The sequence below is a fragment of the Micromonospora sp. NPDC048063 genome (assembly GCF_043202855.1).
In the GTDB taxonomy this organism is placed as follows: domain Bacteria; phylum Actinomycetota; class Actinomycetes; order Mycobacteriales; family Micromonosporaceae; genus Micromonospora.
On sequence record NZ_JBIDBG010000018.1, the window covers coordinates 1 to 112,983 of the forward strand.

General features: G+C 73.9%; 104 protein-coding genes and 2 pseudogenes (1 of these 106 only partly in view). 59 read left to right on the top strand and 47 right to left on the bottom strand.

Going from position 1 to position 112,983, the window contains the following annotated elements:
• Window positions 1–263: 263 nt before the first annotated feature.
• From ACGFZ2_RS28650 to ACGFZ2_RS28665, 4 genes are all read right to left on the bottom strand, one after another.
• Window positions 264–521: a hypothetical protein gene (locus ACGFZ2_RS28650; protein WP_393458881.1), complete on the bottom strand. Its 258-nt coding sequence runs from the start codon at window positions 519–521 to the stop codon at window positions 264–266.
• Between the two features lie 464 nt (window positions 522–985).
• Complete coding sequence (locus tag ACGFZ2_RS28655; protein ID WP_393458884.1) at window positions 986–2,668, bottom strand: hypothetical protein; 1,683 nt, start codon at window positions 2,666–2,668, stop codon at window positions 986–988.
• A gap of 121 nt (window positions 2,669–2,789) precedes the next feature.
• A complete protein-coding gene (locus tag ACGFZ2_RS28660) occupies window positions 2,790–3,887 on the bottom strand; it encodes a hypothetical protein (RefSeq protein ID WP_393458887.1) in 1,098 nt (365 codons plus the stop codon).
• Between the two features lies 1 nt (window position 3,888).
• Window positions 3,889–6,231: a FlgD immunoglobulin-like domain containing protein gene (locus tag ACGFZ2_RS28665; RefSeq protein WP_393458890.1), complete on the bottom strand. Its 2,343-nt coding sequence runs from the start codon at window positions 6,229–6,231 to the stop codon at window positions 3,889–3,891.
• Window positions 6,232–6,528: 297 nt separating this feature from the next.
• On the opposite strand from ACGFZ2_RS28665, the gene ACGFZ2_RS28670 reads away from it, so the two are divergent.
• On the top strand, window positions 6,529–7,326 hold the full coding sequence (locus tag ACGFZ2_RS28670; RefSeq protein ID WP_393458893.1) for a DUF4253 domain-containing protein: 798 nt from the start codon (window positions 6,529–6,531) through the stop codon (window positions 7,324–7,326).
• Between the two features lie 46 nt (window positions 7,327–7,372).
• Here ACGFZ2_RS28670 and ACGFZ2_RS28675 read toward each other — a convergent pair whose 3' ends face one another.
• Window positions 7,373–8,470 (bottom strand): hypothetical protein, encoded by a 1,098-nt coding sequence (locus ACGFZ2_RS28675; protein ID WP_393458896.1) that lies wholly within the window; start codon window positions 8,468–8,470, stop codon window positions 7,373–7,375.
• Window positions 8,471–8,640: 170 nt separating this feature from the next.
• Window positions 8,641–8,961: a helix-turn-helix transcriptional regulator gene (locus ACGFZ2_RS28680; RefSeq protein WP_350702708.1), complete on the bottom strand. Its 321-nt coding sequence runs from the start codon at window positions 8,959–8,961 to the stop codon at window positions 8,641–8,643.
• 96 nt (window positions 8,962–9,057) lie between these two features.
• Here ACGFZ2_RS28680 and ACGFZ2_RS28685 point away from each other — a divergent pair, with 96 nt between their 5' ends.
• Window positions 9,058–9,939: an LLM class flavin-dependent oxidoreductase gene (locus ACGFZ2_RS28685; RefSeq protein WP_393458899.1), complete on the top strand. Its 882-nt coding sequence runs from the start codon at window positions 9,058–9,060 to the stop codon at window positions 9,937–9,939.
• Window positions 9,940–10,055: 116 nt separating this feature from the next.
• Here the strand turns inward: ACGFZ2_RS28685 and ACGFZ2_RS28690 are convergent, their stop codons facing one another.
• On the bottom strand, window positions 10,056–10,487 hold the full coding sequence (locus ACGFZ2_RS28690; RefSeq protein WP_393458902.1) for an ASCH domain-containing protein: 432 nt from the start codon (window positions 10,485–10,487) through the stop codon (window positions 10,056–10,058).
• Window positions 10,488–10,528: 41 nt separating this feature from the next.
• Between ACGFZ2_RS28690 and ACGFZ2_RS28695 the strand changes: the two genes are divergently transcribed.
• The gene (locus ACGFZ2_RS28695) at window positions 10,529–10,684 is read left to right on the top strand and encodes a hypothetical protein (protein WP_393458905.1); all 156 of its coding nucleotides are present in this window, start codon (window positions 10,529–10,531) and stop codon (window positions 10,682–10,684) included.
• On the opposite strand, the gene ACGFZ2_RS28700 is transcribed toward ACGFZ2_RS28695, so the two are convergent.
• On the bottom strand, window positions 10,662–11,210 hold the full coding sequence (locus ACGFZ2_RS28700) for a phosphoribosyltransferase family protein (protein ID WP_393458908.1): 549 nt from the start codon (window positions 11,208–11,210) through the stop codon (window positions 10,662–10,664). The two genes, ACGFZ2_RS28695 and ACGFZ2_RS28700, sit on opposite strands and share 23 nt — an antisense overlap.
• Before the next feature lie 196 nt (window positions 11,211–11,406).
• On the opposite strand from ACGFZ2_RS28700, the gene ACGFZ2_RS28705 reads away from it, so the two are divergent.
• The 4 genes from ACGFZ2_RS28705 (at window position 11,407) to ACGFZ2_RS28720 (ending at window position 16,263) form a co-directional block, all read left to right on the top strand.
• A complete protein-coding gene (locus tag ACGFZ2_RS28705) occupies window positions 11,407–12,036 on the top strand; it encodes a septal ring lytic transglycosylase RlpA family protein (RefSeq protein ID WP_393259689.1) in 630 nt (209 codons plus the stop codon).
• 100 nt (window positions 12,037–12,136) lie between these two features.
• A complete protein-coding gene (locus ACGFZ2_RS28710; RefSeq protein WP_393259691.1) occupies window positions 12,137–13,270 on the top strand; it encodes a PP2C family protein-serine/threonine phosphatase in 1,134 nt (377 codons plus the stop codon).
• Between the two features lie 163 nt (window positions 13,271–13,433).
• Window positions 13,434–15,290 (top strand): acyl-CoA dehydrogenase, encoded by a 1,857-nt coding sequence (locus tag ACGFZ2_RS28715; RefSeq protein WP_393458911.1) that lies wholly within the window; start codon window positions 13,434–13,436, stop codon window positions 15,288–15,290.
• 703 nt (window positions 15,291–15,993) lie between these two features.
• On the top strand, window positions 15,994–16,263 hold the full coding sequence (locus ACGFZ2_RS28720) for a DUF6458 family protein (RefSeq protein WP_043961115.1): 270 nt from the start codon (window positions 15,994–15,996) through the stop codon (window positions 16,261–16,263).
• Window positions 16,264–16,391: 128 nt separating this feature from the next.
• Here ACGFZ2_RS28720 and ACGFZ2_RS28725 read toward each other — a convergent pair whose 3' ends face one another.
• Window positions 16,392–16,928 (bottom strand): SixA phosphatase family protein, encoded by a 537-nt coding sequence (locus ACGFZ2_RS28725; protein WP_393259695.1) that lies wholly within the window; start codon window positions 16,926–16,928, stop codon window positions 16,392–16,394.
• 114 nt (window positions 16,929–17,042) lie between these two features.
• Here ACGFZ2_RS28725 and ACGFZ2_RS28730 point away from each other — a divergent pair, with 114 nt between their 5' ends.
• Window positions 17,043–17,330, top strand: a complete 288-nt coding sequence (locus ACGFZ2_RS28730; RefSeq protein WP_350702267.1) for a DUF6458 family protein — start codon at window positions 17,043–17,045, stop codon at window positions 17,328–17,330.
• 92 nt (window positions 17,331–17,422) lie between these two features.
• Here ACGFZ2_RS28730 and ACGFZ2_RS28735 read toward each other — a convergent pair whose 3' ends face one another.
• Entirely contained in the window at window positions 17,423–18,100 is a 678-nt protein-coding gene (locus ACGFZ2_RS28735) for a hemolysin III family protein (protein ID WP_393259697.1), read from the bottom strand.
• Between the two features lie 106 nt (window positions 18,101–18,206).
• On the opposite strand from ACGFZ2_RS28735, the gene ACGFZ2_RS28740 reads away from it, so the two are divergent.
• Genes ACGFZ2_RS28740 through ACGFZ2_RS28750 form a run of 3 tightly spaced genes read left to right on the top strand, consistent with a single transcriptional unit; the run spans window position 18,207 to window position 20,414 of the window.
• The gene (locus ACGFZ2_RS28740; RefSeq protein WP_393458914.1) at window positions 18,207–18,824 is read left to right on the top strand and encodes an allophanate hydrolase subunit 1; all 618 of its coding nucleotides are present in this window, start codon (window positions 18,207–18,209) and stop codon (window positions 18,822–18,824) included.
• Window positions 18,821–19,681 (top strand): biotin-dependent carboxyltransferase family protein, encoded by an 861-nt coding sequence (locus ACGFZ2_RS28745; RefSeq protein ID WP_393458917.1) that lies wholly within the window; start codon window positions 18,821–18,823, stop codon window positions 19,679–19,681. Before ACGFZ2_RS28740 ends, ACGFZ2_RS28745 begins: the two co-directional genes overlap by 4 nt.
• The gene (locus ACGFZ2_RS28750) at window positions 19,665–20,414 is read left to right on the top strand and encodes a LamB/YcsF family protein (RefSeq protein WP_393458920.1); all 750 of its coding nucleotides are present in this window, start codon (window positions 19,665–19,667) and stop codon (window positions 20,412–20,414) included. The genes ACGFZ2_RS28745 and ACGFZ2_RS28750 overlap by 17 nt, the downstream gene beginning before the upstream one ends.
• Window positions 20,415–20,502: 88 nt before the next feature.
• On the opposite strand, the gene ACGFZ2_RS28755 is transcribed toward ACGFZ2_RS28750, so the two are convergent.
• The 7 genes from ACGFZ2_RS28755 to ACGFZ2_RS28785 form a co-directional block, all read right to left on the bottom strand.
• A complete protein-coding gene (locus tag ACGFZ2_RS28755) occupies window positions 20,503–22,335 on the bottom strand; it encodes an NHL domain-containing thioredoxin family protein (protein WP_393458923.1) in 1,833 nt (610 codons plus the stop codon).
• A 122-nt stretch (window positions 22,336–22,457) separates the two neighbouring features.
• On the bottom strand, window positions 22,458–25,145 hold the full coding sequence (locus ACGFZ2_RS28760) for a hypothetical protein (protein WP_393458926.1): 2,688 nt from the start codon (window positions 25,143–25,145) through the stop codon (window positions 22,458–22,460).
• Window positions 25,146–25,490: 345 nt separating this feature from the next.
• A complete protein-coding gene (locus ACGFZ2_RS28765) occupies window positions 25,491–25,628 on the bottom strand; it encodes a hypothetical protein (RefSeq protein WP_165947779.1) in 138 nt (45 codons plus the stop codon).
• 222 nt (window positions 25,629–25,850) lie between these two features.
• Window positions 25,851–27,347 carry a dihydrolipoamide acetyltransferase family protein gene (locus tag ACGFZ2_RS28770; RefSeq protein ID WP_393459071.1) on the bottom strand — a complete coding sequence of 499 codons (1,497 nt, stop codon included), beginning with the start codon at window positions 27,345–27,347 and terminating at the stop codon, window positions 25,851–25,853.
• Between the two features lie 5 nt (window positions 27,348–27,352).
• Entirely contained in the window at window positions 27,353–28,342 is a 990-nt protein-coding gene (locus ACGFZ2_RS28775) for an alpha-ketoacid dehydrogenase subunit beta (protein WP_393259714.1), read from the bottom strand.
• Window positions 28,342–29,517 (bottom strand): pyruvate dehydrogenase (acetyl-transferring) E1 component subunit alpha, encoded by a 1,176-nt coding sequence (pdhA, locus tag ACGFZ2_RS28780; RefSeq protein ID WP_393458929.1) that lies wholly within the window; start codon window positions 29,515–29,517, stop codon window positions 28,342–28,344. Before pdhA ends, ACGFZ2_RS28775 begins: the two co-directional genes overlap by 1 nt.
• 788 nt (window positions 29,518–30,305) lie before the next feature.
• A complete protein-coding gene (locus ACGFZ2_RS28785; protein ID WP_393259719.1) occupies window positions 30,306–30,857 on the bottom strand; it encodes a hypothetical protein in 552 nt (183 codons plus the stop codon).
• A gap of 259 nt (window positions 30,858–31,116) precedes the next feature.
• Here ACGFZ2_RS28785 and ACGFZ2_RS28790 point away from each other — a divergent pair, with 259 nt between their 5' ends.
• Window positions 31,117–31,707 (top strand): phosphatase PAP2 family protein, encoded by a 591-nt coding sequence (locus ACGFZ2_RS28790; RefSeq protein ID WP_393259721.1) that lies wholly within the window; start codon window positions 31,117–31,119, stop codon window positions 31,705–31,707.
• A 120-nt stretch (window positions 31,708–31,827) separates the two neighbouring features.
• Here ACGFZ2_RS28790 and ACGFZ2_RS28795 read toward each other — a convergent pair whose 3' ends face one another.
• The gene (locus ACGFZ2_RS28795) at window positions 31,828–32,442 is read right to left on the bottom strand and encodes a TetR/AcrR family transcriptional regulator (RefSeq protein WP_393259723.1); all 615 of its coding nucleotides are present in this window, start codon (window positions 32,440–32,442) and stop codon (window positions 31,828–31,830) included.
• A gap of 58 nt (window positions 32,443–32,500) precedes the next feature.
• On the opposite strand from ACGFZ2_RS28795, the gene ACGFZ2_RS28800 reads away from it, so the two are divergent.
• Window positions 32,501–33,262, top strand: a complete 762-nt coding sequence (locus tag ACGFZ2_RS28800) for an SDR family NAD(P)-dependent oxidoreductase (protein WP_393458932.1) — start codon at window positions 32,501–32,503, stop codon at window positions 33,260–33,262.
• A gap of 51 nt (window positions 33,263–33,313) precedes the next feature.
• Here the strand turns inward: ACGFZ2_RS28800 and ACGFZ2_RS28805 are convergent, their stop codons facing one another.
• From ACGFZ2_RS28805 to ACGFZ2_RS28815, 3 genes are all read right to left on the bottom strand, one after another.
• Complete coding sequence (locus ACGFZ2_RS28805; protein WP_393259727.1) at window positions 33,314–34,537, bottom strand: hypothetical protein; 1,224 nt, start codon at window positions 34,535–34,537, stop codon at window positions 33,314–33,316.
• 113 nt (window positions 34,538–34,650) lie between these two features.
• Complete coding sequence (locus ACGFZ2_RS28810; protein ID WP_393458935.1) at window positions 34,651–36,336, bottom strand: GTPase; 1,686 nt, start codon at window positions 36,334–36,336, stop codon at window positions 34,651–34,653.
• Window positions 36,333–38,174 carry an ABC transporter gene (locus ACGFZ2_RS28815; protein WP_393259732.1) on the bottom strand — a complete coding sequence of 614 codons (1,842 nt, stop codon included), beginning with the start codon at window positions 38,172–38,174 and terminating at the stop codon, window positions 36,333–36,335. Before ACGFZ2_RS28815 ends, ACGFZ2_RS28810 begins: the two co-directional genes overlap by 4 nt.
• Window positions 38,175–38,394: 220 nt before the next feature.
• Here ACGFZ2_RS28815 and dnaK point away from each other — a divergent pair, with 220 nt between their 5' ends.
• From dnaK to ACGFZ2_RS28840, 5 genes are all read left to right on the top strand, one after another.
• Window positions 38,395–40,257, top strand: coding sequence for a molecular chaperone DnaK (gene dnaK, locus ACGFZ2_RS28820; RefSeq protein WP_393259734.1), 1,863 nt, complete (start codon window positions 38,395–38,397; stop codon window positions 40,255–40,257).
• A gap of 48 nt (window positions 40,258–40,305) precedes the next feature.
• Window positions 40,306–41,034 (top strand): nucleotide exchange factor GrpE, encoded by a 729-nt coding sequence (grpE, locus tag ACGFZ2_RS28825; protein ID WP_393259736.1) that lies wholly within the window; start codon window positions 40,306–40,308, stop codon window positions 41,032–41,034.
• 83 nt (window positions 41,035–41,117) lie between these two features.
• Window positions 41,118–42,314 carry a molecular chaperone DnaJ gene (gene dnaJ / locus ACGFZ2_RS28830; protein WP_357693425.1) on the top strand — a complete coding sequence of 399 codons (1,197 nt, stop codon included), beginning with the start codon at window positions 41,118–41,120 and terminating at the stop codon, window positions 42,312–42,314.
• A 46-nt stretch (window positions 42,315–42,360) separates the two neighbouring features.
• The gene (locus ACGFZ2_RS28835) at window positions 42,361–42,801 is read left to right on the top strand and encodes a heat shock protein transcriptional repressor HspR (RefSeq protein ID WP_350682760.1); all 441 of its coding nucleotides are present in this window, start codon (window positions 42,361–42,363) and stop codon (window positions 42,799–42,801) included.
• Window positions 42,802–42,995: 194 nt separating this feature from the next.
• The gene (locus ACGFZ2_RS28840; RefSeq protein WP_393259740.1) at window positions 42,996–43,205 is read left to right on the top strand and encodes a hypothetical protein; all 210 of its coding nucleotides are present in this window, start codon (window positions 42,996–42,998) and stop codon (window positions 43,203–43,205) included.
• A gap of 157 nt (window positions 43,206–43,362) precedes the next feature.
• Here ACGFZ2_RS28840 and ACGFZ2_RS28845 read toward each other — a convergent pair whose 3' ends face one another.
• From ACGFZ2_RS28845 to ACGFZ2_RS28855, 3 genes are all read right to left on the bottom strand, one after another.
• Complete coding sequence (locus ACGFZ2_RS28845) at window positions 43,363–43,794, bottom strand: hypothetical protein (RefSeq protein WP_393458938.1); 432 nt, start codon at window positions 43,792–43,794, stop codon at window positions 43,363–43,365.
• Between the two features lie 178 nt (window positions 43,795–43,972).
• The gene (locus tag ACGFZ2_RS28850; protein WP_357449876.1) at window positions 43,973–45,178 is read right to left on the bottom strand and encodes a cation:proton antiporter; all 1,206 of its coding nucleotides are present in this window, start codon (window positions 45,176–45,178) and stop codon (window positions 43,973–43,975) included.
• Between the two features lie 7 nt (window positions 45,179–45,185).
• Window positions 45,186–45,686: a TrkA C-terminal domain-containing protein gene (locus ACGFZ2_RS28855; RefSeq protein ID WP_350702229.1), complete on the bottom strand. Its 501-nt coding sequence runs from the start codon at window positions 45,684–45,686 to the stop codon at window positions 45,186–45,188.
• Window positions 45,687–45,919: 233 nt separating this feature from the next.
• On the opposite strand from ACGFZ2_RS28855, the gene clpB reads away from it, so the two are divergent.
• The 14 genes from clpB (at window position 45,920) to ACGFZ2_RS28925 (ending at window position 58,231) form a co-directional block, all read left to right on the top strand.
• Window positions 45,920–48,511, top strand: a complete 2,592-nt coding sequence (gene clpB, locus ACGFZ2_RS28860; RefSeq protein WP_393458941.1) for an ATP-dependent chaperone ClpB — start codon at window positions 45,920–45,922, stop codon at window positions 48,509–48,511.
• Between the two features lie 113 nt (window positions 48,512–48,624).
• On the top strand, window positions 48,625–49,005 hold the full coding sequence (locus ACGFZ2_RS28865; protein ID WP_393458944.1) for a hypothetical protein: 381 nt from the start codon (window positions 48,625–48,627) through the stop codon (window positions 49,003–49,005).
• A 69-nt stretch (window positions 49,006–49,074) separates the two neighbouring features.
• Window positions 49,075–50,016 (top strand): hypothetical protein, encoded by a 942-nt coding sequence (locus tag ACGFZ2_RS28870; protein WP_393458947.1) that lies wholly within the window; start codon window positions 49,075–49,077, stop codon window positions 50,014–50,016.
• Window positions 50,017–50,122: 106 nt separating this feature from the next.
• Window positions 50,123–50,746 (top strand): DUF4178 domain-containing protein, encoded by a 624-nt coding sequence (locus ACGFZ2_RS28875; protein ID WP_363705170.1) that lies wholly within the window; start codon window positions 50,123–50,125, stop codon window positions 50,744–50,746.
• A complete protein-coding gene (locus tag ACGFZ2_RS28880; RefSeq protein WP_393259754.1) occupies window positions 50,746–51,252 on the top strand; it encodes a DUF2617 family protein in 507 nt (168 codons plus the stop codon). Before ACGFZ2_RS28875 ends, ACGFZ2_RS28880 begins: the two co-directional genes overlap by 1 nt.
• Window positions 51,249–51,674 carry a DUF4247 domain-containing protein gene (locus ACGFZ2_RS28885; RefSeq protein ID WP_393259756.1) on the top strand — a complete coding sequence of 142 codons (426 nt, stop codon included), beginning with the start codon at window positions 51,249–51,251 and terminating at the stop codon, window positions 51,672–51,674. Before ACGFZ2_RS28880 ends, ACGFZ2_RS28885 begins: the two co-directional genes overlap by 4 nt.
• A 36-nt stretch (window positions 51,675–51,710) precedes the next feature.
• Window positions 51,711–52,133, top strand: coding sequence for a DUF350 domain-containing protein (locus tag ACGFZ2_RS28890; RefSeq protein WP_350685610.1), 423 nt, complete (start codon window positions 51,711–51,713; stop codon window positions 52,131–52,133).
• Window positions 52,133–52,960 (top strand): hypothetical protein, encoded by an 828-nt coding sequence (locus tag ACGFZ2_RS28895; protein ID WP_393458950.1) that lies wholly within the window; start codon window positions 52,133–52,135, stop codon window positions 52,958–52,960. Before ACGFZ2_RS28890 ends, ACGFZ2_RS28895 begins: the two co-directional genes overlap by 1 nt.
• Window positions 52,957–54,525: a polyamine aminopropyltransferase gene (locus ACGFZ2_RS28900; RefSeq protein ID WP_393259762.1), complete on the top strand. Its 1,569-nt coding sequence runs from the start codon at window positions 52,957–52,959 to the stop codon at window positions 54,523–54,525. Before ACGFZ2_RS28895 ends, ACGFZ2_RS28900 begins: the two co-directional genes overlap by 4 nt.
• Before the next feature lie 122 nt (window positions 54,526–54,647).
• Window positions 54,648–55,505: a hypothetical protein gene (locus ACGFZ2_RS28905; protein WP_393458953.1), complete on the top strand. Its 858-nt coding sequence runs from the start codon at window positions 54,648–54,650 to the stop codon at window positions 55,503–55,505.
• A gap of 72 nt (window positions 55,506–55,577) precedes the next feature.
• Window positions 55,578–56,282, top strand: coding sequence for a hypothetical protein (locus ACGFZ2_RS28910; protein WP_393458956.1), 705 nt, complete (start codon window positions 55,578–55,580; stop codon window positions 56,280–56,282).
• Entirely contained in the window at window positions 56,279–57,088 is an 810-nt protein-coding gene (locus ACGFZ2_RS28915; protein WP_393458960.1) for an SDR family NAD(P)-dependent oxidoreductase, read from the top strand. Before ACGFZ2_RS28910 ends, ACGFZ2_RS28915 begins: the two co-directional genes overlap by 4 nt.
• A 168-nt stretch (window positions 57,089–57,256) precedes the next feature.
• Window positions 57,257–57,796 (top strand): orotate phosphoribosyltransferase, encoded by a 540-nt coding sequence (locus tag ACGFZ2_RS28920; protein ID WP_393259773.1) that lies wholly within the window; start codon window positions 57,257–57,259, stop codon window positions 57,794–57,796.
• Window positions 57,797–57,853: 57 nt separating this feature from the next.
• Entirely contained in the window at window positions 57,854–58,231 is a 378-nt protein-coding gene (locus ACGFZ2_RS28925) for a helix-turn-helix transcriptional regulator (RefSeq protein WP_007073957.1), read from the top strand.
• Between the two features lie 58 nt (window positions 58,232–58,289).
• Here the strand turns inward: ACGFZ2_RS28925 and ACGFZ2_RS28930 are convergent, their stop codons facing one another.
• From ACGFZ2_RS28930 to ACGFZ2_RS28945, 4 genes are all read right to left on the bottom strand, one after another.
• Entirely contained in the window at window positions 58,290–59,003 is a 714-nt protein-coding gene (locus ACGFZ2_RS28930) for a DedA family protein (protein WP_393259776.1), read from the bottom strand.
• A 138-nt stretch (window positions 59,004–59,141) separates the two neighbouring features.
• Window positions 59,142–61,667: a polynucleotide kinase-phosphatase gene (locus ACGFZ2_RS28935; RefSeq protein WP_393458963.1), complete on the bottom strand. Its 2,526-nt coding sequence runs from the start codon at window positions 61,665–61,667 to the stop codon at window positions 59,142–59,144.
• On the bottom strand, window positions 61,664–63,097 hold the full coding sequence (locus tag ACGFZ2_RS28940) for a 3' terminal RNA ribose 2'-O-methyltransferase Hen1 (RefSeq protein ID WP_393458966.1): 1,434 nt from the start codon (window positions 63,095–63,097) through the stop codon (window positions 61,664–61,666). Before ACGFZ2_RS28940 ends, ACGFZ2_RS28935 begins: the two co-directional genes overlap by 4 nt.
• A gap of 306 nt (window positions 63,098–63,403) precedes the next feature.
• A complete protein-coding gene (locus tag ACGFZ2_RS28945; RefSeq protein WP_393458969.1) occupies window positions 63,404–64,948 on the bottom strand; it encodes an LPXTG cell wall anchor domain-containing protein in 1,545 nt (514 codons plus the stop codon).
• Window positions 64,949–65,126: 178 nt separating this feature from the next.
• On the opposite strand from ACGFZ2_RS28945, the gene ACGFZ2_RS28950 reads away from it, so the two are divergent.
• On the top strand, window positions 65,127–65,612 hold the full coding sequence (locus ACGFZ2_RS28950; protein ID WP_350702198.1) for a SigE family RNA polymerase sigma factor: 486 nt from the start codon (window positions 65,127–65,129) through the stop codon (window positions 65,610–65,612).
• Window positions 65,609–66,670, top strand: coding sequence for an LCP family protein (locus tag ACGFZ2_RS28955; RefSeq protein WP_393458972.1), 1,062 nt, complete (start codon window positions 65,609–65,611; stop codon window positions 66,668–66,670). Before ACGFZ2_RS28950 ends, ACGFZ2_RS28955 begins: the two co-directional genes overlap by 4 nt.
• A gap of 4 nt (window positions 66,671–66,674) precedes the next feature.
• Here the strand turns inward: ACGFZ2_RS28955 and ACGFZ2_RS28960 are convergent, their stop codons facing one another.
• Window positions 66,675–66,887 carry a hypothetical protein gene (locus tag ACGFZ2_RS28960; RefSeq protein ID WP_393458975.1) on the bottom strand — a complete coding sequence of 71 codons (213 nt, stop codon included), beginning with the start codon at window positions 66,885–66,887 and terminating at the stop codon, window positions 66,675–66,677.
• A gap of 127 nt (window positions 66,888–67,014) precedes the next feature.
• On the opposite strand from ACGFZ2_RS28960, the gene ACGFZ2_RS28965 reads away from it, so the two are divergent.
• Together ACGFZ2_RS28965 and fbaA are read left to right on the top strand one after the other, a co-directional pair.
• The gene (locus ACGFZ2_RS28965; protein ID WP_393259794.1) at window positions 67,015–67,398 is read left to right on the top strand and encodes a phage holin family protein; all 384 of its coding nucleotides are present in this window, start codon (window positions 67,015–67,017) and stop codon (window positions 67,396–67,398) included.
• Between the two features lie 152 nt (window positions 67,399–67,550).
• On the top strand, window positions 67,551–68,576 hold the full coding sequence (gene fbaA / locus ACGFZ2_RS28970) for a class II fructose-bisphosphate aldolase (protein ID WP_393259797.1): 1,026 nt from the start codon (window positions 67,551–67,553) through the stop codon (window positions 68,574–68,576).
• Between the two features lie 66 nt (window positions 68,577–68,642).
• Here fbaA and ACGFZ2_RS28975 read toward each other — a convergent pair whose 3' ends face one another.
• Window positions 68,643–69,899, bottom strand: coding sequence for an LOG family protein (locus tag ACGFZ2_RS28975; RefSeq protein ID WP_393458978.1), 1,257 nt, complete (start codon window positions 69,897–69,899; stop codon window positions 68,643–68,645).
• 366 nt (window positions 69,900–70,265) lie between these two features.
• Here ACGFZ2_RS28975 and ACGFZ2_RS28980 point away from each other — a divergent pair, with 366 nt between their 5' ends.
• Window positions 70,266–70,694: a DUF3151 domain-containing protein gene (locus tag ACGFZ2_RS28980; protein ID WP_350702186.1), complete on the top strand. Its 429-nt coding sequence runs from the start codon at window positions 70,266–70,268 to the stop codon at window positions 70,692–70,694.
• Between the two features lie 60 nt (window positions 70,695–70,754).
• Here ACGFZ2_RS28980 and ACGFZ2_RS28985 read toward each other — a convergent pair whose 3' ends face one another.
• On the bottom strand, window positions 70,755–73,091 hold the full coding sequence (locus tag ACGFZ2_RS28985; protein WP_393458981.1) for a chromosome partitioning protein: 2,337 nt from the start codon (window positions 73,089–73,091) through the stop codon (window positions 70,755–70,757).
• 25 nt (window positions 73,092–73,116) lie between these two features.
• Entirely contained in the window at window positions 73,117–74,286 is a 1,170-nt protein-coding gene (locus ACGFZ2_RS28990) for a hypothetical protein (RefSeq protein ID WP_393458984.1), read from the bottom strand.
• Between the two features lie 123 nt (window positions 74,287–74,409).
• On the opposite strand from ACGFZ2_RS28990, the gene ACGFZ2_RS28995 reads away from it, so the two are divergent.
• The 6 genes from ACGFZ2_RS28995 (at window position 74,410) to ACGFZ2_RS29020 (ending at window position 79,566) form a co-directional block, all read left to right on the top strand.
• The gene (locus ACGFZ2_RS28995) at window positions 74,410–75,699 is read left to right on the top strand and encodes an adenylosuccinate synthase (protein WP_357449811.1); all 1,290 of its coding nucleotides are present in this window, start codon (window positions 74,410–74,412) and stop codon (window positions 75,697–75,699) included.
• A 205-nt stretch (window positions 75,700–75,904) separates the two neighbouring features.
• Window positions 75,905–76,441 carry a hypothetical protein gene (locus ACGFZ2_RS29000; protein WP_393458987.1) on the top strand — a complete coding sequence of 179 codons (537 nt, stop codon included), beginning with the start codon at window positions 75,905–75,907 and terminating at the stop codon, window positions 76,439–76,441.
• Between the two features lie 9 nt (window positions 76,442–76,450).
• Window positions 76,451–76,816, top strand: a complete 366-nt coding sequence (locus ACGFZ2_RS29005) for a hypothetical protein (RefSeq protein WP_393458990.1) — start codon at window positions 76,451–76,453, stop codon at window positions 76,814–76,816.
• A gap of 89 nt (window positions 76,817–76,905) precedes the next feature.
• Window positions 76,906–78,153: a phosphoribosylamine--glycine ligase gene (gene purD / locus ACGFZ2_RS29010; RefSeq protein ID WP_393458993.1), complete on the top strand. Its 1,248-nt coding sequence runs from the start codon at window positions 76,906–76,908 to the stop codon at window positions 78,151–78,153.
• 50 nt (window positions 78,154–78,203) lie between these two features.
• Window positions 78,204–78,731, top strand: a complete 528-nt coding sequence (locus ACGFZ2_RS29015) for a SigE family RNA polymerase sigma factor (protein WP_393259812.1) — start codon at window positions 78,204–78,206, stop codon at window positions 78,729–78,731.
• Complete coding sequence (locus ACGFZ2_RS29020) at window positions 78,724–79,566, top strand: hypothetical protein (RefSeq protein ID WP_393259815.1); 843 nt, start codon at window positions 78,724–78,726, stop codon at window positions 79,564–79,566. Before ACGFZ2_RS29015 ends, ACGFZ2_RS29020 begins: the two co-directional genes overlap by 8 nt.
• Here the strand turns inward: ACGFZ2_RS29020 and ACGFZ2_RS29025 are convergent.
• From ACGFZ2_RS29025 to ACGFZ2_RS29035, 3 genes are all read right to left on the bottom strand, one after another.
• A complete protein-coding gene (locus tag ACGFZ2_RS29025; protein ID WP_393458996.1) occupies window positions 79,557–80,882 on the bottom strand; it encodes an MFS transporter in 1,326 nt (441 codons plus the stop codon). The genes ACGFZ2_RS29020 and ACGFZ2_RS29025 overlap by 10 nt on opposite strands.
• Window positions 80,883–80,962: 80 nt before the next feature.
• Window positions 80,963–82,177: an acyl-CoA dehydrogenase family protein gene (locus ACGFZ2_RS29030; RefSeq protein ID WP_393259819.1), complete on the bottom strand. Its 1,215-nt coding sequence runs from the start codon at window positions 82,175–82,177 to the stop codon at window positions 80,963–80,965.
• A gap of 1 nt (window position 82,178) precedes the next feature.
• On the bottom strand, window positions 82,179–82,631 hold the full coding sequence (locus tag ACGFZ2_RS29035; protein WP_357449789.1) for an SCP2 sterol-binding domain-containing protein: 453 nt from the start codon (window positions 82,629–82,631) through the stop codon (window positions 82,179–82,181).
• Window positions 82,632–82,699: 68 nt separating this feature from the next.
• Here ACGFZ2_RS29035 and ACGFZ2_RS29040 point away from each other — a divergent pair, with 68 nt between their 5' ends.
• Entirely contained in the window at window positions 82,700–83,338 is a 639-nt protein-coding gene (locus tag ACGFZ2_RS29040; protein ID WP_393259821.1) for a TetR/AcrR family transcriptional regulator, read from the top strand.
• A 251-nt stretch (window positions 83,339–83,589) separates the two neighbouring features.
• Here the strand turns inward: ACGFZ2_RS29040 and ACGFZ2_RS29045 are convergent, their stop codons facing one another.
• The gene (locus ACGFZ2_RS29045) at window positions 83,590–84,231 is read right to left on the bottom strand and encodes a DedA family protein (protein ID WP_393260659.1); all 642 of its coding nucleotides are present in this window, start codon (window positions 84,229–84,231) and stop codon (window positions 83,590–83,592) included.
• A 137-nt stretch (window positions 84,232–84,368) separates the two neighbouring features.
• Window positions 84,369–85,262 (bottom strand): NAD(P)-dependent oxidoreductase, encoded by an 894-nt coding sequence (locus ACGFZ2_RS29050; protein ID WP_393458999.1) that lies wholly within the window; start codon window positions 85,260–85,262, stop codon window positions 84,369–84,371.
• 87 nt (window positions 85,263–85,349) lie between these two features.
• Between ACGFZ2_RS29050 and ACGFZ2_RS29055 the strand changes: the two genes are divergently transcribed.
• The 3 genes from ACGFZ2_RS29055 (at window position 85,350) to ACGFZ2_RS29065 (ending at window position 87,879) form a co-directional block, all read left to right on the top strand.
• Window positions 85,350–85,967, top strand: coding sequence for a TetR/AcrR family transcriptional regulator (locus tag ACGFZ2_RS29055; RefSeq protein WP_393459002.1), 618 nt, complete (start codon window positions 85,350–85,352; stop codon window positions 85,965–85,967).
• Between the two features lie 68 nt (window positions 85,968–86,035).
• The gene (locus ACGFZ2_RS29060) at window positions 86,036–87,241 is read left to right on the top strand and encodes a sensor histidine kinase (RefSeq protein ID WP_393459005.1); all 1,206 of its coding nucleotides are present in this window, start codon (window positions 86,036–86,038) and stop codon (window positions 87,239–87,241) included.
• Complete coding sequence (locus ACGFZ2_RS29065) at window positions 87,238–87,879, top strand: response regulator (protein WP_393259830.1); 642 nt, start codon at window positions 87,238–87,240, stop codon at window positions 87,877–87,879. The genes ACGFZ2_RS29060 and ACGFZ2_RS29065 overlap by 4 nt, the downstream gene beginning before the upstream one ends.
• A 46-nt stretch (window positions 87,880–87,925) precedes the next feature.
• On the opposite strand, the gene ACGFZ2_RS29070 is transcribed toward ACGFZ2_RS29065, so the two are convergent.
• The 7 genes from ACGFZ2_RS29070 to ACGFZ2_RS29100 all read right to left on the bottom strand — a co-directional run bounded on the left by ACGFZ2_RS29070 (window position 87,926) and on the right by ACGFZ2_RS29100 (window position 95,151).
• Complete coding sequence (locus ACGFZ2_RS29070; RefSeq protein ID WP_393459008.1) at window positions 87,926–88,537, bottom strand: DedA family protein; 612 nt, start codon at window positions 88,535–88,537, stop codon at window positions 87,926–87,928.
• Window positions 88,538–88,660: 123 nt separating this feature from the next.
• A complete protein-coding gene (locus ACGFZ2_RS29075; protein ID WP_393459011.1) occupies window positions 88,661–89,923 on the bottom strand; it encodes an adenylosuccinate synthetase in 1,263 nt (420 codons plus the stop codon).
• Entirely contained in the window at window positions 89,920–90,879 is a 960-nt protein-coding gene (locus tag ACGFZ2_RS29080) for a hypothetical protein (protein ID WP_393459014.1), read from the bottom strand. Before ACGFZ2_RS29080 ends, ACGFZ2_RS29075 begins: the two co-directional genes overlap by 4 nt.
• Before the next feature lie 10 nt (window positions 90,880–90,889).
• On the bottom strand, window positions 90,890–91,861 hold the full coding sequence (locus tag ACGFZ2_RS29085) for a serine/threonine protein kinase (protein ID WP_393459017.1): 972 nt from the start codon (window positions 91,859–91,861) through the stop codon (window positions 90,890–90,892).
• Window positions 91,858–92,610: an NUDIX domain-containing protein gene (locus ACGFZ2_RS29090; protein WP_393259842.1), complete on the bottom strand. Its 753-nt coding sequence runs from the start codon at window positions 92,608–92,610 to the stop codon at window positions 91,858–91,860. The genes ACGFZ2_RS29085 and ACGFZ2_RS29090 overlap by 4 nt, the downstream gene beginning before the upstream one ends.
• 115 nt (window positions 92,611–92,725) lie before the next feature.
• Window positions 92,726–93,796 (bottom strand): MaoC/PaaZ C-terminal domain-containing protein, encoded by a 1,071-nt coding sequence (locus ACGFZ2_RS29095; RefSeq protein ID WP_393459020.1) that lies wholly within the window; start codon window positions 93,794–93,796, stop codon window positions 92,726–92,728.
• Window positions 93,796–95,151 carry a 3-oxoacyl-ACP reductase gene (locus ACGFZ2_RS29100; RefSeq protein ID WP_393459023.1) on the bottom strand — a complete coding sequence of 452 codons (1,356 nt, stop codon included), beginning with the start codon at window positions 95,149–95,151 and terminating at the stop codon, window positions 93,796–93,798. The genes ACGFZ2_RS29095 and ACGFZ2_RS29100 overlap by 1 nt, the downstream gene beginning before the upstream one ends.
• Window positions 95,152–95,206: 55 nt before the next feature.
• Between ACGFZ2_RS29100 and ACGFZ2_RS29105 the strand changes: the two genes are divergently transcribed.
• The 5 genes and pseudogenes from ACGFZ2_RS29105 to purB all read left to right on the top strand — a co-directional run bounded on the left by ACGFZ2_RS29105 (window position 95,207) and on the right by purB (window position 101,373).
• Entirely contained in the window at window positions 95,207–96,499 is a 1,293-nt protein-coding gene (locus tag ACGFZ2_RS29105; protein ID WP_393459026.1) for an acetyl-CoA C-acetyltransferase, read from the top strand.
• A gap of 144 nt (window positions 96,500–96,643) precedes the next feature.
• Complete coding sequence (locus ACGFZ2_RS29110; RefSeq protein ID WP_393459028.1) at window positions 96,644–98,401, top strand: sugar ABC transporter permease; 1,758 nt, start codon at window positions 96,644–96,646, stop codon at window positions 98,399–98,401.
• A gap of 428 nt (window positions 98,402–98,829) precedes the next feature.
• A pseudogene (locus ACGFZ2_RS29115) lies at window positions 98,830–99,530 on the top strand (TNT domain-containing protein).
• A 24-nt stretch (window positions 99,531–99,554) separates the two neighbouring features.
• Window positions 99,555–99,692: a hypothetical protein gene (locus ACGFZ2_RS29120; RefSeq protein WP_393459031.1), complete on the top strand. Its 138-nt coding sequence runs from the start codon at window positions 99,555–99,557 to the stop codon at window positions 99,690–99,692.
• Between the two features lie 256 nt (window positions 99,693–99,948).
• Entirely contained in the window at window positions 99,949–101,373 is a 1,425-nt protein-coding gene (purB, locus tag ACGFZ2_RS29125; protein ID WP_393459034.1) for an adenylosuccinate lyase, read from the top strand.
• 116 nt (window positions 101,374–101,489) lie between these two features.
• Here purB and ACGFZ2_RS29130 read toward each other — a convergent pair.
• Window positions 101,490–102,057, bottom strand: a pseudogene (locus ACGFZ2_RS29130) (YbjQ family protein).
• A 23-nt stretch (window positions 102,058–102,080) separates the two neighbouring features.
• Window positions 102,081–102,764, bottom strand: a complete 684-nt coding sequence (locus ACGFZ2_RS29135) for a S1 family peptidase (protein WP_393259862.1) — start codon at window positions 102,762–102,764, stop codon at window positions 102,081–102,083.
• Between the two features lie 410 nt (window positions 102,765–103,174).
• On the opposite strand from ACGFZ2_RS29135, the gene purS reads away from it, so the two are divergent.
• The 4 genes from purS (at window position 103,175) to ACGFZ2_RS29155 (ending at window position 107,717) form a co-directional block, all read left to right on the top strand.
• A complete protein-coding gene (gene purS, locus ACGFZ2_RS29140; RefSeq protein ID WP_030332194.1) occupies window positions 103,175–103,438 on the top strand; it encodes a phosphoribosylformylglycinamidine synthase subunit PurS in 264 nt (87 codons plus the stop codon).
• A complete protein-coding gene (purQ, locus tag ACGFZ2_RS29145; RefSeq protein ID WP_393259865.1) occupies window positions 103,435–104,118 on the top strand; it encodes a phosphoribosylformylglycinamidine synthase subunit PurQ in 684 nt (227 codons plus the stop codon). Before purS ends, purQ begins: the two co-directional genes overlap by 4 nt.
• Before the next feature lie 130 nt (window positions 104,119–104,248).
• Complete coding sequence (gene purL, locus ACGFZ2_RS29150) at window positions 104,249–106,957, top strand: phosphoribosylformylglycinamidine synthase subunit PurL (RefSeq protein ID WP_393259868.1); 2,709 nt, start codon at window positions 104,249–104,251, stop codon at window positions 106,955–106,957.
• Window positions 106,958–106,961: 4 nt separating this feature from the next.
• Window positions 106,962–107,717, top strand: coding sequence for a 2-phosphosulfolactate phosphatase (locus tag ACGFZ2_RS29155; RefSeq protein ID WP_393259872.1), 756 nt, complete (start codon window positions 106,962–106,964; stop codon window positions 107,715–107,717).
• A gap of 247 nt (window positions 107,718–107,964) precedes the next feature.
• Here ACGFZ2_RS29155 and ACGFZ2_RS29160 read toward each other — a convergent pair whose 3' ends face one another.
• Window positions 107,965–109,896, bottom strand: coding sequence for a carboxypeptidase-like regulatory domain-containing protein (locus ACGFZ2_RS29160; protein ID WP_393459037.1), 1,932 nt, complete (start codon window positions 109,894–109,896; stop codon window positions 107,965–107,967).
• Window positions 109,897–110,056: 160 nt separating this feature from the next.
• On the opposite strand from ACGFZ2_RS29160, the gene ACGFZ2_RS29165 reads away from it, so the two are divergent.
• The 3 genes from ACGFZ2_RS29165 to purM all read left to right on the top strand — a co-directional run.
• On the top strand, window positions 110,057–110,410 hold the full coding sequence (locus tag ACGFZ2_RS29165; RefSeq protein ID WP_393259876.1) for a sterol carrier family protein: 354 nt from the start codon (window positions 110,057–110,059) through the stop codon (window positions 110,408–110,410).
• Window positions 110,411–110,581: 171 nt separating this feature from the next.
• Window positions 110,582–112,120 carry an amidophosphoribosyltransferase gene (purF, locus tag ACGFZ2_RS29170; RefSeq protein WP_393459040.1) on the top strand — a complete coding sequence of 513 codons (1,539 nt, stop codon included), beginning with the start codon at window positions 110,582–110,584 and terminating at the stop codon, window positions 112,118–112,120.
• 59 nt (window positions 112,121–112,179) lie between these two features.
• A protein-coding gene (gene purM, locus ACGFZ2_RS29175; RefSeq protein ID WP_350702130.1) for a phosphoribosylformylglycinamidine cyclo-ligase crosses the window boundary here: on the top strand, window positions 112,180–112,983 show its 5' portion. The gene runs 351 nt beyond the window's last position; the window shows 804 of its 1,155 coding nt (coding positions 1–804); its start codon is at window positions 112,180–112,182; the stop codon falls past the right edge of the window.

A 112,983-nucleotide genomic window follows, 5' to 3' on the forward strand; every position in this document is an offset into this window, starting at 1 on the left:
GAACGGGAAGATCCACTCCGGGCGGGCTGCCGAGATCACCTGCACCCCACCATGATCCACGATGGACGCGAGACCCAGTTACGAGACGTCCCTTAGGCAGGCTGGATCATCAGCAAGAAGTCAGCAGAAGCGCTGATAGCCGTTGTGAGGTTCCAACAGAGGACGACGGGCGCTGAGTAGCAGACGACAAGCGTTGCGGCTTGTCGAGAGGACTCACCGCCCCGTCATCCACCTTTGCAAGGCAGGGGCAGGGAAGCCGATCGTCAACCCGACGAGGCGGCGGAGCTGCACGGCCTGCACAGACGGATCGGCCCCCACTGCTCATCCATGAGGTCATCCCAGAAGTCGGTTCTCGGCACCGCCGGCATCACGTCTGCTCCGCAGAGGGCCGTGAACCCGTCGTCTGTAACGGCGTGGCCAACCATCTCACGCAGCGGCAAGGAGTGATCCGCTCGCACCGCCTCAACCTGGCGTGTGTCTGCGGGCGTCAGCGCCAGGACGAACTTGATCCGCTTACGCACACCAGGAGGGTAGCGAGACCGTGTGCCCGATGGAGCGGTCAGCAGCGGTCAACAGCGGACCCTTGCACGACATCGACCGATCCCTTCCATCCTCAATAGCCAGGCGGCACGGTTGCTCAGCAGCGTGATCAATCCGATTCCCAAGCTGACAGTGCGGGTTCGATTCCCGTCACCCGCTCCAACGCGAAGGCCCTGACCAGGACGACAGTCCCGATCAGGGCCTTCGTATTGTCAGGCGAGCTGAAACAGGCCGTGGGCCGTTAGCGGGCCATCAGCTCGCCTCGATAGCCGGCCCGCCACCTCCGGCGGCCCGCCTCGGCTCGCGTTTGCTCGGCCTGCGCCGGGCCGCCTTCACCGCTTGTCGATCGCCTCGGTGATCCCTTGGTCGGCCTCCCGGTTGGCGTGCTGATAGATCAGCGCGGCGCGTGGGCTGTCGTGGCCCATCCGGGTCACAGGTGGGCCCATCAGTAGCCTCGGAACACCCCGGGCTTCCTCCAGTGGAACCCGTACGTGCGTACCGACGCCTCGGCGGGCGCGTACCGGTGGTCCCCGGCGAAGCTCGCGCTGAACGTGACCCGCTGGTACGTCGGATACGTGGCCGTCAGCTTGCCGTTCGAATCCACTGCGCCGCAGGTGATCGTTTTGCGAGTGGACCTGTAGGGCTGGGCGTACAGGCAGACCGTGCGGTTCGTGTAGGTGGCACCGAGCTGGGCGGTCACCGCCGCGCGGCGGTCGGCCGTCGCCTTCGCCATGACGCTCAACGTAGTGGCGGCGCGCGAGACCTGCACGGTGACCGACTGGGTCGCCCCCGGGCGCGCGGCGTCGCCGGGGAAGGTCACCGTGTAGGTGTTGGCCGCGCCGACCAGCGGCGTGTCGGAGAAGGAGAACGAGCCGTCCGCGGCAGTGGTGACGTCCGGCAGCGGGTGGCCGCCGGCGAGGTCCTGCTTCGCGACCCGCAGCGTCCACGGCGTCGACACGTTCGCACCAGCGAACGCCAACTTCCCGTGGACGGTGAGTGGCGCGGTGCGGGTGCTCGTTGTCGGCGCGGCCAGCAGGAGCGAGGATCCGGTGGTGCCGAAGTCGGTCAGCACCCGCAGGGCCGGGTTCTTCCGGTCCTGATCGGTGGTGACGGCGTAGAGCGTGCGGTTGTCGGCGCTGACGGCGAGGCCCCGCACCTCGAGGTGGTTGCCCGGCGGGAGGTCGTACCGGCGGACCACGGTCCCGTCCGGTCGCTTGACGTGGATCGAATTGCTCTCGCTGGCGCCGAGGACGACGAAGGAACCGTTCGGAGACGTCGTCACGGCCGTCGGCCAGGTCCCGGACGGGTACGCGCCCGCGGGCGACAGGTCCGCCGTGGAGAACGCCGCGTGCTCGGTCGCCACCAAGCGGGAGTTCGACTGTGGGTCCCACAGGTAGGAGCAGGCGAGGATCACCTTGTCGGCCGTCAGCGCGGCGTCGTGCAGGCCGGTGCAGGTCTCCCCGGCCAGGGACGCGACATGCGACGGCGTCCCGGACGAGACGTCGTACAGACTCGGCTCGCCCGAGATGGCGAACGAGACGCGGGACCGGTTCACCAGCAGCAGCAGATTCGGGTTGGCCGGGGTGCTCCGGAGCAGCGGCGGGTAGTAGTACTGGCCGTTGAGGGGCAGGTCCAAGGCGACGATCGGCGTCGCCCCGCGTACGTCGATCGACCCCAGCTTGCCCTTCCCGGACTGGCATCCATAGCCGACGTAGATCTTCCCGCCGGCCGGCGCCAGCCAGGTGGGACAGCTGCTCGCGCCGGTGCTGTAGCGACGCGTCTCGGTCAGCGTGGTGGTGTCGATCGCGGCGACCGCGCCCACGTCGGCGAGGGCCACGTAGAGCGTCGAGCCGTCCGGGCTCAGCGCCATGCCGCTGGCGCCCGGCAGGTTCGGGATCGTCCGCTGCGAGCCGCCGGACAGGTCCGTCAACCGCACGCCCGAATGCTCCCGCCCCTGGCTGAAGAACAGCCGACCGCGCGCCGAGTCGACCACCATCTCCGCGTACGTGTCGATGCCGAGACCGACCGCGCCGTCGGCGTACGCCGTACCGGAACCCATCGGCGCCACCACGCCGAAAGCGGCGCCCAGCGCCGCGACCATCAGACGTGCGATCGCTTTGACGCGCACCCGACCTCCCGCCCCCGTGACAAGGATCGGCGCTTTCGCACCGAGGATTTTGGGCGCGAGCCTACTGGGCCGGTCGCCGTGGGAGGCACGGAGCGCGGGGAAGATCATCAAGCCCCCATGGTCAGGTACCGGTCGCCTGCGGCAGGCTCCACAAATGGACGGCGGTCCCGTCCCTGGAGACCGTGTACCAGGCGCCCCGCCCCGCCGAGCGGGGAGATCCCGAGACGGGGAAGGGATAGGCGATCCGGCCGCGCACGGCCATCGTGCGGGTGTCGACCAGCCAGTGGCGGGGGATCTCCTCGTCGTACTCGGTGCCGACCACGGCGCTGTCGTCGTACGGGAACGCCGCCTCGTAGCCCCAACAAACGCGGTCGTCCGCGGTTGAGGCAGGGGGCATGGCTTCGTCGGCGTTCAGCCGCCGCAGTTCCGTGCCGTCCTCCGCCCGGTGCAGGTAGAGGGCCCACTGCCCCGGGTCCGTGGTCAGGAAGTGCTCCCCGGACGGGCTCACGGCGAGGAGGACCTCCTCGGCGAACTGCTGGACAGTGAGCGCCGTGCCGTCCCAGTGCCCCCACAGCACGGGCGAGTCCTCCTCGCCCGCGAGGACAGTCAGTCCCATGTACGCCGGGTCCGGATGGGGGAGGTGGATGGAGCCGGATGCCACGGTCGTCGTCCCGGCCCGGGCCAGCACCCTGCCGTCGGTGGGGTCGAGGATCAGCCATTCCTCCTCGACGTCGTCCCCCACGCTGTTGCAGACGTGGGCCCAGAGGAGCTTGCCGTCCGAGGAGAAGGCCGCCGAGCCGCTGTCCGCGTGGCCGTGGTGGTGGTCGTCGGCGTACTCGGAGAACGAGGCGTGGGCCTCGGTGCACACGGCGGCGGACCAGCATCCGTGCCGGATCTCCCACCGCACGGCGCCGGTCGGATCCACCGCTCGCAACGCGTGGACGCCGACGAACACGGCGACGTCGCCCGTGGGAGAGACCGCCGTCGAGCCGTACCGGCGGGGCCAGGGCGCGGGGAAGCGGATCTCCGCCCCCTCCCCGTCCAGGTCGCGGACGGCCAGCTCGGTGTCCCCGCGCTGCACCAGCAGCCTGCGCCCCGGCCAGTGCAGCACCTGCGGGGCGTCCGCCGACGCGGGGTCGAGCGGAGCGGCGACGGTGGCCACGAGCTGGGCGGCGAACCGGGCGGTACGCCCGGGGACGGCACCGTCCGGCGCGGTCATGTCAGGAGCACCTGACCACGACGAGCCGCGGGCGGTCGCCGATGTGGCACTCGTGGCTGAGCTTCACGGTCCCCGACCTGGTGAGGGCCGCGCCCTGTCCGTCGGCCGGCGTGGCGGTCAGCGTCCACGTGTAGGTGCCGTTGGGCATCACGCGGCGGCGGTCGTCCTTGCCGTTCCACGCCGTGGCCACCACACCGCGCGTCAGGCCGCCGGAGAGGGTACGGACGACGGCGCCGCTGGTCTGACTCCTGATCACGAGCGTCCAGGAGGCGGCCGGCTTGGACAACCACCACTTCGGGCTCCAGTGTCCGGTGGCGTCCTTGACGTGCGCCGACGTGGCGACGGTGGCGTCGAGCTGGGCGAGGGGCGAGACCGGGACGCCGCTGGGGACCAGATGGATGCCGTCGTCGGCGCCGAGGTGGGCGATGACGCCGGTGTACGGGTCGACGTCCCAGGGCCGCCACGACGCGAACGCCCCGGCGGTGTGCGACCTCGGCGTCCCGTCACGGACGTCGGTCACCTTCAGTTGCCCGTTCACCTCGGACGCGACGAAGCCGTCGCCGAGCTTGGCCCACGACCAGTCGTCTCCGGACACGAGTCGCAGGTTCGTCCGCTTGACGGTGTCGTAGACGCCCTGACCCGACGCCGAGCCCACGCAGGTCCACAGCAGCCAGCGCCCGACGGCCTGGAGGTCCTCCAGGAGGCACCCCTCGCCGAACGACACCTGAGCGCCCCGCTGCCCGGTCAGCACGTCGACGGGGGCCACGGCGTGGTTGCCGTCCCGCACCCACAGGGTGGTGCCCCACAGCGCCTCGACGGAGGCCGTCGTCGTGAACACCGCCTTCCCGGTGTCGAGATCGACGACCCGGGTCTCCGTACCCGTGCCGCCGGCCGCCGTGAGGGCCGCGAAGCGGCCGCCGACCGCCGCCACCGAGTGGTACGTGCGGGAGCCGTCGATCCGGGTTCCGGGCATGGGCTGGTTCGGCCCCAGCAGGTGGGGCTGCCGGTCGTCGTCCGTACGGCCGTAGCTGAGGCCCGAGACGACCGTCCGGCCGTCGCCGGTGTCGTGGAGGTCGGGGCAGGCCGTGGTGTCGCAGCTGGCGGGTGCGGGACCCCGGGCGGTACGCGGCCCGACCGTGAGGGAGCCGGTCACGCCGATCTCCCGGGTGTGGAGGTAGCGGCGGCTCTGCGCCGCGTTGTCGTCCAGGGTGGTCAGCCGCCCCTGGGTGAAGGTCAGCCCGGACACCGTCTGGATCTTCTGCGGGTACGCCTCGGCGATCTTGCGGATCGTCACGTCGCCGCCGTCCCCGGCCTCGACGAGGGAGACTCCCCACCGGTCCGTGTCGGGGCCGCCCTGCACCAGGAGCCTGCCGTCCGGGGTCGGCATGGCAAGCCCCCTCGTCCTGGCCAGCAGCGTCCTCACCGTACGACCGTCGAGGCCCACCGCCTCGACCCGCCAGACCGGCTCCAGGAAGTTCCGGGGCCCCAGCGAGGGGTCGTGCCGGCCCACCACGAGCGTCTCGCCGACCATCCCCAGCACCTGCGCGTCGCCGGGCAGCGGCACGGTCCGTGGGGTGGCGGTCAGGTCGTCGCGGGAGTGGACGAAGACGGTGCCGTCGCGCGTCCACAGCAGGTGGGTGGAGGTGAGCACGACGACGCCGCCGTCGCCGATCCAGTTCGTGTACGGAAGCGGGATCAGCCGGCCCTGTGCGACGTCGAGGAATCCGGTGCGGAACGTGGTGTTCTCCCGGTACTGCACGACCTGTCCGCGTGCGTCGCCCAGCGGTGCCTCGGCCTCGCCCGGCACCACGACCCCGTCGGGGACGCCCGTGACGGCACGCCGGCTGACGGAACCATCGTCGTGGGAGTCGAAGAGATGCCACGTGTAGTCGCCGTCGGACCCGTCTTGCGCCTTGGTCACGACCGTCGACCCCAGCGTGCTGACGTACGTGTGGCCGACGGGAATCGTGACCGTACGCGATCGGCCGGTCGCCATGTCCCGGAGCGTGACGGTCCCGGGATGGTCGAGTTCCGCGACGACGTCCGAGCCGGCACCGAGGTCCGGAACCAGGGTCGTATCCGGGGCGTACGTGTCGAGCTTCGTGTCGACTCCGGTGTAGCTCGTCCACAGGTAGCCCAGCGTGGACTCGTGACGCAGGAAACCCGAGGGGCCCGCGCTGAACAGTTTTGTCCGGGGGGCCAGGACGTAGGAGGCGGGGACCACCACTTCTCCCGCGACCGGTTCGGCCTGCGCGCTGCCGGCCGACAACGGGCTGAGGCCCACGGCGAACGTGAACGACACGGCGGCGGCGAAGCCGGCGCGGATGAGCGAGCCTCGGACCACGCTCGTCCTCCCTGCAAGACAGAGGATGAAGGGGTTCCGGCCACGGCCGGACGACGTCTCGCCGGGAAGCTGACCCTGCGGCGCATCGATGCGGTGGCAGGTCACGCGTCAGCGATCCGCGCCGGCCGGAAGCCCCAGACAAGTGGCGGGAGCTTAGCAGTCGAAGCCGCGTCGGGACGGCCCTGTCCACTCCGGATCCCGTGCCGTGCAGGGTGGCAACCCCGACCCCGACCCCGGCCCGCGTCACTCGCCTCCGCGGATCGGAAGTTCGTCGTACGGGCCTCCTACGCTCCTGCCATGATCACGGACCTGCCGCGCCTGCTCGGATCGTTCCCACCGAGGACGCTGCCGCCCGGCCGCCTCGTCGAGCCAGGAGACGGCGGATCGCCAACGTACTGGTTGAGCGAGGCCCCGGTCGGAGCCGCGCTCTGGACGCGGCTGCGGTCACAGCACCGGCAATCCGGGCTGTGGCCGCTGCTGCTGAGTGGCCTGTCGAGCGAGGAGACTCGTCCGTGGGCCGACGGGGAGGTGTTCCCGGCTGGCATGTCCTCGCCGGACCGCCATGACGCAGCCGAGTTGCTGGCCCGGTGGTGGACCGCGCACACGAGGACCGCCGAGGACGACATGCGGCCAGCGGCCGAACGCGCTGCCGGCACCGCCCCCTTCGGTGAGCGTTGGCCCGGCCTCGCCGTGCCCGGTGATGCCTCGGCACCACCCGACGACTTCGCCGACCAGTACGCGGAGTTCCTCGTGATCAGGCCGGCGCGTCTCGGGCTCGTGCCGGCCGCTCGTGGCGCGGACACACTCGCCGTCAGCGGCTGGTCCGGTCCTTTGAACCACACCAACGACTCCGGAGAGATCTCGGCGGTGATCCGGAGCTGGGAGGACCGCTTCGGGGTCCGAGTTGTCGGCGTCGGATTCGACACCCTCCACCTCAGCGTCGCCGCCCCACCGACCTCGATCGAGCACGCCTGCCAGGTGGCGGCCGAGCACTTCGCCTTCTGCCCTGACAACATCTGGCAGGGCGCCGGAACGCTGACTGCCTACGCCGAGAGAATCCTGGGCGCGCACTCCTGGTCGTTCTGGTGGGACTGAAGGAGGCCCCGACCCAGCGGGCCGGCATGAAATGAGGCGGAGCCGGTCAGCCGACGGCGGTCGTGGGCAGGGGGTCGCGGCGGGGCGCGGCGGCCAGCGCCAGCCCGAGCAGTGCGGTCGCCGTACCGGCCAGGAACAACAGCAGGGCCGCCGGCTGGCCGAGCCACTCCCACAGCGGGTGCCACGTCGGGTGCGGTTCGCCGAGGTGGTGGCGGAGCAGGGTCGGCACGGTCAGCAGGACGGGCGCCCACCACAGGACCATGGTGAGCGCGTACAGCACGGTGACCGCGCCCCGGGCCGGGTGCGACGCCTCGGTGCGGCGACTGGCCCAGCCGAACGCCAGCCAGCCGAGGCCCGCGCCGAGCAGGCCGCCGACGACGCCGGTCGGCAGCACGGCCGGCGGGGTCGTCCGGCGCAGATTCAGCCAGAGTTGGACGGTGTCGCCGGGGGACTCGGCGCGGACCTGGAGGGTGAGTTCGGTGTCGCCGCGCCGGGCCGGCACCGCCGTCTCGGTGGTGTCCGTGATCCGGGAGCAGAACTTGTCGGCGCAACCGGAGTACTGCCCGACGGTCGGCTCGTACAGCTGCCAGCCGGTCTCGCGCAGGCGCCGCTGCGCGAGCGCGAGCGTCTCGTCGGCGGACATCGGCGGTGCCGCGGTCACCTCGGCCACGACGCTGCTCGCCTGGTACTCGCCGCCGTCCCCGAAGACCAGGTTGTCGATGTTCCGCGCGGTGAGCCGCTGGGTGTAGAAGGTGAAGAGTGCGGGCGCCAGGTCGACGTCGCCGAGGTCGTGGCCGGGCAGCACGGCGGCGACGACGGCGGCGGTCTCGGCCCGGTCCGGCAGTGGCCGGGAGGTCTCCCACGCGCCCCGGGTGGTGAGGGCGGCGGTGAACAGCCCGCAGGCGACGGCGGCGAGGGTCGCCCAGGCGCCGACCGTGCGGCTTGCCGGCCGTCCCAGCCGGCAGCGCAGGCCGTGCCGGATCAGGTTCGCGGCCTCGCGGGCGGTGGGCCGGGTGCGGCCGGCCGGCGCCGCGTCGAGCAGGACCCCGACCATCTCGTCGGCCCGGTCACGCCGGTAGGCGCGCGGATGGCAGAACAGCAGCCGCCGGTAGCGGCGGGCGAGCGGGTCGCCGTTCGTCGGCATGGCCGTCCTTTCGTCGGTACGCGCGGATTCGGCGGTGCGATCGCGCGAGCGGTTCGGGCGGGAGCGGCGGTGCGGTGGTGCGGAGCTGGCGTGGTGGTACGGCGGCGGTGCTGGGGTGCGGAGGCGTGCGGGCGGTGCGGCGGCGGCGCGGTGGAAAGGCGTGCGGGCGGTCAGGCGGTTCTGGGGCGCAGGGCGCGCAGCCGGGTCTCGGCGGCGGCGGCGAGCTGGCGCAGCCGGGCGGTCTCGGCGTCGAGGGCGTGGACCCCGTCCGGGGTGAGGCGGTAGTAGCGGCGGAGCCGGCCGTCGACGGTCTCCTCCCGGTCGGGCGCGACGAGCCCCTGCGCGTGCAGCCGGTCCAGCGCGGCGTAGAGGGTGCCCGGCAGCAGGGTGACGCGTTGCGCGGAGAGAGCGGTGACGTCCCGGATGATGCCGTAGCCGTGCCGTGGGCCGCCGGCGAGCGCGGTGAGGATCAGGAACGTCGGCTCGCGCATCGCGGTCACGGGCGTCACCATATTCAGATCATCGATACATGGCAAGCGCCCGCCTGGTGCGGGTCCGGGCCGGCGACGGCCGTTAGGCTGGCGATCATGCGGATTGGCATCGTGATCCTTCCCGACCAGCGCTGGTCCGACTCGCAGCGCCGTTGGCGGCAGGCGGACGAGTGGGGCTTCGACCACGCCTGGACGTACGACCACCTGGGCTGGCGGGACCTGGTCGACGGGCCGTGGTTCGACTCGGTGGCCACGCTGACCGCCGCCGCGACGGTGACCACCCGCATCCGGCTCGGGACGCTGGTCGCCTCGCCGAACTTCCGGCATCCGGCGGCGTTCGCCCGGCAGGTCACCGCGCTCGACGACGTCTCCGGCGGGCGGCTGCTGCTCGGCCTCGGCGCGGGCGGGATCGGCTTCGACTCGGCCGTGCTCGGCGGGGAGACGCTGCCGCCGCGCCAGCGCGTCGACCGGTTCGCCGAGTTCACCGAGCTGCTCGACCTCGTCCTGCGCGAGGACGGCACCACCTGGCGCGGGGACTGGTTCACGGCGGTCGACGCGCGCAACAACCCGGGCTGCGTCCAGACGCCCCGGGTGCCCTTCGTGGTGGCCGCCAACGGGCCCCGGTCGATGCGGCTGGCGGCCCGGTTCGGTCAGGGCTGGGTCACCACCGGCCCCGGCGTGGACGACCTGGAGAGCTGGTGGGACGGGGTGGCCGAGCTCTGCGCCCGGATGGACAAGACGCTCGCCGCGGCCGGCCGCGACCCGGGCACCCTGGACCGCTACCTGTCGCTGGACTCGGCGCCCGCCTTCTCGCTGCACAGCGCCGAGTTCTTCGCCGACCAGGTCGGCCGGGCCGCCGCCCTCGGCTTCACCGACGTGGTCACGCACTGGCCCCGGGCCAGCAGTTGGTACGCCGGTGACGAGGCCGTCCTGGTGGACGTGGCCACCCGCCTGCTGCCCGAGCTGCGCCGGGACTGACCGACCCCGGCGGGCCCGTTCGGCTCGGTGGCCGGCCCCCGGCCGGGCCGGGCCGATCAGGCCGGGCCGGCTCCGGCGCCGGCCCCGGAGGCGACAGTCGGCCCGGCCGGGCGCCCTCAGGTGCCGAGGTCCCCGGTGGGGATGCCGCCGTCGCCCGCCGAGACCAGCCGGAACCGGATGCAGACGACCTCGCTGTCGTCGGTGACGGGGGTGCCGACCCGCGCCCAGTAGGCGGCGTGCCCCTCGCGCCACTCCTCGACCGAGCGGTCCCCCTCGCCCTCGGACCGGGCGAAGTCCCAGGTCACCTCGGCGAAGCGGACCACCTCGACGCCGGTGACCTCGACGACGCCGACCAGCGAGTCCTCGTCGTCCACGAGGGCCAGCCGCTCGCCGACGCGCTCCAGATCCTCGCCCTCCTCGGCGTACTCGGCGAGCAGGCCGGCGGTCGCCGTCTTCACCCCGCCGAGCACCAGGGTGTTCAGTCGCGTCCGCAGGTCGCCGGGGGTGCCGAGGGCGAGGGTGCGCAGTTCACCGATCCGAGGCCACATCCTGCCGACGCTACCGCCGTCGTTGATCTCGTGCCTGCGCATTGGTCGCCCGCCGGCTCACCCCGCACGCGGAGATCGAGCAGGCCGGCCACGCGCTGAAGGTGCCCGGCCCGATGGCCCGCCCGGCGGACTTGCTCGGCCGGGTCTGCACGGCGGTCGAGGAGTTCGTCCGGGTCACGTCAGGTCGTCGCCGCTGACCAGCCCCCGGATCCGCAGCTCGGCGGCGACCGCCGCCGGGCAGTCGAGCACGACGGCGGCGGTGCCGACCGGTTCGGCGCCGCGCGCGGCGCAGATCTCGTAGAGCGCACGGACCTGGGCTCCGGTGGCGACCCAGTCGTCCACCACCAGCACCCGGTCGCCGCGGTCGAGGCCGTGGTCCCGGACGGCCAGGTCCACCCGCCGGCCGCGGAAGTCCGGCGGGCTCTGCGCCCAGGTGAGCGGCCCGGCGGGCAGCCGGCCGTCGCCCGGCTTGTGCGCCGGCACGAAGCCGACCCCGAGCGCCGTGGCGGCGAGTGGACCGAGCAGGAACCCCGTCACCGCCGGCGCGACGACCACCGTGGGCCGCGCGGCCCGGAACGGCTCCACCAGGGCCGGCCCCAGCCGGGCGAGCACCTCGGGGTCGCGCCACCAGCCGGAGACGTCGCTGACCAGGTGACTGGCGCCGGGGCCGGGATCGATCCACCGGACCAGCTCGGCGAGGCGTCCACTCAGCTCGGGGGGCATGCCACCCATCCTGCGGCAACCGACGCGACCCGCGTAGGCCGTGGCTCGCCCGGGCCGCCCGGCCCACGTCGGGTCGGATGATCGGCTACACGTATCACCGCAATTGCGGGCAAAACAACATGATCACGTTGACTTCGGAAGTGTTTCTCTCGTTATGGTCCGATCCGGTTTGTCGGATGACGAAAGGACCGGACCGGTGGCTGGCAGGCATTCCCGTACCCGCATGTTCTCCTCGCCGGCCGCCATCGCGGCCACCGCTGCGGTCGGGGTGGCCCTCGCCGTCGGCGGCACGGTCGGCGCCGTCCAGCTGACCTCCGGTTCGGAGTCCGCGCGGCCGGCCGCCGTCGACCTGTCGCCCACCGGCGTGCCGAGCAGCGCGGCCCCCAGCACGCCGGCCGCCTCGCCGAGCGCCGGCGCGTCGCCGAGCGTGACCGCCAGCCCGACGGCCACCCGGTCGCCCCAGGCTCCCTCCCGGAGCAAGCCGCGCACCGCCGCGCCGAAGCCCACGGCGACGAAGAAGACCAGCACCGCCCGACCGGTGGTGGACAGCGGCTCGTGCGGCGCCTCCTTCTACTCCGAGGGGCAGCTCACCGCCAACGGCGAGACCTTCGATCCGTCGGAGCTGACCGCCGCCCACAAGACCCTGCCGTTCGACACGAGGGTCCGGGTCACCAACCCGGCGAACGGCAAGTCCGTGACGGTGCGGATCAACGACCGCGGCCCGTTCGTCGAGGGGCGCTGCCTGGACCTGTCCCGGGCCGCGTTCGCCGAGATCGCCTCGTTGGACGCGGGCCACGTCGAGGTCCGCTACGAGGTGCTCGGCTGAGCCCTCGCCGGGCCGCGATCGGCCCGCCGGGGTGATCCGCGCGGCCAGAACATCCTCGGACGACGGGCCAGCTTCATTCACCCGTTCACGTCAATCAGGCATGCTGTCCCTCGTACGCACGAAACCCTTCCAGTCGGGCCGCGGCCCACTGAGCCCCGGATCCCGCGCCGGCCTCGGCGCGGCCGTCGTCCTGCTCGCGATCGTCTCGGCGGTCGAGCTGGCCGACGGGCGGTCGGCGAACTACATCGCGCTCATGGTCGCCGCGCCATTCCTGGCCGCCGCGCTGGCGTCGTGGCGGATCGTGCTCGGGGTGGGTGCCGCCGCCACGGCGCTCGGGGCGGGCTTCGCCCTCGGCGAGCAGACCGTGTCGCTCTCCACCGCGGTAGCCGTCACGTGCATCGCGCTGGGCACCGGGATCGCGGCGGCCACGGCGGCCGTACGGCAACGGCAGGCCGAGCAGATCGCCGAGCTGTCCCGGCTGGCCGCGGTGGCGCAGCAGGCCGTGCTGCGCCCGCTCGGGCCGCAGGTCGGCACTCTCTCGGTCGCCGCCCGCTACATCTCCTCCACCGCCACGGCCGAGATCGGCGGGGACCTGTACGAGGCAATCGACACGCCGTACGGGGTGCGGATGATCATCGGCGACGTGCGGGGCAAGGGGCTGGACGCCGTCCGGCTGGCCAGCATCGTGCTGGGTTCGTACCGGCACGTGGCGTACGAGCGGGCCGACCTGCGGGCGATCGTGACCGACCTGGACCGGGCGGTGGCCCGGAGCGTGGGCGACGAGGACTTCGTCACCGCCGCGTTGGTCGAGGAGCGGGGCGGCACGCTCACCATCGTCAACTGCGGTCACCCGCCGCCGCTGCTGCTGCGCCGGGGCGCCGTCATCCCGCTCGAACCGCCGGCCCCGGCCCCGCCGCTGGGCTTCATGCCAGTGGTCCGCCCCCGGGTCGAGCGGTTGGAGCCCGGCGATCGCCTGCTGCTCTTCACCGACGGGCTCGGCGAGGCGCGCCGGGACGGGGAGTTCTTTCCGACCGCCGACCGGGCCTGGCGGCTGCTCGGCCACGGCACCGTCGCCGACGGGCTCGCCTCGCTGGAGACCGCTCTGAAGGAATGGGTGCACGGCCGGCTCGACGACGACATCGCCCTGGTCCTGATGGAGTACACGGGCTCGCGCGGCGGCACGACCGCGACCGCGGCCGTACCGAGCTGGGAGGTCGGCGCGGCCGAGAGCTGAGGCCGGTGACCGTCGCGAGAGGGTGTCGGGGTGGTCTCGGCAACCTGAACGCGAACTGTGTAACCGCCGTCACTTCCGAGATCGGCTTGTCGCTTCCTACCCGCGAGTAATAGAGTCGGGGTTACTGATCGGTAACACCTGTCCGGAAGCGGGGCCAGCGAGCATGACCCACTACAAGAGCAATCTTCGGGACCTCGAGTTCAACCTCTTCGAGGTCTTCGGGGCGGACCGGGCGTTCGGCCAGGAGCCGTACACGGAGCTGGACGTCGACACCGCGCGCGACATCCTCGCCGAGGTCGATCGCCTCGCCCGGGAGGACCTGGCCGCCAGCTACCTGGACAGCGACCGCAATCCGCCGGTCTTCGACCCGGCCACGCACACCGCGCCGCTGCCCGAGTCGTTCAAGAAGTCGTACCAGGCGTTCATGAACTCCGAGTTCTGGCGGCTGGAGCTCCCGGCGGAGCTGGACGGCAGCACCGCGCCGCGGGCGCTGGTCTGGTCCCTCGCCGAGCTGGTGCTCGGCGCCAACGCCGCGGTCTGGATGTACTCCTCCGGCCCGTCCTTCGCGCACGTGCTGCACGTCGAGGGCACCGAGCAGCAGAAGAAGTGGGCCAAGCTCTTCGCCGACAAGCAGTGGGGCTCCACGATGGTGCTCACCGAGCCGGACGCCGGCTCGGACGTGGGCGCCGGCCGGGCCCGCGCCATTCCGCAGCCCGACGGCTCCTGGCACATCGAGGGCGTGAAGCGCTTCATCACCTCGGCGGAGCATGACCTGAGCGACAACATCATCCACTACGTGCTGGCCCGTCCGGTCGGTGTCGAGGGTGTCGGCGGCCCGGGCACCAAGGGCCTGTCGCTGTTCGTGGTGCCGAAGTACCACTTCGACGAGAACACCGGCGAGCTGGGCGAGCGCAACGGCGTCTTCGCCACCAACGTCGAGCACAAGATGGGCCTCAAGGTCTCGAACACCTGCGAGGTGACCTTCGGTGAGCACGGCGTGCCGGCCAAGGGCTGGCTGCTGGGCGAGAAGCACGACGGCATCCGGCAGATGTTCATGATCATCGAGAATGCCCGGATGATGGTCGGCACCAAGGCGATCGCCACCCTGTCGACCGGCTACCTCAACGCCCTCGAGTACGCCAAGAGCCGGGTGCAGGGCGCCGACCTGACCCAGATGGCGGACAAGACCGCGCCGCGGGTCACCATCACCCACCACCCGGACGTGCGCCGCTCGCTGATGCTGCAGAAGTCGTACGCCGAGGGCCTGCGCGCCCTGGTCTGCTACACGGCGAGCTGGCAGGACAAGATCATCCTGGCCGAGACGGCCGGTGACGAGAAGGCCGCCAAGACGGCCAAGCGGGTCAACGACCTGCTCCTGCCGCTGGTCAAGGGCGTCGGCTCGGAGCGCGCGTACGAGCTGCTCGGGCACGAGTCGCTGCAGACCTTCGGCGGCTCCGGCTTCCTCCAGGACTACCCGCTGGAGCAGTACGTCCGCGACGCGAAGATCGACACCCTGTACGAGGGCACCACCGCGATCCAGAGCCTCGACCTGATCTTCCGGAAGATCGTCCGGGACAACGGCAAGGCCCTGATGGTCGTCGCCGGCGAGATTCAGGAGTTCATCGCCACCGAGGGCGGCAACGGCCAGCTCAAGGAGGAGCGGCAGGCGCTCGGCAAGGCGCTCGTCGAGATCCAGAACATGCTCGGGGTGCTGACCGGCTGGCTGGGCGAGGCGCAGGGCGGCGACGCCCGGGCGCTCTACAAGGTCGGCCTGGCCAGCCGCCGGTTCCTGCTGGCGATCGGCGACCTGGTCGTCGCCTGGCTGCTCCAGAGGCAGGCCGACGTGGCACTGAAGGCCCTGGCCGGCGAGGTCTCCGTCGCTGACAAGGCGTTCTACACCGGCAAGGTGGCCGCCGCCCGGTTCTTCGCCCGCGAGGTGCTGCCCCGCATCGGCGCCGACCGGCGGATCATCGAGGGCACCGACCTGGACATCATGGATCTCCCGGAGGAGGCCTTCTGAGTCACGCCACGCCCGTGTCGCGGCGGTGCCGCCGTGTCGCAGCGCTGCTGCGGCGCTGCGGCGCTGCGGTGCTGCGCGCGGCCGGGTGACGACCCGGCAGAGGGCAGGCACGACGGCCGGCGGGCGGTAGCCCGCCGGCCGTCGGCGTCCCCGGAGGTGCCGCGCCCGCCGATCGGCCCGCAGTCACCACGTCGGTTACGCAGCGTCGCGGTCAGCGCGCCGACGAGGGACGCCCTCCTCCGCCCTTTGCTCTGCACCCACGGAGGCACCAGACACTCTCGGTGTCGGTCGCGTCCGTGGGTGCAGAGCAAAGGCGATGCGGAGGCGTGGGGCTGGCGGTGCCGAGCTGTACCGGTCTCGTCCTGTTATTCCGATTCGTGCCGACTTTGGGTTGAGCGACGGGCGGCGTGTTCGTTACTCCTCGTGAAGCTCCCAGAATTTTCCAGGTCCGTCACGCTCCGCGGTCGACCGCGACGCGATCGGCCTCAGCGTCGTGGGCGAGCTGGGGCGGCATGCGCGGGGTGCCCGGATGGCGATTGCCCCTGGGAAGAGCCGGCCCCCCCGCCCGAAGAAGCTTCCGGAAGAGGGGGCGCCTCGGCTATTCGGTGGCCTCAGCCAGGTAGCCGGGCGGTGTGGCGGGTAACCGTCGCAGGACCACGGCAGAGAACGCCCAGAAGCCATCGCACGGGGGAGTGCAGCGCACATGGGCATTGGTAGCGGGATCTTCCTGATCGCGATCGGCGCGATCCTCACCTTCGCCATCAGGGCCAACGTCTGGTGGGTCGACCTGCGGGCAGTCGGCTGGGTGTTCATCCTGGCCGGGCTCGCCGTACTGCTGACCACGCTCTGGTTCTGGCAGGACCGCCGCAAGCGGGCGCGGACCCTGATCGTGGAGGAGAACCGGCTCTCGCATCCGACCGCGATGATGCCACCGCCGCCCGATCCGCCGCCGCCGACGGCGCCACCGTCCTGAGCCGACGCCGTCGCCCTGAACCGACGCCGACGCCGCCGTGCCGCCAACCTGAGCGGCGGTACGACGACCGGCGGCACGACCGGCACATCGAGCGGCCCCTCAGCCATCCGCCAGCACCGGCGGATGGCTCAGCCGCGTGCGGTGTGTTGATCGGTGATCGGAGCCCGTCCCCGGTCCAGGTCGGCCCACCCGACCTCGGGCCGGTGCACGACGACGTCGCTGGTACGCATGCCGTCCTGGTCCGCGCGTAACGGGTCCAGGAGGGCGGAGAGCAGCGAGATGCCCGGGTTGTGGGCGATCAGCAGGACGGTGCGGGCGGCCGGATCGACCCGCCTGACCAGCGTCAACAGGTCCTCCATGTGCGCCTCGTACGCCTCCGCCTCGTAGCGTACGACCGGGGCGGGGCCAGCCGAGCCGCCCTCGGGTGGGGACCCGGTCATGCCCATCGCCACGCCGTGCCAGGTCTCCCGGGTGCGCCGGGCGGTCGAGCAGATGACGACGTCCGGCAGCAGCGCGTGCTTGGCGAGCCAGGCACCGGCCGCCGCCGCGTCGGCGTGCCCCCGGGCGGCTAGCGGGCGGCGTTCGTCCGGCACATCCCCCGGCTGCTCGGCCTTGGCGTGCCGGAGCAGCACCAGTGTCCGTCCCGCGGCGTGAGCGTCCGTCATGTCCCAAGCTTGCCCGATTGGCGATCAGAGCGCCTGGGTAAGTCGATGGATGCCGCACCCTCACCGATGGCCGCGGCGGAGGCAGACGCCAGGGACAGCCGAGGAGGCGACGACATGGGTTTTGGTGGCAGCATCTTCCTGATCGCGTTGGGTGCGATCTTCGCGTTCGCCGTGGAGGCGGATCTGGGTTGGCTCAACCTGGCGGTCGTCGGCTGGGTGCTGATGCTCGCCGGCCTGGCCGGCCTGCTGGTCACCCTCCACTTCTGGAACACGCGCCGTCGTACCGTCGTCGCCCGCCCGGTGGCCGAGGACCGGGTCGTCGCCGAGCGGGTCGTGCCGGTGCAGGACGACCGGGTCGTCGAGGAGTACCGCGAGGTGCGTCGGCCGCGCCGCACGGTCTGACATCCGACGCCGATCTGACGGGGCTCCGCGGCGTGGCGGGGCCCCGTCGTCCTGCGCAGCCGTCAACGCGGGTGGTGCGTCGGTCGGTGGGGTCAGGCGAAGAGGGCGAAGTAGATGGCGATGTGGTGGCAGAGCGCCGCCACCAGCGTGCAGGCGTGGAAGAACTCGTGGTGGCCGAAGACGGTGGGCCACGGATTGGGCCGGCGCAGCGCGTAGAAGACCGCGCCGGCGCTGTAGATCGCGCCGCCGACGGCGAGCAGCACCAGGGCGGTGACACCACCCTGGTGCAGGATGTCGGGCAGCATCGCGACCGAGACCCAGCCGAGCGCCAGGTAGAGCGGCGCGGAGACCCAGCGCGGGGCGTGCGGCCAGACCAGCTTGAGCGCCACCCCGGCGATCGCGCCGCCCCAGACCAGCGACAGCATGATCGTGGCCGGCCGGGGTTCCAGCAGCAGGACGCAGAACGGCGTGTACGTGCCCGCGATGAACACGAAGATCATCGAATGGTCCATCCGGCGCATGACCTGGTAGCCGCGCTCGGACCACACCCGCCGGTGGTAGAGGGCGCTGGTTCCGAACAGCCCGCACACCGTGAGGCTGTAGATCACGCAGCTCACCAGGGGTGCCCAGCCGGGTCGGGAGGCGGCGATCGCGCTGAGCACGATCCCGCAGACGAGGGCGACGAAGAACGCGTACGTGTGGAGCCAGCCCCGCATCCGGGGCTTACCGATGTCGACCGGCTTGAGTCGAAGCGGGGCGGAGGTGGTCACGACATCAGGTTACGGCACCGTAGGTTACCTGAAAGTAGTGCGTCCGGTCACGCGAGATGGCGACCGTCGACCCTGGTGCCCCGGATCGGTCGTGGAGTATGGCGGGATGCGGATCCGACCCGTCGGGGCGCACGCCCTGCTGATCGACTGTGACGACGCCGACCAGGTGGAGGGATGGCGGGCAACGCTGTGGCGGCGGCGCGAACGCGGAGAGCTGAGCGCCGTCGAGATCGTGCCGGCGGCCACCACCGTCCTGCTCGACGGCGTGCCCGACCCGGCCGCGACCGCCGCACGGATCGCCGCCTGGGCACCCCGCCCACCCGCCCCCGCCGGCACGGCCGCCGCCGAAACGGTCGAGGTCCCCGTGACGTACGACGGGGAGGACCTGCCCGTCGTCGCCGGCCACTGGGGCGTGGACGTGCCGGCGGTGGTCGAGCGGCTGACGCGTACCGCCTTCCGGGTGGCCTTCTGCGGCTTCGCCCCCGGGTTCGCCTACCTCACCGGGCTCCCCGCCGTACTGGCGGTGCCCCGGCTGCCCACCCCGCGCCCCCGGGTGCCGGCCGGCTCCGTCGCCCTGGCCGGCCCGTACGCCGGGATCTATCCGACGGCCTCGCCCGGCGGCTGGCTGCTGGTCGGGCGGACCGGCACGGCCCTCTTCGACGTGCACGCGGACCCGCCGGCCCGGCTCACCCCCGGCACCGAGGTGCGCCTGGTGGCCGCGTGACCGGGCCGGCGGTCGAGGTGCTCCGTGCCGGGGCGCTGACCACCGTCCAGGACCTCGGCCGGGCCGGGTGGGCGCACCTGGGCGTGCCCCGGTCGGGCGCGCTCGACCCGGCGGCGCTGCGGCTGGCCAACCGCCTCGTCGGCAACCCGGAGTCCGCCGCCGGCCTGGAGATCACGTTGACCGGCTGCGAGTTGCGGTTCTCCCGCGCCGCGACGGTCGCGGTGACGGGGACGGCCACCGCCGTCCGGGTCGGCCGCCGGTTCGGGGACGTGGGACGGCCGCTTTCGGTGCCGGCGGGCGCCGTGCTGCGGATCGACCCGCCCCGCGACGGCCTGCGCAACTGGCTCGCGGTCGGCGGCGGGATCGCCGTCGAGCCGGTGCTCGGCAGCCGGGCCACCGACACGCTCTCCGGGCTCGGCCCGCCGCCGCTGCGCGACGGCGACCTGCTGCCCCTGGGCGCGCCGACCGGGCCACCCGCCCCGGTCGACGTCACCGTCGTGGCGCCGACGCCGACCGAGCTACGGCTGACGCTGCGCCGCGGCCCCCGCGACGACTGGTTCACCCCGGCGGCGCTGGACCGGCTGTTCGGCAGCGCGTACGCGGTGAGCCCGGTGAGCAACCGGGTCGGCGCGCGACTCACCGGCGCGGTGCTGCCCCGCGCGGTGGCCGGGGAACTGCCCAGCGAGGGAATCGTGCTCGGCGCGGTGCAGGTGCCGGCGGACGGCCAGCCGCTGATCTTCCTCACCGACCATCCGACCACCGGCGGGTACCCCGTCGTCGGGGTGGTGGACGACGTGACCCCCCTCGCGCAGGCGCGCCCAGGGACTACGGTCAGGTTCCATGGACCTCAACGCTGACCTCGGCGAGGGATTCGGCATCTGGCGGCTCGGCGACGACACCGCGTTGCTGGACCTGGTCACCTCCGCCAACGTCGCCTGCGGATTCCACGCCGGCGACGCGTCCACGATGCGCCGGGTCTGCGAGGCCGCCACCGGACGCGGGGTCGCCGTCGGCGCCCAGGTCGGCTACCGCGACCTCGCCGGCTTCGGCCGGCGACACATCGCGTACGCCTTCGCGGAGCTGCGCGACGAGGTCACCTACCAGCTCGGCGCCCTCGACGCGTTCTGCCGGCTGTTCCGCAGCCGGGTCCGCTACCTCAAGCCGCACGGGGCGCTCTACCACGCCGCCGCCTGCGACGAGGCCCAGGCGGCGGCGCTGGTCGCGGCGGTCGGCGAGTACGACGACCGGTTGCCGCTGCTCTGCTCGCCCGGCTCGGTCCTCGCCCAGCTCGCCGCCGGGGCGGGCCTGCGGGTGGTCGCCGAGGGCTTCGCCGACCGGGGCTACCTGCCCAACGGCTCGCTGGTGCCGCGCACCGCCCCCGGCGCGCTGGTCACCGACCCGGAGGAGGTGGCCGCCCGGGCCGTCCGGATGGCCACCGAGCGGACCGTCGTCGCCGTCGACGGCAGTGTGATCCCGTGCCCGGTCGAGTCGATCTGCCTGCACGGCGACGCCCCCGGCGCGGTCCGCTGCGCCGAGCTCGTACGCGCCGCCTTGGTCGACGCGGGGGTCACGCTCACTCCGTTCGCGTGAAAGGAAGGGCACCTTCCTATCGTTTTCTGTAGAGGAAGGTGCCCTTCCTAACACACAGGCCGGGCGGCGTGCGCCGTTCGCGTGGTGTTCAGGCGTCCAGGCCGCGGAGGACCAGCGGGAGCCGGGCGGTGGCGCCGTCGACCACCCGGACCGGGACACCCCAGTCCTGGCGGGTCAGGTGGCAGGCCGCGTGCTCGACGTCCGCGTCGCAGGTCGCCGCCTGGGCGGTCACCTGGAGCACGCCGCCGGCCACGTCGCCGTTCACCACCAGGCGGCGGGACAGCTCCGTGCCGGTGCCGGCGCCCTCCAGCAGCAGCTCGGGCGGGGACGCGGAGACCACCAGCCGCGTCGACGGGCCGTACGTCTCGTCCAGCTTCTGCCCCGGCGCTGGGGTGAAGACGACGTCCAGCGTCACCTCGCCGGCGGCCAGGTCGGTGGGCTTGCGCTCGGTGCGGTGCCGAGGGCCGTCCACGGTGCTCGCCCCCGCGGCGGAGAGCGCGCCCGGTGCCAGCCGGGTCAACCGGTGCGCGGCGGACTCCACCACCAGCACCTCGCCGGCCGGCGTCAGCACGAGGTCGCTCGGCTCCGCGAGCCCGTCGGCGACCGTCGAGACCCGGTCGCCCTCCGGGTCGTAGCGGCGGACTGCCCCGTTGTACGTGTCGGCGATCAGCACGGAGCCGTCCGGCAGCGCGCACACCCCCAGCGGGTGCTGGAGCAGCGCCGAGGACGCCGGCCCGTCCACGTGGCCGAAGTCGAAGAGCCCCTGCCCGACGGCGGTGCCCATGACGTCGTTCTCGACGTACCGGATCGCGCTGGTCTCGCTGTCGGCGATCCAGAGCCGCCTGCCGTCGGCCGAGACCGAGAGGCCGGACGGCTGCGCCATCCACGCCTCGGCCAGCGGGCCGTCGCGCAGCGCCTCCACCGTCGTGCCCGCGTACATGCCGGCGGTGCGCTTCACCGGGTCGAACCACCAGAGCTGGTGGATGCCGGCCATCGCGATGACGACCCTGTCGTCGTACCAGGCCAGGTCCCAGGGGGAGGAGAGGTCGACCGAGAGCGCGTCGTGCGCGTGGTCGTCGACCGTGGAGCGCCACTGCCGACCGGTTCCCGCGACCGTGACCACCTCCCCGTCCGCCAGGCGTACGCCCCGCAGCAGGTGGTTGACCGTGTCGGCGACGACCAGGTCGTAGCCGGCCACCTCGGCGGCGTGCGCGGGCAGCAGGCAGAGCCCCTGCGGTTCGGAGAAGGTGGCCGCCCCGGCCGGGCCGTCGGCCCGCCCCCGGGTGCCGGCGCCGATCCGGCGGACCAGCGCCTCCCCGTCCGGCGCCAGCTCGGCCAGCGAGTGCCGGGCCGAGTCCGACACCAGCAGGTTGCCGTTCTCCAGCAGCACCGCCTTGCCGGGGAAGCGCAGCGTGGTCTCCGGCTCGGCCGGCGGCACGTACGGGCCGTCGCCCCGGTGCAGGGTGCCCTTCGCCTCGTGGGTGGCGATCAGGTCGTCGACGAGCCGCGCGAGCCCTTCGGCGTGGCCCTCGCCGGCCATGGTCGCCACCACGTAGCCCTCGGGGTCGATCACCGACAGGGTGGGCCAGGCGCGGGCCGCGTACTGCTGCCACATGTCCAGCTCGGGGTCGTCGAGCACCGGGTGGTGGACGCCGTACCGCTCCACGGCGGCGGCCAGCGCGTCCGGGTCCTTCTCGTGCTCGAACTTGGGCGAGTGCACGCCGATCACGACGAGCACGTCGCCGTACTTCTCCTCGAGCGGGCGCAACTCGTCGAGCACGTGCAGGCAGTTGATGCAGCAGAAGGTCCAGAAGTCGGCGATCACGATCTTGCCGCGCAGATCGGACAGCTTCAGGTCCCGCCCGCCGGTGTTCAGCCAGCCTCGACCGCGCAGCTCGGGGGCCCGTACTCGTGCGCTCATGAGCCCAGTCTGCCGGACGCGGCGGGTCGGGCCGGGCGGCACCCCGCGCGGGCTCGATCACATCCCACCGGCGAAACGGGGGCGGGGCCACGGTCTCCCGTGGCCCCGCCCCCGTGCTGTGGCTACTTGCCGGCCGGCTTCAGGCAGAGCACCCGGTTCGCCCCGTCACCGGGGAGCACCACGTGGGGCTGGGCCGGGTCGGCGCACTTGTCCTTCGCGTCCACCTTGGAGACCACGGTGAAGGCGCCCGCCTCACCGCAGCCCGCCGCCGCCGCGCCCTCGCCCGACTGCTTGACGCAGCTGCCGACCGCCGGATCGAAGGCCGGGGCCTTCTCCGTGCCGCCGACCTTGCCGAGCAGCATGAGCAGGCCCAGCGGCACCGCCAGGATCAGCACCGCGGCGACGAGCACCGCAGCGAGCACCCGCCCGTTGCGCACCTTGGGCGTGGGCGCCTCGGTCTTCGGCTCCGCGATGGGCTTGAACGAGTCGAACCGGCCCTGGTCCTGCTCCGGAGCGCCCTGGTCCCAGGAGGACGGGCCGGGCTGCTGCCCGGGCGGCGGGAACGCCGGCGGGAAGGCGCCGCCTGGTGCGGGGTCGGCCATCGGGGCGGGCCCGTAGCCGGGTGCCGCGCCGCCAGCGGCTGCGCCGGCGGCTGGGGCGCCGAAGTGCTCGGCGGGGCGGTCCGCGCCATCGTGCGGCCGGACCCCGTTGACGGGCCGGCCGTTGGCCGGCGCGTCGACGAAGGACGGCACGCCCGGCGGGAAGGTCGGGGGCGCGGCCGGCGACGCGGGCGCGACCGGAGCGGCGGCGCCGAAGGCGGCCGCTCCCCGCTCCCGGTCGTCGAAGCGGGGGTCCGGCCCCTGGTCGAAGCGGGGCTCCGGCGCCTGGTCGAAGCGCGGCTCGGGAGCCCGGTCGAATCGCGTGTCCTGGTCGAACCGGGCGTCCGGGCCCTGGTCGAATCGCGTGTCCTGGTCGAACCGGGCGTCCGGGCCCTGGTCGAATCGCGTGTCCTGGTCGAACCGGGCGTCCGGGCCCTGGTCGAACCGCGCGTCCTGGTTGAACCGCGTCTCGGGCCCCTGGTCGAACCGCGGCGGCGGCGCGTGGTCCGGCCGGTGCCCGTGCGGCTCGTCCTGCGCCGGTGCGTCCGCTGGCTCAGGGCGGGCCGGCCGGCCGTACACGCGGGGCTGCGGCGCGGGGGTGCCACCCGGCTGCAGGGGCTGGTCGGCCGGCGGCATCACCCGGCTGGCCAGCGGCACCGCGGCGCTCGCCGAGACGCTGCCGGCCGCCGCCTCGGCACCCTCCGGCGCCGGTACGGCCGCCCGCCCGCCCGACTCCGGCGAGGTACGCGGAGCGGGCACCACCGGCCCGGCGGTGGACTGCGGATCGTCGTGCCGGGAGCCGGCCTGCGCCCAGCCCGGCTGCTCCTGCCCGTACGCCGGCACACCGCCCTCCCGGGCGGACTGCTCGGGCGCGAACTGGGCCGGGGGAACGTAGTCGGTCGGCGGGGCGGCGGCCAGGCTGGCGCCGGGCACCCGCTGCTCCTGGGGCGGCAGGGGCACAGCGTTGGCCGGCGAGATGCCGGGACCCGGGGCGGGCTGGTAGATCGGCGGCTCCTCGGCGCGGTCCGCCTCCCAGCCGTTGCCGGCCCGGTTCGCGGCGGGCTCGCCCGCCGCGGCGCGGCCCCACGCCTCGTCCGCCGACCACGGCTCGACGTCCGGTACGGCCGGTCCGCCGACCCGCTGCGGCAGGCTCTCGGCCGCGGGGCCCCATGGCGGCGGCCCGCCGTCGCCGGAGGCGGGAACGGCCGCCCGGCCGGGCGGGGTCGAGGCCGGTGCGGAGGCGCCCCAGCCGTTCGGGTCCCGGTCCTCGGGCTGCTGCGGCACCGAGGCCGCGCCTCGGGTCGATGCCGGCTCGTCCCGGCCCGGCCACTCGTCATCCTGCTGCTGCCCGGCAGGACTCCAGCCGCCCGAGCGGGTGGGGTCCTGCGGGGGCTCGGTGTTCCAGCTGCCGGAGCGGGCGGGGTCGTCCTGGGCGGGCCAGGGCTGCGGGGCGGGGGCGGCCTGCGGGACCTGGGCGGCGCCGCGCGCGGCGGGCTCGGGCTGCGCGTCCTGCTGGACGCCGCCTACCCAGCCACCGGAACGGTTCGGGTCATCCTGCTGGGCGGCCCAGCCGTCCTGCCGGGGCCGATCGTCCGGGACGGCGTCGCCGGCCCAGCCGCTGGAGCGGGCCTGGTCGTCCTGCTGTCCGGCCGTCCAGCCGCCGGAGCGGGTGGGGTCCTGCGGGGGCTCGGTGTTCCAGCCGCCGGAGCGGGCGGGGTCGTCCTGGGTGGGCCAGGGCTGCGGGGCGGGGGCGGCCTGCGGGACCTGGGCGGCGCCGCGCGCGGCGGGCTCGGACTGCGCCCAGGCCGGGGAGGGCTGCTCGGTCTGGGCCCAGGCGGGCTGGTCGGGGGCGGCGTGCGGCGGGGCGGCGGCGGCGGCCCAGGTGGGACCGGGCTGCTCTCCCGGCGCGCCGGGCCACGCCGGCTGTGGGGACCCGCCGGCGGGTCCCCAGGTGGCGGGCGGGGCGGGGTCGGCCTGCTGCGGAGGCTGGCCGGCGCCCCAGGCGGGGGCCGTCTGCTGCTCGTTCTGGTTTGCCCAGGCGGGAGGGTTCGGCTGCCCGGACGGTGGCGGGGGCGCCCAGCCCAGGTCGGGGGCGCCGCCGTAGCCGTTGCCCTGCTGCGCCGGGCGGTCGCCGTACGGCGCCGGTCCGCCGGCGCCCGGCGACACCTCGTCCGGCTGCTGGCCGGGGTGGTGCGTGCCCTCGGACGTCATGCGTGCGCCTCCTCCATCACCTGTCGGCCGCCGCTGCCGATCGGTCTGCTCGGCAGGGTGGCCGGCGTCGCCGGTGTACCGGCCGTACCGGCTCCCCGCACCGTATCCGGTGACTGCCCGAGGGCTTCCGGGGAGCACCCGGCCGTCACTCCCTGTGGCCGGGTGGTGTCGAGCGGCTTCTATCGACTCGACCTGCTCCCGGTCGGCGGGCAACGACCGAAGCCCACCGTACCGGGCGCTGCGGCGGGGTGGAATCCCGGTGTCAATGGGTGTGAAACGCCGATGGCCCGCCCGGGCGGACCGGGCGGGCCATCGATCTGGAGGAGGTGAGGAACGATCTGGGCGTCAGCTCATGTGACGCTGGGCGATGGCGAGGATCTCTTCGCGGACCGCGGGCGAGTTGGCGGAGCGCAGCGCGTGCTCGATGGCACGGGCGCGGCGGTTGGCGTCGCGGCGGTTACGGATTCGCTCGATCATGCTCATGGTGGTCTCTCCTCCTGGCTATTCGGTTGTCAGCCCCTTGATGTCTCTATTGAACCGCAGAACGCTCCCAACTTCCATCGATTATTAGGTGAGCTGGGACACGAGCCGAACAATCGAAGGTCAAACCGGTCCGTGAGCCGATGTTTCTGTCTCCCAACGGTCACGGCCGGTGTGCCGGGCGTTCACCCGAGGCACACCGGCCGTGGCTGGTGTCGAGACCCGTCAGGTCCAGGCGAGCAGCGCCGCCTCCGGGTCGGCCAGGAAGTCCCCGATGTCGCGCAGGAACTTCGAGCCCAGCTCGCCGTCGATGATCCGGTGGTCGAACGACAGGCCCAGCGTGGTGACCTGGCGCGGACGGACCTTGCCCTTGTGCACCCAGGGCATCTCGCGTACGGCGCCGAAGGCCAGGATCGCCGACTCGCCCGGGGGCAGGATCGGCGTGCCCGTGTCCACGCCGAAGACACCCACGTTGGTGATCGTCAGGGTGCCGCCGGACATGTCGGCCGGCGAGGTCTTCCCCGCCTTGGCCGTCTGCACCAGGTCGGTCATCGCGTCCGCCAACTCGCGCAGCGAGAGCCGGCCGGCGTCCTTGATGTTCGGCACGATCAGCCCTCGCTCGGTGGCCGCCGCGATGCCCAGGTTGACGTAGTCCTTGACCACGATCTCGTCGCCGGCCCAGGTCGAGTTGACCATCGGGTGGCGCCTGACAGCCAGCAGCACCGCCTTGGCGACCAGCAGCAGCGGCGATACCCGCACGTCGCGCCACTCCCGCCGGCCGCGGAGCCGGTCCAGGGCCTTCATCGCCCGGGTCACGTCGACGGTCAGGAACTCCGTCACGTGCGGGGCGGTGAACGCCGAGCGGGACATGTTCTCGGCGGTGAGCTTGCGTACCCCCTTGACCGGGATGCGCTGCTCGCGGTCCGCGCCGAAGCTCGCCGCCGCCGTGGCCGGGGCCGCCACCGTCAGCGGCTCGGCCGCCACCGGGGTGCCACTCGCCGCCCGCTGCACGTCCTCCCGGGTGATCGAGCCCAGCGGGCCCGAGCCGGTCAGCGTGGACAGGTCGACGCCGAGGTCCCTGGCGAGCTTGCGGACCGGAGGCTTGGCCAGCACCGGGCCGCCGGCCCGGCCGTGGCCGTTCGCCGGGGCCGTGCTCACCGGCGCGACCGGGGCCGCGGGGGCGACCGGGGCCGCCGGCGCGACCGGGATCGCCGGCGCGACCGGAGCCGCCGGGGCCGCGGCCTGGGCCGGCACCGGGGCGCCGCCCTTGCGCGGGCGCCGCTTGGCGGCCGTGGTCCGCGGGCCGTAGCCCACCAGCACGGCGGTACGCCCACCCGGGGCCGGACCGCCGATCAGGCCCGGCTCGACCGCGCCCTCGGCCGGCGCCACCTCGACCGCCGCCAGCGACGCCGCCGACGGGGCGGGCAGGTCGGCGGCCGGCGCACCGGTCGCCGACGCCTCGATGGGCCCGGCGCCCGGGTCGGTGTCGATCGCGATGATCGGTGTGCCGACCTCGACGGTGGTCCCCTCCGGGTGGAAGATCGCCTGCACCTGGCCGGCCCACTTCGCCGGGATCTCGACGGCCGCCTTGGCCGTCTCCACCTCGACGATCGGCTGGTTCAGCTCGATGACGTCGCCGACCTTGACCAGCCAGGCGAGGATCTCGCCCTCGGTCAGGCCCTCGCCCAGGTCGGGAAGGTTGAACTCCTTGATCCGCGACATGCCGCTCACCAGCCGAAGGTGCGGTCGACGGCGTCGAGCACCCGGTCGAGGTCGGGAAGGTACTCCTCCTCCACCCGGGAGGCCGGGTAGGGAGTGTCGAAGCCCGTCACCCGCAGCACCGGGGACTCCAGGGAGTAGAAGCACTCCTCGGTGACCCGGGCCGCGATCTCCGAGCCCAGGCCCAGGTTGCCCGGGGCCTCGTGCACGACCACGCAGCGGCCCGTGCGCTTCACCGACTCGTACGCGGCGGTCAGGTCCAGCGGCGAGATCGTGCGCAGGTCGATGACCTCCAGCTCGCGGCCGTCCTCGGCCGCGGCCGTCGCCGCGTCCAGGCAGGTCCGCACCATCGGCCCGTACGCCAGCAGGGTGGCGTCGGTGCCGGCCCGGGCGACCCGGGCGGAGTGCAGCGGGTACGCCTCGGACAGCGGGGCGTCCAGTTCGACCGGACCCTTCTCCCAGTAGCGCCGCTTCGGCTCCATGAACACGATCGGGTCGTCCGAGGCGATGGCCTGCTGGATCATCGTGTACGCGTCCTGCGGGCTGGCGCAGCTCACCACCTTGAGGCCGGCGGTGTGGGCGAAGTACGCCTCCGGCGACTCCGAGTGGTGCTCGACCGCGCCGATGCCGCCGCCGAAGGGGATCCGGATGACCATCGGGATCTTGACCTTGCCCTGCGAGCGGTAGTGCATCTTCGCCACCTGCGACACGATCTGGTCGTACGCGGGGTAGACGAAGCCGTCGAACTGGATCTCGCAGACGGGGCGGTAGCCGCGGATGGCGAGGCCGACCGCGGTGCCGATGATGCCGGACTCGGCGAGCGGGGTGTCGATCACCCGCTGCTCGCCGAAGTCCTTCTGGAGGCCGTCGGTGATCCGGAAGACGCCGCCGAGCTTGCCGACGTCCTCGCCCATGATGACGACCTTCGGGTCGTTCTCCAGGGCCTTGCGCAGGCCGGTGTTGAGGGCCTTGCCGAGGGTGAGCGTCTCCGTGGCCATCAGTGGGCGCTCCCCTCGAACGACTCCATGTACCTGCTGAACTGCGCCCGCTGCTTGTCGAGCTCGGGGGACCCGGTGGGGTAGACGTGGTCGAACATCGTCACGGGCTCAGGGTTGGGCATGGCGAGCACCCGCTCGCGCAGGTGCACCGACTCGGTGCGGGCCTGCTCGTCGACGTCGGCGAAGAAGTCCGCGTCGGCGATCTGCTGCCTGGTCAGGAACGCCTTCATCCGGGCGATCGGGTCCTTGGCCTGCCAGGCCTCGACCTCGCTGGCGATCCGGTAGCGGGTCGGGTCGTCGGAGGTGGTGTGCGCGCCCATCCGGTAGGTGTAGGCCTCGATGAGGCTGGGGCCCTGGCCGAGCCGGGCGTTGTCCAGCGCGTGCCGGGTCACCGCGTACGACGCGAGCACGTCGTTGCCGTCCACCCGCACGCCGGGGAAGCCGAAGCCGCCCGCCCGCTGGTAGAGCGGGACACGGGTCTGCCGCTCCAGCGGCTCCGAGATGGCGTACTGGTTGTTCTGGCAGAAGAACACCAGGGGGGCGTTGAAGACGCTGGCCCAGACGAACGCCTCGTTGACGTCGCCCTGGCTGGTGGCGCCGTCGCCGAAGTAGGCGATCACCGCCTCGCCGTCCTCGGTCCCGGTCTTGCCGTCCATGCTGACGCCCATGGCGTACCCGGTCGCGTGCAGGGTCTGTGCCCCGATCACGATCGTGTACATGTTGAACTTGAACTCGTTCGGGTCCCAGCCGCCCTGGTCGACGCCCCGGAACAGGCCGAGCGGCATGATCGGGTCGATGCCCCGGCAGTAGAGGACGCCGTGCTCCCGGTAGGTCGGGAAGGCCATGTCCTGGGTGCGCAGCGCACGCCCCGAGCCGACCTGCGCGGCCTCCTGGCCCAGCAGGCTGGCCCACAGGCCCAGCTCGCCCTGGCGCTGCAACGCGGTGGCCTCGGCGTCGAGCTTGCGGACCAGCACGAGGTCGCGGTAGAGCCCGCGGTACTCCTCGTCGGTGAAGTCGACGCGGTACTCCGTCCCGTCCGGGCCGGTCGCGCTCTCGATCCGCTCACCCTCCGGGGTGAGCAACTGCACCAGCTGCGGGTCGCCGGTCGCGCCCTTCCTGGAGCGGGGTGCGGCCCGCCGGCCGCGGCTGGAGACCCCGGGGTCGCCCTTTGCCATCCGTCTCTCCCTGTCTGTCTGCGTCGGCACCGGGGGGTCACCCGGCCGCGCAACTCGTGCGCCTGTCCGGCTGGTGCCGGACCGGTTCCTGGCGGCCGCGCCTAGCCCCGGTGGGGGTTGCCGCGCGGCGTGAAGCCGGATTCTTGGCCGAACCCGGTTCGGGAGCGCCGGCGCCCAGCCGCGCCTGCCGCGGGGGTGCGCGGAGGTCGAGGCTGCGTTGCCGTCGTGGTCCATATTCGCATCACACGTGAGCGCGCCCACAGTACGCCCGCCCCGCACCGGGAGGGCGGCCCGCTTCGTTACACGAAGCGCCGGGTGTCCGTTCCATCGACGCGCGGCCGATCCGGCGATGGTTCGTCACCGTTCGGGCAGATACGCGTGTCGACACGCGGTAGGGGGTTGGCTGACGGAGCGTCACTGGGCAGGCTGATTGGCGGGGGGATGGCCCAGGTCGAGGGGTTTGCCGCTTCCTCGCGGCGATCCGGGTGCCGCCGGCTGGCTCCGGTCGCGGTGTCCCGCTGATCGTCGGCCCGGCGAACGGTCGCGAAGCCGACGCTCGTCCGGCAGGTCGTCGTGGGTGCCGGACTCGACGATGCGGCCGTGGTCGCGGGGCGGAGTCGGGCGACCGCTGCCCCGGGCCGGCGGGAGACCAACGAGGAGGAGTGCGCGGTGTCCGATCCAGGCGAAGGCCCCGGTGCCCCGTTCCTCGTTCGGCACCGTGCGGCCGGTGGCTACCGCCGACTGGTGGGCGCGCACCGGGCGCCCGGGTCCGGCGGGCCGCCCCGGGGCTACCTGTTCACCGTGGCGCTGCTCGCCGGCACCGCGTCGATGCCGATCCTCGCCGCGATCAGCACCGGCTCTGCCACGGTCGGCAGCACCGCCCTGCCCGACAGCGGCACCCCGTTCCTGCCCACGCCCTCCGTGGGCCCGGTGGTGATCCCGGTGCCGGCGACGAACCAGCCGGCGGTCGTCCCGTCGACCCCGTCCCCCGCCGTGGCGACCCCGAGCACCTGGCGGCCCGCCGCGCCGGCCCCGCGTACGCCGGTCGTGGCGGCGCCGGGCCCGGGGTCGGTGGTGCGGCCCGCGCCCCCGCCCGCGGTGGTCCCGTCGCGCCCGCCGGGCGGCCGGCCGGTTCCGCTGCCCTCGCCGAGCCCGTCACCCAGCCCTTCCCCGTCCACGTCGCCCTCGCCCGAGCCGACCCTCTCGCCGAGTCCGTCCCCGGTGATCACGGCGACCGGCTCGCCGACCCCGGGACCGTCGGCGGAGCCCACGAGCACGGGCTCGCCGCCGACCGCCGATCCCACGCCGACCGCCGACGCCACGCCGACCGCCGACGCCACGCCGGCCTCGTCCCCGGCCGGCCCACGGCCCGCCGAGGCTTCCCGCCTTACGGTCGAGCCCGCCGGAGTGCGGGCCGGCGCCGGGCGGCCACGGGTACGGTGACGGCCGACGGCAGGTGAGCCGCCCGACGGCGCAGCGCGGGTCGGCCCGCCGGTGGGTGGACGGGGTGGCTCCGGGCGCGGCCCGGGGCGGAGCAGAGGCGGAGCGCTGAGCGGAGCGGACGGCACGGGCGCAGGGCCCTCGACCCGCCCGGACGCCGTGCCGCGTCCCGGTCCCACGCTGCGGCTCGCCCGGCTCGTCACCGAGCTGACCGCGCCCGCGGTGCTGGTCTCCCTGCTGACCGTGGCGGTCGGCTGGCACAGCACCCGGGGCGCGTACGGGCTGGCCTGGGGCCTGCTCGCCACGCTCTTCGTCAGCGGCATCCCGTTCGCGTACATCGTCGGCGGGGTGCGCCGGGGCCGGTTCACCGACCACCACGTGGGCGTCCGCGAGCAGCGCCGCGTTCCACTGCTGTTCGGCCTCTGCTCGGTGGCCGCCGGCCTGGCCCTGCTCGCGGTCCTCGGCGCGCCCCGCCCGGTGCTGGCCCTGGCCGCCGCCGGGCTGCTCGGCCTGGTGGTCGCCGTGGCCGTCAGTCACTGGTGGAAGATGTCGATCCACTCGGCGGTGGCCGCCGGCACGGTGGTCGTGCTGGTGCTGACATTCGGGGCCGCTCTGCTGGCGACCGCGCCACTGCTCGCGCTCGTCGGCTGGTCCCGGGTCCGTCTGCGCGACCACACCGTGCCCCAGGTGGTCGCGGGAGCACTGCTCGGCGCCCTGATCGCGGGCGTCGTCTTCGCCACCCTCCGCTGAAACCGCCACCGCCGCACCGTCCTGCGCCCGAACCGCTCGTCGCGAACCCGCGCCCGGCCACCTGGTCGAGGCCCCCGGTGAGGGTGACGGGCCGCTGGATCGTCCGGACCCTTCCGGTCGTCAGGCCGGTGGCGGCTGCCAGGCGGTCAGCGCGACCCGCGCCACGGCCGCCAGTTCGTCCTCCGTGGCGCCGTCGCGGGCCTGTACCGACATGCCCTGCACGATCGCGCCGACGTACCGGGCCAGGCTCCGCGGGTCGGCGGCGGGATCGAGGGTGCCCACCGCCTGCGCCCGCCGGAAGTAGTCGGCGATCTGCTCCAGAGTGGTGTCGCGGCGGGCGGCGACGGCCCGCGCCACGGAGTCGGATTGTGGCGGCACCTCCAGCGCCGCCGTGGAGATCATGCAACCGCCCGGACCGCCACTGCCGGCGAACTGGCGTGCCGCGCCGAGGAGGAAGTCCGCGAGCCCGGCGCGGTCGGGGACCTCCCGGTCGAGCGGGGCGGTGGCGTGGCGTCCGACGTGCGTGACGTAGTGGTCGAGGCAGGCGGAGTACAGCCTTGCCTTCGAGCCGAACGCGTGGTAGATGCTCGGCGGGTTCAGGCCGGTGGCCGCCTGCAGCATCGTCAGGCTCGCGCCCTCGTAGCCGTGCGCCCAGAACACCCGCATGGACTGCTCGAGAACCCGCTCCTGGTCGAAGGACCGGGGCCGGCCGGGGCCCCCCTCCCGCTTTTTCATAGTGACCACTATAGTAAACGCGGGTTGTTTAGCGATCGATACAAAAAAGGGGGCGTCGATGGGATCATCAGTGCTGGTGACGGGTGGTTCGCGGGGCATCGGTCGGGCGATCGCCGTGGGACTGGCGGGTACCGGCGCGGAGGTCGTCGGGATCCACTACACGCGCGACGAGGCGGCCGCCCGGCAGACCGCGGAACAGGTCCGTCAGGCCGGCGCCGCGCCGGTGCTGGTACGCGCGGAGTTCGGCACCGACGGCGTGGCCGCCGCCGAGCGGCTTGCCACGACGTTCCTCGACCAGGTCGAGCAGACCGTCGGGCACCGCCAGATCGACGTCCTGGTCAACAATGCCGGCATCGGTGGTCCGCAGCAGCTCGGTTCGATCGACGAGGCGACGTACCGGCGGGTGGTGGAGGTCAACCTCACCGTCCCGATCTTCCTCACCCAGGCGCTCTGGCCGCACCTGCGCGACGGAGGGCGGGTGATCAACGTGTCCACCGGATACACCCGGATCGCCGCCCCCACGCACCCTGTCTACTCGGCGACGAAGGCGGCGCTGAACGCGCTGACCCTGGCCCTGGCCCCCACACTGGGCGCCCGCGGCGTCACCGTCAACGCGGTGATGCCCGGCGTCATCGAAACCGACATGAACGCCGACTGGCTCGACCAGGGGGACGCCCGGAAGGAGGCGGCCGGGCTGTCGGTGTTCAACCGGGTCGGCGACGTCGACGACGTGGCCGACGTGGTGCGGTTCCTCGCCTCGGAGCAGTCCCGCTGGATCACCGGGCAGGTCATCGACGTCACCGGCGGTTCGGCCCTCTGACCGGGCCGGTGCCCCGGCGACGTCGCGCCAGGGCACCGGGCCCGCGAGCTGTCAGGCGCCCTCGTCGGCCAGGCGGTGGCGGTTGGCCTCGATCCAGGCGTCCAGGGCGGCCGGGTCGTCCGGGTCGACGCCGTCGGCCATCAACTGCGCCACAGCGGCGGTGGCGGGGCTGCGCCGCTCCCCCGTGCTGTAGAGGCGGGCGAACTCCGGCACCATCTCCTCGATCGCCGTGTCGGTCTGCGCCGCCGCCCGCTCCGGCAGCCCGCGCTTGCGGGCGGCGTACGCGGCCCAGCCGCGCAGCACCCGGGGCAGCAGGGCGGCGTCGTCCATGTCCAGCACCGCCCGCCGGTGCACCCAGTCCAGCAGGAACAACCCGGACACGGTCGGGCTCCACCGCATCGGGTCGGCGTCGGGGAAGCTGGCCGCGTGGTCCAGCAGCAGGCTGAGGCAGAAGTGCAGCGAGGCCAGCTCCGCCCCGTCGACGGCGTCCAGGCCGAACCGGGCCGCCTCCGGCGAGGCGAGGAACCGGCGGACCAGCTCCGTACGCTCGGCGGCGGAGAGCGGCTCGACGGCGGGCGCGGGCACGGTGCGGATGGGGCGGGGCAACCGCGCCAGCCGGGCGCCGAGCAGGGCGCGGTCGGTGGCCAGCGAGCCCTCCCCGGGCAGCTCGCTCAGGCTGTCGGTGATCGTCAGGTGCCGGCCCACCTCGGCGTGCATCCGGGCCGGCTCCTCGTCGCGGAACCAGGTCAGCTCGTCCCCGGCACACATCTGCCGCACCTGGTCGAGGATCCGGTCGGGCGGCCCGCCGACGAAGACGTCCTTGGTGATGCCGATGTTGTGGTCGAGCAGCGTCACCACCGCGTGCGCCGGCCCGCCGGCCGGGTCGTCGTACGCGAAGGTCGCCAGGTAGGAGGTCTGGTCGCCGTACACGTCGCCGTAGGACCAGCAGCCGGTGAGGTGGACCCGGCCGAGGTGGGCGGCCCAGGCGGGGGTGGCGGCGCCGGGGCGGACCCGGGCGGCACCCTCGGCGTCGGGCACCAGCGCGGCGAAGACCGAGCGGACGGTGGTCGCGGCGGCCGAGCGGCGACGGGAGGTGGCGGCCAGGAAGCCGGCCACGAATTCCCGCACCGCGCCGTCGCGGTCGGTCTCCGCGACCGCGTAGACGCTGCCGAGCAGGGCCGCGCCGAGCATCTCCGCGTCGAGGGCGTTCTCCAGCTTGGCCACGTCGCGGGCGGCGTGCAGCACCGCGTCGTACGGGGTCTGAGGCGTTCCCATCCACCGACCCTACGCTGCCGCCCGGCTCCGGACGGTACGAGCGACCCGAGCATCGCCCGCGTCGTGGGCACCCACCATCGCCGACCTGCGGCTGCCGCCGACGAGTGCCCGGGTCAGCGGCCGGCGGCGTCCCGCAGGGCGGCCCGGGCCTCGGCGTAGGAGGCGAGCACCGCCCGCACCGGGGCCAGCACCTGTTCCTCGCCGACCGTCGTCACCCGCTCGGTGAGCCGGTGCTCGGCGCGGCGGCGGGCGCGGCGGGCCGCCCACCGGACGGCCGGCCTGGTCAGGGCCGCCACCAGCAGCCCGGCGAGCAGGCCGCCGAGGAGCAGCAGGGTGGGCAGCGGCACCTCGCCGACGGCCGGGTCGGCCAACTCCGGCAGGCCCAGTGCGCGCAGCCCGTAGCCGAGCGCCAGCCAGGCGAGCCCGGCCAGCGCGGCCAGGGTCACCAGCCACTGGAGGCCGCCGACGATCCGCCACCAGAGCGGCCGCCGGTCCATGCCGAGGTCGGTGCCGGCGACCGCGCGGTCCAGCACGTCCGGCAGGTCGCCGAGGCGCGACCGGGCGGCGGCGGTCACCGCGGCGGGCCAGGAGGCGGGCAGTTCCGCCCCGGCCCGGTCGGCCACGGACCGGATCGCCAGCCCGAGCGCGGAGCGTTGCGCGGCGGTGGGGTCGGGCACCGAGGTCGCGGCGACCGGGCTCTCCGCCGGGTCGTCGCGCTCGCCGGCCGGGCCGGGCAGGTGCAGCCGGCGCAGCGGGTCGGGCCGCAGCCGCCGCCAGCCCCGGACCAGCGGCCAGCCGGTGGCGGCGGCGCCCCGGTGCCGGTACGCCTGCTCGACCGCCTCGGCGACCGTCGGCACCCCGGCGGCGCCGGCCAGCGCCCGGTGCAGCGCGGCGACGGCGGCGTCGTCCGGCCCGGCGGCCGGCGACCCGCCCCCGACCAGCTCGTCGAGCCCGGCCACCACCGTGTCCACGTCACCCTGGAGCCGGCGCAGCGCGGCCTGCCGCCCGGCCACCGTCCGTTCCAGCGCCTCCCGGAGCCCGACCATGCCCGCCGGTTCCACGGCGGTGGTGGCCTGCAGCGGCACGCCGGCCAGGCCGTCCGCGTCGAGCAAGCGGCGCAGGTCGGCCAGCACCCGGGGCAGCTCGGCCGGGGGCAGCCGGTCGGCCTGGTTGAGCACGACCAGCGTGACATCCCTGTGCCGGTGGAACTCGCGCAGGTAGCTGGTGTGGATGACGCGGTCGGCGTACTTCTGCGGATCGACCACCCAGACCACGAGGTCGACCAGGCCGAGCAGGCGGTCCACCTCCAGCCGGTGGGACCGCTGCACCGAGTCGAAGTCGGGCAGGTCGAGCAGGATCAGCCCGTGCAGGGCGGACTCGTCGTCGCCGTCGAGCACGCTCTCCCGGACGAACCGGTGCCGGGGCAGCACGCCGACCCAGTCGAGCAGGCGGTTGCCGCCGTCGAGCGGCCCCCAGACGCAGGCGTGCGTGACGCCGGTGGTGGGGCGGCGCACCCCGACCGGGGACAGCTCCATCCGGGCGAGCGCGTTGAACAGGCTGGACTTGCCGCTGCCGGTCGCGCCGGCGAGGGCCACCACGGTGTGGTCGCGGGAGAGCGCCAGCCGGGTGCCGGCCCGCTCGACCAGGGTGTGCGCCGACACGAGTCGCGAATCCGGCAGGTGGCCGTCGACGACCGTGAGGAACCGGCGTACGGCGTCGAGGCGGGCGATCAGCGCGTCGGCGTCCACCCGTCGGTCACCACGGAACGCCTCCCGCATCCGCCCGACGATGTTCGTCATGATCCCCCGCCCTCGGTGCCGGGGAGGCGTGCGGCGTCCGCGTCGGCCAGGCCGCTGCGGTGCCGGGCCATCTCCACCCCGTTGCCGGCCCGGCGCAGGGCCTCCGCGGTGTCCGCGGCGGGCCGGGCCTCCGCCGTCCGGGCCAGGTAGCGGGCGGCCTCGTCGTCCAGCAGGGCCCGCACCCGGTTCAGCAGGTCGGCCCGGGCCTTGGCGGCGAGCGTACGCACGGCCTGGTCGCCGAAGACCGCCTGGAGCACGGTCTGCGCGGCGACCGTGGTGCCGGCCCCGGTGGCGACCTCCAGCCCGGTCGGGATGAACGCGGTCGAGGCGAACACGGCGATCATCACGGCGAGCCCGGTGGCGTTGACGGCGTACGCGGCCGTGCGGGCCACGAAGCGCCGGTCGCCGCCCTCGACCCGCACCAGCTCCAGCACGCCGCGCTGCCACTCCCGGACCAGGCGCTCGGCCCGCTCGGGCAGGTCGCCGGCGGGGTGGGCGAGCCCCGGTTCGAGCAGTGCCGCCCCGGCGGGATGCGCCTTCCACCCGGTGTACGCGTTCTCCGCCGCCTCGGCGGCGACGCCGCGCAGCAGGGTCACCAGCTGGGACTCGATCGCCTCGCGCAGCTCGGAGGCGGGCGCGGGACGGCCGGTGACGGTGGCCACCACCCGGTCGCGGAGCCGCCCGATCCGGGCCTCCAGCGTGCGGAAGAACTCCCCGGTGCCGACGAACTCCTGCCAGCGGGCGAGCACCTCGCCACGGAGCAGCCGACCGTCCTTCAGCCCCTGCTCGACGGTCCGGTGCGCCCCCCGGTACGCCGCCCGCACTCGCTCGTCGAGCGCGTCAGCGGCGGTCACCTGCTCGTCGGCGGCGTCGGCGAGCCCCTCGACCGCCGGGCGCAGCGCGGCGAGTGCGCCGTCGAGGGTCTGCCGGACCACGGCCGCCCGGGCGTCGGCGTCGGCGGCCAGCCGGGCGAACCAGGCGGAGAGCGGCGCGGTCACCCGGTCGGGCAGCAGGCCCTGCCCGTCGACCGAGGTCTCGGGCAGCACGAACAGCGGGGCCGCGCCGAGATCCTGCGCGGCGAGCATCTCCGACAGGTGGGCGGCGATCTCGTCGGCCGCCTCCGGGGGCACCCGGTCCAGCACCATGGCGATCACCGCGCCCCGGGCCCGGGCGCTGCGCAGCAGCTCCCAGGGGACCGCGTCGGCGTAGCGGGCGGCGGTGGTGACGAAGAGCCAGAGGTCGGCGGCGGCCAGGAGTTGGCCGGCCAGGGCCCGGTTGGCGTCGACCACCGAGTCGATGTCGGGCGCGTCGAGGAAGGCCAACCCGGGCGGCAGGGCGGGGGCGGTGACCAGTTGCAGGGTGCGCGGGTCCTCGCTGGGCTCGTTGGTGCGGGTGAGGCCGGGCAGCAGCTCGCCCTGACGGAACCAGCCGGAGTCGGCCGGGCTGCACACCAGCACCGGGGAGCGGGTGGTGGGCCGGAGCACCCCGGCCGCGCTCACCCGCGCCTGCACCAGGCTGTTGACCAGGGTGGACTTGCCCGCGCCGGTGGACCCGCCGACCACCACGAGCAGCGGCGCGTCGAGCCGGCGCAGCCGGGGCAGCAGGTAGTCGTCGAGCTGGTCGGTGAGGCTCCTGGCGGCCTGTCGGGCGGGCTCGGCGGAGGGCAGCGCCAGCGGGAACCGGGCCGCCCCGATCGCGGCGCGCAGGCCGGCCAGCGCGGCGGGCAGGCTGTCGTCCCCGGTGGTGGCGGGCCGGTCCTCCCCGGCGTCCGTGGAGCCGGTGCGGGCTGCGACGGTGGGCGCGTCGGCCTGGGTGGCGGAGTCGCCGTGCGTCGTCACCGCTAAAGCGTGCCCGACCGACGCAAGGGAAGACAACCGGCCGGTAGTACCCGTGACTTGCGTCGGGTCGGCTCAACCTCGACTTGACGATTTCCGGGGGCGTGGCACTATTGAGTCAAGTTCACTCAACTTGTGGTGGGGTCGCTGCGGGCGACGCCGCCACGCAGCTCAGGGCGGTGCCCACGAGCGGCTCACAACGTCACGAAGCGAGGAAGCGAAGATGGCACGTGCGGTCGGTATCGACCTCGGCACGACGAACTCCTGCGTCAGCGTCCTGGAGGGCGGTGAGCCCACCGTCATCGCCAACGCTGAGGGCTCGCGGACGACCCCGTCGATCGTCGCGTTCGCCCGCAACGGCGAGGTGCTCGTCGGTGAGGTCGCCAAGCGCCAGGCGGTGACCAACCCGGACCGGACGATCCGCTCGGTCAAGCGGGAGGTCGGCACCAACTGGTCCGTCGACATCGACGGCAAGAAGTACACCCCGCAGGAGATCTCGGCCCGCACGCTGATGAAGCTCAAGCGGGACGCCGAGGCGTACCTGGGCGAGCAGATCACCGACGCGGTGATCACCGTCCCGGCCTACTTCAACGACAGCCAGCGCCAGGCCACCAAGGAGGCCGGCGAGATCGCCGGCTTCAACGTGCTGCGGATCGTGAACGAGCCGACCGCGGCGGCCCTGGCGTACGGGCTGGACAAGGGCTCCAAGGAGCAGACCGTCCTGGTCTTCGACCTCGGCGGCGGCACCTTCGACGTGTCGCTGCTCGAGCTGGCCGAGGGCGTCATCGAGGTCAAGTCGACCAGCGGTGACAACAACCTCGGTGGTGACGACTGGGACCAGCGCATCATCGACCACCTGGTGAAGACCTTCCGGGGCGAGCACGGCATCGACCTGGCCCAGGACAAGATGGCCCTGCAGCGGCTCCGCGAGGCGGCCGAGAAGGCCAAGATCGAGCTGTCCGCCGCCACCACCACCAACATCAACCTGCCGTACATCACGGCCGGCGCGGCGGGCCCGCTGCACCTGGACGTGACGCTCAGCCGGGCCGAGTTCCAGCGGATGACGCAGGACCTGCTGGACCGCTGCAAGGGCCCGTTCGAGCAGGCCGTGAAGGACGCCGGCATCAAGGTCTCCGACGTCGAGCACGTCATCCTGGTCGGCGGCTCGACCCGCATGCCGGCCGTGACCGACCTGGTCAAGCAGCTCACCGGCAAGGAGCCCAACAAGGGCGTCAACCCGGACGAGGTCGTCGCCGTCGGCGCCGCCCTGCAGGCCGGTGTGCTCAAGGGCGAGGTCAAGGACGTCCTGCTGCTCGACGTGACCCCGCTGAGCCTGGGCATCGAGACCAAGGGCGGCATCTTCACCAAGCTGATCGAGCGCAACACCACCATCCCGACCAAGCGCTCCGAGGTCTTCACCACGGCGGACGACAACCAGCCGTCGGTGCTGATCCAGGTGTTCCAGGGCGAGCGGGAGATCGCGGCCTACAACAAGAAGCTCGGCACCTTCGAGCTGACCGGCCTCCCGCCGGCGCCGCGCGGCGTGCCGCAGATCGAGGTCACCTTCGACATCGACGCCAACGGCATCGTCAACGTCCACGCGAAGGACCTCGGCACCGGCAAGGAGCAGAAGATGACGATCACCGGCGGCTCCTCGCTGCCGAAGGACGACATCGAGCGCATGCGCCGCGACGCCGAGGAGCACGCCGAGGACGACAAGCGTCGCCGCGACGAGGCCGAGACCCGCAACCTGGCCGAGGCGCTCCAGTGGCAGACCGAGAAGTTCCTGGCCGAGAGCGGCGACAAGCTGCCGTCGGAGTCCCGTGACCAGATCAACGAGGCGCTCGGCGAGCTGCGCGGCGCCCTCGGTGGTCAGGACATCGAGAAGATCAAGTCGGCGCACGAGCGGCTGGCGCAGGTCTCCCAGCAGGCCGGTTCGCTGCTCTACAGCCAGCAGGGCGAGCAGCCGGGCGAGGCCGGCCCGGGTGCCGCGGGTGCGGCGGGCGCCGGGGCGACCGGTGGCGCGCAGGCCGGTGGCGCGGACGACGTGGTTGACGCGGAGATCGTGGACGAGGACAAGAAGTGACGGTCCGTCCCCGGACACGGCACCACGGCAGAGGGATGAGGTAACCCCATGACGGAGAAGCCACGAGCCGCCGACCCGGGTGCGACCGGGTCGACGCCGGGTGGCTCCGCGCCCGCCGAGCAGGCCGGCGACGGGCCGCGGGTCGTCATCCGCAACAACCGCAAGATCAGTGAGACCAACGAGCCGGCCGCCGCCGACGCCGGGTCGGACGCCCCGGCCGAGGGCCTGGTCGAGGAGGCCGAGGTCGTGGTCGACGAGATCGAGGTCGAGGCGGCCGAGGTGGCCGGCCCGCCGGTGGTGGACGCCCCGGCACAGCCGGCCGACGGCGGCGGGACCGCGCTCGGCGCCGAACTGGAGGCGCTGCGCAAGGACCTCGACGAGCGGACCCGGGACCTGCAGCGGGTGACGGCGGAGTACGCCAACTACCGCAAGCGGGTGGACCGGGACAAGGGTCTGGTCACCGAGCAGGCGACCGGCGCGGTGCTCGCCGCGCTGCTGCCGATCCTCGACGACCTGGACCGGGCCCGCGAGCACGGCGACCTGGTCGGGCCGTTCGGCACGGTGGCCGAGCAGCTCACCACGGCGCTCGGCAAGTTCGGGCTGACGGCGTTCGGCGAGCAGGGCGACCCGTTCGACCCGACCCGGCACGAGGCGGTGGCCCACCAGACCTCGGCCGACGTCACCGAGCCGACCTGCGTGCAGGTGATGCGCCGGGGCTACCAGGTCGGGGAGCGGCTGCTGCGACCCGCCATGGTCGCGGTCGCCGACCCGGAGTAGTGCGCAACGACGACCGGATCGTCCCGCCCACCCCGAACGGGTGGGCGGGACGGTCGGTCCCCAGGTAGGGAGGGGGTGGACCGGTGAGTTCCAAGGACTGGATCGAGAAGGACTTCTACGCCGTGCTGGGCGTGGACAAGGCCGCCTCCGGCGACGACATCAAGAAGGCCTACCGGAAGCTGGCGCGGGATTCACACCCGGACCACAACCCCGGTGACCCGAAGGCCGAGGAGCGTTTCAAGGCCGCCTCCGAGGCGTACGCGGTGCTCGGCGACGACGCCAAGCGCCGCGAGTACGACGAGCTGCGCTCGCTGTTCGGCTCGGGCGCGTTCCGGCGCAACGCCCGTGGCGCCGGCCAGCCCGGCGGCATGCCGTTCGACGTCTCCGACCTGTTCGGGGGCGCGGCCGGTGGGGGTGGCGACCGCCGCTTCGGCGGGGCCGGCTTCCAGGACCTGTTCAGTTCGATCTTCACCGGCGGCGCCGCTGGTCCCGGCGGCGGGCCGGCCGCACCCCGGGGCCCGGCGCGGGGCCGGGACGTCGAGGCCGAGGTGGCCCTCGACTTCGGCGACGCCGTACGCGGGGTGACCGTCCCGTTGACGCTGCGCGCGCCGGGGGTCTGCGACACCTGCCACGGCAACGGGGCCAAGCCCGGCACCCAGCCGCGCACCTGCCCGGTGTGCCACGGAGCCGGGGTGACCACCCGCAACCAGGGGTCGTTCAGCTTCTCCGAGCCGTGCCGCAACTGCCAGGGCGTGGGCACGATCGTGGAGGAGAAGTGCCCGGAGTGTCAGGGCACCGGCGGGGTCACCAAGACCCGCACGCTGAACGTCCGCTTCCCGGCCGGGGTGGCCGACGGCCAGAAGATCCGGCTGGCGGGGCGGGGCGAGCCCGGCGCGCGGGGCGGCCCGGCCGGGGACCTCTTCGTGCACGTCAAGGTGCGACCGGACGAGCTGTTCGGGCGTACGGGCGACGACCTCACGCTGACCGTGCCGATCACGTTCGCGGAGGCCGTGCTCGGCACGGACCTGCGGGTGCCCACCCTCGACGGCGCGGTGACCCTGCGGGTGCCGCCGGGCACGCCGAGCGGCCGGATCCTGCGGGCCCGCGGCAAGGGGGTGGTCCGCCGTGACGGGCGGGCGGGTGACCTGCTGGTGACCCTCGACGTGGTGGTGCCCGCGCGGGTGTCCGACGAGGCGCGTACGGCGTTGGAGAGCTTCGCCGCGCAGACCCCGCCGGCCGCCCGGGAACATCTCGACGCGCGGGTGCGTCGATTCAGTTGACCCGGTGTTCAGTCGGCTCGGTGGAGTGCACGCGGAGGTGAGCGGGATGTCGGACGAGTTCGTCGGTTCGGGTGACCCTGCCTACGAGGCCAAGGTGCTGATGATCTCGGTGGCGGCACGGATGGCGGGGATGCACCCGCAGACCCTGCGCCAGTACGACCGGCTGGGCCTGGTCCAGCCGGGCCGGGCGGCCGGCGGTGGCCGCCGCTACAGCGTGCGGGACGTGGTGCTGCTGCGCGAGGTGCAGCGGCTCAGCCAGGACGACGGCATCAACCTGGCGGGGGTCAAGCGCATCATCGGGCTGGAGCGGCTGCTGGAGCAGGCCCAGCAGCGGGTGGCCCGGCTGGAGGCGGAGCTGGACGCCGCGTACCGCCGGATCGCCGAGCTGGAGTCCTTGGCCCGCTTCCCGGGCAGCGACCTCGTCCCGACCAACCGCACCTCCACCGCGCTGGTGGTCTGGCGTCCCCGGCGGGGCCCCGACCGCTGACGACACCTCACCGCGCCCGGCCGCCCTCCCGCAGCCGGGCGCGGTCGTCTTTCCGCCGCCGCCACCGCCCGGGACGTGCGTCGTCTCCGCAGGCGCCCGCGGTTGCCGGTTCCCCGGCGGGGACGGCGCCGGATCCGCTAGCCTCAAAATCAGGTCCAACCATCTCAATCCGGACTGTGATGGCAGGGGGAGCCATGACGGAAGCGGCGAGGAAGGTTGCCCAGCAGACCGAGGACCGGCTCGACGAGGTGGCGAAGAACGTCCGGGAGAGATTCGACCGGTTCACCGAGAGCCGCTTCACCGACGAGATCAAGAACGGCAGGTTCGCCGACCAGGTCGACCACGGCATCGACCAGGGACGCGACGAGGCGAGACGCCGCGAGCAGGGCGGATCGGAACACTGACGTTCCGCCGACGTGCGGGCCGGGACCCACGGGGGGTCCCGGCCCGTTCGCCGTCCGGAGGCGGGCCGGGACGCCAGAGGTCCCAGGCGGGGGTCCCGGCCCGTTCGCCGTTGTGAAGTGCGGGCCCGGGGGTGCGCCGTGCGGGTGCGTGGGGCGCTCAGGCGATGCGGCGGTTCTCCCGGACCAGGCCGCCCTCGCACCAGTCCCGGTAGACGAAGAGCTCCGGCCGGGCCAGCAGCGCCCGGCTGTTGTACGCCCAGGTGCGTATCAGGTCGTCGCCGTTCCGCTCGGCCTGCTCGACCAGCTTCCGGAAGCGCCGCTTCGGGTGGGCGCGGAAGTTCGTCCGGATGCCGTCGGCGGCGTAGATGTAGAGGCAGTGCAGGGCGAACCGGCGGGCCGGGCAGGTCGCGTCCATCGCCAGGTCGAAGAGCACCGCCACCAGCCGGTCACCGGAGACCAGCAGGTCCCAGTCCGGCGGCATGGAGGTCAGCGGCACGGAGTCGGGCTGGAAGGCCCACGCGCGCAGCTCGGCGGGGGTCGGATCGACGGGGTTGGCAAAGCCGTGGAACGTCGACTCCTGCACGCTCACCGGCCAACCTTCCGCTCTCGTCCGCGGGGGCTCAGGCCGTCCGCGACCTCTGGCTGCTGGGGCGAAACGGTAGCCCGGCGCGTTCACCGGCGGTAGGCCCCGCCGGAGGCAATTCGACAACCGTTGGGCGAGGGCCGGGCCGACCGTACGGTCGACCCGGCCCGGACGGTGCCGTCGGTCAGTCGTGCGCCGGCACCGGTTGGGCCCGCTGGGCCGCGCCGCGTCTCCGCAGCCACCGCTTGAACCACGCGAAGTCGGGCAGCCGCGCCAGCATCGGCCCGGTCACGACCGTGATCAGCACGTACGCCGTGGCGAGCGCCGCCAGCTTCGGATCGACGCTGCCGGCGGCCACCGCGAGCCCCGCGATGACGATGGAGAACTCTCCCCGGGGCACCAGGGTCAGGCCGGCCCGCCAGCGACCGGGTTCGGCGATGCCGACCCGGCGGGCCGCCAGGTAACCGGTGAGCGTCTTCGTCGCCATGGTGATCACGGCCAGCGCGAGCGCGGGCAGCAGCACCGGCGGGATGTCCCGCGGGTCCGTGACCAGACCGAAGAAGACGAAGAAGACCGCCGCGAAGAGGTCCCGCAGCGGGGTGAGCAGCTCGGTCGCGTGGTGCGCCACCGGCCCGGAGAGCGCGATGCCGACCAGGAACGCGCCGACCGCCGCCGACACCTGGAGCTTCGCCGCGATGCCCGCCACCAGCAGGGTCATCCCGAGTACGCCGAGCAGCAGCGCCTCCGGGTCCTTCGCCGACATGGCGGTGGAGATCAGGTTGCCGTACTTGATCGCGACCACCAGAACCAGCAGCACGGTGCCGACCGCGACACCGAGCGCGATGCCGCCGCCCAGCAGGCCGCTGCCGGCGAGCACCGCGGTCGCCAGGGGCAGGTAGAACGCCATCGCGAGGTCCTCGATCACCAGGATCGAGAGGATCACCGGGGTCTCCCGGTTACCGAGGCGGCCCAGGTCGGCGAGGACCTTGGCGATGACCCCCGAGGAGGAGACCCAGGTGATGCCGGCGAGCACCAGGGCGGCGACCCAGTCCCAGCCGAGCAGCAGCGCGAACGCCGCCCCGGGCAGCGCGTTCAGCAGCCCGTCGATCAGGCCGGCCGGGGCCGCGGCGCGCAGGTTGCCGACCAACTCGTTGGCCGAGTATTCCAGGCCCAGCATGACCAGCAGCAGGATCACGCCGATCTCGGCGCCGACCGCGAAGAACTCCTCGCTGGCGGCCAGGGGCAGCAGGCCGCCGTGCCCGAACGCGAGCCCGGCGAGCAGGTAGAGGGGGATGGGCGAGAGGCCGATCCGGCGGCTCAGCCGGCCGAGGAGGCCGAGCAGGAAGAGCAGTGCGCCGACTTCGATGAGCAGTGTTGTCGTTTCGTGCATCCGCGCCTCAGCCGTCCGGGTCGCTGTCGGCAAGGATGGCTGTCACCCCGTCGAGGCCCTGGCGGGTCCCGACCACGACCACCACGTCACCGGCGGCGAAGCGGAAGGAGGGCTCCGGCGAAACGATCACCTCACCGTGGCGCAGCACGGCCACGATCGAGGCGCCCGTGCGGGAACGTGCCTGCGTGTCCCCGAGCTTCCGGTTGACGTACTTCGAGCCGGCCGGAATGGCGATCTGCTCGGTGAGCAGGCCGGCGGCCTGCTCCCGCAGCCCGGACAGCTGACCGAGCATCAGCGACGCACCGAGGATGTCGGCGAGCGCCTCCGCCTCGTCGTCCGTCAGCGGTATGTCGTGCTGACATGAGTCGGGATCGTCCGGGTCGTACAGGACGAGGTCACGGCGGCCATTGCGGTGGGAGACCACACCGAGGCGGCGACCGGACTCCGTCAACAGATCGTGACGGACCCCGATTCCCGGCAGGGCGGTCTGTTCAACACGTACGCGCACCCGGCCAGGCTACCCCTGGTCGGCCCGCGCAGATCTTGGCAGCGAGCGCCGTTCCGCTGCGTGGTCGCTCAGCGCTTCTCCGCCACGAGAACGGCCCGTTCAATCGATCACTCAGACACCCCTGGGCACGTCTGGATGATGGAAGTGATCCAGCTCACACCGTCAGGGTTGAGCGGAATAGGCTCAACTCTGGTTGTGTCCTTCCCAGTGGACACGCCGATCCGGGGGAGCCCATGAACACGGAACGACTCACCACCAAGAGCCGCGAGACCATCACCGGTGCCGTCGCGATGGCGAACCAGCGCGGTCACGCCACCGTGGAGCCCTGGCACCTGCTGCTGGCGCTGCTGGACACCGAGGGCTCGACCGCCGCCGGCCTGCTGCGCGCCGTCGGGGCCGACCCCGCCGAGCTGCGCCGGGTCGCCCAGCGCTCGGTCGACGCCCTGCCCGCCGCGCGCGGCTCCAGCATCGCCGAGCCGACCCTGGCCCGCGAGTTCGTCAACGCCATCGGGGCCGCCGAGCAGATCGCCCGGCCGCTCGGCGACGAGTACACCTCCACCGAGCACCTGCTCGCCGGCCTGGCCCGGGTGGGTGGCGCGGTGTCTGGCGCGCTGAAGTCGGCCGGCGCCACCGAGGAGAACCTCGTCGCCGCCTTCCCGACCGTCCGCGGCGGGGACCGGCGGGTCACCACCGCCGACCCCGAGCAGACCTACCAGGCCCTGGCCAAGTACGGCGTGGACCTGACCGCCAGCGCCCGCGACGGCAAGATCGACCCGGTCATCGGCCGGGACTCGGAGATCCGCCGGGTGATCCAGGTGCTGTCCCGGCGTACCAAGAACAACCCGGTGCTGATCGGCGAGCCGGGCGTCGGCAAGACCGCGATCGTCGAGGGCCTGGCCCAGCGGATCGTCGCCGGCGACGTGCCCGAGTCGCTGCGCGACAAGAAGCTGGTCTCGCTCGACCTCGGCGCGATGGTCGCCGGCGCGCAGTACCGGGGCCAGTTCGAGGAGCGGCTGAAGTCCGTCCTGGAGGAGATCAAGAACTCCAACGGGCAGGTCATCACCTTCCTCGACGAGCTGCACACCGTCGTCGGCGCCGGCAAGGGCGAGGGCTCGATGGACGCCGGCAACATGCTCAAGCCGATGCTGGCCCGCGGCGAGCTGCGGATGGTCGGCGCGACCACCCTCGACGAGTACCGCGAGCACATCGAGAAGGACCCGGCCCTGGAGCGCCGCTTCCAGCCGGTGCTGGTCGGCGAGCCGACGATCGAGGACACCATCGGCATCCTGCGCGGCCTCAAGGAGCGCTACGAGGTGCACCACGGCGTACGCATCACCGATGCCGCCCTGGTTGCCGCCGCGGCACTGTCGGACCGCTACATCACCGACCGGTTCCTGCCGGACAAGGCGATCGACCTGGTCGACGAGTCCGCCTCCCGGCTCCGGATGGAGATCGACTCCCGGCCCGTCGAGGTGGACGAGATCGAGCGGGCGGTGCGCCGGCTGGAGATCGAGGAGATGGCGCTGGCCAAGGAGCCCGACGCCGCCTCCGCCGAGCGGCTGGAGCGGCTGCGCAAGGAGCTGGCCGACAAGCGCGAGCAGCTCACCGCCCTCGCCGACCGCTGGAAGCTGGAGAAGGACCACATCACCAAGCTCTCCACCGCCAAGGAGGAGCTGGAGCGGCTCGGCGGCGAGGCCGAGCGGGCCGAGCGCGACGGCGAGCTGGAGCGCGCCGCCGAGCTGCGCTACGGCCGGATCCCCGCCCTCAAGACCGAGCTGAAGCAGGCCGAGGAGGAACTGGCCCGGCTCCAGGCCGACGGCGCGATGCTCAAGGAGGAGGTCGGCGCCGACGACATCGCCGCCGTGGTCGCCTCCTGGACCGGCATCCCCGCCGGCCGGCTGCTGGAGGGCGAGACCGCCAAGCTGCTGCGGATGGAGGAGTCGCTGGGCGCCCGCGTGGTCGGCCAGGCCGAGGCCGTGGGCTCGGTCTCCGACGCCGTACGCCGGGCCCGGGCCGGGGTCGCCGACCCGGACCGCCCGACCGGCAGCTTCCTCTTCCTGGGCCCGACCGGCGTCGGCAAGACCGAGCTGGCCAAGGCGCTCGCCGAGTTCCTCTTCGACGACGAGCGGGCCATGGTCCGCATCGACATGAGCGAGTACGGCGAGAAGCACTCCGTCGCCCGCCTGGTCGGCGCCCCGCCGGGCTACGTCGGCTACGAGGAGGGCGGTCAGCTCACCGAGGCGGTGCGCCGCCGGCCGTACTCGGTGATCCTGCTGGACGAGGTCGAGAAGGCCCACCCGGACGTCTTCGACGTCCTGCTCCAGGTGCTGGACGACGGCCGGCTCACCGACGGGCAGGGCCGCACGGTGGACTTCCGCAACGCCATCCTGATCCTCACCTCCAACCTCGGGTCGTCGGTGATCGGCGACCTGACGCTGGCCGAGGAGCAGCGCCGGGAGGGTGTCCTCGCGGTGGTCCGGTCGCACTTCAAGCCGGAGTTCCTCAACCGGCTGGACGACATCGTGGTCTTCGCCGCGCTGCACGGTGACGACCTGCGGGCCATCGTGGACATCCAGCTCGACCGGATGCGCAAGCGGCTCGCGGACCGCCGCCTCGGCCTGGACATCACCGACGCCGCCCGGGGGTGGCTGGCCGAGCACGGCTACGACCCGATCTACGGGGCCCGGCCGCTGCGCCGCCTGGTTCAGACGGCGATCGGCGACCAGCTCGCCAAGGCCCTCCTGGCCGGCCGGATCCGCGACGGCGACACGGTTCGCGTCGACCTGGCGGACACGAAGGACGCTCTCTCGGTCTCGACGGCCTGACCCCGGCCCGACCCGCACCGATCATGAGGTTGGCGGCGAGTTGGCTCTCCGCAACTGCCGCCAACCTCATGATTCAAGGAGTCGGGCGGGGCGCGGCGGGGAAGGAGACGGGCATGTTCGGGATCGGGAAGAAACGGGACCGGGATTTCGAGGCGGCCCTCGACGAGCTGCGGCAGGCCGACACGGTGGCGTTCGGCGGCGTCGGGATCGCCGGCACGCTGCTGCCGGTGACCGAGGCGTACCGGCGGGTCGAGGCGGCGATCGCCGACGACCCCGAGGACGTACGCGGGCAACTCGACCGGCTGCTCGCCGAGGGCACCCCGGCGGGCCGCGTCTACGCCGCCACGCTGCTGGAGGGGATCGACCCGGCGGCCGGCCGGGCGGCCTGGACGGCGCTGCGGGACGACCCGGCAGAGTTCGGCACGTTCACCGGCTGTGTCATGGGCCGCGCCACCCTGGGCGGCTACGCGTCGGAGCGGCTCGCCGGAGCATGACCCGTTCGCCGGCCGGCCCCGCCCGATCGGGTCTGCCGGCCGGCGCCGGCGGTCCGTAGCTTCCGTCCCATGACGCCGCCCGCCGCCGACGCGCCGGTACGCCCGCCCCGTCCCGCCACCGTCACCATCGCCTTCTGGTTGCAGCTCGTGACCGTGCTCGTCCTCCTCGGGCTGGTGGCCCTGGTGGTCACCCAGGCCTTCCAGTGGGACGGCCAGATCGACCGCGCGGTGCGGGCGGTCCCGGACGCCGATCCCGACGAGGTGCGCGGCGAGCGCTGGAGCAACGTCGTCGGGGCGGTGGTGCTCGGCCTGCCCGCCCTGCTGCTCGCGCTCTGGCTGGCCGCCACGGCGCTGCCGGTGCGGCGCGGCGGCAACGTCGCCCGGATCCTGGTCTTCGTGGCCGGCGGCGTCCAACTGGTCGTCTGCTGTGGCCAGAGCTTCGCCGGCGTGCTCGTGTTCCCCCTGCTCTTCGGCCTCGGCCTCGGCTCCGACGAGCCGTACGCGGAGGAGGAGTATCCCGTCGAGGGGCCGGTCGACCCGGAGGCCGACTTCTGGGCGGAGTCGAAGTTCGTCGAGACCCTCTACTCGCAGTCCGACCCCTTTGATGCGGTGCTGTTCCCGCTGGCCGGCCTCGGGGTGCTGACCGTGCTGCTGCTCACCCTCGCGGTGGTGCTGCTGCTGGCGCTGCCGCCCGCCCACCGGTGGTTCGTGCCCCGGGCCGCCTCCCCCGCCGCGCCGCCACCGCCGGCCGGCTACGCCCTGATCCCCGTCGCCTACGCCCCGCCGGCCGGGCCCGGCGCCTATACCCCGGCGGCCTGGCCCGGTGCCTACGCCCCAGTGGCGGGGCCAGGTGCCTACGCCCCGCCGGCCGGGCCCGGCGTCCACGTCCCGCCGGCTGGCTCCGGCGGTCACCAGGCCGTCCCGCCCGGTCACCTGATCTGTCCCGATCCGGCGGCACACCAGGCTCCGCCACGGCCGGGTGACGCCGAGACGGGCGCGGCGGACGACTGAGCCGCCCAGCACGTCGCGTAATCGGTTCCTCACTCGAACGACGGCAGGTTTCCCCAGGTGCGCGGGGTTGTTACCGTCTCCGCCGACGTACCTGGGGAGGTGGTCGGTGGACGGGTCGGTGGCGTACCTGCTGACGGCGGCGGGCTGTCTGGTGGGGGTGGCCGGAGTGGTGGTCGCCGTGGTGGCCCTGCGCCGGGGTCGGTCCCGGCCCCAGCGCCCCAAGGACCCGGGCGATCCGCTGCGGGACCGGGACGCCGACGCGCTGCGCGGCGACCCCCGCCGCCTGAAGCCCGGCGACATCGTCGAGATCCGCGGGACGTCGTACGCCGTCCGCGGCTCGATCCGCCTGGTCGAGGGCGGCTGGAGCTGGGCCGAGCACCTGCTCGACGACGCCGCGGGCGTGCGCCGTTGGCTCTCCGTGGAGGAGGACCCGGAGCTGGAACTGGTGCTCTGGGCCGCCGAGCCGGGCGCCACCGTCACCCCGGGCGCCCCGACGATCGACTTCGCCGGCCGACGCTACAACTGGGACGAGTCCGGCCAGGCCCGCTACACCGCTACGGGTACCACCGGCCTCGACCCGACCGGCACCATGCGGTACCACGACTACCAGGCGCCCGGCGGGGCCCGGCTCTCCTTCGAGGCGTACGGCGAGGCGGGCTGGGAGGTGGCGCTGGGCGAGGTGCTGCACCGCGCCGACGTGATGATCTACCCGCAGGCCGAGGTGGACTGATGCTCGTCACCCTCGACGCCCCGTACGTCGACACCAGCGCCGCCGACCTCAGCCTGGCCCTCGGCGACGACGAGTTGCCGGCGCTGCACGTGCTCGACCTCGACCTGCCCGGCGGCGTCCGGCTGCGGCTGCGCCTGCTCGGCGCCTCGCACCAGGTGGTCCTGCGCGCTGGAGGCACCACGCTGACCGAGACGGTCGCCTGCCTGCCCGGCCGCCCGCCCGAGCTGCCGCAAGCGGTGCAGGACGAGGCGAACGGCTACCGCTTCACCGCGACCGTGCTGCGGCCCGCCGGCACCGGGCTGAGCGACCGGGTGGCCGCCCTGCGCGCCGACCTGGCCGACGACCCGTACGCGCTGGTGGGGGTCTTCCCCGGCGACGTCGACGCGGTGACCGCGCTGTCGGTGCGCCCCGACCCGCCGGACGGCGCCCTCGGCTGGCGCACCTGGCACGCGTATCCCCAGACCAACGAGCTGGTCCTGACCGAGACGGTGGTGGCACTGCGATGACGTACCGACGCTGGTTCGTGGTGGGGGTGGCGTTCGCCGTCATCGGCGCGCTGGTCGCCGCCTTCGCCATCTTCTACGGCAACTTCTCGCCCCGCGGCTTCGTCGAGGACAGGTACACCCGGGCGGTGAGCCGGGACATCGGCCGGGACGCGGTCGCCTACACCTCGAACCGGTCGCCCAGCCAGGTGGCGAAGGAGGTCACCGACGCGTGGCGGCCGGCCGACCAGTACGTCGACGGCAGCGGTGTCTACCTGCGCTACGACGACGACTCGGTGGTGATCCTGCCGATCGCCGCCGGCTCGGTGATCCTGTTGGAGCGCATGGGCACGGCGTACCCGCGCTACCACTCCACCGTGGGCAACCACTGGGGCTGGGGCCGGGGCAGCACCGTGCGCGGCGGCGGCCCGGGCTCCGGCAAGTAGCTCATCCCCTCACCCCGACGAAACCCTGGAGTCCCCTTGCAGACGCTGGTCACCGATCTGCTGGTCACGCTCGCCTACGGCGTGGTCGGTGTCGTCCTGATGGCCGTCGGCTACGCCCTGGTCGACGTGGCCACCCCCGGAAAGCTCCACGAGCTGATCTGGGTCGAGCGCAACCGCAACGCCGCGCTGCTGCTCGCCTCCAACCTGGCGGGCGTCGGCATCATCGTGGTGGCGGCCATCGCCGCCAGCGCCGACGACTTCGTGCTCGGCATCGTCGGCGCGGCGGCGTACGGCATCCTCGGCCTGGTCATCATGGCGGCGGCGTTCCTGCTGCTCGACGTGGCCACGCCGGGCAGGCTCGGGGAGATCCTGGTCGACCCGCAGCCGCACCCGGCGGTCTGGGTCTCCGCCGTCGTCCACCTGGCCACCGGCGCGATCATCGCCGCCGCCATCAGCTGATGGCCGGCGCGAAGACACCCGCCGCGCCGGCCGCGAAGAAGTCGTCGCCGAAAGCGGCGGCGGTCGTCTGGCTGGTCAGCGGCATGATCGTCCTCGGTTGCGTGGTGGCCGGGATGGTCAACAGCGGTTCGGGAGACGACGACGTGCCGTCGCCGACCGCGCAGGAACGCGGTGACACCGTGCCGATCCTCCAACGCTCCGCCGACAGCCAGGGCATCTGCTACGGCTGGGTGCTCCAGGACTACTTCAGCTACGGCGACCCGCTGAGCGTCGGGTCGAACCTCGGCGACGGGGTCGCGGTCGAGGAGAATCCGGCCTGCCCCCGATGGGTGCAGGTGGACGCCCGGGTCGCCTACACCTCGGAGAGCAGCGAGAGCAACGACTCCGCGCGGATCGACGTGACGGGCTCCGCCGACATCTCCACCAGCCAGCTGTTCCGCATCGAGGACGGGCTGACCCGGTTCGGCCTGACCGAGGACGTCTTCGTCGACGATCCGGGTTGGGCGATCACCCGGGCCGCCGTGACGCTGCCCCTGCTCGCCGTCGAGGCGGGACTGGTGGAGCCGGCCGCCACCCCGGCTGCCGACGCGGCCACCCCCGCGCCGCTGTCGGACGCCGGCAACGACCTGTGGCGGGACCGCTGGGGCTACCTGCTGGCCGCGGTCGGCCTGCTGCTGCTCACCGGGCTGCTGGTCGCCATCGGCCTGTGGCAGCGCCGCCGCCAGCTCCGCGAGGAGGCCGAGAAGGGCACGGCCGACGGGCGGACGACCACGGCTCCCCGGCAGTCCGCCAAGCGGGATCCACGGCGTACGCCGGAGGGTCGGTGACCGTCGACGCGCCGGCGCCCGCGCGGTGGCGGCTGTCCCGCGCGGCGGTGCTCGTCGCGGTCTTCGTCTGCGCCGCCTGCGGCCTGGTCTACGAGCTGGCCCTGGTCGCCCTGGGCAGCTACCTGATCGGGGACACGGTCGGGCAGGCGTCGATCGTGCTGGGCGTGATGGTGTTCGCGATGGGCGTCGGCGCGCTCGCCGCCAAGCCGTTGCAGCCGCGCGCCGCCGCCGCGTTCGCCGCGATCGAGCTGGCCCTGGCCCTGCTCGGCGGTCTCTCCGTCCTCGGCCTCTACGCGGCCTTCGCGTGGCTGGACCTCTACGGCCCGGCGCTGGTCGGTACCGCGTTCGTGCTGGGCCTGCTGATCGGCGCGGAGATCCCGCTGCTGATGGTGCTGCTGCAACGCATCCGGGAGCAGTCCGCCGGCAGCGCGGTGGCGGACCTGTTCGCCGCCGACTACGTCGGTGCGCTGCTCGGCGGGCTGGCCTTCCCGTTCCTGCTGCTGCCGGTCTTCGGGCAGCTCAAGGGCGCGCTGGTGGTCGGCGCGGTGAACGCCGTGGCCGGGCTTGCGCTGGTCTGCACGGTCTTCCGGCGCGAGCTGAGCCGCCGGGCCCGCGTCGCGCTCGGTGCCGGCGCCGCCGTGGTCTTCCTCAGCCTCGGGTACGCGTGGGTGACCGCGCACGACTTCGAGCTGACCGCCCGCCAGCAGCTCTACCGGGACCCGGTGGTGCACGCCGAGCGCAGCCGCTACCAGGAGATCGTGCTCACCCGCTCGGTCGCCGAGACCGGGCGGGCCGGCACCGACCTGCGGCTCTTCCTCAACGGAGACCTCCAGTTCAGCTCCGTCGACGAGTACCGCTACCACGAGGCGCTGGTGCACCCGGTGCTGAACGGCCCGCGCGGCGAGGTGCTGGTGCTCGGCGCCGGCGACGGCCTCGCCGTACGCGAGCTGCTGCGCTATCCGGACGTCCGGCGGATCACCGTGGTGGACCTGGACCCGGCGGTGGTGGCGTTGGCCCGCAGCGAGCCGCAGCTGCGCCGGCTCAACGGCGGGGCGTTCGACGACCCCCGGGTCCGGGTGGTGCACGCCGACGCGTTCTCGTGGCTGCGTACCGCCACGGACCGGTTCGACGCGGTGGTGGCCGACCTGCCCGACCCGGACGAGACGGCCACCGCCAAGCTCTACACGGTCGAGTTCTACGCGCTGGTGCGCGCGGTGCTCGCCGAGGGCGGCCGGCTGGTCGTGCAGTCCGGTTCGCCGTACTTCGCGCCCCGGTCGTACTGGTCGATCGAGGCGTCGCTGCGCGAGGCGGGCTTCGCCACCACGCCGTACCACGTGGACGTGCCGTCCTTCGGCGACTGGGGCTTCCTGCTCGCCGCCCCCGGCGCGACCGCGCCCGCCCTGGCCCTGCCGCCGGACGCGCCGGCGCTGCGCTTCCTCGACGCGGCGACGCTCTCCGCCGCCGGGGCCTTCCCCGCCGACCGCCGCCGCGTGGACGTGCCGGCCTCCACCCTGCTCCAGCCCCGGGTGCTGGAGTACGCGCGGGCGGAGTGGCGCGGCTACTAGTGCGTGTCGCGGCCCGCTGTGTGCGGGTATGTCGATGCCGTACGGCGGGTCGGTGTCCGCCTGTCGTGCCCGACTGGCCCGATCTCGATACGGTGTGACCGCGATCTTAGGGAGGGAGAATCATGGTCGATCCCCACAACACGCCGGCCCGCACCCGGCCGGGTGTGGTGACCATTTCCACGTATCTGCTGTGGCTGTTCGCGCTCACCCAGCTCATCGGCGTCATCATCACGCTGTCCACTCTCGGCACCGTCTCCAGGGTGCTCGACGAGGCCTACCGGGGCACCGAGGCCAACGGTGTGCAGAACCTGGCGGACATCACCAAGGTCATCACCATCGTCAGTGCCGTCATCCTGCTCCTGCTCGCGGTGGTGCTCGCCGTACTGGGCGTGTTCAACAACCGGGGCAGCAACGGGGCCCGGATCACCACCTGGATCGTCGGCGGCATCATGGTCTGCTGCACGGGCGGCGGCCTGGCCAGCGGCCTGGCCGGCGGCGGCTTCGGCGGCACCGGCCAGACGACCGGCAACGGGCCGAGCCCCGAGGAGATTCAGCGTCGCCTGGAGGAGGCGCTGCCCGGCTGGGTCAACCCGGTCTCCACGCTGGTCGCCGTGATCGGGCTGCTCTCGCTGCTCGCCGCGCTGATCCTGCTGGCGCTGCCGAAGGCCAACGAGTTCTTCCGCAAGCCGAAGCAGGCGTGGGAGCCGCCGGTCCCGGGCGCGGCCTACCCGGGCCACCCGCAGACGTCCGGCGAGCCTGGCTACCCGCAGACGCCGGGCTATCCGCAGACGCCGGGCTACCCGCAGGCACCCGGCCAGCCGCCGGCACCGGGCCAGCCCGGCTACCCGGCTCCGGGCGGCCAGCCATCGTCCTCTCCGTACGGCGGGCACCAGGGGCAGCCGGGTCAGCCGGGGGGGACCCCGGGTGGCGAGCAGCCCGGCTCGGACCGCCCCGGTCCGACGCCGCCGCCAGTGAGTTGACCGGTCGATAACAGCGACGCCGACGGTCCCTCCGAGTAGGTTGCATCCCGACGCCTACCGGAGGGACTCGTCGTGTCGTACCCCGATCGGGCACCGGCCCGTCGCCCGGCCGTGGTCACGCTGGCCGTGGCGGCGCTGGTGCTGATGGCGGTCGCCGCCCTGGCGTACGCCGTCGCCGGCGCGGCGACCCTCGGGGGCACCGTGGACCGGTTCCGCGACGCGGCCGGGAGCACCTCGGCGGGCCCCGACCAGGTCGACCGCATCGTCACCCTGCTGCGCGTGTCCACCGTGCTCACCGTGGTGGTGAGCACGGTGGCGGGGCTGCTCCTCGCCGGTCTGGCCCTCGGCCTGCGGGCCGGCCGCTCCGGCGCGCGCACCGCGACCTGGGTGGTGTCCGGCCTGGGCCTGATCCTCGGCTGTTGCGCGCTGGCGGTGCTGGTCGGTGAGCGCGCCGCCCCGCTGCGACTCGGCGAGGACGACCGGGCGACAGGGGAGTTGCTGGGCCTCGTCGACGACTCCCACCCCTCCTGGTGGATTCCCTTGGGCGCGGGGCTTTCCGTCGGCCAGGTGCTCGGTTACCTTGTGGTAGCAACGCTGCTGGCCCTGCCGGCGGCGAACGCCTGGTTCCGCCGCCGACCAGCACCGCCCGCCTCGCAGCAGCCCCTGACGCAGCCCGCACCGCCCGCCGACCCGCAACAGCCCGCACCGCCGCCCGCCCAGCACCAGTGGCACCAACCGCCCGCGCCCTCGTACCCGCCGAGTGAGGATCGCCCGTGACGCTCGACCAGCCGACCACCGGGCGGCGGGCCCTGATCACCGGCGCGACCGCCGGCATCGGCGCCGCCTTCGCCCGCCGGCTGGCGTCGGACGGCTGGCACCTGGTGCTCGTGGCGCGGGATGCCGCCCGGCTGGCTGACACGGCGGCCGAGCTCACCGCGCGGCACGGCCGGGAGGTCGAGACGATCCCGGCCGACCTGTCCACCGACGACGGTTGCGCGGCCGTGGAGCGGCGGCTGGCGGAGGGGTCGCCGGTCGAGTTGCTGGTCAACAACGCCGGCATCAGCCTGAACACCCCGTTCCTGCGGTCGTCCGCCGAGGACGAGGCGCGGCTGCTGCGGCTCAACGTGCACGCGGTGATGCGGCTGACCCTCGCGGCCCTGCGTCCGATGACGGAGCGGCGTCACGGGGCAGTGATAAATGTCTCTTCCGTGGCGGGTTTCGGGGCGGTCATGCCGGGCTCGACCTACTCGGCCAGCAAGGCGTGGGTCACCAACTTCAGTGAGTCCGTCGGCCAGTCCGCGCGGCCGTTCGGCGTCCGCGTGATGGCGCTCTGCCCCGGCTACACGCGGACGGAGTTCCACGAGCGGGCCGGCATCAACATGTCGAAGACCCCGGAGTGGATGTGGCTGCGGGCCGACGACGTGGTCGACGAGGCACTGCGTGACCTGCGCAAAGGCAAGCTGGTCAGCGTCCCCGCGTGGAAGTACAAGCTGGCCGTCGCCGGTCTGCGGCACGCGCCCCGGCGGCTGCTGGAGGCGGTGGCCCGCGACACCCGGGGCCGCATCGACCGCGACGGCGGCTGACCGCCGCAGCGGCGCCGCGCCGCGCCGCCGGCCGGCGTCGATCGCCCGCCCCACCGGCTGAACGGTCGCTCAGCGTAGCCGGCCATCGCCATCCATCGGTCGCTCCCACGGCTGATCCGGGTGGACCCGCCACGCGGCTCCCAGACTTGCGCAGTACCCTCTACCCCCATGGGGGACCACGACGACCTGCGTAAATTCATTACCGACCTGGCGGTGGTCCACGGCCGGGTGGTGCTCTCCTCCGGGCGCGAGGCGGACTGGTACGTCGATCTGCGTCGCGTCACGCTCCATCACCAGGCCGCCCCGTTGGTGGGCCGGGTGATGCGCGAGCTGACCGCCGACTGGGGCTACGACGCGGTGGGCGGCCTGACCCTGGGCGCCGATCCGGTGGCGATGTCCATGCTGCACGCCGCGTCCGCGACTGATCATCCGCTGGACGCGTTCGTGGTCCGCAAGGCGGGCAAGGCGCACGGGCTCCAGCGCCGGATCGAGGGACCGGACGTGGCCGGCCGGCGGGTGCTGGCGGTGGAGGACACGTCCACCACCGGGGGGAGTGTGTTGACCGCGGTCGAGGCCCTTCGTGAGGTCGGGGCCGAGATCGTGGGTGTGGCGGTTATTGTTGATCGAGGCGCCGGCGACGCGGTGAGAGCTGCCGGACTGCCTTATCGGGCGGCCTATACGTTGGCTGACCTCGGCCTTGTGGCGTAAAAGTCTGCCGATTCGGATCTGCTGATATGCAGGCGGATCGATGCTGCTGGTGGAAGGATGGAATACGTGGGAACTGCGTTGGCTGAAATGACCATGCCTCAGATCTCGCCGCTTGCCGGCGAGCCGATCGAACGTGCCGATGCCGAGCGTCTCGCCGGGGTCCTCAAGGCCCTCGCCGACCCCGCTCGACTGCGGCTGCTCAGCCTGATCCAGTCGGCGCCCGAGGGCGAGGCGTGCGTGTGCGACCTGACCGCGCCGCTCGGCCTCTCGCAGCCGACGGTCAGTCACCACCTGCGCATCCTCACCGAGGCCGGCTTGCTGGAGCGGGAGAAGCGCGGTGTCTGGGCCTACTACCGGCTGGTGCCGACCGCGATCGCCACGATCGCGGATCTGCTGACCCCGCCGCGCAAGCGCGCCACCAAGAAGGCTCGCTGACCTGTAGCGATCGTCCGGTGCCATCCCCCACCGGGGACGGCACCGGACGGCCCGCCGGTCAGTGCTTGCCGTAGTGCTCGCGGGTCTCCCGGATCGCCTCCTCGGCGGCGGCCCGCTCCTGCGCGGTGGTGCCACGCCTGGCGGCCATCCTCGCCCGCAGCAGCTCGACGGCGATCGGGACGACCGAGAGCGCCACGATGGCGATAAGGATCATCTCGATGTTCGTCTTGACGAACGGGATCTGGCCCAGGAAATAGCCGAGCACGGTCACTCCCGTGCCCCATAGGACGCCGCCGATCACGTTGTAGATGACGAAGGTGCGGTAGTTCATCCGGCTGACCCCGGCCACGATCGGCGTGAACGTCCGCACGATCGGCACGAAGCGGGCCAGCACGATGGAACGCGCGCCGTACTTCTCGAAGAAGTCGTGCGCCTTCAGCACGTTCTCCTGCTTGAACAGCTTCGAGTTCGGCCGGCGGAACAGCGCCGGGCCGACCTTGCGGCCGAACGCGTACCCGACCTGGTCGCCGGCGATCGCCGCGAGGGTGATCAGCAGGCAGACCAGCCACAGCGGGTAGGTGATGTACTTCCCGTCGGCGGTGAGCAGACCCGCCGTGAACAGCAGCGAGTCGCCCGGCAGGAAGAACCCGATCAGCAGGCCGGACTCGGCGAAGACGATGACCAGGATGCCGATCAGCCCGAACGTCGAGATCAACACCTCTGGATCGAGCCAGCTCGGCCCCAGGGCCAGGGTGGTGGTGGGCGTCGGCACGAGGTGACCTCCGATGGATGCCGGTCGGGGACGGAACGTCCGTAGTCTAGGTGGCTCCCCGGCGTGCCGGTGCTCGACGTCACACCCACGTCCGCCCGCCCGCCGTCCCGGCCGGGGCCGGGACGGCGGGGACCGCGCCTACAGCCGGGGGTCGACCGGCTCGGACTCGCAGGCCAGGATCGCGAAGACCAGCTCGTGCCGGCGCCACAGCGGCGCACCGGCGACCAGCGCGTCCAGCGCCGCCAGCCCCAGCCCGTGCTCGCGCAGCGCCAGCCCCCGCTTGCGCCCCAGCGACCGGCGGCGCAGCGCGGCGAGCTGCTCCGGCTCGTCGTACCCGGGGCCGTAGATGATCCGCAGGTACTCCCGGCCCCGGCACTTGATCCCCGGCTGGAGCAGCGAGCCCCGCTCGGAGCGGGCGGCCGGACCGGCGTACGGCTTGACCACCATGCCCTCGCCGCCGGCGGCGGTCAGCTCCAGCCACCAGTCCGTGGCTGCCGCCTCGGCGGCGGGATCGGCCAGGTCGACCACCTGTCGACGGGTCGGCGTGAAGAACTCCGGGTCGGCCGCGCAGAGCCGGTCGGCCAGCCCGAGGTGCCAGCCGTGGTCCCGGTCGGCGTAGCTGGCCTTGGCGCCGGCGAGCACCGCGAACGGGGCCAGGGTCACCCCGCGCAGCCCGTCGGTCGGCCCCACGTACGCCCGGTAGGCGTCCGAGTAGGCCACGATCTCGTCGCGTCGGCGGGCCATCCGGTCGCGCAGGTCGCCCACGGGCAGGCCCCGACCGGCGGCGGCCTCCAGCGTGGCCAGCGCCGCGGGCAGCGCGGCCCGGCCGGCGGCACCGACCCCGGCGTACTGCTCGCGGATCAGCCCGCCCGCCTTCGCCGACCAGGGCAGCAGCTCGCAGTCCAGCAGCAGCCAGTCGGTCTCCAGCTCGGCCCAGAGCCCCGCCCCACCGATTGCCCCGCGCACCCGGTCGAGCAGCCCGGTGTCGAGCGGCTCGCCGAAGAACGGCCGGCCGGTGCGCGTGTGCACCACCCCGCCGCCCGGGCCGAACGGCCCGCCGTCGGGCTCCCGGCAGACCAGCACCACCGCCCGCGAGCCCATGTGCTTCTCCTCGCAGACCACCCGGTCCACGCCCGCCGCGCGGTAGTCGGCGAACGCCTGCGCCGGGTGCTCCAGGAAGCCGCCCACCGTCGCCGTCGAGCAGGGCGCCATCGTCGGCGGCAGCCAGGCCAGCCAACGCGGGTCGACCGCGAACCGGCTCATCACCTCCAGCGCCGCCGCGGCGTTCTCCGCCGGCACGGTCAGCGACCCGTACGCGTGCTCGATGTGCCGCCGGCCGGCCACGTCGGTCAGCTCCAGCACCTGGTCGGGTCGGGCCGGGGCGGCGGTCAGCGGGCGGGCCGGGGCGTACCACTCCCGCTCCGCCGGCACCGAGAGCAGCTCCTTCTCCGGGTAGCGCAGCGCGGTGAGTCGGCCGCCGAAGACGCAGCCGGTGTCGATGCAGATGGTGTTGTTCACCCACTCCGGCTCCGGGGTGGGCGTGTGCCCGTAGACCACCATCGCCGAGCCCCGGTACTCCCGCGCCCACGGGTAGCGCACCGGCAGCCCGTACTCGTCGGTCTCGCCGGTGGTCTCGCCGAACAGCGCGAACGCCCGCACCCGGCCCGACGCGCGGCCCTGGTACGCCTCCTTCAGCCCGGCGTGCGCGACCACCAGCCGGCCGCCGTCCAGCACGTAGTGGCTGACCAGGCCGTCGACGAAGGCCGCCACCTCGGCCACGAAGCTGTCCGGCTCCGCCGCCAGCTGGGCCATCGTCTCGGCCAGACCGTGGGTGAGCCGCACGTCCCGGCCGCGCAGCCGGCGCAGCAGCTTCTGCTCGTGGTTGCCGGGCACGCAGATCGCGTGCCCGGCGGCGACCATGCCCATGACCAGGCGGAGCACGCCGGGGGAGTCCGGGCCGCGGTCCACCAGGTCACCGACGAAGACGGCGGTACGCCCCGCCGGGTGGGTCGCGTCGACCGGCCGGCCGTGCTCGTCGCGGCGCAGCTCCCAGCCGAGCCGGGTGAGCAGCGCCTCCAGCTCGGCGCGGCAGCCGTGCACGTCACCGACGACGTCGAACGGCCCGGTCAGCTCCCGCCGGTCGTTGAACAGCTTCTCGTAGCGGATCTCGGCGGCGTCGATCTCGTCCACGCCGCGCAGCACGTGCACCTTCCGGAAGCCCTCCCGGGCCAGTTGCCCGTACGACCGGCGCAGGTCACGCTGCATCCGGGCGAGCACCTGCCGGCCGAAGGTGCGGTCGGCGCGGCCCTCGGTGCGCTCCCAGGCCAGTGCCTCGGGCACGTCCAGCACGACGGCCACCGGCAGCACGTCGTGCTCGCGGGCCACCCGCACCAGGGCGGCCCGGGCGTGCGGCTGGAGGTTGGTCGCGTCGACCACGGTGAGCCGGCCCCGCCGCAGCCGCGTGGCGGCGACGTGGTGCAGCGCGTCGAACGCGTCGGCGGAGGCCGACTGGTCGTTCTCGTCGTCGGCGACCATCGCCCGGAACGCGTCGGAGGAGAGCACCTGGCTGGGCGCGAAGTGCCGGCGGGCGAAGGTCGACTTGCCGGAACCGGAGACGCCGACCAGCGCGACCAGGGCCAGCTCGGGGATGTCGAGGGTGGTCATCGGCTGTTCTCCTGGCGGGTGAGCACGGCGAGCTGGGTGGGGGCGCCGACCTCGGGATCGTCGTCGCCGACCCCGCCGATCGCGGCCGAGTAGCCGTAGGTCGCGGCCACCCGGTCGACCCACGCCGCGAACTCCGCGCGGGTCCACTCGAACCGGTGGTCGGCGTGCCGGAACCGCCCGGCGGGCAGGCCCTCGTAGCGGACGTTGTACTCGACGTTGGGCGTGGTCACCACGACGGTGGCGGGCCGGGCGTGGCCGAGGACGGCGTCCTCCAGCGCCGGCAGTCGGGGCGGGTCGACGTGCTCGATCACCTCCATCAGCACCGCCGCGTCGTAGCCGCGCAGCCGGTCGTCCCGGTAGGTCAGCGCGGACTGCCAGAGCCGGACCCGGTCCCGCTGCCGCTCCGGCAGGCGGTCCAGCCGCAGCCGCCGGGCGGCCAGGGTCAGCGCGTGCGGGGACACGTCGGTGCCGACGATCTCGGTGAACCGGCGGTCGCCGACCAGCGCGGCGAGCAGGGCGCCCCCGCCGCAGCCCAGGTCCAGCACCCGGCTCGCGCCGGACTCGACCAGCGCCGCGAGGACGGCCTCCCGCCGTCGCGCCGCCAGCGTCGGCTGGCGGAGGGTGGGCTCGTCCACCGTGTCGGACTCGGCGGCGGCCGGCTCGTCGGTCAACCGCTGCTCGGCGAGGCGGGCGAGGGCCAGCCCGGCCAGCGCCCGCCGGTGCGCCAGGTAGCGGCGGGTGATCATGCCCCGCTCCGGGTGGTCGGCCAGCCAGCCCTCGCCGGCCCGAAGCAGCTTGTCCACCTCGTCGGGCGCCACCCAGTAGTGCTTGGCGTCGTCCAGGACCGGCAGCAGGACGTAGAGGTGGTTGAGCGCGTCGGCGACGCGCAGCGTCCCGGTCAGGGTCAGGTCGACGTACCGGCTGTCGCCCCACTCCGGGTGCCGCTCGTCGAGCGGGATCGGGGTCGCGGTCACCGCCCAGCCGAGCGGGCCGAACATCCGGGCCGCCACGTCCGCGCCGCCACGGCAGCGCAGCACCGGCACCCGCACCTCCAGCGGGATCGGCGTACGGGCCAGTTCGGGGCGCTCCCGGGACTCGCCGCGCAGCGCGGAGCGGTACACCTTGGACAGCGCCGAGGAGAGCAGGCTGGACGCGGCGTACGGCCGGTCGTTGACGTACCGCCCGAGGGTGAAGCCCTCCGGGGGCGCCGCCTGCTGCCGGCCGCGGCCCTTGCCCCGCGCGCCGGCCAGCCGCAGCGGGTCCACGTCCAGCAGCAGGGCGGCGGTGCAGCGCTGCTCGCCCGCCTCCGGGTAGAACACGTGCGCGGTGCCGACCGGCACGTCGAAGGAGTGGGCGCGGTCGGGGTGCTTGACCAGCAGGTGACCGAGGTCGGTCGCCGGGCGGTGGGTGGTGGTCAGGGTGAGCAGCACGCGCCCATGGTGTCAGTGTCTTCGATCTTGCGTCGTCCCGTTTTTGCTCTTGTCTCGGGGTGGGTTTCCGGGGGAGCCCCACCCGCTCCGGGCGGTCAGGCTTGATCCCTGCGCGGGTGGGGCTCCCCCGGAAACCCTTCGTGGCCGGCGTCGTCGGGAGGCGGCGGGTGGCTCGGGGGGCGAGGGCGCGTGCTGCCGGGGTGGGGATCCTGGGTGGGCGCGTGTGCCGGGTGGTGTCGGGAGCGAGGTGGAGACGGCGGTGCCCCGCCGACCGGGGGTCGACGGGGCACCGGTGGTGCGGGTGGATCAGGCGACGAAGCGGGTCCGGCGGCGCTTGGCCACCAGGTAACCTCCGCCGCCGGCGACGAGCAGCAGGCCGCCGATGCCGGCGACCAAGCCGGCCGAGTCGCCGGTGATCGGCAGCTCGGGGTCGTCACCGCCGCCGCCCTCGCCGCCGGTCGCGCCCTTGACGACCAGCGCGGCGGTGTCGTTCTTCGGGTTCAGGTCGACGACCTTCCCCGGCTCGCCCGGGCCGAAGTGCAGCAGCCGCACCGAACCCGGCGCGCCGCCCACCTTGTCGATCCGCAGACCGAACTCGAAGACGGCCGCCTCGCCCTTGCGGCGCAGCTCGAACCACTCGCAGAAGTAGACCCGGCCGCCCGGCTCGCCGTACCAGCCAGTCGGCTCCTCGGCGGTGCCCGGCGAGCACTGTTCGGGCGCGTCCACCACGGTGGCGCCGGCGGGAACGGTGACCAGGGCGCCGGTCAGGAGCTCGCCCGGGCTGTACGAGTTGATCGCCGCGGGCCCGTTGTTGACGAAGCCGACCTTGGCGATGACCGTCCCGCCGGCTGCGCCGGTGACCTCGGCACCGGTGGCGGCGACGTCGGCCCGCTGGTCACCGGTGACGGTGGCGTCGATCCAGGCGACGTTGTTCGTCGTGTCCTTGTCGGTCTGCTTCACCGCGCGGGCCCGCGACGCCGGTGCCGGCACCAGCGTCATCGCGCTTCCGCTGCCCTTCTCCCAGTCGGCGCCGGAGAAGTCGCCGATGAACTCCTCCCAGTCGCCCTTGGCGAACCAGATCGCCTGGCCGTACTGCCGGCCCGGCGCCCAGGCGTCGGAGGCGATCGTCAGGGCGGACGAGTCGTCGAGCTGGAGAGCGGCTCCCGGCGGAATCTCCTCGCCGAAGTGGCACTGGGCGAGGTTGCTGCCGAACTCCGAGAGGTAGGAGCAGTTCGAGTGCCGCCGCGCCGGGGTGAGACCAGGGGTCATGGCGAGGAGCAGCACCGTGCCGCGCGCGGGTCGGTCGCCGATGTTGGCCACCGTGAGCGGCGCCTTGACCGTGGCGCCGGGGTCGCCGGCGAACTCCAGGGAGCGTTCCGTCTTCAGGTCGACGCCCTCGCCGACCTCGATGGTGGATCGCGCGGTGGCGGTGGGGATGCCCTTGGCCGCCACGCTCAGGACGAGCTCGCCCTTGTCGCCGGGTGCGGCGGAATCCTTGGCGGTGACGGTCAGGTTGACCAGGTAGTCGGTGATCTCGGTGCCGTCGAGGGCGCAGGTGATGACCGCGCCGGCCTCCTTGCAGCCCGACACCCGGTCGCCGAGGACAACCGTGGCGAAGCCGTCGACGTCGCCGCGGTCGATGGTGAGGGTCAGCTTCTCGGGCAGCGTCTCGGCAAACGCGTACAGGGTGACGGACTTGGCCTCGCCGCCCGGCGCGACCAGCGCGTTGTTGGCGTAGAGGAGGAGCTCGTCGCCGGGCTCTTCGGCGACGGCGGGGCTGGCGGAGGCGGCGACGAGCGCGCCTGCGACGCCCAGCCCGGCCAGCCAGCGCCGGGTGGAGTGCTTGAGCATGTGGGGGGTCCTCCCGTGGGAATGCCAGGAGTGGCCAGCGGATCTTAAGGAAGCCTTAGGCGCGCCGCTGCCCTGGCCCGCCTCCGAGGGGTAAACATCGACCGAACGGCTGACCAGGATCGTCGCAACGTTCCGCCCGCCCGGACCCGTCATCTGGGGCAGGAGCCCGGGAGGTGCAGTGACGTACGAGGAGTTCGCCGACTCGCGGCTGGCCGCGCTGCTGCGGTACGCGGTCATGCTGACCGGCGACCCGCACCAGGCGCAGGACCTGGTGCAGGACACCATGGTCCGGGTCCAGCTCAACTGGCGTCGGGTGGCTCGGGCCGACTCGCCCGAGCGCTACGTCCGCCGGATGCTGACCAACCAGTACGTCGACTGGCGGCGGGGCTCCTGGATGCGCCGGGTGCTGCTGCGCGCCGAGCCCGACGACGCGGTGCCGGTGCCGGCCGACCACGCCCAGCACGCCGTGGACCGGGACCAGGTCTGGTCCTGGCTGTCCGGGCTGCCGCGCCGGCAGCGGGCCACCCTGGTGCTGCGCTACTACGAGGATCTGCCCGACGCGGAGATCGCCGACATCCTCGGCTGTGCCGTCGGGACCGTCCGCTCGTCCATCTCGCGCGCCCTGGCCACGCTGCGGGCGGAACACGTGGAGGCCTGTTCATGATCGAGGACGACCTGCGTGCCGCCTTTGCCCGGCACGAGGCCCTGACCCCGCCCGTCGGTCCGCTGCGGTCCACGATCGACCGGCTCGCGGCTGCCCGTCGCCGTCGCCGGCTGCGGCTGCGGGCCGGCGGTGCCGCGCTGGCCCTGCTCGGCGTGCTGGGGATCGGGCTACCACCGTTCACGCCCGACCGGGTCGCCGAGGACGCCACCCTGTTCGCCGAGCCCACCGCCTCGGCACCGGCGGGCGCGCTGAACATCCTGCTGCTCGGCGTGGACGGCTCGGCGAAGGAGCCCGCCCGGCTGGCGGACTCCGTCCTGCTGGTGCACATTCCGGCGGACCGTAGCCGGCCGTACCTCATCTCGCTGCCTCGCGACCTGGCGGTGCCGATTCCCGGTCACGGGACCGACAAGCTCAACGCCGCCTTCCGGCACGGTGCCGGCGACGGCCGGCCCGACCTGGGGCGCGGCTACGAGCTGACCCGCCGGGTGGTCACCGACCTGACGGGCGTACGCGTGGACGCCGGCGCGGTGCTCACCTACCCGGTGTTGCGTCGGCTCACCGACGAGGTCGGCGGCGTGGAGGTCTGCCTGCCGCGCGAGGTGCGCTCCATCCACACGAAGCGGGTCTTCCCGACCGGCTGCCAGCGGCTCGACGGCGCCGCCTCGGTCGACCTGCTGCGGCAGCGGCGGGGGCTGCCCGAGGGCGGGCTCGACCGGGACCGGCACGCGCAGCTTTTCGCCGCCGGGCTGATCCGTCGGGCCGGCGAGCAGGGGGTGCTGACCAGTCCGGTCAGGCTCTTCGCCCTGGTCGACACCGTCGGCGCGGACCTGGTCGTGGGCGGCGCCGGTTCGCCACTGGTGGACCTGCTGAAGGTGCTTCCGGAGCTGAAGTCCGTCGACCCGGTCGGGCTCAGTCTCCCGGTCGGGCCGCCGGAGGGCCTCGGCTGGCGGCTGCCACCGGATCCGAAGGAGGCTCCGGCGTTCCTTGCCGCGTTGCGGGAGGACCGGCTGGCGCAGTGGGCGGCGCGGAATCCGGGTCAGGTCAACCGCACCCGCTGACGGATCAGCGGTAGTCGTCCTCGTCGGGGGCGACCACCCGGGCCTGCTCCATGGCGTCCCAGTCGTTGATCTCCAGGCCGCGGTGCGGCTCCACGTCGGCCTCGCCGGGGTCGACCGCGGCGGCCTGCTCGACCGCGTCGGCCGGTTCCGCCTCCATGTCGCGCTCCTCGGGGCTGAGGTGGTCGCTGGGGGCGAAGTCCTCGTCGGGCTGACCCATTGGTCCCTCCCGGGATCTCGGCGGACGGTTACCCCACACACCGTACGGGCTGCGCCCGCCCGCCGCTCGGAAGCCGAGTCGACCGAATCGCCCCACCGGTCGCCGCCCCCGGTGCCAGGATGATGCCGTGGGCTTCCTGATCAGGCTGGCGATCACCGCGGTCGCGCTGTGGATCACCACGCTGATCGTGCCCGGCGTCGAGGTGACCGGCCGCTCCGGCGCCGACGACGCGCTCACGCTCGTCGTCGTGGCGTTGATCTTCGGCGTGGTCAACGCCGTGCTCAAGCCACTGATCAAGGTGTTCGGCTGCGTCTTCTACCTGCTCACCCTCGGCCTGTTCGCGCTGGTGGTCAACGCCCTGCTGTTCCTGCTGACCGACCGGATCGCCCGGGCGCTGGACCTGCCGTTCCAGGTGGACGGCTTCTGGGCCGCGTTCTGGGGCGCCATCGTGATGGCCGTGGCCACCTGGCTGATCAGCGTCGTCGTGCCCGACAGGTGGGGGGAGCGGTGAGCGTCGCGACCGGCCTTCGGGCGCGTACCGGGTCGGTTGTGCCGGCGCCCCTCTTCTACGGGATACTTCCGACGGTGGACAGCGCGGTCCGGCGCACCCAAGGACAACAGCGGCCGGCGACGGCCGACAGCGGTAAGTAAGGAGCGTTCGACATGCCCATCGCTTCCCCCGAGACCTACGCGGAGATGCTGGACCGCGCCAAGGCCGGCCGGTACGCGTACCCCGCGATCAACGTGACGTCCTCGCAGACCCTGAACGCGGCGCTCAAGGGCTTCGCCGACGCGGAGAGCGACGGCATCATCCAGGTCTCGACCGGTGGCGCGGAATACCTCTCCGGACCTTCGATCAAGGACATGGTCACCGGCGCGGTGGCGTTCGCCGCGTACGCGCACGAGGTGGCCAAGAAGTACCCGGTCAACATCGCCCTGCACACCGACCACTGCCCGCAGGAGAAGCTGGACAAGTTCGTCCGCCCGCTGATGGGCATCTCGCAGGAGCGGGTGAAGCGCGGCGAGGAGCCGCTGTTCCAGTCGCACATGTGGGACGGCTCGGCCGTGCCGGTGGCGGAGAACCTGGAGATCGCCGCGCAGCTCCTCGACGAGGCCGCCAAGGGCAAGATCGTCCTCGAGATCGAGGTCGGCGTGGTCGGCGGCGAGGAGGACGGCGTCGAGAACGCCATCAACGAGAAGCTCTACACCACGGTCGAGGACGGCCTGGCCATGGTGGATGCGCTCGGCCTGGGCGAGAAGGGCCGCTACATGGCGGCGCTGACCTTCGGCAACGTGCACGGCGTCTACAAGCCGGGCAACGTCAAGCTCCGTCCGGAGATCCTCAACCAGATCCAGGAGGCGGTCGGCGCCAAGTACGGCAAGGAGAAGCCGCTCAGCCTGGTCTTCCACGGCGGCTCGGGCTCGCTGCTGTCGGAGATCCGCGAGGCGCTCGACTACGGCGTCGTGAAGATGAACATCGACACCGACACCCAGTACACCTTCTCCCGCCCGGTCGCGGACCACATGTTCCGCAACTACGACGGCGTGCTCAAGGTCGACGGCGAGGTCGGCAACAAGAAGATGTACGACCCGCGGGTCTGGGGCAAGGCCGCCGAGGCCGGCATGGCCGCCCGCGTCACGGAGGCCTGCGAGCACCTGCGCTCGACCGGCACCACGCTCGCCAAGTGACGCGCTGACGCGTACCGCCGGCGGCCGGCTCCCCACCGGGAGCCGGCCGTCGGCGTGTCCGGCCCGTCAGGCCGTCGCGGTGAGCACCCGGACGGCCTCGTGGACGTCGTCGGTGAGGTGCACGGTGGCGGACAGGTCGCCGAACGGCGAGGCGCCCAGCAGCGGTCGCAGCAGCGACTCCACCGGCAGTTCCCGCGTCCAGTACGCGCGGTCCAGGAAGACGTACGCGCCGCTGGCCCCGTCGGTGCCGTAGTAGGTCTTGGTGGCCGCCTGGAACACCTCCTGCACGGTGCCGGCCCGGCCGGGCGCGAAGACGATCCCGCCCCGGGCCAGCCGCAGGATGGTGTCCTCCCGGATGGCGTTGGAGAAGTACTTCGCGATCCGGCCGGCGAACAGGTTCGCCGGCTCGTGCCCGTAGAGCCAGGTCGGGATGGCCAGCCCGCCGGCGCGCGCCCAGTCCACGTCGCCGCCGGCCAGCGTGGCCGAGTCGACGCGGGAGACGCTGGCGGGGTCGGCGGCCCGGGGCCGGGGCGGCGACACCGGCTGGCCGTAGCGCTCCCGGACCAGCAGCGCCGCCGCCGTGTAGCGGTCGTGGTCGGTGAAGTCCGGCGCCCCGGCGAGCAGGTCGATCGCGGCGTCCAGGTCCTCGACCGGCCGCAGCGCCAGGAACGCGCCCAGGTTGGCGGCCTCCATCACCCCGGGCCCGCCGCCGGTCACCACCAGCCGGTCGGCCCGGGCCAGCTCCCAGCCCAGCACGGCCGCCATCCGGTACGGCGCGCTGCCGCGCGGCACCGCGTGCCCGCCCATGATGCCGACCACCGACTGCGGCCCGTGGGTGGCCAGCCAGGCGCGGGTGGCGTCGGCGAGCGCGTTGTCCACGCCGTGGTCGTGCAGCCGCTGGCCGAGCGCCTCCTTCACCTCCGGCAGGGCCCCGCCGTGCGCGCGGAAGTGCTCGTACACCCGGGTGTCGTACATCCCGGCGAAGCCGCCCTCGGCGAAGCCGGCGGCCAGGTCGTCCGGGGTGTAGAGGTGCGAGGGCTGGGTCGGGTAGGGCAGCCCGGAGAACGGCGGCACGACGTTCGCGCCGCGCCGGACCAGGTCGGCGCCGACCTCACGGGAGGCGAAGCGGCACCCGACGAACAGGGTGCCGGTCACCTCGATCCCGGTGAGGTCGGGGACGGGTGCGAGGTCGAGCCGCAGCCCCTGCACGGTCAGCCCGACCAGGCTGCCCGTGGCCAGTCGCCGGTCGAACTCGGCGCGGGTCTCGATCTCGTCGGTGCAGGTGTGCGGCTCGATGACGTCCGCGGGCGGTGGGGTCGGCACCCTCGCCATCCTGCCCCGCCCCGGCAACCGGCCAAACCTGCGGGGGTGGCCGGGTGGTCGGCAGACCCGGGCCGGCGGCCGGGCGGGTGCGGACGGCGCGCGGTGCCGGTGGCGACGTCGGCGGCACCGGGCCGCCCGGCTCGTCGGGGAACGCGCCGGGTCTGCCCGGAACGGACAGGAGCCCGGCGACCGCGGCCACCGGGCTCCTGCACAACCCGGTCCTGGGGAGGCTCCGGACCAATAGTTGTAGTGGAAAACATCTGCCGGTGGCATAGGCCGCAGGCGTGACCAACTCCTCAGCCGTTCAGGCAACCAGCTCGCCCAACCCCCTCGCGCACCCACGGGCGAAGCGGGTTGAATGGGACGATGCAGAACCTGTTGCCGGAACCACCGGCCACCCTCCTCCCCGCGCACGACGAGGCCGACGCCGCCCTGGCCGCCGCCGAGCAGGCCGGCAGCGACGAGGCGTACGCCGAGGTGGCGGCGCGCTTCCCGACCTACAGCGCCGGCTGGGGCGCGCTGGCGGCTCGGGCCCTCGCCGCGGGCCAGGTCGTCCCGGCGTACGCCTACGCGCGCACCGGCTACCACCGGGGGCTGGACCAGCTGCGCCGCAACGGCTGGAAGGGGCACGGCCCGGTGCCGTGGTCGCACGAGCCGAACCAGGGCTTCCTGCGCTGCCTCTACGTGCTGTCCCGCGCCGCCGACGCGATCGGCGAGGCCGACGAGGCGGCCCGCTGCGCCCAGTTCCTCCGGGACTGCGACCCGGCCGCCGCAGACGCGCTGGCCAGCAACTGACGCCACTCCGACGGCCGGCCCGACACGCTGCGGGCCGGCCGTCGGGCTGTCCCGGGGTCCCTACAACCCCTCCGCCACGGAGGCGGCGATCTTCAGCCAGGCGTCCCGCGTCGCCGAGGAGAGAGCGGCGTACCGGATCGGCTCGCCGGTGTCGATGAGCCGCTCGTACGGTGCGAGCAGCACCGCCCGGGTGCGGGCCGCGAAGTGTTCCTGGATCGCCGGCAGGTCGATCTCCTTGCGCGAGGGCGGCATGGAGACCACGGTGACCGCCTGCCGGACCAGCCGCTGCCGGCCGCTCTGCTCCAGGTGGTCCAGCATCCGGGCGGCCGTCTCCGCCGAGTCGTTTCGGGCCGACATGGTGACCACGAGCTGGTCGGTGGCGTCCATCGCGGCCTGCCAGTTCTGGGCGCGCACGTTGTTGCCGGTGTCCACGAAGATCAGCTTGTAGAACCGGCTCACCACCTCGCGGATCTCGGCGAACGCGGCGGCGGTGAGCATCTCGCCCCCGGTCGCCGACTCGTCCGAGGCGAGGACGTCGAACATCCCCTCGCCCTGCGACCGGACGTACTGCGACAGGTCACCCACCCGCCCGTGCGCGCCCTGGAACTGGCCCAGGTCGCGCAGCATGTCCCGCACCGTACGCGAGTGGAAGTCCTGCTGGGCGCGCATCCCCAGGGTGCCCTGGGTCTCGTTGTTGTCCCACGCCAGCACGTAGCCCCCGCGCTTCTGGCCGAACGTCATCGCCAACAGCAGGATGGCCACCGTCTTGCCGGCGCCGCCCTTCGGGTTAACCACCGTCACCTGACGCAGCCCGCCGAAGTTGCGGCGCACCATCTCGATGTCCCGCCGCAACTCCTGCTCGTGCCGCCCCGGCGGGAGCCGCAGCCCCACCAGGTTCGCCACCGCCCGTACGCCCATCGTGGCCACCGGGTCGGCGGGCCGGACCTGGCGGCGGCGGGCGAAGTCCTCGGCGGTCGGCGGCGCGGCGACCGCCGGGTTCCAGCCCGGGTCGGGCTGGGTCGGCGGCACCGCGGTCACCCCCTCGGCCGGCTGGTACGCCTGCTGCGGTGCCGGGCCGGCGGCTCCCGGCGTGCCAAGGGGCCAGGCCGGCGGATACCAGCCGGGCTGGGGCGGGTACGGGCCGGGCGGCGTCGGGGCGGCCTGCTGCGGCGGGACGGCCGTCTGCGGTGGGTGCGGGACGGTCGCCTGCGGTGGGTGCGGGACGGTCGCCTGCGGTGGGTAGGGGCCGGACGGTGTGGTCTGCGGTGCCCCCGCACCGGGCCCGAGGTCCCCGGCCGGCTCGGCCGACCCGCCATGTCCAGGGCTGCCCGGCTGGGGCACGCCCTGCCCGGTCGCACCGTGACCGGCCGCGCCCCCGCTCGGGGGCGCCGCTCTGGCGGCACCGCGGTACGTCGGGGGCACCGGCTGGGCGGCACGGTGGTTCGTCACGGGTGCCGGCCCGTCGGCTCCGGCCGCCAGTGCAGGTTCGACGGCGGCCGGTGCGGGCCGTTGCGGCGGCTGCGCCCACGGGGACTCGGCCGACCCGCGCGCCCCGCCGCCGTTCGCCGCGCCGCTGTTCGCCGCCGCGCCGCTCGTCGGTGCGCCGCCTCCGCTCCCGGCGCTGCCGGCGACCGGAACCCCGCTCTTCGCAGGGCCGGCACCGGTCGCTGCCGAGTCGGCGGCGACCTCCGGCGACCGCTCGCTGGCGGCAGCCCGGTCGGTGGCTGAGGGCTGGGGAATCGCGGCCGGGCGCGTCACCGGGACGGGTGCGGCCGGCTGGTCCAGGCTGAAGGGCGTGTCGAGGTCGACCCGGGTGGGGGCGGGCTGGGGAGACCGGGGAGCGGGCACACCGGCCCCGGCACCCCCGGCCGCCTGTCCATCCGCCCCGACGGCCGGCCCGGTTCCGGCGATGCCCGGGGCGCTCGTGCCCGTGCCGGGCGGGACCGCTGTGCCCGTGCCCGGCGGGACGGCCGGGTCGCTGGGCGGGGCGACAGCGCCCTGTGCCGGCGGGGCGGTGGGCCGTGTGAAGGGCGTGGGCGGGGCCCAGCCCTGGCCCGAGGGGGCGGGCGCCCGGCCGGAGGCCCTGGCCGGCGGGGGTGCCCAGCCGGTCGTCGCGGCCGGCGGCGCGGTCGTCGCCGGGCCGCCGGTCAGGGACGGGTAGTCGGCGGGCGAGGGCGGGGCGGCCGGCCGGCCCTGCGGCGGGACGGGCGACGTCGGTGAGCTGGCCGACGCCCACGGCGGGGCGTCGGCGCCGTCGATCTGGTCGGGCGGCCAGAGTGGTTCGATGTCCCGCTCCGGCACCGGCGGCTGCCCGGGCACGTGGACCCGGTCGGCGTTCTCGTCCACTACGGTTCCTCCCCATTCCTTCTGCCGAGGATAGGCCCAGTGGCCAGCCATGGTCGGCCGTCGCGGGACGCCGAGGTCAGCTTGTCCAGACCGCCCAGGCGCCCGGCTCGGTCCACCAGGACCGCTTCCGGCTCAGCTCGCCCTCGGCCCCGTCGTCGAGGTACGGGACCTTGCCCTCGCGGGGCAGCACGGACACGGCCCGTCCACGGGCGCGGCGCACCTCCAGCCGCATCCGCTTCCTGCCGAACGCCGAGCGGGTGACCACGGGAACCGCCACCGCCACCTCGACCAGCCCGTCGTTCGGTTCGGGATTGCCGAGCAGTGTCACGTCGTCGAGTCGGGCGTACCCGCCGGCGTTGCCGATCGCGCAGGCCAGCAGCGGGTCGTCGCCGTTGGAGAGGACGGCGTCGTCCACCTCGACCCGCCCCCGCCAGTGCAGCGGCCGGCCGCTGTCGTCGGCGGCGCCGATCAGCGCGCCGTCCAGGGTCACCGAGCCGCCGTCGTTGCGCAGCAGGTCGAGCCGGCGGGCCGTGCCGTCCAGCACCGCGGCGGCCACCGCCGCCGGGTCGCGGGGCAGCCCGAGCTGCGCCGCCAGGTCACGGTGCGTCGTGCTCGTGCTCCGCGCCGGATCGAGCGGGAGTACGCCGATCGGCGGCAGGTCCGGCACCGTGCGGTTGCCGGGGAGGTCGTCGGGACGGCGACTGGGCGGTGGGGCGTACCGCCGGACGAGCCGGCGCACGACGGCGCGCAACTGCGCGTCGCTGGCGGCGGCGACCACCAGCCGGATCTTGGAGTCCGGGTCGGGCCAGGTGAGGCCGTCCGGGCGGGGCGGCCCGTCGAACCGGGCCAGTACCTCGTCGATCTCGGCGTCCGAGCGGGCGGTGACCGTCTCCACCCGGGCGCCCCGGGCGGTGAGCGCGTCCGCGCAGGCCAGCACCGGCACCCGGGGGGTGTCGCAGCGTTCCCCGGCCTTCCCGCCGTGCCGGTCGCCGGTCCCGCAGGCGTCGGCCGCGTCACGTGCCGTCGCGTCCCCGTCCGCCGTCGCGTCGGCGTCGGCCTCGTGCGCCGCAGCCCCGGTCTCGGCTCCGTTTGCCGTCGCGTCGGCCCCGGTCTCGGCTCCGTCCGCCGTCGCCCCGGCGTCGCCCTCGTGCGCCGTCGCGCCGCCGCAGCAGGCACCGCCGCTGCCGCAGGCCCCGCCGGGCGCGTCGCGCTCCGAGCCGAGGGTGAGCAGCACCACGTCGTACACGGAAACGGCCTCCTGCCTCTCGACGCGACCCCTGCCGGCCGCGTCGTCACTACTTGTTAGCCTGACACCCCGGGCTCGCTGACCGGTCGCCACCTGGCACCCGAGCCTTCTGGAGGCGAGAAGATGCCAGCGATCGTGCTCCTCGGCGCCCAGTGGGGCGACGAGGGCAAGGGCAAGGTTACCGACCTGCTGGGTGAGCGGGTCGACTACGTCGTGCGCTACTCCGGCGGCAACAACGCCGGCCACACGGTGATCACCCCGGACGGCCAGAAGTACGCGCTGCACCTGATGCCGTCGGGTGCCCTGTCACCGAGCGCGATGATCGTCATCGGCAACGGCGTGGTGGTCGACCCGAAGGTGCTGCTGGCCGAGATCGACGGGCTCGCCGAGCGGGGCGTGGACGTCAGCCGGCTGCGGATCTCCGGCGACGCGCACCTGATCATGCCGCACCACCGGGCCCTCGACCGGGTCGTCGAGCGCTACCTCGGCAGCTCCCGGATCGGCACCACCGGCCGGGGCATCGGCCCCGCGTACGGGGACAAGGTCGCCCGGATGGGGATCCGGCTGCAGGACCTGCTCGACCCGGGCATCCTGCGCAAGAAGCTGGAGCTGGCGCTGCGCGAGAAGAACCAGCTCCTGTTCAAGGTCTACAACCGCAAGGCGATCGACGTCGACGCGACGATCGAGGAGTACCTGGAGTACGCGGAGCGGCTCAAGCCGTACATCGCCGAGACCCGGGTCATGCTCTGGGACGCGCTGGACCGCGGCGAGACGGTCCTGCTGGAGGGCGCCCAGGCCACCATGCTCGACATGGACCACGGCACGTACCCCTTCGTGACCTCGTCGAACCCGACGGCCGGCGGGGCCTGCGTGGGCGCCGGCATCCCGCCGACGGCGATCAGCAAGGTGATCGCGGTCAGCAAGGCGTACACGACCCGGGTCGGCTCCGGGCCGTTCCCGACCGAACTATTCGACGACAACGGCCAGCACCTGCGCAAGGTCGGCCACGAGTACGGCACCACCACCGGCCGGGAGCGCCGCTGCGGCTGGTTCGACGCCGTCGTCGCCCGGTACGCCTGCCGCCTCAACGGGGTCACCGACCTGGTGGTCACCAAGCTGGACGTGCTGACCGGCCTGCCCAAGGTGCCGATCTGCGTCGGTTACGAGATCAACGGCAAGCGTTACGACGACATGCCGATGACCCAGACCGACTTCCACCACGCGACTCCGATCTACGAGGAGCTCGACGGCTGGTGGGAGGACATCACCGAGGCGAGGACCGAGGCGGAACTCCCGGAGAACGCCCGCCGCTACATCGCCCGCATCGAGGAACTCTGCGGCACCCGCGTCAGCGTGGTCGGCGTAGGCCCCGGCCGCGAGGAAAACGTCCTCCGCCACCCCCTCCTCCCCTAACCCCCACCCCCCCACCCCCCCGGGACCGCCCCGTTGATCATGAAGTTGTTGCCTTCGGTGCCGGCGTGTCGGAGCAACAACTTCATGATCAACGGCTCGGGGCGAGGGGTTGTCCACAGGACGGGCCCGGGTTATCCACAGGGGTATCGTCGATTGGCCGCGGGCGGGACAGTCGGTCGGTGTGAGGGCGGATCCGCTGGCGGTCGTGCGGTTGATGGCCGGCGCGCGCGACGGCATCGTGACGCTGGCGCAGGCGCGTGCGGCCGGGTTCACGGTGCACGACGTACACCCGTTCTGTCGGTCCGGTCGCTGGCGTGCGGTGATCCGTGGCGGCTATCTCGTCGATGCCGACCGCTATGACGGCATCCCGCGGCGGGCACGGATCAGGGCGGCTGTTGCATCCTTCGGTGCGTGTGCCGCCGCCGTCCTGACAACGGCCGCCGAATTGCACGGCATCGCGGGGCCGCGGGCGACGGGGGCGATCCACCTGTCGATGCCCGGTCCGGTCGCGAGGCCCGCCCGGCTGGCCCATCCCGACGTGGTGGTGCACCAGTTGACGGTCGCGCCAGGTCAACTGGTCCGAGTCGACGGCATCGCCGCCACCTCGCCGCTCCGGACCGTCGCCGACCTGGTCCTCCGGGAAGACCGCTACGCCGCGGTCTGCGTGCTGGACTCCGCGCTGAACCGAGGGCTCATCACCGACGAGGACCTGCTCGCCGTGCCGCACCTGATCAGACGTTGACGCGGCGCGGTGGCGGCACGCTCCCACCTGGCGGAGGCGGACGGGCGGGCGCAGTCCCCGCTGGAGACCCGGACGAGGTTGCGCTGCGTCGACGGCAAGGTGCCCCCGGACGTCCTCCAGCTCATGGTGCGCGACGACGACGGCTACCTGCTCGGGATCGGTGATCTCGGCTGGCGGGGCCCGAGGGTGATCGCCGAAGCCGACGGGCGGGGCCCGCATGGCACCCCGGAGGCCGTCTACGCCGACCGCCGCCGACAGAACCGCCTGGTCAACGCCGGCTGGACCGTCCTCCGCTTCACCTGGGCCGACACCCTAGACCCCGCCTACATCCCGTGGACCGTCCGCCAGGCCATCGCCGCCGCCCAGCGCCGTTGATCATGAAGTTGTTGCCATCGCCGCCCGGCGTGTCGAGACAACAACCTCATGATCAACGGGGTGGGCGAGGGGGTCAGTAGGATGCGGGTGTGCGGGTTCTTCTTCTTGGTGGTGGGGGGCGGGAGCATGCGCTCGCGCTGGGCCTCGCCGGCGATCCGTCCGTCGAGCAGCTGATCGCGGCGCCCGGGAATCCCGGCATCGCTTCGCTTGCCTCCTTGCAGGGGGTGGATCCGTGTGATCCGGCGGCCGTCGCCGCGCTGGCGGTGGAGACCGGGGTCGACCTGGTGGTGATCGGGCCGGAGGCGCCGCTGGTGGCCGGGGTCGCCGACGCCGTACGTGCCAAGGGGATCCCCGCGTTCGGGCCGTCCGCCGAGGCCGCCCGGCTGGAGGGCTCGAAGACGTTCGCCAAGGACGTGATGACCGCCGCCGGCGTGCCGACCGCCCGCGCGTACACCTGCACGGATGCGGAGAGCACGGCGCGGGCGCTGGACGAGTTCGGCGCGCCGTACGTGGTGAAGAACGACGGGCTCGCCGCCGGCAAGGGTGTCGTGGTGACCGACGACCGCGCCGCCGCGCTCCGGCACGCCGAGGAGTGCGGGCGGGTCGTCGTGGAGGAATACCTGGCCGGCCCGGAGGTCTCCCTCTTCGTGGTCACCGACGGCGAGGCGGCGGTGCCGCTGTTGCCGGCGCAGGACTTCAAGCGGGTCGGCGACGGCGACACCGGCCCGAACACCGGCGGCATGGGGGCGTACGCGCCGCTGCCCTGGGCACCGCCCGGCCTGGTCGACGAGGTCATGCGTGACGTCGTCCACCCGACCCTGGCCGAGATGGCCCGCCGGGGCACCCCGTTCGCGGGCCTGCTCTACGTCGGGCTGGCGATCACCGCCGACGGCCCCAGGGTGATCGAGTTCAACGCCCGCTTCGGCGACCCGGAGACGCAGGTGGTGCTCGCGTTGCTGGAGACCCCGCTCGCCGGGCTGCTGCACGCCGCCGCCACCGGCACGCTGGCCGGGCACCCGCCGCTGCGGTGGCGCGACGGGGCCGCCGTCACGGTCGTGGTCGCCGCCGAGGGCTACCCGGCCGCCCCGCGCAGCGGCGACGTGATCACCGGTGCCGAGGGCCCGGGCGTCATCCACGCCGGCACCCGCCGGGCCGACGACGGGGCGCTGCTCTCCTCCGGTGGCCGGGTGCTCTGCGCCACCGCCACCGGCACCGACCTGGCCGCCGCCCGGGACGCCGCGTACGCGCTGGTTGCCGGCGTGGAGCTGGCCGGCTCGCACCACCGCACCGACATCGCCGCCGCCGCCGTCGAGGGCCGGATCACGATTCCGGGCTGACCGGGCAACCCCCGCCGCCGTCGCCTCCGTTTGACCGGTGAGGCGAGGAGGTGGCGGGATTGCCTGCCGACATCGAGGGCTACCGCGAGTACGTGACGGCGCGGCTGGAGCCGCTGCGCCGCACGGCGTACCTGCTCTGCGGTGACTGGCACACGGCCGACGACCTGGTGTCGACGGCGCTGGTCAAGCTGCTGCGGCACTGGCGGCGGGTGTCCGCGATGGACAGCCCCGACGCGTACGTCCGGCGGACCCTGCTGCGGGTCTGGCTGGACGAGCGGCGTCGGCCGTGGCGGCGTGAGGCCGCCTGGGCCGAGGTCCCGGACGCCCCCGCGCGGTCCGCGACCGACGGTGCCGCCGACCGGCTGACCATCCTCGCCCTGCTGGCCGAGTTGCCGCCGCGCCGCCGCGCGGTCCTGGTGCTGCGCTACTTCTGCGACCTGTCCGTCGAGGAGACCGCCCGGGAACTCGGCTGCACCACCGGCACCGTCAAGAGCCAGTCGGCGCGGGCGATCGAGGCGCTGCGGGGCCGCCTCGTCGGCGCGCCGGCCCGAGCCCAGGAGGCAGGCACCGATGGATGAACTCTCCCAGCAGATGCGCACGGCGGTGGCCGCGCCGCCACCGACCAGGATCGACGTGGACCGGCTGATCGCCGACGACCGGCAGCGCCGCCGCCACCGGGCGTGGGCGCTGGCGGGCGCCGGTGCCGCCGTTGCGGTCGCGGCGGTCGCGGTGGCACCGGCGCTGCTCGCCGGTCCCGCCCCGGAACCGGGCGGCCTCACCCTGCCGCCGGCCGCCGCGGGTACCGCCGACCCGTCGCTCTGCCCGATCGCCGAGCCGGAGCCCAGTGGCCCGCCGGTGCCGCAGCAGTCGTACGACACGGTGCGCGAGCGGCCGACCGAGCGCCCCGACGCCGGCGTGGCCCGGCTGACCCAGGCCCTGCGTCCCGCGTTGGCGGCCGTCGTGCCGGCGGGGTTGACGGTCGAGGGCACGATCCCGGGCTGCGACCGGGTCCAGTTCACCTACGAGAAGAGCCACTGGAACTACTACGCCTACGTCCGGCTGGTTCGGGGCGGGCAGGTCGACAACCTCACGGTGATGGTGATGCCGACGGCCGCCGACGCGCCCCGGGGCTGCGCGGTGGCCTCCCATGCCGCTGCCTGCACGGGCTCTCGCCTGCCGGACGGCAGCACCCTGGCCACCAGCATCTCCACGCCTGGCGACGAGGGTGCGGAGCAGCGCCGGGTGCTGTTGCAGCGGGTGGACGGCACGTCCGTGACGGTGACGACGGACAACTTCCGCGTCGTCACCGAGCCGGACGGGACCCCGACGGAGGAGTTCGGGCCGCCGCCGGTGCTCAGCGTGGCGCAGCTGACCGAGATCGCCACCACGCCCGGGCTGACGCTCTATCCCTGATCCGGCGGGTCCCGGTGTGCCGAGGGCGCCCACTGTTCGCCGAGCGGGAGGGGCCCCTCGATCCGGCCCGACGTGCCGCCGGGCGGGGCGGGCGGGTGGCGGGGCGGCTCGTCCAGCGCCCGCAGCACGGGCAGCGGCGCGGCGACCAGCGCCGCCACCAGCAGCGCCCCGGCGAGCAGCAGGAAGGCCGGGCGCAGCCCGAGCCACTCCACCAACGGCCCGGCGAGCAGATAGCCCGCCGGGCCGGCGGCGTACGTGAAGGAGGTCATCACCCCGACCACCCGGCCGCGCAGCCGCTCCGGGGTGCGGGTCTGCATGGCGTAGTTGGCGAGCGGGTTGACCGGCCCGTACGCGAGCCCGATGACGGCGGCGAAGCCGAGCATGGCCGGGTACGGCGGCAGTGCGGCCAGTCCGACCAGGGCCGCCCCGGTGACCACGAGGGCGACCACCATCAGGGTGCGCCGGCGGATCCGCCGTCCCGCCGTGCCGGAGGCGAGGGCCCCGACCACCGATCCGGCGCTCATCGCCATCAGGATCGCGCCGAGCCGGGCCGGTTCGCCCTGGGCGACGAACCACGCCGGCAGCAGCACGCCCTCGACCGGCAGGTAGAGCGCGACCAGCACCATCGTGATCAGTGCGATGGTCCGCAGCAGCCGGTCCCGCCAGACGAACCGCAGTCCCTCGGCGGTGCCGTGCCACAGGCCGGCCGGCGGGCGTTCCGGGCGGCCGGCCCCGGGCAGCCGGACGGCGGCGACCAGCGCGACGGCCAGCGCGAAACCGGCGGCGGTGACCCAGAGCGTCGAGCCCGGACCGATCGCGGCGATGAGCACGCCGCCGACCCCGGGCCCGATCAGGAAGGCGAGGCCCCAGACCGCCTCGTGTACCCCGTTGGCCCGTTCGATCCGCCACCCGGCGGCCTGCGCGGCGGCCGGCAGCAGCGTCTCGCGGGCGGTCAGCCCGGCCGGGTCGAAGACGGCCCCGAGCGCGGCCAGCGCCACGATCCAGCCGACGTTCAACCCGAGCAGGGCGTCCACCACCGGGATCGCGGCGACCGAGACGGCGGAGAGCGCGTCGGAGACCAGGGCCGTACGCCGCCGGCCGAGCAGGTCCACGACGGTGCCGGAGACGAGGCTGGACAGCAGCAGTGGCAGCGCGGTGGCCGCCGCGACCAGGCCGGCCGCGGTGGCGCTGCCGGTGCGCTCCAGCACCAGCCACGGCAGGGCCACGGTGGACACCCCGTTGCCGATGCCGGACAGCAGCGTCGCCGCCTCGACCAGCAGCAGTGGCGTACGGCGGCGGGGTCCGGAGCTGACCATGGTGCTGTCAGCCTAGAGGCCGCGGGCGGTGCTGCACGCCCAGCGCCGCCCGCGTCGCCCGGGCGCGGAGGGTCCTCGAATCAGCGGATCTGGACGCCGGAGACGGCCCGGGAGATGACCAGGCGCTGGATCTCCGAGGTGCCCTCGAAGATGGTGTAGATCTTGGCGTCCCGGTACCAGCGCTCGACCGGGTGGTCCCGCAGGAACCCGGCTCCGCCGAGCAGTTGCACCGCCTTCTCGGTGACGGAGACGGCCACCTCGCCGGCCTTGAGCTTGGACATCGAGCCCTCGCCCGCCGTGAAGGGCCGGTTGTTGCGGCCCATCCAGGAGGCCCGCCAGACCAGTAGCCGGGCCGCGTCGATCTCCGTCCTCATGTCGGCCAGCGCGAACGCGACCGCCTGGTTCTCGATGATGGGCCGGCCGAACTGGACCCGGTCCTTCGCGTAGTCCAGCGCGTACTCGTAGGCGGCCCGGGCCACGCCCAGCGCCTGCGCGCCGACCGTGGGCCGGGACAGCTCGAAGGTGCGCATCGCCGCCTGGCCGGAGGCGCGCCGGCCGGAGCGGGCCCGGTCGAGCCGTTCGCGCAGCGCGTCGCGGCCGCCGAGCAGGCAGCGCCCCGGCACGCGTACGTCGTCGAGGAAGACGTCGGCGGTGTGCGACGCGCGCAGGCCCAGCTTGCGCAGCTTGCGGGTCGCGGCCAGCCCGGCGGTGCCCGGCGGTACGACGAACGCCGCCTGCCCCCGGGAACCGAGCGTCGGGTCGACCGAGGCGGTGACGACGTGCACCCCGGCGATCCCGCCGTTGGTGGCGTACGCCTTCTGCCCGCTCAGCACCCACTCGTCGGTGGCCTCGTCGTAGACCGCCCGGGTGCGCATCGCGCCGACGTCGGAGCCGGCCTCGGGCTCGGTGGTGCAGAACGCGGCGACGGCGGGCTCGTCGACGGTGCCGAAGCACTGCGGCACCCACTCCACCATCTGGTCCGGGGTGCCGGTGCCGTAGATGGCGGCCACCGCGAGGGAGGTGCCGAAGATGCCCAGCCCGATGCCGGCGTCACCCCAGAAGAGTTCCTCGCTGGCGATCGGAAGGGAGAGGCCGGTGGGGTCGGCCCAGCAGGTGGCGAGGAACTCGAAGCCGTACAGGCCGACCTTCGCCGCCTCCTGGATGATCGGCCAGGGAGTCTCCTCCCGGGCGTCCCACTCGGCCGCGGCCGGGCGCACGACCTCGGCGGCGAAGCCGTGCACCCAGTCGCGCAGATCCCGCTGTTCCTCGTTCAGGTCGAGCGAGAACTCGGCCATGTCAGGCCTTGGGGATGTCGAACAGGTTGGCGATGTTGGCGGCCAGGCCCAGGTCACCCTTGGCCTTGAGCTTGCCGGTCATGAACATCATGACGGGGTTGGCCCCACCGGAGACGATCTTCAGGAACTCGACCGGGCCCATGGTGAGGCTCAGCTTCGGGTCGTGCTGTGCGGTCTCGTTGACCGTGCACGCGCCGTCGGCGATGACGACCTCGTAGGTGTCGGTGCCACCGTCGGGGCGGCCGGTGATGTTCCAGTGGATGACCGCGTTGGTCGAGCCCGCCCGGTCGGCGCGGAAGAGCTGCGGCATCCGGCCGAAGACCTCGCCCAGGATCTTGCCGCGCAGGTCGCCGGACATGACCTCGGCGATCTTGTCGTCCGGGGTGGACTTGACCAGCTGGGCGAACTCCTTGGGGCCGACGTTCGCGAAGTTGGCCGGGTCGAAGTCAGTCATGGGTCTGCACCTTCCGGGTATTGGCTACTCGTGCGTAACCCTACGCACGAGTAGGTATGCTCGCAAGGGTGTCCACGTCACCCACCTTCAAGCGTCTCCCGCGTGCCGTACGCGAGCAGCAGATGCTCGACGCGGCCGTGAAAGTGTTCTCCCGCCGGGGGTTCCACGCGGCCAGCATGGACGAGATCGCCGAGGACGCCGGCATCTCCAAACCGATGGTCTACGCCTACCTCGGCACCAAGGAGGAGCTCTTCGTCGCCTGCCTGCACCGGGAGGGCGCCCGGATGATGCAGGCCATCGCCGGGGCCGCCGCCCCGGAGCTGTCGGCCGACGAGCGGCTCTGGCGCGGGCTGCGGGCGTTCTTCGGTTTCGTCGGGGCGCACCGGGACGGCTGGGCGGTGCTCTACCGGCAGGCCCGGGGCGAGCAGCCGTTCGCCGGCGAGCTGGCGGGCATGCGCGCCCGGCTGGTCGAGGTGGTCGCCGGGATGCTCGACCACGCGCTGCGCGCCGAGGGGCGCGAGGCGGGCGAGACCGACCTGGAGGTCGTCGCGTACGCCCTGGTGGGGGCGACCGAGTCGCTGGCCGACTGGCTCGCCGACCACCCGGAGGCGGACCCGGAGAAGACCGCGACGCGGATGATGAACGTCGCGTGGCTCGGTGCCGGCCAACTCCTGCGCGGCGCCACCTGGCGGCCGCCCACCGCCTGACCTCCCGCCCGGGAGACCGACGAGCCCGCCGCCCGCGCACGGTCCCATGCCCGGCCGGTGCTGCATCTCGCCGCCGCCGACGACGCCCGGCGCCGACGACGACGCCCGGCCGCCGGCGATGACGCCCGGCCGCCGCTGGCGACGACGCTCGGCCGCCGCCGTCGACGACACCCGGCCGCCGCCGACGACGCCCGGCCGTCGGCGATGAAGCCGAGGGCCGGCCGGCGTCGGCAGCCAAGGCCGCCGGTGGGTTACCGTCGCAGCTCCGCCGGCTCCCGGGCGGGCGCGCCGACGGCCGCCCGGCGACGGCCCAGGAGCCAGCGGGTCACCTCCACCAGCAGGGTCACCGTCAGCGCGAGACCGAGCCCGAGCAGCAGCCCGCGGATCGGGTCCTGCTCGAAGGCGAGTCCGCCGAGGTAACCGACCAGCGCCGAGTAGACCCCCCACGAGCCGGCGGCGAGCGCGTCGAAGGCGAGGAAGCGCCGCCGGGGAAAGCGCGTCGCCCCCATGGTCATCGTGACGGCGGTCCGGCCACCGGGGACGTACCGGGCGACGGTGAGGATCAGCCCGCCCCGCACGGCGATCCCTCGCCGCGCCCACTCGTAGGCGGCCCGTCGTCGGCCGCCGTCAGGCAGGCGGGCGAGGAGGCGTCCGCCGCCGTGCCGGCCGATGGCGTACGACACGTGGTCGCCGACCAGCGCGCCGGCCGCCGCGACCGCGATCACCGCCACCAGGTCGGGTTGCCCGGTCGCCGCGAACACGCCGGCGGTGATCACCGCCGTCTCGCTGGGCACCGCCGGGAAGAAGCCGTCGATCACCGCGATCGCGAAGAGCGCCAGGTAGACCCAGGGCGAGGACATCGTCTGGTGGAGCAGGTCGAGCACCGAATCCATGATCTCGATGCTGGTGCCGCCCGACGGCCCCGCCATCGTCCGGTGGTCACCCGGTGCCTGCTACTTAAGTCGTGCCCGACCCGGAGAGGGATCCGGGTCGGACACGACCGGCCTTCAGGGTCGGGCGCGGACCGGCGTCAGGGTCGTGCGTCGACGTCGGCCACGGCGGCGCCGGAGGCGAACACCTCGACGAGGCTGGTGAGACTCTGGTCGGCGCGGCCGTCCGCCATGCCTCGCCGGAAGACGTCGAGCACGGCGGCCGGCAGCGTGGTGTCGACGCCGGCCGCCCGCACGGTGTGCAGGACGTGCCCGACGCTGGCCACTCCCATCGCCAGCCTGTCCATGTCCCCCTGGTGGTCGCCCGCGTCGATGCGGGGCGCGTAGAACTCCAGGAACGGGGCCACGTTGGCGGTCTTCAGAGCGGCGGGCAGGAACTCCGTCGCGGTGATGCCGTGGGTGCGGGCCACCGCGAGCGTGTGCAGCCAGCTCACCATGACGGTCCAGAACATGTTCATCTCGAGCTGGTAGTACAGCGCCGCCAGCCCTGGGTCCTCGCCCCGGTAGTCGGCACGCGTCAGCACCTCCAGCGTCTGCCGGTGCGCCTCGAACACGTCCCGTGGGCCGCTGTAGTACGTGGCGGACCCGGGGTTCCCGATGCCGGACGGTGGCACCTGCACGCCGCCGGTCAGCTGCCGTGCACCGTGCCCGGCGAGCCACTCCGCCGCCTCTCGGGCCCGCTCAGGGGTGTCCGAGCTGAGGTTGGCGATCACCCGACCGGAGAGCTCGGCCGTGGCCGGGCCCAGGATCGCGTACATCGCGTCGTAGTCGGTGAGGCTGAGGACGACCAGTTCGTTGGCGGCCAGGGCCTCGCCCACGGTCGCCGCCCGGCGCGCGCCTCTGCTCACCAGCTCGTCGGCCTTGGCCGCGGTCCGGTTCCAGACCGTGACCTCGTACCCCTCGGCCAGGAACGCGTCCACCATCGTCCGGCCCATGGGTCCGAGACCCATGACGGTCACCGCGCGGTCGGTCATGATGATCCTCCTCTAGAACGAACGCTCTATCTAGAGCGGGACGCTAGCACGGACTGGAACGAACGTTCTATCCGGTAGGCTGACCGCATGAGGACACCCACACGGCAGGCCCCGACGGCGGACGCCGGCCTCGGCACTCGGGACCGGATCGTGCGGGTCGCCTCCCGGCTGATGCAGCGCCAGGGCTACGACGGCACCGGGGTCAAGCAGATCTCGGTGGAGGCCGGGGCGACGCTCGGGTCGGTCTACCACTTCTTCCCCGGTGGGAAGCAGGAGTTGGCCGTGGCCGCCATCCGTCACGGCGACCAGGAGTTCGCCGACCTGCTCCGGGCGATCCTCGACCAGGCGGCGGACCCGGCCGAGGCGGTGATCTCCTGCGCCCGTGCCCTCGCCGAGGCCCTGCGCGACTCCGACTGGACGGACGGATGCCCGGTCACCTCCACCGCCCTCGGGACGGCCAGCCGGGCGCCGGACATCCAGCAGGCCGCCGCGGAGGCCTTCGCGCACTGGCGGGGGCTGGTCGCGGACAAGCTCCGCCGCGCCGGGATCGCCGAGGACGACGCGCAGGACCTGGCCCACACTGTGATCTCCACCCTCGAAGGCGCCGAACTCGCGGCCCAGGTCTCCCGCAGCGACCGGCCGCTGCTGACGGCCGGCCGGCACCTCGCCCAGTTGATCAACCTGCACCGGTCGCCGGGTGCCTGAGCGGCACGGGCCGCGCACACCGGAGGCGGGTGGGCGGCAACGACCTCCGCCCGGCCTAGGCTCGGGGCGTGACCTCCCGAGCCGTCGCGCTCCGGCGCACCGTCGAGCGGTACGCCCCCGTGCTGCTCGCCGTCGTCGTCGCGGCGGGGGTCTGGGGGGCGGCGACCGGCTCGCTCGGGGTGCGCTCGCCGCTGCCCCGGGTGCTGGTCCTCGCCGTCGCCGTCCTCGCGGGCTGGGCCGCCGCGACGGTACGCGTACGGCGCTGGCCGCTGTTCGTGACGGCCGCCGTCACGTGGCTGCTCCTGGCGGCCTGGCCGGCGGTGGCCGTCGCCTCCTGGCAGGCCGGACTCCGGCTGCGGGACCGGCGGCGGCTCGCCGGCTTCCTCGCCGGTGCCGCCCTGGTCGCGGTGGCGGGCGTGGTGATCGGCGTCGTGGTGGGTGGCGAGCGGCGGCTGACCACCGCCACGCCCGCCAACGCGCTGGCGATGTTCGCGTGGACGGTGCTGTTCCCGCTGGTCGTCGGGCTCTGGGTCCGGGCCCGCCGGGACACCCTGGCCGCCCTGCGGGACCGGGCCGAGCGGCTGGAGCGCGAGCAGGAGGCGCGGGCGGAGCGCGTCCGGGCCGAGGAGCGGGCCCGGATCGCCCGGGAGATGCACGACGTGGTGGCGCACCGGGTGTCGCTGATGGTGGTGCACGCCGGCGCGCTGGAGGTCACCGCCACCGATCCGGCGACCGTCGACACCGCGACCCTGATCCGGTCCACCGGACGGGAGGCTCTCACCGATTTGCGGGAGGTGCTCGGCGTGCTGCGCCAGCCCGCGCCCGCCGGCGAGCCGGCCACCATCGGCACCGCCGGGCTGGCCGGCGTCGACGACCTGGTCCGGGAGTCCCGCGCCGCCGGGCTGCGGGTCGACCGGCACGACGGGGGGACGCCCCGGCCCGTTTCCGCGACCGTCGGCCGGACCGTGTACCGGGTGGTCCAGGAGGCGCTGACGAACGTCCGCAAACACGCGCCGGGCGCGGACACCACCGTCCGGCTGCGGTACCTGCCGGGCGGGTTGGAGATCAGCGTCCGTACCGGCCCGCCGGCGGGCGGCCCAGCCCGGCCGGGTGCGGACGATCGGCCGGCGGGCGGTACGGCCCTGCCGGGAGCGGGACTCGGGCTGATCGGCCTCCGGGAGCGGGTGGAACTGCTGGGTGGGCGGCTGGAGGTCGGCCCCCGCGGCGGCGGCTTCCTGGTCCGGGCGTTGATCCCGGTGGAGGAGGCGACATGATCCGCGTCCTGGTGGCCGACGACGAGCAGTTGGTCCGTGCCGGGCTGCGGCTGATCCTGGAGGCGGCACCCGACCTCACCGTGGTCGGCGAGGCGGCCGACGGCGCGGCGGCCCTGGCCGAGACCCGCCGGTTGCGTCCCGACGTGGTGCTGCTGGACGTCCGGATGCCGGGCACCGACGGGCTGACCGCCGCCCCGCAGGTGGTCGCCACCGGGGCGAAGGTCGTCATGCTGACCACCTTCGACCGAGACGAGTACGTGCACCGGGCGCTGCGGGCGGGCGCGGTCGGCTTCCTGCTGAAGGACACGCCGCCCCGGGAACTCGCCGCCGCCGTGCGGACCGTGGCCGCCGGAAACGCCATGCTGGCCCCGACGGTCACCCGGCGGCTGATCGACTCCTTCGCCGAGCGCGGCCCGGCCCGGCGGGACGCCGCACGGCAGCGGCTGGGCCACCTCACGGACCGGGAGTTGGAGATCGTCCGGGAGGTGGGCCGGGGGTTGGGCAACGCCGACATCGCCCGCCGACTGACGATGAGCGAGGCGACGGTCAAGACGCACGTGAGCAGGGCCCTCGCGAAGCTCCAGCTCGCCAACCGGGTGCAGCTCGCGATCCTGGTCCACGACGCCGACCTCCTCTGACGGCCCCGCCACGGCGTCCGGTCGTCCCGGTGCCCGGTGGGACGGGTCAGTGGGGGGTGCGGCGGTGGGCGCGGTGGCGAAGCCAGCGGACGGACTCCAGCACCAGCGTGACCGCCACCGACATGCCCACCGCGGCCAGGATGCCTCTGACCGGGTCGCGTTCGAAGGCCAGCCCGCCGAAGTAGCCGAGCAGGCCGGAGTAGAGCGCCCAGCACACCGCCGCGATCGAGTCGAACAGCAGGAACGAGCGGAGCGGGTAGCGGACCGCGCCCATGGTGAGGGTCACCGCCGTGCGACCGCCGGGGATGTACCGGGCGGTGGTGAGGATCAGCCCGCCGCGCCGGTGCACCGCCCGGCGGGCCCACTCCGAGCTGGCCCGCCGCCGGCTGTCCTCGGGAAACCGGGCGAGCCGGTGCGCGCCGCCGCCGCGCCCGATGGCGTACGAGATGTGGTCGCCGACGCAGGCGCCCAGCGCGGCGGCGACGATCACCGCCACCAGGTTGGGGCTGCCGTCGGTGGCGAGCACGGCGGCGGTGATCACGGCGGTCTCGCCGGGCACCGCCGGGAAGAACGCGTCGACCGCGGTGAGCCCGAACAGCAGCAGGTACACCCACGGGGAGCTGACCAGCTGCCGGAGCAGGTCGAGCGCGGACTCCATGCCCCCATGCTGGCCGGGCACGATGCGCCGGGTGGCCGAGTCGCCGGATCACCCCTGCTCGACGACGCGTTCAAGATCCGCGAGCGGCGGCACGCTCACCCGCCGCCGGCCGCGATCACCGCGTCAGGCGGTGGCGACCAGGGTCGGTGGGGCGAGCAGCGGGCCGTGCGGGACCTTGTCCCCGGCGGTGGGGCCGTGCGAGGTGAGCACCACCGGGGCGGCCAGTTCCCGAGCCACCGCCGACGGCCAGTCGACGGGCGGGTCGTCGTACACCGGGCGGGAGCGCAGCAGGCGGGCGGTGAGCGCGGCCTGCCGGTCCAGGTCGCCGGGCGGTCCCGGGGTGAGCCGGTCGGTGGCGTCGTAGCGGCGGCAGATCCGCAGCCCGGGGCCGGCGAGGTCGAGGTGGGTCAACGCCAGGCCGTCGACGCCCCCGGCCGCGGCGAGGGCGTACCGGTGGGCGACCGCGTCGAAGTGGCCGAACCGGAACCGGCCCTGCCACGGGTTCGTCGGGTTGTGCGGGTCGGTCAGCGGCAGGGTGGGGTCCTCGGTCACCAACGGCCCCGGCCCGTGCCGGGTGGTGGTCACGCGCAGCACCCCGAGCCGGGTCGCCGTGCCCGCCTGGCCCGCCTCGGCGAGCAGGCTGTCGGCGTTGGCGAACGTGGTGGTGCTCCACGTCGTGTACGGGTGGAAGCCGTGCCACTCGTCAAGCAGCACCCCCTGCGCGCCCTCGAAGACGCACGTCCCGGCGCGCAGCGCCCCGGCGAGCCAGCCCCGGTCCACGATCGCCACCCGGCCGGCGAACCCGGTGAACGCGGGCAGGCAGTCCTCGACGGGCGGCGCGTCCAGCGGCCCCAGTTCGGCGGTCAGCCGGTCCCGCAGGGCGGTCAGCCGGCGGCGCAGCAGCGCCGGGGTGCCGCAGTCGGCCACCCGGGGCGCCTCGTCGGGGTGGGCGAGACCGTACGCGACGGCCTCGCCCACCCCCAGCCCGCAGGAGCCGTGCCGGTCGGCTCCCCGGGCGATCTCCCGGGCCCGGTTGGCGGCCCGGTGGTACGGGGTGGCGAGCAGCGCCTCCCCGTCCACGGTCAGCCGGTCGAGCGCGTCGGGCACCCCGACCGAGGCGAGGTGGTCGGCCTCGGCGGCCAGCGCCAGCGGGTCCACCACCACGTGCCGGGACAGGTGCGTACGCACCCCGGGGTGGAAGGTGCCCGCGCCGAACTGGGCGAAGGTGTGGTGCCGCCCGTCGCGCAGCACCACGTTGTGCGCCGCCTGCGCGCCCCCGTTGAAGCGGACCACGGTGTGCACGGGCCGGGTGGCGCAGAGCCAGTCCACGACCGTGCCCTTGCCGGCGTCGCCGTAGCCGAGGTCGACCACCGTCACGTGTCTCACAGCCGGGTGACCCCGCCGTCGGTGTCCCGGAAGGCCGGCAGCGCCGACACCTCGGCGCGCCGCCCCCGGCCGAGCCGGGCCAGCGCCTTCGACACCGTCCCGGTGGCGCCCGAACCGGCCCGGTCGAGGTCGCGCAGGCCCTCGTCCAGGTCGATGGCCTGCTCGCCGAGCCCGATGGTGAGCGCGATGGTCTCGCAGACCGCGTCGAGGTCGTCCAGCACGACGGCGTTCTGCCCGAGCAGGTCGCGCCAGAAGTCGAGCACCTTGGCGTTGCCGGAGTAGTGGCTGCCGGCGGGTAGCAGGTAGTAGGTGTCCCACCGGCGGGTCACCTCGTTGACGACCTGCCGCAGCGGCACGTCCTCGGCCAGGTCGTCGCCGATCAGGCGGGCCACCTCCCGGGCCTTCACCCGGGGGTACGCCAGCTCGTCGCCGATGATGAACAGGTAGCCGCGGCGGCCGCGCTTCTCCCAGCAGTCGGTGACCGTGTGTCGGGCCATGAAGTACATGGCCAGCTCGTACGACTCCGTCATCTGCCCGCCGCCGCCACCCTCCAGCACGATCCGGCCGAGGTCGTCGTCCATCCGGTTGTCGGACTCGAACTGCCCGACCTGCAACGGCACCCGGTCGCAGGTGGCGTCGCCGATCGCGCCGAACATGATCTGCGGGTCGCGGGCGTAGCCCTGCCGCTGGAGCAGCCCGAGCAGTTGCGGCAGCTTGGCCTGGAGCGTACGGGGCACGTGACCCATCGAGCCGGTCACGTCGAACAGCACGGCGATGGCGGTCGACTGCGGGTGCTCGGCGGAGTCGCGGCTCTCCCGCGTCGCGTCGCGGGGGTCGAGCGCGGCGTGCACCGTGCGCGCCCCGCTGTCGCTGTAGGAGAACGCGCTCTTGCCGGTGGCCCGGCGGTAGCGGTCGGCGGCGTCGTACACGTCGGTGGACCAGATTCCACTGCCCATGGCAGCCTCCTCAGGGGTTCAGGGTGAAGGGTCGGAAGGTGCGCGGCCCGTAGAGCCGGTCCAGCACCTCGTCGAGTTCGCGGAGCAGACGCCAGGCGTCGCCGGGCCGGGCGTTCAGGGCGGGCCGCAGGCAGCCCTGGGCGAAGGCGAGCAGCTCGCGCGGCGCGCGCGGGCCCATCAGCCAGGTCATGCAGCGGGTGGCCATCGCGATGTCGGTGCCCGGCCCGCACGGGCGCTTCGCGACGACCTCGGCCGGATACCAGTCCTCGTGGCCGGGCACGAGCGCCGGGACGGCGCCGCCGCCGACGACGGAGAAGCACCAGTCCACCAGCACCACGCCGTGCCCGTCGGGCTCGATCAGCACGTGCGGCGGCAGCACCGCCCCGTGCACCACGCCCGCCCGGTGGGCCAGGCCGAGCGCGACCAGCAACCGCCGCCACATCCAGGCCGCGTCCCGGGCGTCCAGCCCGTCCGGGTACGCGCGCCGCACCTCGGTGAGGTCGTGCATGCCGGGCGCGGTGGCGAGCACGGTGACCCGCCGCTCGGCGCCGGTGTCGGGGTCCCGGTGCCGGAACTCCTCCACCAGCCGGGGCACGTAGGGCAGGTAGCGCGGGTCGCCGCGTTCGGCGAGGGCGCGCAGGGCGTGCGCCTCCCGCGCCATCAGGTCGTTGTCGGTAGGCCGCCGGGGCAGCTTGAGCAGCCTGTCCGCCCCGACGTCGTAGAGGTCGGCCAGGTCGCCGGAGTGCGCCGGCGCGCCGAGGCGGTAGCCGCCGAGGACGGTGACCCGCCGGGCCCGCCAGCGGGTGGTGACCCGGACGAACGCGTCGGTGGCCTCGGCGCGTACGGCCGAATCGGCGGGCACGCGGTCGGGGTGCAGGGCCGCGACCAGCTCGCGGTAGCGCCGGGCCGGCTCGTCGGCGCCGAACAGGTCGGCGTCGGTGCGGGCTGCCGCGACCAGGCGGATCGCCTCGGCGGTCCTCACCGCACCGTCTCCTCCCGCGCGGGGCGCAGCAGCGCCGGGTGCAGCAGCCGGGCGTCGCCGGCCCGGTAGAGCTTGGCGCGGGGGCCGCCCCGGGCCCCGCCGCGCTCGGTGCTGGCGCCGGTGCTCTCCACGAAGCCCGGCACCGAGAGCACCTTGCGGTGGAAGTTGCCGGCGTGCAGCGGGTGCCCCCAGACCGTCTCGTAGACGGCGCGCAGCTCGCTGATGGTGAACTCGGGGGCGAGGAAGCGGGTGGCGAGCGGGGTGTATTCCAGCTTGGACCGGGCCCGCTCCAGCCCGTCGGCGATGATCCGGTCGTGGTCGAAGGCGAGCTGCCGGCTGCTCAGGGCGGTCACCGGCAGCCAGGCCGCCTCGTCGGCGTCGGTGCCGGCGGCCGCGTCCGGCAGGTCGGGCGCGAACGCGAGGTGGGCGACCGAGACGACGCGCATCCGCGGGTCACGGTCGACGCCGCCGTAGCTGGCCAACTGCTCCAGGTGTACGCGACGCAGCCCCTCGCCGCCGAGCCCGGTCTCCTCGGCCAGCTCCCGCCGGGCGCCGGCGGTCAGGTCCTCGTCGGGGCGGACGAAGCCGCCGGGCAGTGCCCAGTGCCCCGCGAAGGGCGGCTCGCCGCGCCGGATGAGCAGCAGGTGGAGCACGCCGTCGCGGATGGTCAGCGCCACCACGTCGACGGTGACCGCGACCGCCGGATAGGCCCGGGGGTCGTACGCGGCCAGGAAGTCCTGCTCGTCCACGGCGTCCCTCTCATCTTGAGAACATCTCGATGTGAGAACAACCTAGCGCATACGGTCGCCCCTGCCAACCCCCCGGCGGCGTGGGTGCGGCGCGGCCGGGGGTCGGCAGGGGCGGTCAGCGCACGAGACCCACCAGGTGCGGGCGACCGCGCAGGTCGTGCAGGGCGAACCCGCCGCCCGGCAGCAGGCCGAAGCTCACCGTGCTCGGCAGCGGCACCGGCAGCTTGAACGCCACCTCGACGGTGTAGGCGTCCGGCAGCCGGTTCTCCAGCGCGGCCAGGCACCGCGCCTTGCTCCACATCCCGTGCGCGATGGGCCGGGGGAAGCCGAACAGCCGGGCCCCCAGTCGGCAGGTGTGGATCGGGTTGTGGTCGCCGGAGACCCGCGCGTAGTGCGTACCGACGCGGGGCTCGACCCGCCAGTGGGCCGAGCCGGCCGGCGCCGGGGATCGCTCGCCCCGGTCGCGGCCTCCGCCGCCGGGCCTGCGCTCCCGGCCGAGATACGTCGAGACGCCGCGCCAGACCTCCTCCCCGCCGACCGAGCCGACCAGCACCACGTCGACCTGCCGCCCCCGGTCGTGCGGGCGCAGGTTCTCCGCGTACGTGGTGAAGTCGAGGGTCTCGTCGGCCGTGACCGGGCGGTGCACGGTGATCCGGTTGCCCACGTGCACCACGCCGGTCAGCGGGATCGGGAACCCCGGCGCGGTCATCAGGCGCAGGGCCAGCGGAAAGCCCATGACGTGCGGGAACGTGGCGGGCAGCCGGTCGGTCAGCCGGAACCCGCAGACCCGGTCGTAGTCGGCCAGGTGCGCCCGGTCGACGGCGATCCCGCCGACGGCCAGCTCGACCGCCGGGGCGTCGGCCGCCGCCGGTCGCCCGCCGAGGCCGGGCAGCGCGCCGAGCAGCGCCCGCCGGTAGAGCGCCCCGGCCGCCGGCATCCGGGCCAGCTCGACGCGCTCCCGGGCGACCGCCCCGGCGTGCCCGGCCAGGTCCTGCGTCGCCTCGACCGAGGAGGCGTGCCCGGCGAGGTCGTGCGTCTCCGCCAGGCTCAGGTCGCTCTCGGCCGGCCCCGGCCGGCGGATCGCGGCCAGCGTCTCCTCCGACAGCCGCTCCGTGGGGCCGTCGATCAGCTCGTGCACCGACAGGTCGTCGGCCGGGCCTTCCGCCGCTTCCCTCCGCCCGGCCATCACGCCCCCAGCAGGCTCTGGCCGCAGACCCGGACGACGTTGCCGCTGACTGCGCCGGAGGCCGGCCACGCCAGCCAGCCGATGGTCTCGGCGACGTCCACCGGCAGCCCGCCCTGGGACATGCTGTTCATCCGCCGGCCCGCCTCGCGCAGCATCAGCGGGATGCGCGCGGTCAGCCGGGTCTCGATGAACCCGGGGGCGACGGCGTTCACGCTGATCTGCCGTTCGCGCAGGACGGGGGCGAGCGAGTCGACCAGCCCGATCACGCCCGCCTTGCTGGTGGCGTAGTTGGTCTGGCCCCGGTTACCGGCGATGCCGGCGATGGAGGAGACGGAGACGATCCGGCCGCCGGCCGGGATCAGCTCCCGTTCCAGCAGCACGTCGTTGATCCGCTCCTGGCTGGAGAGGTTGACGTCGAGCACGGAGTCCCAGCGGTCGGCGTCCATCCGGCCGAGGGTCTTGTCCCGGGTGATGCCGGCGTTGTGCACGACCACGTCGACCCGCCCGTGTCGGCCGGCGAGGTGCTCCGCGAGCCGGGTCGGGGCGTCGGGAGCGGTGAGGTCGAGCTGGACGGCCGTCCCGCCGATCTCGTTGGCGACCGCCGCCAGCGCGTCCCCGGCCGCCGGGATGTCCAGCGCGACGACGCGCGCGCCGTCGCGGGCCAGCACCCGGGCCAGCGCCGCGCCGATGCCCCGGGCCGCCCCGGTGACCAGGACGACCTGCCCGTCCAGCGGGCGGTCCCAGTCGGCCGGCGGCTCGGCCGTGCCGGCGCCGACCCGGATCACCTGCCCCGAGACGTACGCGGACCGGCCGGAGAGCAGGAACCGGAGAGTGGCCTCCAGGCCGGTCGACGTGCCGGCGTCGGCCTCCTTCGTGACGTACACGAGTTGGGCGGTGACACCGCGGCCGAACTCCTTGCCGATGCTGCGGGTCAGCCCCTCCAGGGCCCGCTGGGCGGTGGCCTCCCGGGGCGAGCCGCCCTCGGCGGGCGGGGTGCCGAGCACGACCACCCGACCGCTGGGCAGCACCGAGCGGGCGTGCGGGTGGAAGAAGTCGTACAGCTGGCGCAGCTCGGTGGAGTCGGTGATGCCGGTCGCGTCGAGGACCAGGGCGGCGAAGCGCTCGGTGGGCTCCACGGCGGCGGGGTCGCGCAGTTCGACCCCGGCGGCGGTCAGGATCCTGCCGACCTGCTCGGCGAGCCGACCCCCGGTCGCGGCACCGAGCAGGACGGGCCCGGGGGCGAGGGGGTCGCCGGGGGTGTGCCGGCGCAGTCGCGGCGGGTCGGGCAGCCCGAGGCGCTTGACCAGCGCGCGACCGGCCCCCGATCGGACGAAGCTCGCGTACCTGTCGGTCATAGGCGTAGCCTACTGGCGAGTAGGTTGAGGGCAAGCCCTTCGAGGAGGCGGGATCGTGCAGAGCATCCGGCAGGTGGCGGTCATCGGCGGCAACCGCATCCCCTTCGCCCGGTCCAACTCGCGGTACGCGAGCGCGTCCAACGCGGACATGCTGGGTGCGGCGCTGGACGGGCTGGTCGCCCGGTTCGGCCTGGCCGGCCAGCGGGTCGGCGAGGTGGTCGCCGGCGCGGTGCTCAAGCACGCCAAGGACTTCAACCTGACCCGCGAGGTGGTACTCGGCTCGAAGCTCGACCCGCACACCCCCGCGTACGACATCCAGCAGGCCTGCGGCACCGGGCTGGAGGCCGCCATCCTGGTCGCCAACAAGATCGCCCTCGGGCAGATCGACGTCGGCATCGCCGGTGGCGTGGACACCACCTCCGACGCCCCGCTCGCCGTCAACGAGGACATGCGCCGCACGCTGCTCAGGCTCAACAGCGCCCGCACCCTCGGCGAGCGGCTGAGGATCGCCGCGAAGCTGCGCCCCACCCAGCCGTTCCGGCCGGAGATCCCGCGCAACGCCGAGCCGCGCACCGGGCTGTCGATGGGGGAGCACGCCGCCCGCACGGCGCTGCGCTGGCAGGTCGACCGGCAGGCGCAGGACGAGCTGGCGCTGCGCTCGCACCAGCGGCTCGCCGCCGCGTACGACCGGGGGTTCTTCGACGACCTGCTGACGCCCTACCTCGGGCTCACCCGCGACCAGAACCTGCGCGCGGACACCAGCCCGGAGAAGCTCGCGTCGCTGCGGCCGGTCTTCGGCGCGAAGGGCCCGGACGCCGAGCGGGCGACGATGACGGCCGGCAACTCCTCGCCGCTGACCGACGGCGCCTCCACGGTGCTGCTGGCCAGCGAAGAGTGGGCCCGCGAGCACCACCTGCCCGTGCTGGCCTGGTTCTCCTGGTCGGAGACCGCCGCCGTCGACTTCGTGCACGGCGACGAGGGGCTGCTGATGGCCCCCGCGTACGCGGTGCCCCGGATGCTGGCCCGGGCCGGGCTGACGCTCCAGGACTTCGACTACTACGAGATCCACGAGGCGTTCGCCTCGCAGGTGCTGGCCACCCTGGCCGCCTGGGAGTCGCCCGAGTTCTGCAAGGACCGGCTCGGGCTGGACGCCCCCCTCGGCCCGATCGACCGGGAGAAGTTGAACGTCAACGGCTCCTCGCTGGCCGCCGGGCACCCGTTCGCGGCGACGGGCGGCCGGATCGTGGCGACCCTGGCGAAGCTGCTCGCCGAGAAGGGGAGCGGGCGGGGACTGATCTCGATCTGCGCGGCCGGCGGCCAGGGCGTGACGGCGATCCTGGAGCGCTGAGCGCCCGCCCCCGCCGGGGTGGACGCTGTGCGGCGCGCGCCGCCGGCCACCGTGACTGTGCAGATCCGCACCTGGACACGGTGCCGGTCGGGTGGCCTAACCTGAGTCGCTCCCCGTTCCACTGCCGACCGGAGGATCCCGCCGGTGTCTGCCAACCCGACGTCAGTGCCCGACCCCAGGGCCCACCCGGCGCCGCCCCTCCCGGCCCCGTCCGGCCCGGCGCCGTCCGGGGGCGTCGGGATCGGCCGGACGGCCCAGGTGGTCACCGGGCTGGTGTTGCTCGTGCCGGCGGCCGTCGCCCTGCTGTGGTCGTACGTGCTCCCGTCGGTCAGCACGCTGGCGGAGAGCTTCCGGCGGGGCAGCGGGCTGGGCGGGCCGACCGAGTCCGCCGGCGGCGACAACTACGCGCAGGTGATCGAGCGGGGGTTCCTCGGCGACCTGGGCCACGCGCTGCTCCTCGCCCTCGTGCCGCTGCTGCTCGCGCTGCTCGTCGCCCCGCTGCTCGCGCTCGCCGCACAGCATGCCGGCCGGGTGCCCCGCCTGGTGACCCGGGCGCTGCTGGCCCTGCCGCTGGCCGCCTACGCCCCGCTCGCCGTGGGGGTGGCGTGGACGATGGACCGGTTCGAGGCCGACCGGGACGCCTGGACGCAGGCGCCCACGCTGACCGCCGTACGCGCCGTGGCGCTGCTGACGGCCGGGCTGGTGGTCGCGGTCGGTGCCACCGTCTTCCTCGCCGCGCTGCGCCGTGGCCCCGGCGGCGGCCGCTCCGGCCCGGCGGTCCTGGCCGTCGGCGGCGTGCTCGGGCTGGCCGTCGTCGCGGTGACCGTGCAGTCCTGGTCCCTCCAGTGGCCCGTCCTCGGCGGGCGGGAAGACCAGGTCGCCCCCCTGGTGCGGATCGTCCGGGAGAGCGTGGCCCGGTTCCAGTTCGGCGTCGGCGCCGCGGGCAACGTGCTGCTGCTCGCCCTGCTGGCGGTGCTCGGCATTCTCGCCGTCGTCCTGCTCCTGGTCACCCGGACGAGGATCGCCTTCACCGGGTGGCGCGACCGCCCGGCCGGTACCCCGACGGGCGCTCCGGCGGGCGCTCCGACCGGCACACCTGCGGGCATGCCCCCGGGCGTCCCGGCCGGTGCGCGCAACCCGGTCGCGCTCGGCCTGCTGGCGGTGGGGCTGCTGGCGTTCCTCGGCGTGCTCGCCTACGTGCTGGCGCCGTGGCTGCGGGCGCTCACCGCCGGGGCGGCGCTCCTGCCCTCCGGCGTCTCCACCGGCCAGGTCCAGGTCAACACCTGGCTGCCGCCGCTGATCCCGGCGGTGGTCGGGGTGGGCGTCGCCGCCCTGGCCGGCTTCGGCATCGGCGGCCTGCGCCCACTGGGCCGGGCCAGTGAGCTGCTCCTGCTGCCGTTCGCGCCCTGGCTCTTCGTCGGCGACGGTCCGCTGGCCATCGCCCATTTCGTCCGGGCCCGGGAGGCCGACCAGCTCAGCACCTTCGTCGGGCTGATCCCGCCGGGCTGGCTCTGCATCCCCGCGCTCGTGGTGTTCACCCTGCTCTTCCGGGGCCAGCGGGAACGCTGGGAGGCCGGTGGCGGGTTCGGGTCGACCATGCTCCTGCCCGCCCTGCCGATGCTGGCCGGCGCCGGGCTGCTGAGCTGGCTGGTCGGCGCGCAGAGCTGGCTGTGGCCGCAACTGGTCGTCGCGGACGTCCGGCACGCGCCGGCGACGAACCTGGTCCTCCTGCGGCTCGCGGAGTCCTTCGGCGACCCGGAGGCCATGCGAGGGCTCGTCGCCCAGGTCCTGCCGCTGCCGATGCTGCTTCTCTTCCTGGCCGCGTTCGTGGCGTTGCAACTGCTCTACCTGGACCGGCTCGTGATCGGGGCGGGGCCGTCGACGGGGGACCGAGCCCGCTGATCCTGGTCGGTGACCGGGCGTTCTCGTCCGGGCCCCGCCCTGTCCCGGGTGGTGGAGAACGACGCCGCCACCACCGCCGCAGTCGCCCGCCAACAGAGCGAACCCGCCCTGACCTGCGCGTACACACCTTCCGGTGGAAAAACAGCGCAATCCTCGCATTCATGTTCGAACATCCCGGCGATGAAGACGTCGATCGTCCTTCATCGGGAGGTTTGTCATGAAATCCAGACGTTGGTTACTCGCCGCACTCTCCGGCGCGGCCCTGGCCCTGCTCCCCGGCACCCCGTACCAGGTCGCCCCCACGGCGGTGGCCCAGGCCGCCGCCGCGCTCGCCGAGGACGACTCGGGCGCCGGCCAGGCCGGCGGAGCGCCGGGCCAGCGCCCCGGCGGGGCGGAGGAGCGATCCGGCGAGCCGGGCCAGCAGTCCGGTGGGGCGGACCGGCAACCGCAGCCGTCGCCGGGCCTCTGCCGCCCGGGCCTGCCGCCGAACGCGCCGGAGACCACCCAGTTCTTCGACGGCAAGCGGCTGCTCGGGCCGGCCCAGCTTCCGTACGCCTCGCCGGTCGGGCCGCTGCTCGCCGGCTATCAGCGGCTCGGCGCGCAGACCGAGAGCCGGTGGTTGCAGAACTACCACCGGCAGCCCGGCGGAGTTGCGCTTCCCGCCCGAGGACGGCTACGTCCTCGGCCCGCACGGCGAGCCGATCAAGACGCGGCAGACCCTGCTGCCCGGGTACCGCCTCGACCGTTTCGGCTTCCCCGGCGGCGCCTTCCTCTCCCCGCTCGGCACTCCGTTCAGCGCTCGCTCGCTGGCGCCGCAGAGCCTGAACACGCCGCCGATCCCGCCGCCCCCGCCGGGGGCCCACTGGCCAACTACCACACCTACTGCGTGCTCAAGCCGTTCGACGTCGACTCCGGCCCGATCGCGCCGTGGTTCGCCCAGCCCGGCCTGGGCACCCAGTTCCAGCTGAACCCGGCGTACGTGCCGCAGGCCGGTGGGAACCTGAACGTGCAGTGGCTGATCGACCACCACTACCTCGTCGAGGAGTACCTGGACGGCGTCGCCCCGCCGTGCACGGCGACCACCGTGCCCCGGCAGGGTGGTGTGGGCGGCGGGGTTCCCGTCTGCTGAAGCCCGTGGACAGGGAGGTCGGGAGTGGACCGGCACGAGGTGCGCAGCGCCCTGCTGGCGACCGGGATGTCACCGGACGCGTTCGAACTGGAAGGTGTGCACGAGCACGTGCCGGTCCCTCCCGACTTCTGGTTCCTGCGCCGCTCGTCGGGGGGACGGTGAGAGATCGGCGCCTACGAGCGCGGCAGGTACGACGTCCGGCTGGTGTTCGACACCGAGGCGGAGGCGTGCGCGGGATTGTGGCGGGCCCTGACGGGCCGTCCCGCCCCTTCGTCCTGAGGGCGGTCGACCGACCGGTCGCCGCGACGCGCGGCATGCCGGGGCGACGACGCTCCGCCCACCCCGCCCTGCCGAGAGCCGTGGCACGTCGCGGGTCTTCGGCGAAGGCACGCGAGAGGGGCGTGCAAGACTGAGGTACGTGACGACGATCCCCAACGTGCTCGCCAGCCGGTACGCCTCGCCCGAGCTGGTCGCCCTCTGGTCACCGGAGCAGAAGATCCGGATGGAACGGCAGCTCTGGCTCGCCGTGCTCCGGGCGCAGCGGGACCTCGGCGTGTCCGTCCCGGACGGCGTGGTCGAGGCGTACGAGCGGGTGCTCGACCAGGTCGACCTCGCCTCGATCGCCGAGCGGGAGCGGGTCACCCGGCACGACGTGAAGGCCCGGATCGAGGAGTTCAGCGCGCTCGCCGGGCACGAGCACGTGCACAAGGGGATGACCTCCCGGGACCTCACCGAGAACGTCGAGCAGCTCCAGGTGCGGGCCTCGCTGGAGCTGGTCCGGGACCGGGTGGTCGCCACCCTGGCCCGGCTGTCCCGGTTGGCCGTCGAGCACTCGGGCCTCGTCATGACCGGCCGCTCGCACAACGTCGCCGCGCAGGCCACCACGCTCGGGAAGCGCTTCGCGTCGGCCGCGGAGGAGCTGCTGATCGCGTACGAGCGGCTGGACGACCTGATCAACTGGTACCCGCTGCGCGGCATCAAGGGCCCGGTGGGCACCGCCGCCGACCAGTTGGACCTCTTCGACGGCGACGCCGACAAGGTGGCCGAGCTGGAGCGCCGGGTGGCCGAGCACCTCGGCTTCTCCCGGGTGCTCGACAGCGTCGGCCAGGTCTACCCGCGTTCGATCGATCTGGCGGTGCTCTCCGCGCTGGCGCAGATCGCCGCCGCGCCGTCCTCGCTGGCCACGACGATCCGGCTGATGGTGGGCCAGGAGTTGGCGACCGAGGGCTTCAAGCCGGGCCAGGTCGGCTCCAGCGCGATGCCGCACAAGATGAACACCCGGTCCAGCGAGCGGGTCAACGGCTTCGCGGTGATCATCCGAGGCTACCTGTCGATGGTCGGCGAGCTGGCCGGCGACCAGTGGAACGAGGGGGACGTCGCCTGCTCGGTGGTCCGCCGGGTCGCGCTGCCGGACGCGTTCTTCGCCGCCGACGGGCTGTTCCAGACGTTCCTCACCGTGCTGGACGAGTTCGGCGCGTACCCGGCGGTGGTCAACCGGGAGCTGGAGCGCTTCCTGCCGTTCCTGGCCACCACCAAGATCCTGGTGGCGGCGGTCCGGCGCGGCGTCGGGCGCGAGGTCGCCCACGAGGTGATCAAGGAGCACGCGGTCGCCGTCGCGCTCGCCATGCGCGAGAAGGGCGCCGCCGAGAACGACCTCTTCGACCGCCTCGCGGCGGACGGCCGCCTGGGCCTGACCCGGGGTGAGATCGACGCGCTCGTCGCCGACCGCACCGCCTTCGTCGGCGCCGCCCCGGCCCAGGTCGAGGCAGTCACCCGCCGAGTAGCCGCCGTGGTCGAAGCCCACCCCAAGGCCGCCACCTACACCCCACCCCCCATCCTCTAACCCCACCCCTCCCACCCCCCACCCCCACTGCCAGCGTTGATCATGAAGTTGTTGCCTCGACACGCCGACGGGCGGGCAACAACTTCATGATCAACGGGGCCAAGGGGGCGGGTGGGTCAGGAGTCGCGGGTGGGGGTTTCGGCCGCCGTGCGGAGGGTGGGGGCGCTCGCCGGCTCGGCGATGCCGCCCGGGGACTCGGCGAAGGCGGGGTCGTGGGCGGTCTCCGCGGCGACCAGCGGCTGGTCGGGGGGCATGACGTCGGGCACCTTGGGCACCACGATCACCGCCGTGCCGTACGCGCAGATCTCCATCCACATCTCGCCGCAGTCGCGGCTGTCGAAGCGCATGCCCACCACGGCGTTCGCGCCGAGGCGGCGGGCCTCCTCGCCGAGCCGGGCCACCGAGTCGGTACGCCACCGGGTCAGGTTGTCCGGCGCCATCGGGTCGTACGCGCCGCCGCGCAGGTTCTTGACCCCCTCGCGGTACGGGTTCCGCGTCCTGGCCATCGACGACACCACTTCGCCGAGGATCTGGCGGATCTCGTACCCGGGTAGTTGCTCCGTCGTCACGACCAGCACGTTTCCGATGCTGTCAGGGCGACCCCGCACCCGATCGCGAGCCTTGTTCACCTGATCGGATGCTGCAAAACGGCGCGGCGCGGACGGCCGGCGCGTGGCCGGCCATCCGCGCCGCCCGGGCGCTAACCGTCAGACACCGGCCACGGAGGTGATCCAGGCCCGGTTGTACGCGACACTGCCGTAGTTCTGGATGCTGTAGCCGTCGGCGGTCGAGGCGACGCCGACCTGGCGGCCGTTGTAGAACTGCGGGCCGCCCGAGTCGCCCCGCCACGCGTTGCCGTTGATCCGCGTGCTCCGGATCGCCTGGCCGCCGTACGCGTCGGTGGCGCTGTTGCTGGTCACCTGGACGCTCGCGGTCTTCAGCTGGCTGGCGGCGGAGCAGCCGCTGTAGCAGGTCATGCCCCAGCCGTAGATCGAGTTGGTGGAGCCGATCGGCGGGTTGCTGCTGGCCAGCGTGACGTACGAGGTGCTCACCGAGCTGGACAGGCGCATCAGGGCCAGGTCGTAGCGGCTGTAGGTGGCGCTCACCGTGCGGGTGACCCCGCCGGAGGAGCGGTAGACGCTGCCGACCCGGACGGACATGGTGCCGCCGAGGCAGTGCCGGGCGGTGAGCACCCACTCCGGCGCGATGATCGTGCCGGAGCAGGTGAACGATCCGTTGCTGAACACCGCGGCGGCCCACGGGGCGGACGAGACTGTCCCGCCGCCGATGATCGGCTGCGGGCCCGCCGGGGCGGCGAGGGCGCCGGAGCTGGCGCCGAGCAGGCCGGCCGCTGCGGTGGCCAGCACTGCGATCATGGATCGGATGCGCATGGGGGCTCCTTCGGGGATGGGCCCGGGGTCACCGGGTCGAGCTGTCGGCCGGCGGTCGGGGTGGCCGGCGACCGGGTACGTCCCATCGACGTATGACGATGTGCGGTAGGGCTCCTGAGATGTCGTTCACAAGAGTTTCATCGAACTTCATCAATGACGATGGTGGTCCGTCGGTCGATGGCGGTGGGCGTCCCGGCGGCCGGAGTGGGGCGAAACGGGCTGGTCGGCAACGGAAACGCATCGGGATCGCAACGAACCCGTATCGGTCTCCCGCCCCCGCGCCAGGAATGCCGATCGCTGCCTGAACTGCGTCCGGCCGGTGCGTCCAGGGCCGGATCTGCCAGGTAGGCTGGCTGCGCTCGCCCGTTGTGGGTCGGCACCCAACTGCGTACACAGTCAGGAGTGCCCCAGTGCCTCGCGTCGTCGTCGACGTCATGCTCAAGCCCGAGATCCTCGATCCGCAGGGCCAGGCCGTCGCAAACGCGCTGCCCCGGCTCGGCGTCAGCGACGTCGCCTCGGTTCGGATCGGCAGGCGGATCGAGATCGAGTTCACCGGTGAACCGGACCTGGACCGGGCCCGGGAGATCGCCGACAAACTGCTCGCCAACCCGGTCATCGAGGACTTCACCGTCCGCCTGGTCGAGGCCGACGAGACCGCGGACGCCCGCTCGTGACCGCCCGGGTCGGCGTGGTCACGTTCCCCGGCTCGCTGGACGACGGGGACGCGGCCCGGGCCGTCCGCATCGCGGGCGCCGAACCGGTCCGCCTCTGGCACGGTGACCCGCGGCTGCACGGGGTGGACGCCGTCGTCCTGCCCGGCGGCTTCTCCTACGGCGACTACCTGCGCTGCGGGGCCATCGCCCGGTTCGCCCCGGTGATGGAGACGATCGTGGACGCGGCCCGGGCCGGCCTGCCGGTGCTCGGCATCTGCAACGGCTTCCAGATCCTCTGCGAGGCCCACCTGCTGCCCGGGGCCCTCACCCGCAACCAGCACCTGCACTTCCGCAACCGGGACCAGGTCCTGCGCATCGAGTCGGTCGGCACCGCGTGGACGAACGCGTTCCAGCCCGGCCAGGAGGTGCTGATCCCGGTCAAGAACGGCGAGGGCTGCTACGTCGCCGACACCGCGACGCTCGACCAGCTCGAAGCCGAGGGCCGGGTGGTCGCCCGCTACGTCGGCGGCAACCCCAACGGGTCGCAGCGCGACATCGCCGCGATCACGAACCACGCCGGCAACGTGGTCGGCATCATGCCGCATCCCGAGCACGCCGTGGAGGCGCTCACCGGCCCCTCCCTGGACGGCCTCGGCTTCTTCACCTCGGTGCTCAAGCACCTGGTGGGGGCGCCAGCGTGAGCGCGAGGAGTGAGCCGGGTCTGCGAGCCCCGCAGTCGCGAACAAAGTGCGGGGCGGTGACCGTGCGCGGCGGCATCATCGGTCGGCTCACCCGCCCTCAGGGCGGCCCTGAGCGCAACGAGGAGAGGTCATGACCAGCCATCCGGACGAGGTACGGGAGACCCCGGAGGCCTTCCCGGCCGCCCCGGCGCAGCCGGTGGAGCCGCGTCCGGCCGCGCCCACCGGGCCGGCGACGGCCGACTGGGCGGCCGGCCTGGACACCGTGTCGCACGCCGTGGACACCCCCGGTGAGCTGCAGCCGTACGCCGAGCTGGGGCTCCGCGACGACGAGTACGACCGGATCCGGCACATCCTCGGCCGCCGGCCCACCCAGGCCGAGCTGGCCATGTACTCGATCATGTGGAGCGAGCACTGCTCCTACAAGTCGAGCAAGGTGCACCTGCGCCAGTTCGGGGAGAAGGCCCCGCCGAGCGACCGGCTGCTCGCCGGCATCGGCGAGAACGCCGGCGTGGTGCAGGTCTCCGACGAGCTGGCGGTGACCTTCAAGGTCGAGTCGCACAACCACCCCAGCTTCGTCGAGCCCTACCAGGGCGCGGCCACCGGCGTCGGCGGCATCGTCCGGGACATCCTGGCCATGGGCGCCCGCCCGGTCGCGGTGATGGACCCGCTGCGCTTCGGCGCGGCCGACCACCCCGACACCGCCCGGGTGCTGCCCGGCGTCGTCGCCGGCGTGGGCGGCTACGGCAACTGCCTCGGCCTGCCGAACATCGGCGGCGAGGTCGTGTTCGACCCCTGCTACCAGGGCAACCCCCTGGTCAACGCGCTCTGCCTCGGCGTGCTGCCGGTAAACCGCCTGCAGAACAAGGCCGCCGCCGGCCCGGGCAACGTCGTGGTGCTGATGGGTGCCAAGACCGGCCGGGACGGCATCGGCGGCGTGTCGGTGCTGGCGAGCGCCACCTTCGACGAGGGCAGCGAGCAGCGCCGCCCGTCGGTGCAGGTGGGCGACCCGTTCATGGAGAAGCTGCTCATCGAGGCCTGCCTGGAGCTCTACGACGCCCAGCTCGTCGTCGGCATCCAGGACCTCGGCGGTGCCGGCCTGACCTGCGCGTTGACCGAGACCGCCGCGGCGGCCGGCACCGGCATGCGGGTGTGGCTGGAGCGGGTGCCGCTGCGCGAGCCCTCGATGGAGCCGCACGAGATCCTGGCCAGCGAGTCGCAGGAGCGGATGCTGCTGGTGGTCGAGCCGGAGAAGCTCGACGCCGTGCTCAAGACCGCCGAGAAGTGGGGCGTCTGGGCCACCGCGATCGGCGAGGTCACCCCGCCGGCACCGGACGGCCAGCCGGGCCGGGTGGTGATCACCTGGCGGGACCAGCTCGTGGTCGACGTGCCGCCGGGCTCGCTGGTCGACGACGGTCCGGTCTACGCCCGCCCGATGCGCGAGCCGGCCGACCTGATCCTGCTCCAGGCCGACCGCGCGGAGACGCTGCCCCGGCCGGCCGACCCGGAGGCGCTGCGCGAGACCGTGCTGCGCATGATCGCGTCGCCGAACCTGACCGACAAGACCTGGGTCACCGAGCAGTACGACCGGTACGTGCTGGGCAACACCGTGCTCGCCCAGCCCGAGGACTCCGGCGTGATCCGGATCGACGAGCGGACCGGGCTCGGCGTGGCGCTGTCGGTGGACGGCAACGGCCGGTACGCCCGCCTCGACCCGTACCACGGCACGAAGCTCGCGCTGGCCGAGGCGTACCGGAACGTCGCCGTCACCGGCGCGAAGCCGATCGCCGTCACCAACTGCCTGAACTTCGGCTCGCCGGAGGACCCGGGCGTGATGTGGCAGTTCGCCGAGGCCGTCCGTGGCCTGGCCGACGGCTGCGCCGAGCTGGGCATCCCGGTGACCGGCGGCAACGTCAGCTTCTACAACCAGACCGGCGCGGCGGCCATCCACCCGACCCCGGTTGTCGGCGTGCTCGGCGTGCTCGACGACGTCGCCAACCGGGTGCCGATGGGCTTCGTGCCGCGCCCCGGCGGCGACCACGACCAGCTCTTCCTGCTCGGCGAGACGCACGTGGAGCTCTCCGGCTCGGAGTGGGCGTGGGTCACCCACGAGCACCTCGGCGGCGTACCCCCGCAGGTCGACCTGGCCCACGAGCGGCGGTTGGCGGACCTGCTGGCGGAGGCTGCCCGGGTCGGGCACCTCAGCTCCGCGCACGACCTCTCCGACGGCGGCCTCGCGCAGGGCCTGGTCGAGTCCTGCCTGCGGCGCGGGGTCGGCGCCCGGATCGCGGTGCCGGAGCGGTTCGCCGGCGGCTCGATGCCGTTCGTCTACCTCTTCAGCGAGTCCGCGGGGCGGGTCCTGGCCTCGGTGCCGCGCGGCCACGAGAAGGCGTTCACCGCCCTGTGCGCCGAGCGCGGGGTGCCGTTCGAGCTGATCGGCGTCACCGACCCGGCCGGCGGCGCGCTGGAGGTGCACGGCCAGTTCCGGATCGGCCTGGACGAGCTGCGCGCCGCGCACACGGCGACGCTGCCGCGCCTCTTCGGCGGCTCGGAGGTCGTGCGGGTGCCGGCGCCGGCAGCCGGCGTGGCCGGTGCGGTCGAGGCCGTGCCGCTGCCCGACGCCGAGCGGGCCGAGGTGGCGCCGGTGGACCCGGCGGACGTCGCGTCCGAGCCGATCGCGTCGGCCGGGCCGGTCCCGTCGACCGGTGCCGTGGCGCCGGTGGAGGCCGCGGCCCCCGCACCCGAGGAGCCGGCCGCCGAGGTCGCCGACGACCCGACCGGGGCCGACGCCGACCCCGACTCCGGTGACACCGAGCAGTCCTCCGCGCCCGATAAGCGCTGAGGCGTTGGCCGCGGCCGTCTACGCCCAACCCGGATCCGGCGCCCGGTTCGACTGGGGGCTGACGGGAGCGGCTGAGTTCGGCCGGGTCTGCGCGGTGCTGGTGGTGGTGGACGTGCTCTCGTTCACCACCGCCGTGGAGGTCGCCGTCGGGCGCGGCATGCGGGTGCACCCGTTCCCATGGGGAGAACAGGCGGCCGACTACGCGCGACGGGTGGGCGCGGTCGCCGCGGTGGGCCGCCGGCAGACGACCCCGGAGCATCCGTGGTCGCTCTCGCCGGCGGCGCTGAGCACCGCGCCGGTCGTCGCCGACCTCGTGTTGCCGTCGCCCAACGGCTCGGCGATCAGCGCCGCGGCCAGCGCCACCGGCCTGCCGGTGGTCGCGGCCTGCCTGCGCAACGCGCGCGCCGTCGGGCGCTGGCTGCGCCGTCACGGGTACGGCTCGACGGACGCCCCGATCGGCGTGGTCGCCTCAGGCGAGCGCTGGCCGGACGGTTCGCTGCGCCCCGCCGTGGAGGACCAGCTCGGGGCGGCCAGCGTGCTGGACGCCCTCTCGGGGGTGACCGGCGGTCTCTCCGTGGAGGCGGCCATGGCGCTCGCCGCGCTCGCCAGCACCCCCGACGTCCCCGCCGCGGTACGCGGCAGCGTGTCGGGCCGCGAGTTGGTCGAGGGCGGCTTCGCCCAGGACGTGGAGATCGCCGTCCGGGTCGGCGTCTCCGACGTGGTCCCGGTGCTGCGCCAGGGCGTCTTCTCCGCCGCCTGACAGTTCGCCGACGCCCTGCCGCCCGCGGGCCGCGCCCGCCCTGGCACCTGACGGCCGCCCGCGCCCGGCCGCCCGCCGGGACTGCGCGACGCCCTGCCGCCCGGGCATCAGCTCACCCGCGTTTGCCGGGCTGTCGTCGCCTCAGCAGACCGACTGACGGTGCCGCGCGCCACCACGGCGAGGGCCGCCCGGGGATCCCGGACGCCCTCGCCGTGGTGCGCTGTCGTCTTCGGCTGTGCCCGTGCGGTCAGTCGTCCAGCCAGTCCAGCCGGCGACCGCCCCGGTCCTGCTGCGGCGGGCCATCCGGGCGGCCGCGCCCGGCCTGCGGGTCGTCGTAGCCGCCGCCCTGCTGGCCGTAGCCGCGGTCGTCGTAGCCGCCGCCGCGCTGCTGCGGGGGCTCCTGGCCGTAGCCGCCCTGCTGGCCGTAGCCACCCTGGTCGTACGACGTGGGCTGGTCGTAGCCGCCCTGGCCGTAGCCGCCGCCGCGCTGCTGCGGTGGCTCCTGGCCGTAGCCGGGGTCGTCGTAGCCGCCGCCGCGCTGCTGGTCGTAGCCGCCGCGCTGGTCGAAGCCGCCGGTCGGCTCGCCGCCCCGCCCGTACGGCGCGGTCTCGGACCGGCCGTAGCCCTGGCCCTGCTCCGGCTGGTAGACGCCCGTCGCGTAGGGATCGGCCGGGGCCGGGTACTGCGTGGACTCGCCGGTGTAGCGGCCGGTCGGCTCGTCGTAGCGGTCGCCGTAGCCCCGGCCGCCTCCGGCTCCCGCCGAGTAGCCGGCGGCACCCGCGGCGCCCGCAGCGCCGGCCGGAGCGCCGTAGTCGTGCCCGCCGTAGCCACCGCCCGAGGCGGGGGCGTTGCCGTAGCCACCGCCGGAGGACGGCGCGTTGCCGTAGCCACCGCCGGAGGACGGCGCGTTGCCGTAGCCACCGCCACCGTAGCCGCCCGAGCCGGCGGGCTCGTCGCCATAGCCGTTGCCGGCCCAGCCCTGCCCCGCGCCTGCCGCGCCGTAGGGCTGCGGGGGCGCGCCGTACGGGTCCGGCGGCACGTCGTCGACCACGGGACGGTGCATCATCGTCGGGGCGTCGCTGAGCGAGGTGCCGCCGACCATCGTCGGGTCCGGCCCGGCGCCGGCCCGGTTGACCACCCGGGTCTGGTCGTCCACGCCAGCGCCCCGGTACGCCCCGCGCGCCGCCGGGACCGCGCCCGCCGCGGCGGCGCCCGCCGGGGCGTCGTCGCCCTCGTCGCCGTTGTCCTTGCGCCGCATCCAGAGCAGCACGATGGTGCCGACGCCCGCGGCGACGAGCAGGCCCCCGAGCAGGATGATCAGCCAGGAGCCCATGCCGCCGGAGTCCTCGTTGCTGGCGTTGGCCGCCGCGCCCGGGCTCGCCTCGGTGCTTCCCCCGTCGGTCTCGTCGAGAGCCTCGTCCGTGGGAAGCGGCTCGTCGGTGGCCGAGGGGGTGGCGCTCGGGGTCGTCTCGACCTTGATCGCCAGGGCGATGCGCTGGCCGGTGATGCTCTGGCCGGCGCTCGCGTCGAAGCTCTTGGTGCCGTAGACCTCGCCGACGTTGGCGCCGACGGCGAGCCGGCCCGGCACGATCGGCTTTTCGGTGGTGCCGGTGAAGCGGAAGTTGCCGCTGTCGTCGCTGACCGTGTCCCGCGTGTTGCCGGCGCCGTCCTTGAGCATCACCACGGCGTTCGGCACGGCCTTGCCGTTCGCCTGGACGACCACCTTGCCGGAGACCGACCGGACGGTCTGCGTCTGCGACGGACTCGGCTCCGCCTCGCGGCCCCTGACGGTCAGGTTGAACGAGGCGCCGCCGGAGCCCGAGACGTTGACGGTGACCTGCTGCCGGTCGACGCCCGGAGCGTTGTTGGCCGCCCGCAGCCGAACCTCCGGCGACGCTGTCTCTCCGAAGTTCAGCTCGACCTGCCCACAACCCCGGACGCACTCGACCCCCTGCGGCAGACCCGCGAGGCTGAGGTTGACCGACCTTTCGGTGGGGCTCGTCGGAGTGATCGAGACGGTGACCGACGTCTCGTTACCCGCCTGCACCGTGGCAGAGTTCGGGGACACCTTGACGTCGGCGGCCAGGGCTGGTGTGGCGGGGACAGCGAGCAGAGCGCCGACAACCAGCGCCACGACCACACCGGCCCGCTGCTTCCAGGCACGTCGGTGTGTTGACACGTCCACCGCCTTCCGGACTGACTTCCCTCGACCGGCGGGGCGCCGGGCCGGGGATCATCACGGTACGAATACGCCGTTGGCAACTATGCCTTGTCTGACCGGAACGGCGCGACCCAGGGCCAGCGTGTGACGCGCTGCGTTCGAGTCGTATCGTCCCGTCGTGTCCTCTCCGCACATAAAGTCCGCCGCGGTCGCGGCGGCGTTGTCGGCGCTCGACGAGGGGCGTACGCCCGAACGGCCGGTCCTCCGAGATGCGGTCCGTGCCCTCTTGACCGCCCTCGCGGAGCGCGCCCCCGGCCGATCGGTGGAGGTGCGTGTCCCACCTTACGGCGCAGTTCAGTGCATTCCCGGGCCTCGACACACCCGCGGCACCCCGCCGAACGTCGTGGAGATGGATCCGGCGACCTGGCTGGCGGTGGCGACCGGGCGGCTCGACTGGGCCGAGGCGATCACCCAGGGTCGCGTGCGGGTGAGCGGAATCCGGGCCGACCTCTCCGAGCACCTGCCCCTCTAGCTGCGGCGACGCGCAGGGGCTGGTGACGTTCGGGAGCCAGATCGTGACTTTCTGTGTCGACGCGGATTCGCGTACACTGTCAGGCGACGACAGTGGTCCCGGCCGAGGAGTGCGAGTCCCGCCCCCCGCGTGGTTCGCCAGGCCGGTCCAGACCAGCATGAGGGAGCGCAGGTGCCCCGAGGCGACGGCCGGCTGAGCCACGACCTTGATCCCCAACGACCAGGCCCCCAGGACGCGTGTGGCGTCTTCGGTGTCTGGGCGCCCGGGGAGGAGGTCGCAAACCTCACCTACTTCGGGCTATACGCCCTCCAACACCGTGGCCAGGAGGCCGCCGGCATCGCGGTGAGCGACGGCTCCGGCGTCGTGGTCTACAAGGACCTCGGCCTGGTCGCCCAGGTCTTCGACGAGCCGACCCTGGCCAGCCTGCGCGGGCACGTGGCGATCGGCCACGCCCGCTACTCCACCACCGGCGGTTCGACCTGGGAGAACGCCCAGCCGACCATCCGGTCCACCAGCTCCGGCACCACGATCGCGCTGGCACACAACGGCAACCTGGTCAACACGGCCGACCTCCAGCGTGAGGTCACCGAGCGGGGCCTGGTCGCCGACGGCTCGACCAACGACACCTCCCTGGTGACGATGCTGTTGGCCAGCCGCCCCGACCTGTCGGTGGAGGCGGCCGCGCTGGAGGTGCTGCCGCAGCTGCGCGGCGCGTTCAGCTTCGTCTTCATGGACGAGTCGACCCTCTACGCGGCCCGCGACCCGCACGGCGTACGCCCGCTGGTGCTGGGCCGGCTGGAGCGCGGCTGGGTGGTGGCGAGCGAGACCGCCGCCCTGGACATCGTCGGCGCGAGCGTGGTCCGCGAGGTCGAGCCCGGCGAGCTGATCGCGATCGACGAGGACGGCCTGCGTTCCAGCCGGTTCGCCGCCCCGGAGCCGAAGGGCTGCCTCTTCGAGTACGTCTACATCGCGCGTCCGGACGCCACGATCGCCGGCCGCAACGTGCACGCGGCCCGGGTGCAGATCGGTCGCCAGTTGGCCAAGGAGCATCCGGTCGAGGCCGACCTGGTCATCCCGGTGCCGGAGTCCGGCACTCCGGCCGCGATCGGCTACGCCGAGGAGTCCGGGATCACCTACGGCGCCGGCCTGATGAAGAACCCGTACGTCGGGCGCACCTTCATCCAGCCGTCGCAGACCCTGCGCCAGCTCGGCATCCGGCTCAAGCTCAACCCGCTGCGGGCGAACGTCCGGGGCAAGCGGCTGGTCGTGGTCGACGACTCGATCGTGCGCGGCAACACCCAGCGGGCGATCGTGCGGATGCTGCGCGAGGCCGGCGCGCTGGAGGTGCACGTGCGCATCTCCTCGCCGCCGGTCAAGTGGCCGTGTTTCTACGGCATCGACTTCGCCACCCGGGCCGAGTTGCTGGCCAACGGGCTGGACACCGAGGGTGTCCGCCGCTCGATCGGCGCCGACACGCTCGGCTACGTGTCCCTCTCCGGCCTGATCGCCGCCACCGAGCAGCCGAAGACCCGGCTGTGCCGCGCGTGCTTCGACGGGGAGTACCCGATCGAACTGCCCGCCGGCAACCTGATCGGCAAGCACGTGCTCGAGGGGGTGGGCCGGCGGGTCACCGCGGCGCCCGACGCTCCCGAGCACACCACCCCTCCGCTCGTCGCCACTCCGGGCGGCGCGACAACACACCGCCCGTAGCACCACCCGGCGCGGCCGGTCATCGCCGGCGCGGCGCCAGAACCACAAAGGGGAGAACCGTGACGCACGTGTCCGAGCGCAGCGGCGCAGGAAGCAGCCCGACCGGCGCCGGCGGCGACCGTCAGCCCTGGACGGCCGGCACCGGCCGGCCGGCGCGCAAACGGTCGGTCTCGTACGCGGACGCCGGGGTCTCGATCGAGGCGGGCGACCGGGCGGTCGAGCTGCTGAAGTCGAAGGTGAAGCAGACCCGGCGCCCGGAGGTGATGGGCGACCTGGGTGGCTTCGCCGGGCTGTTCCGGCTGGACACGAAGAAGTACAAGAACCCCATCCTGGCCTCGTCCACCGACGGCGTCGGCACCAAGCTGGTGATCGCGCAGCAGATGGACATCCACGACACGGTCGGCATCGACCTCGTCGCGATGGTCGTCGACGACCTGGTCGCCTGCGGCGCCGAGCCGCTCTTCCTGCTCGACTACATCGCCACCGGCGAGGTCGTGCCGGACAAGGTCGCCGAGATCGGCGCCGGCATCGCCGACGGCTGCCGGTACGCGGGCTGCGCCCTGCTGGGCGGCGAGACCGCCGAGCACCCCGGCGTGCTCCGCCCGGACGAGTACGACATCTCCGCCACCGGCGTCGGCGTGGTGGAGGAGGCCGACATCCTCAGCCCGGAGCGGGTCGAGGTGGGCGACGTGGTGATCGCGATGCGCTCCTCCGGCCTGCACTCCAACGGCTACTCCCTCGTCCGGCACGTGCTGCTGGGCGCCGGCCGGATGCGGCTCGACGTGGTGATCGACGACTTCGGCCGGCAGCGCACCCTCGGCGAGGAGCTGCTCACCCCGACGAAGATCTACGCGCAGGACTGC

Coding starts and splice junctions, on each gene's coding strand:
- ACGFZ2_RS29045 (WP_393260659.1), bottom strand. CDS start 84,231: ATGGATTCGGTGCTCGACCTGCTCCACCAGACGATGTCCTCGCCCTGG.
- ACGFZ2_RS28905 (WP_393458953.1), top strand. CDS start 54,648: ATGGTCGATCCCCACAACACGCCGGCCCGCACCCGGCCGGGTGTGGTG.
- ACGFZ2_RS28795 (WP_393259723.1), bottom strand. CDS start 32,442: ATGAAAAAGCGGGAGGGGGGCCCCGGCCGGCCCCGGTCCTTCGACCAG.
- ACGFZ2_RS28960 (WP_393458975.1), bottom strand. CDS start 66,887: ATGGGTCAGCCCGACGAGGACTTCGCCCCCAGCGACCACCTCAGCCCC.
- ACGFZ2_RS28730 (WP_350702267.1), top strand. CDS start 17,043: ATGGGTTTTGGTGGCAGCATCTTCCTGATCGCGTTGGGTGCGATCTTC.
- ACGFZ2_RS28935 (WP_393458963.1), bottom strand. CDS start 61,667: ATGACCACCCTCGACATCCCCGAGCTGGCCCTGGTCGCGCTGGTCGGC.
- ACGFZ2_RS28880 (WP_393259754.1), top strand. CDS start 50,746: ATGCTCGTCACCCTCGACGCCCCGTACGTCGACACCAGCGCCGCCGAC.
- ACGFZ2_RS28895 (WP_393458950.1), top strand. CDS start 52,133: ATGGCCGGCGCGAAGACACCCGCCGCGCCGGCCGCGAAGAAGTCGTCG.
- ACGFZ2_RS28685 (WP_393458899.1), top strand. CDS start 9,058: ATGCGGATTGGCATCGTGATCCTTCCCGACCAGCGCTGGTCCGACTCG.
- ACGFZ2_RS28800 (WP_393458932.1), top strand. CDS start 32,501: ATGGGATCATCAGTGCTGGTGACGGGTGGTTCGCGGGGCATCGGTCGG.
- ACGFZ2_RS28710 (WP_393259691.1), top strand. CDS start 12,137: ATGCTGTCCCTCGTACGCACGAAACCCTTCCAGTCGGGCCGCGGCCCA.
- ACGFZ2_RS29020 (WP_393259815.1), top strand. CDS start 78,724: ATGGATGAACTCTCCCAGCAGATGCGCACGGCGGTGGCCGCGCCGCCA.
- ACGFZ2_RS28675 (WP_393458896.1), bottom strand. CDS start 8,470: ATGCCGACGAACGGCGACCCGCTCGCCCGCCGCTACCGGCGGCTGCTG.
- ACGFZ2_RS28700 (WP_393458908.1), bottom strand. CDS start 11,210: ATGCCCCCCGAGCTGAGTGGACGCCTCGCCGAGCTGGTCCGGTGGATC.
- ACGFZ2_RS29055 (WP_393459002.1), top strand. CDS start 85,350: ATGAGGACACCCACACGGCAGGCCCCGACGGCGGACGCCGGCCTCGGC.
- ACGFZ2_RS28765 (WP_165947779.1), bottom strand. CDS start 25,628: ATGAGCATGATCGAGCGAATCCGTAACCGCCGCGACGCCAACCGCCGC.
- ACGFZ2_RS28680 (WP_350702708.1), bottom strand. CDS start 8,961: ATGCGCGAGCCGACGTTCCTGATCCTCACCGCGCTCGCCGGCGGCCCA.
- ACGFZ2_RS28740 (WP_393458914.1), top strand. CDS start 18,207: ATGCGGATCCGACCCGTCGGGGCGCACGCCCTGCTGATCGACTGTGAC.
- ACGFZ2_RS29095 (WP_393459020.1), bottom strand. CDS start 93,796: ATGGCCGGGCGGAGGGAAGCGGCGGAAGGCCCGGCCGACGACCTGTCG.
- ACGFZ2_RS28690 (WP_393458902.1), bottom strand. CDS start 10,487: ATGTGGCCTCGGATCGGTGAACTGCGCACCCTCGCCCTCGGCACCCCC.
- ACGFZ2_RS29030 (WP_393259819.1), bottom strand. CDS start 82,177: ATGGCCGAGTTCTCGCTCGACCTGAACGAGGAACAGCGGGATCTGCGC.
- ACGFZ2_RS29080 (WP_393459014.1), bottom strand. CDS start 90,879: ATGGGCAGTGGAATCTGGTCCACCGACGTGTACGACGCCGCCGACCGC.
- ACGFZ2_RS28945 (WP_393458969.1), bottom strand. CDS start 64,948: ATGCTCAAGCACTCCACCCGGCGCTGGCTGGCCGGGCTGGGCGTCGCA.
- ACGFZ2_RS28670 (WP_393458893.1), top strand. CDS start 6,529: ATGATCACGGACCTGCCGCGCCTGCTCGGATCGTTCCCACCGAGGACG.
- ACGFZ2_RS29035 (WP_357449789.1), bottom strand. CDS start 82,631: ATGACTGACTTCGACCCGGCCAACTTCGCGAACGTCGGCCCCAAGGAG.
- ACGFZ2_RS28925 (WP_007073957.1), top strand. CDS start 57,854: ATGGAATACGTGGGAACTGCGTTGGCTGAAATGACCATGCCTCAGATC.
- ACGFZ2_RS28870 (WP_393458947.1), top strand. CDS start 49,075: ATGACGCCGCCCGCCGCCGACGCGCCGGTACGCCCGCCCCGTCCCGCC.
- ACGFZ2_RS28840 (WP_393259740.1), top strand. CDS start 42,996: ATGACGGAAGCGGCGAGGAAGGTTGCCCAGCAGACCGAGGACCGGCTC.
- ACGFZ2_RS28660 (WP_393458887.1), bottom strand. CDS start 3,887: ATGACCGCGCCGGACGGTGCCGTCCCCGGGCGTACCGCCCGGTTCGCC.
- ACGFZ2_RS28725 (WP_393259695.1), bottom strand. CDS start 16,928: ATGACGGACGCTCACGCCGCGGGACGGACACTGGTGCTGCTCCGGCAC.
- ACGFZ2_RS28985 (WP_393458981.1), bottom strand. CDS start 73,091: ATGGCTGGCCACTGGGCCTATCCTCGGCAGAAGGAATGGGGAGGAACC.
- ACGFZ2_RS28865 (WP_393458944.1), top strand. CDS start 48,625: ATGTTCGGGATCGGGAAGAAACGGGACCGGGATTTCGAGGCGGCCCTC.
- ACGFZ2_RS28955 (WP_393458972.1), top strand. CDS start 65,609: ATGATCGAGGACGACCTGCGTGCCGCCTTTGCCCGGCACGAGGCCCTG.
- ACGFZ2_RS29135 (WP_393259862.1), bottom strand. CDS start 102,764: ATGCGCATCCGATCCATGATCGCAGTGCTGGCCACCGCAGCGGCCGGC.
- ACGFZ2_RS29100 (WP_393459023.1), bottom strand. CDS start 95,151: ATGACCGACAGGTACGCGAGCTTCGTCCGATCGGGGGCCGGTCGCGCG.
- ACGFZ2_RS29050 (WP_393458999.1), bottom strand. CDS start 85,262: ATGACCGACCGCGCGGTGACCGTCATGGGTCTCGGACCCATGGGCCGG.
- ACGFZ2_RS28805 (WP_393259727.1), bottom strand. CDS start 34,537: ATGGGAACGCCTCAGACCCCGTACGACGCGGTGCTGCACGCCGCCCGC.
- clpB (WP_393458941.1), top strand. CDS start 45,920: ATGAACACGGAACGACTCACCACCAAGAGCCGCGAGACCATCACCGGT.
- pdhA (WP_393458929.1), bottom strand. CDS start 29,517: ATGGCAAAGGGCGACCCCGGGGTCTCCAGCCGCGGCCGGCGGGCCGCA.
- ACGFZ2_RS28995 (WP_357449811.1), top strand. CDS start 74,410: ATGCCAGCGATCGTGCTCCTCGGCGCCCAGTGGGGCGACGAGGGCAAG.
- ACGFZ2_RS28980 (WP_350702186.1), top strand. CDS start 70,266: ATGCAGAACCTGTTGCCGGAACCACCGGCCACCCTCCTCCCCGCGCAC.
- ACGFZ2_RS28775 (WP_393259714.1), bottom strand. CDS start 28,342: ATGGCCACGGAGACGCTCACCCTCGGCAAGGCCCTCAACACCGGCCTG.
- ACGFZ2_RS28920 (WP_393259773.1), top strand. CDS start 57,257: ATGGGGGACCACGACGACCTGCGTAAATTCATTACCGACCTGGCGGTG.
- ACGFZ2_RS29025 (WP_393458996.1), bottom strand. CDS start 80,882: ATGGTCAGCTCCGGACCCCGCCGCCGTACGCCACTGCTGCTGGTCGAG.
- ACGFZ2_RS28760 (WP_393458926.1), bottom strand. CDS start 25,145: ATGACGTCCGAGGGCACGCACCACCCCGGCCAGCAGCCGGACGAGGTG.
- ACGFZ2_RS29065 (WP_393259830.1), top strand. CDS start 87,238: ATGATCCGCGTCCTGGTGGCCGACGACGAGCAGTTGGTCCGTGCCGGG.
- dnaK (WP_393259734.1), top strand. CDS start 38,395: ATGGCACGTGCGGTCGGTATCGACCTCGGCACGACGAACTCCTGCGTC.
- ACGFZ2_RS29070 (WP_393459008.1), bottom strand. CDS start 88,537: ATGGAGTCCGCGCTCGACCTGCTCCGGCAGCTGGTCAGCTCCCCGTGG.
- ACGFZ2_RS28850 (WP_357449876.1), bottom strand. CDS start 45,178: ATGCACGAAACGACAACACTGCTCATCGAAGTCGGCGCACTGCTCTTC.
- ACGFZ2_RS28750 (WP_393458920.1), top strand. CDS start 19,665: ATGGACCTCAACGCTGACCTCGGCGAGGGATTCGGCATCTGGCGGCTC.
- ACGFZ2_RS28720 (WP_043961115.1), top strand. CDS start 15,994: ATGGGCATTGGTAGCGGGATCTTCCTGATCGCGATCGGCGCGATCCTC.
- ACGFZ2_RS28810 (WP_393458935.1), bottom strand. CDS start 36,336: ATGACGAACATCGTCGGGCGGATGCGGGAGGCGTTCCGTGGTGACCGA.
- fbaA (WP_393259797.1), top strand. CDS start 67,551: ATGCCCATCGCTTCCCCCGAGACCTACGCGGAGATGCTGGACCGCGCC.
- ACGFZ2_RS28715 (WP_393458911.1), top strand. CDS start 13,434: ATGACCCACTACAAGAGCAATCTTCGGGACCTCGAGTTCAACCTCTTC.
- ACGFZ2_RS28770 (WP_393459071.1), bottom strand. CDS start 27,347: ATGTCGCGGATCAAGGAGTTCAACCTTCCCGACCTGGGCGAGGGCCTG.
- purL (WP_393259868.1), top strand. CDS start 104,249: ATGACCAGCCATCCGGACGAGGTACGGGAGACCCCGGAGGCCTTCCCG.
- ACGFZ2_RS28835 (WP_350682760.1), top strand. CDS start 42,361: ATGTCGGACGAGTTCGTCGGTTCGGGTGACCCTGCCTACGAGGCCAAG.
- ACGFZ2_RS28885 (WP_393259756.1), top strand. CDS start 51,249: ATGACGTACCGACGCTGGTTCGTGGTGGGGGTGGCGTTCGCCGTCATC.
- ACGFZ2_RS28755 (WP_393458923.1), bottom strand. CDS start 22,335: ATGAGCGCACGAGTACGGGCCCCCGAGCTGCGCGGTCGAGGCTGGCTG.
- grpE (WP_393259736.1), top strand. CDS start 40,306: ATGACGGAGAAGCCACGAGCCGCCGACCCGGGTGCGACCGGGTCGACG.